This is a genomic window from Cryobacterium sp. GrIS_2_6 (assembly GCF_035984545.1).
Lineage (GTDB): Bacteria > Actinomycetota > Actinomycetes > Actinomycetales > Microbacteriaceae > Cryobacterium.
Genome location: NZ_JAXCHP010000001.1, coordinates 3,756,580 through 3,871,922, shown reverse-complemented (window position 1 = coordinate 3,871,922; position 115,343 = coordinate 3,756,580). Strand labels below are relative to the sequence as shown.

Sequence of the window (115,343 nt, the reverse complement as noted above, 5' to 3'; positions counted from 1 at the left end):
GCTGGGCACCTGTGTTGCCCGCCCCGATCACCGCGACCCGATTCGGGAGGCCCGGAAGGTCGAGAACCGCCTCGGGGACCGTCGCGAGTTCCGCACCGGGCACCGGCAGCCGGCGCGAGTGCCCGCCGACGCAGACCAGGAAGGTGTCAGCGGTCAAGGAGCGGCCGGTGTCGAGCACGACCGTGTGCGGACCGGTGAATCGGGCACGGCCCTCGAGCACCAGTGTGATCCCGGCGGCCGTGAAACGCTCTGCCTCGTTTTTGATCGACCGCACTTTGTCGACCTGGGTCTGCACGTGACGCACCACGGCGGGCCACTCAATCCACGGATCGGAGACAACGATCCCATAGCCGCCGAGCGAGCGCGCCTCGCGGATGAGGCGGGCCGTCTTGGCGAGTACCCGCGTCGGCACACATCCGGTGTTGACACAGGTGCCGCCGAGCCGGTCCGCTTCCACGACCGCCACCCGTGCGCCCAGTTCCGCGGCGCGGAGCGCTGCGGCTGTCCCTGCCGGTCCGGCGCCGATGACGACAATGTCGAAGTGATCGGCCGGGCGGTCAGGGTCAGGATGCGATTCGGGCACGGCGGTCTCCTCGGACTTGTGGGCTTGACTGTCCGCCCACTGTGGCCGACTCATCTGAAAACCGCCCGAAAGTCCGCAGAAACTTTGGATCACGCCGCCGCTGAGGCTGTCACGGCCTCACCGACCCGCTCATCCTGCGTTTGCCGGCGGAGGCATCCGCTTCAGTCCAGGCCTGGATGCCCGGCGCGGGCCCCGCGGCTCAGGCCGCGTCGAGGGTCCCCAGCGACCGCGGCCGCACGAGGGTCCACAGCACGACGATCGAGACGACGGCCGTCACGCCCATCACCGCCGACATCGGCACGGCGGTGCCGACCCCGAGCAGTCCGACGATCGGGGAGATCAGCCCCGCGACCCCGAAGTTGGCCGCGCCGAGCAGCGACGCGGCGGTCCCGGCCTCGTGACCGTGCGCATCCAGTGCGATCACCTGCGCCGACGGGAAGGTGAAGCCGCACGCGGCGATGAACACCCAGAGCGGCACGAGGGTACCCCAGAGGCCGGCGCCGGCGCGGTCGAGTACGAGGATCGCCATCGCCGCCGTGAACAGCACGAGCGTCGACACGACGATGATCCACTGCGGGGCGACGTTGAAACGGTGCATCAGCACAGAGGACATCTGCACACCCGCGACGATGCCGAGCGAGTTCACCGCGAACAGCACCCCGTACTGCTGCGGGCTGAAGGCGTACACCTGCTGGAACAGGAAGGGCGAGGCCGAGAGGTAGGAGAACAGCCCGGTGAAGGTCATCGCTCCGATGATCGCGACCCCGACGAAGGTGCGGTCGCCGAGCACGGCCCGGTAGCGCTGGGCGAGCGTGGTGTGCCCGGAGGCGTGACGTTCCCGCACGGGGAGGGTCTCAACGATCAGGAACGCGACCGCCACGACGACGACGACGCCGTAGCCGGCGAGCACCCAGAAGATGCCGCGCCAGCTCATCACGAGGAGGAGCTGCGACCCGATCACCGGGGCGAGCACGGGGGCGAGCCCGCTGACCAGGGCGAGCCGGGACAGCATCCGCACGAGCGGCTTGCCGCCGAACAGGTCACGCACCATCGCGAGGGCGACGACCGCGCCCGCCGCCGCACCGAAGCCCATCAGCACCCGGAAGACGCCGAGCCAGACGATGTCCTGGGACAGTGCGGCGCCGACGCTGGCAAGGATATGGAACCCGGTCGCGAGGAGCAGGGGCAGGCGGCGACCGACCCGGTCGCTCCACGGCCCGACGACGAGCTGGCCGAAGCCGAAACCAATCATGGTCCCGGTCAGGGTCAGCTGGATGGCCGCCGCTGAGACACCGAGTTCGCTCTCGAGCGTGGGGAACGCGGGCAGGTAGAGGTCGATCGTGAACGGGCCGAGCGCGGTGAGGGCTCCGAGCACGAGCACGTAGACCAGGCGCTGCGGCCGGGTCAGGGCATCCCCCGGATGCCGGACGACGGAAATGGGGGCGGTGGCGGTGCTCACGGCGGACGTGTCCTCACTGTGGGTGCTGGGGGCTGGCGCTGGGAGGCATGCTGGGTGCAGGCCGGGCGGTACCGTCGTGCGCCCGGGTGCACGCGACGAAAGACACTCTCGCCCACTGGTGCCAAGGCGGGCGTCACTGCGGCTATTCCCGCCGGACCGCGACACGCCGGAAGGATCAGTCGGAGACGCCGAACCCGTTCGGGTCAGCAAGGATCCCCTCGAAGGCGAGCTCCGCTGCACCGATCATCAACAGGTTCGATCCCAGTTCCGCCGCGCTGATCCGCACGCTCCCGAAGGAGGACGGCAGCGACCATGTGCCGACGGCCGCGCGGAGGCGTTCGGGGTCCGCGTTGAAGAGCGCGCCGAGGAAGCCGCCGAGCACGACGAGCTGCGGGTTGAGGATGTTGATCGCCCCGCCGAGCGCGACCGCGAGGAAGTCGAGCTGGCGGTGCACCTCGGCCTGGACCTCGGCGGATTCCGTCGCGAGCAGGGCGCGTTCGAGTTCGTCGGCGTCCGCGCCGGAGCCGGAGAGTCCGAGCACCGCGAGCAGTTCCTCCCGGCTCACTTCGGCCTCGAGCGTCCCCGTGATCCCCGCGGAGTCGACGCGGGAGCTTCCGCTCACGCGGGTGTGGCCGAACTCGCCCGCGTAGCCGGCGACGCCGCCGACGGGCAGGCCGCCGACGATCATGCCGCCGCCGATGCCGCTCGCCCCGCCGTTCAGGTAGATCAGGTCGGTGATGCCCTTTCCTGCGCCGAAGTAGCGTTCGGCGAGCGCCCCGAGGCTCGCGTCGTTCGCGGCCACGACGGGGAACCCGGTGGCCTGCTCGAGCATGTCCGTGAGCGGTTCGTCGACCCAGCCGAGGTGCGGGGCGAGCCGGACGAGCCCGTCGTGGGCGCGCACGAGGCCCGGAACGGCGACACCGATGCCGACGACCCGGAACCGGGCCTCGAGCTCGCCGCGCATCCCGTCGATGACGGCAGCGGCGATATTCACGGCCTCCGTCGGGCTCGGAGTGTGCTCGGTCGGGTAGCGGATGCGGCGGTGCACGGTGCCGTCGAGGCCCACGATCCCGATCGTGACCGCATCGATCTCGGGGTTCACGGCGAGGGCGACGACCGCGGCGGCCACGTGCACGATGGGGCTCGGCCTGCCGACCTGGTTCGTCGAGTCCGGGTCCCGCTCCCCCGCGAGGCCGAGCTGGGCGAGCTCGCCTACGAGGGCGGCGATGGTCGACCGGTTCAGCCCGGTGAGGCGGGTCAGCTGGGCGCGGGAGGTGGGCCCGTTGCGGTGGACGAGGCGCAGAATGACCGACAGGTTGTGCCGACGGATGTCGTCGTGGTTGTTTCCCTGCACCTGGCACTCCTCCTTCCGCGCGTGTTGCACAAGGCTACCGCCCGCGCCCGGGGGTCAGCGTCCGCCGCTGCGCCGCTTGTTGAAGATGTCGAACGCGACCGCGAGCAGGAGGACGAGGCCCTTGATGGCCATCTGCCACGCGGCATCCACCGAGAGGATCGACAGTCCCATGTTCAGGACACCCATCACGAGGCCACCGACGATGGCTCCGACGACCGTTCCCACGCCGCCCTGAACGGCTGCGCCGCCGATGAAGACCGCGGCGATGGCGTCCAGTTCGTAGTTCTGCCCTGCCGAAGCCACGGCGCCGCCTGCCCGGGCCGTGCTGTCCACGCCGGCGAGTCCGGCGAGCACGCCCATGTTGACGAAGACGTAGAAGTTGACCCACTTGGTCTTCACGCCGCTCATCATGGCGGCGAAGAGGTTGCCGCCGATCGCGTAGACGTGACGGCCGAAGACGGTCTGGTTCAGCATGAACGTGTAGCCGAGGATCAGCACGGCGAGGATGATCAGGATGATCGGGGTGCCGCGATAGCCGGAGAGAAGCCAGGCCAGCCACATGATCGCGATGACCGCAATGCCGGACTTGACGGCCATCTGCACGACGGATTCCATGGGCAGCTCGAGGCGCCGCAGGGTCACACGGGTGCGCAGCTGCTGCGCGACGAGGGCGATGCAGGTGATGGCGCCGAGGGCGAGAGTCAGGGTGTCCCGTCCGCCGAGCTCACCCAGCACTCCGGGCAACCAACCGGCGCCGATCGCCGTGAACGAGTCCGGCAGCCCGCTGATCGTGCCACCGGTCAGCAGGACGAGCGTGAGGCCGCGGAAGATCAGCATGCCGGCGAGGGTCACGATGAAGGCTGGGATGCCGACGAAGGCGATCCAGAAGCCCTGCCAGGCGCCCACGACCGCACCCACGACGAGGGCGAGCAACACGGCCGCCCACCACGGGAAGCCCCATTGGTTCGTCGTGATGGCCGAGACCGCACCGACCATGGCGACGACGGAGCCGACCGAGAGGTCGATGTGGCCTGCGATGATCACGACGACCATGCCGATCGCGAGGATCAACACGTAGGCGTTCTGCTGGATCAGGTTGTTCACGTTGCCGGGCAGCAGCAGCCGGCCCTTCGTGAGCACTTCGAACAGAACGATGATGACGACGAGCGCGGCGAGGATGCCGTACTGGCGGAAGTTGATGGCCAGCCGGGGCTTGCGCGTGGCTGGGGTGGTGGTGGTCATTGCGGTCTAGTCCTTTCCCGCAGTCATGAGGTGCATGAGGCTTTCCTGAGTGGCGTCCTTCGCGGCGACTTCGCCGGTGATGCGACCCTCGGAGATCGCGTAGATGCGATCGGAGATGCCGAGAAGCTCCGGTAGTTCGGAGGAGATGACGACGACGGCCTTGCCCGCCGCGGCGAGCTCGTTGATGATGCCGTAGATCTCATACTTGGCGCCGACGTCGATGCCCCTGGTCGGTTCGTCGAGGAACAGCACATCGGGGCCGGTGAAGACCCACTTCGACAGAACGACCTTCTGCTGGTTGCCGCCGGAGAGCTGCCCCGTGATCGACGAAACGCTCGGCGCCTTGATGTTCATCCGCCTGCGGTAGTCCTCAGCGACCTTGTACTCGCGGTGACGGTCGATCACGCCGAACCGGGCGAGGGTCGCCAGCGCCGCCGCCGAGACGTTAACGGTGATGTCGCCGATCAGGTTGAGGCCGTATTTCTTGCGGTCCTCCGTCGCGTACGCGATTCCGTTGCGGATGGCCTCGTCGACCGTGCGCACCGAGATCTCCGTGCCGTTCTTGAAGACCCGGCCGGTGATGTTCGTGCCGTATGAGCGTCCGAAGATGCTCATCGCGAGTTCCGTGCGGCCGGCGCCCATCAGCCCGGCGAAGCCGACGACCTCGCCCGCGTGCACGGTGAACGAGGCGTTGTCGACGACTTTCCTACTCGTGTCCACCGGGTGGTACGCGTTCCAGTCCTCGACCCGGAGGATCTCCGCGCCGATCGTCGGGTCCCGGGGCGGGAACATGCTGTTGAGGTCGCGTCCGACCATCGAGCGGATGATGCGGGCCTGGGTCGCATCCGGACCGTGCATGTCGATCGTCTCGATCGTCTTGCCGTCCCGGATCACGGTCACCGTGTCCGCGATCCGACGGATCTCCTTGAGTTTGTGGGAGATGATGATGCTCGTGATGCCCTGGCCCCTCAGGTGCTCGATCAGGTCGAGCAGGTGGTCGGAGTCTTCGTCGTTGAGTGCCGCAGTCGGCTCGTCGAGGATGAGCAGTTTCACTCGCTTCGACAGCGCCTTCGCGATCTCCACGAGCTGCTGCTTGCCGACACCGAGTTCGAGCACCTTCGTGGCCGGGTTCTCGTCGAGACCGACCCGGGCGAGCAGGCTCGCGGCCTCGAGGTTGGTCTTGTTCCAGTCGATGACGCCGCGGGTGGCGTTCTCGTTGCCGAGGAAGATGTTCTCCGCGATCGAGAGGTAGGGGCTGAGCGCCAGTTCCTGGTGGATGATGACGATCCCGACCGCTTCGCTGTCGTTGATCGATCTGAACTGGGCCTCTTCCCCCTCGAATTCGATCGTGCCGTCGTAGCTGCCGTGCGGGTAGACGCCGCTCAGCACCTTCATCAGCGTCGACTTGCCTGCGCCGTTCTCACCGCAGATGCCGTGCACCTTGCCGCGCTCGACCTCGAGGGTGACGGAGTCGAGGGCTTTGACCCCGCTGAAGTCTTTCCCGATGTCGATCATCCGAAGAATCGGACCGTTCATGTGTGTCGCTCCTGTCAGCGAATACGTCGTTCGGGTGCGTACCGACCGCGGTGGTGGCGAAGCCCAGGGCCCCGCCACCACCGCAGTCCGTACGGAATTCGGTTTCTTCGGTACGGCTTAGAGGCCGACGTCCGATGCCTTGATGAACCCGGAATCGATGAGCTTCGTCTGCACGAGGTCCTTCGTGACGACCTCAGGGGCCAGCAGGTAGGACGGGACGACCTTCTTGCCGTTGTCGTACGTCTTCGTGTCGTTCACCTCGACCGTTGTGCCGGCAGCGATCGACTGGATCATCGTGAAGACCTGGGCACCGAGGGTACGGGTGTCCTTCCAGACGGTCATCGACTGGGTGCCCGCGAGGATAGCCTTGACGTTCGCCTTGTCGGCGTCCTGACCCGTGATGAGCGGGTAGTCGGCTCCGGCGTTATAGCCGGCCGACTTGAGGGATGCTTCGATACCGACCGCGAGGCTGTCGTTCGGGGAGAGCACGACGTTGACCTTGGCGCCGTTGCCGTAGAACGAGGAGAGCCGGTTGTCCATCTCGGCCTGGGCCTTGTCAGACGCCCACCCCTGGATACCGATCGTGGTCCACTCGTCGTTCGTCTTCGGAGCCTTGCCGCTCGGGACGACCAGCTGGCCGCTCGTCACGTAGGGCAGGAGCACGTCCCACGCGCCGGAGAAGAAGTACTTGGCGTTGTTGTCGTCGGGGCTGCCGGCGAAGGGCTCGAGGTTGAACGGACCCTTGCCGTCCTTGAGACCGAGCTGCTTCTCGATGAACTGGCCCTGCAGCGTGCCCACCTTGTAGTTGTCGAACGTCGCGTAGTAGTCGACGTCGGGGGTCCCGTTGATCAGGCGGTCGTAGGCGATGACCGTGGCGTCCTGCTTCTTCGCGTCGGCGAGGGCCGGTGCGAGAACCTTGCCGTCGATCGCTGCGACGACGAGGATCTTGGCCCCGCCGGCGACCTGGTTCTGGATCTGGCTGATCTGCTGGTCGGTCTTATTGTCCGCGTACTGAAGGTCGACGGTGCAGCCGGCCCCTTCGAGCTTGGTCTTGAGGCCTTCGCCGTCATTGATCCAGCGCTCGAGGCTTCTCGTGGGCATCGAGATGCCGACGTTGCAGTCGGCGATTGCCGCCGTTGTGCTTCCGGTCGCTGATGTGGTGGCCGTTGAACACGCCGCGAGCGAGAGCGCAACGGCCCCCGTAGCGACAATCGTGAACAGCCTCTTGGTTTTCGTCATGATCTGCTTTCTGCTCTGAATGCTGTGATCGCACGAGGAGGCGGCAGTAAAACCACCATTACCCCCTTGTAACGCTGTCATCAACGTCGCGACACGCGCTTATGTTGATGCGTCCAACATATAACAGGATTCGAGCCCGAGTCACCCCTCTTTTGGGCCAGGGATGCAAATCTGGCAATTACAACGTGAGAATTCCGGACCGGAACCGAATTTGTTGCGCAGAACCGCAAAACCGTGCGCGTGCACGGTTTTCCCGGCGCGCCGCAGGCACAATTCCCATACGCGCGCCGGTTGCGCCGCTTCGCGCCAGGCGTGCCTGGCGCGGAGCGGCGGAATTGGCGCGCCGCCGTGGACACGCAGGATCAGGCGGCGGGGATGATTCCCGTGGCGACGAGCTTCGCGTACCAGAGCGCACTGTCCTTGGGGGTGCGCACCTCGGTGTCGTAGTCGACGTAGACGATGCCGAACCGCTTCGAGTAGCCGTATGCCCACTCGAAGTTGTCCATGAACGACCAGACCTGGTACCCGCGCAGGTCGACGCCGCGCGCGAGGGCGCGGTGCGCGGCGGTGAAGTGCCGCTGCAGGTAGTCGGTGCGCAGCGGATCGTGCACGGCGGGGCCGTCCGCGTCCTGCACGCGGATGTCCGGGAAGGCTGCGCCGTTCTCGGTGATCATGAGCGGCTGGTCCGGGAATTCCTCGCTGAGCGACACGAGCAGTTCCTCGAGGCCCGCGGGCTCGATGTTCCAGCCCATGTCGGTGTACGGGCCGGCCTGCTGCACGAATTCGACCCGGTCGGCGCCGGGCCAGGGAGAGCCGGCGGCGTCCTTGTGGCCGTCGGCGCTTTGGCGCGGGGCCTCGCCGTCCCAGAGCCGCACGAGGTTGGTCGAGTAGTAGTTGACGCCGAGCACGTCGATCGGCTGGTGGATGATCTCGGTGTCGCCGGGCCGCACGAAGGACCAGTCGGTGATCAGGGCGGTGTCGGAGAGGACATCCGCCGGGTACTCGCCTTTCAGCAGCGGGCCGAGGAAGACCCGGTTGCCGAGGCCGTCGATCTGCCGAACGGCCTCTGGCCCACCGGGGCCCTCGCCGCGCACGACGTGCAGGTTGAGCGTGATCGAGAAGTCCGGGTCGTTCGTGACGACCTTCCTGAGTTCCGTGATCGCGAGCCCGTGCGCGAGGTTGAGGTGGTGGACCGCGGTCAACGCCTCCGCACCGTCGGTTCGACCGGGCGCGTGCGCCCCGGAGCCGTAGCCCAGGTACGCGGAGCACCACGGCTCGTTGAGCGTCGTCCAGGTGTCGATCCGGTCGCCGAGAGCCGCGCCCATGATCCGCGCGTACTCGGCGAACGCGTATGCGGTCTCGCGGTTGGTCCAGCCGCCCTCGTCCTCCAGGGCCTGCGGGAGGTCCCAGTGGTAGAGCGTCGCGATCGGGCGGATGCCGCGCTCGAGCAGCCCGTCGACGAGCCGCTCGTAGAACGCGAGACCCTTCTCGTTGACCGGGCCGCGCCCGGTGGGCTGGATCCGCGACCACGAGATCGAGAACCGGTACGCGTGCAGGCCGAGCCGCTGCATCAGGTCGAGGTCTTCCTCGAGGTGGTGATAGTGGTCGCTCGCCGTGTCGCCGGTGTCACCGTTCAGAATCGCGCCGGGCGTGTGGCTGAAGATGTCCCAGATCGACGGGCCGCGGCCATCCTCGTCGACGGCACCCTCGATCTGGTACGCGGCCGTCGCCGAACCGAAGATGAATCCGTCGGGGAATTCCAGCCCCGAATCGCGGTAGTCCGGGTTGCCCTGGCGGGAATCGGTCATGAGAGGGTGGCCTTTCGGTTCGCGGATGCTGAGGTGTCGCCTCCCGCGCGTCTGGCGCGGAACGTGGCGTCCGAGTCACTCTGCACCGTGACCCCGTCGCCGTCTTCCACAATCGTAAAGGTCACAACGGAATCGCCGAGCGGATCCGACACCAGCACGGTCCTGGTGGCATCGCCCCCGGGATAGACCGTGATCAGGACGTCCTCGGTGTAGTCGTAGTCCGGCCGGTCGTCCCGCGCGCCCGTCGCGATCACGGCGCCCTCCCGCACCCACAACGGAATGCTGTCGAACGCGTGGGTCTCGCGGCGCCAGGCGGGTCCGGCCGCGGTCTCGCCGGTCAGGTAGTTCGTCCAGGTCCCGGCGGGGAGGTAGTACGACACGTCGCCGGCCTCGCTGAAGACGGGAGCGACGAGTAGGTCGTGGCCGAGCAGGTACTGGCGGTCGAGGTAGTCGACGGCGGGGTCGCCGGCGAATTCGATCTGCATCGGCCGCATGAAAGGGATGCCGCTGCGGTGCGCCTCGAGGCCGACCTGGTACAGGTAGGGCATCAGCGAGAGCTTGAGCTTCGTGAAGCGACGAGTGACGTCGACGGCGCTCTGGCCCGGTTCCTCCGTGCCGTCGTCGAAGAGCCACGGCACCCGGTAGCTCGTGGAGCCGTGCAGGCGGGAGTGGCTCGACATCAGGCCGAAGGCGAGCCAGCGCTTGAGCACAGCCGCATTGGGCATGCCCTCGAAGCCGCCGATGTCGTGGCTCCAGAACCCGAAGCCGGAGAGGGCGAGCGAGAGCCCACCGCGCAGCGTCTCCGCCATCGACTCATAGCTCGACGAGTTGTCCCCGCCCCAGTGCACCGGCTGCTTCTGGCCGCCGACGGTCGCGGAGCGCGCGAACAGCACGGCGTCGCCGACGCCGTGGTGCTCCTGGAGCACCTCGAACACGGCGGCGTTGTAGAGCTGGGTGTACCAGTTGTGCATCCGCTCGGGGCTGGAGCCGTCGTGCCAGACCACGTCGAGCGGGATCCGCTCGCCGAAGTCGGTCTTGATGGCGTCGACGCCCTGGTCGAGCAGGTGCCGCAGCTTGCCCTGGAACCAGGTGACGGCATCCGGGTTGGTGAAGTCGACGAGGCCCATGCCTGCCTGCCAGAAGTCCCACTGCCAGACGGAGCCGTCCGCCCTCTTCACGAGGTAGCCGGCCGCCTGGGCCTCGGCGAAGATCGGGGCGCGCTGGGCGATGTACGGGTTGATCCAGGCGCTCACGTGCAGGTTCTTGCCGTGCAGGCGGGCGAGCATGCCCTCAGGGTCGGGGAACACCCGGGGGTCCCACTCGAAGTCGGTCCAGTTGAACTCGCGCATCCAGAAGCAGTCGAAGTGGAAGACCGAGAGCGGCAGGTCGCGTTCGGCCATGCCGTCGATAAAGGAGTTGACCGTCGCCTCGTCGTACTGGGTGGTGAACGAGGTCGACAGCCAGAGGCCGTACGACCAGGCCGGCACCTGGGCCGGGCGTCCGGTCAGCTCGGTGTAGCGGCCGAGGATCTCCTTGGGCGTCGGGCCGTAGATCACGAAGTACTCGAGGTACTCTCCGGCGACGGAGAACTGCACCTGTTCGACGGACTCGGTGCCGACCTCGAAGGAGACGTGCTCTGCGTGGTTGACGAGTACGCCGTAGCCCCGGTTGGTGAGGTAGAACGGGATGTTCTTGTAGGACTGCTCGCTCGAGGTTCCGCCGTCGGCGTTCCAGATGTCGACGGTCTGGCCGTTCTTCACGAGCGGACCGAAGCGTTCGCCGAGACCGTAGACGAGTTCGCCGACGCCGAGCCCGAGCCGCGCGTGCACGTAAGCGGATGCGGGGGCGAGCCCGGTCTCCGTGACGCCGGAGACCCCGGTGGGTTCCGCCGCGATCGGCGCACCGTCGGCGAGCTGCAGGTAACCGATCGATTTCGGCCCGCTCTCGGTGAGGGTGCGCCCGTCCGCCTCGAAGCGGAGGCTCCAGGGGCTCCCCCTGTCGATGCGCGCGGTCAGGGGGCCGCTCGTGACCGTCCCACCATCGGCGTCGACGGACACGATGCCGCTGCCGGTGACGGCGCCGTCGAGCTCGAAACCGGGCTCCGTGGCTCCGCCGGTGTTCTTGGCCGCCCTCACCCGGATCACGCCGGGCAGCGGGGAGGACAGCGTCACGGAGAGCAGGGCACGGTTGAGCACGTCGCCGCGGTGGGCGATGACCTTGGTGGGGGCGTCGATCCGAAGTGCGTCGCCGTCGCCCGTCGCGCAGGGCACGACCTCGAGGTCGTACGCCTCCTGCGCATAGAGCGGCGTGACGCCGGGACGCACGTGCCAGAATCCATCGGTGAACTTCATTACTTGACTGCTCCTGCGGTAATGCCACGCGTCAGCGTGCGCTGGAAGATGAGGAAGAAGATGAGCGTCGGCAGCAGGCCGAGCAACGCGGATGCGCTCGTGGTGGTGACGTCCATCAGACGATCGCCCTGCAGCACGCTGATCGCGACCGGGACCGTCTGGTTCGCGTTGCTGACCAGGAACGTCAACGGGATCAGGAATTCGTTCCAGGTCCAGATGAAGAAGAAGATCAGGAGCACCGCGAGGGTCGACCGGCTGATCGGGTAGACGACGCGCCAGAGGATCTGCCAGCGGCTCGCGCCGTCGAGGGAGGCCGCCTCGAGGAGTTCCTTCGGGAAGGTTCCGTAGACGCTCGACAGCAGGTAGGTGCCGAAGGCGCTCTGGATGACCGTGAAGATGATGATGACGGCCCAGATGTTGTCGTACAGACCGACCTGCTTGAACATGAAGTAGAGCGGGTAGAGCAGGGCCTCCTGTGGCACCATGTTGGCGAGCAGGATCAGCACGACGATCCAGGTTCGGCCGCGGATGCGGCCGATCCCGATCGCGTAGGCGTTGAACATCGACAGCAGCACGGCGGCCACGGCGACGACACTCGAGATGACGACGCTGTTCCAGAGCTTCTCCGGGAAATTGACCCTGGTCCAGAAGTTGATGATGCCGTCGAAGTAGAGGTTGCTCGGCAGGGCAAGGGGGCCGGAGCTGTTGTAGTCGGCCGGCGACTTGAAGGAGTTGATCACGATCATCACGAACGGGATCGCGATGAACAGGCCGATGATGATGGCGATGAACAGGATGACCCAGTCGCCGGTGGTCTTGCGGGTGTGCACCTTGGGCAGCTTGAGCGGCTTGGGCTCTGGGGCGCCGGAATCGCGGCGGGGACGGATTTTCTCGGTCAGGGTAGTCATGGCTAGCGCTCCTCGTCCTGGCGCTCGAGCCGGGTCTGGAAAGTGATGAAGATGATCGCGACGATGGCGACCACGACGGTCAGGGCCGTGGCGATCGTTGCGCCATAGCCGACCTGCTGGTTCTGGAAGAACTCGCTGTAGGAGTAGTAGCTCGGAACCATGGTCGAGGTGCCCGGCCCGCCGCGGGTCAGGGCGTAGATCGGGCCGAACACTTTGAGGGCTGCGATCGTGCAGGTCAGGGTCACGACGAAGATCTCCGGGCGGATGATGCCGACGGTGATGGCGCGGAACCGCTGGAACCAGTTGGCGCCGTCGAGCTCCGCAGCCTCGTAGAGCTCCGGGTCGACGCGCTGGAGGGCGGCCATGAATATCACGATCGGGTAGCCGAGCTGGACCCAGATCATGATGACCATGACGCAGGCCATCGCGGTGTCCGGGCTGCCGAGCCAGTTGTGTTCGAGGCCGCTGAGTCCGATGGCGCCGAGCACCTGGTTGAGCGCGCCGTTCTCCGGGCGGAGGATCCAGCCGATCACGATCGCCGCGATCACGGTCGGCAGGATCTGCGGGAGGTAGTAGGTGGCACGGAGGAAGCTGGCGAACTTGCCGCCGAATTTTTTGCCGACGAGGTCGAAGAGCATGGCCGCGAGAACGAGGCCGAGCAGGGTCGGTACGACGACCATGGCCACGATCATGGCGATCGAGTTCCCGAACGAGGTCCAGAACACGTCGTCGCCGAAGAGCTTGGTCCAGTTGTCCAGGCCGATCCAGACCGGAGGCTTGATACCGCGGTACTTGGTGAAGGTCAGGAAGAAGTTCCAGCCCAGCGGAACCAGGACGATGATGGTGAGCAGGAGCAGGCCCGGCACCAGGTAGAGCCAGAAACCCTTGCCGCCCGCGCCGGGGATGAGGCTCTGCACAGGTGCGCGGCGAACGCGCTTGCCCGCAGGCTTGCCCGCCCGGCGCGGGTGCGATTCGGTTGTCTCAGTGGCCAGCGGGGCTGTCATGACCATCGCCTTGCCTTTCTTCAGTTCAGGGGTCTGCCGCGCAGCCACGACGCCGTGCCTGCGCGGCAGGAAGAGGGGGGTGCGGGTCGCGCCGGGGAGGCGCGACCCGCGGCGGACTACTTCTTGATGTCCTTGATGCCGTCGTTGTATTCGGTGCCGAGTTCGGTCAGGACGTCCTTGGACGACTTGGTGCCGTTCATGAGCTCCTGCAAGCCGGCGTTCAGCTGGTCGTAGAAGGTCGGGGTGGGCCAGTCGGGGTAGAAGCCGATGCCGTCGCGCGCGGTGAGCGTGTTGAAGTTGGCGATCAGTTCCTGGCTCTTCGGGTCCGTGATGTCCGAGGCGTTCGCGGCGACGGGGACGCCACCGTTGTTGCCGATCAGTGCCTGGATCTCCGGGCGCATCGTGATGTCGATGAATGCGGCGGCGAGGTCCTTGTTCTTGGCCTTCTCGGGGACGACCCACATGTTTCCGCTGGATCCGGGAGACATCGTGGCGCCGGGGTAGAGGAAGGTGCCGAAATCGAAGCCCTTGATCTCTGTCGTGAAGCGGTTGTACCACCAGCTGCCGGAGAAGAAGATCGGGCTCGTCCCAGCGATGAACGCGGTGCCGGCATCCTCTGCCTTGGTCCCGGTGGCGTCCTTGGAGATGTAACCCTTGTCGGTCCAGTCCTTGATGGTGTTGGTCGCGTAGGTCAGTTCCTTGCCCTGCCAGTCAACGTCACCGGTGTAGAGCTGGTAGTCGTTGACGAAGCTGCGGTCTGCCTTGGTCAGCGCGAGCTGGTACCAGAGCTGGCCGAGCGGGTACTCGGCTGCCGACTCGGCCAGCGGGGTGATCCCGGCGTCCTTGAAGGTCTTCAGTGCGGCTTCGAACTCGGCCTGCGTGGTCGGGATCGCGACGTTGTACTTCGCGAACATGTCCTTGTTGTAGTAGGCCTCGACGAATTCGCCGTAGTTCGGAACGCCGTACCAGGAGCCGGAGCCCATGATGCCGTTTTCGTCATACTTGGCGGTGGTCTGCAGGGAGGGGGCGAGCTTCGCGTCCCAGCCGTACTGGCTGACGTAGTCGTCGAGGTTGCTGAGCAGCCCCTGGCTTGCGAGCAGGCCGGCGGTGGCGTTGCCCTTGTTGTACTCGAGGATGTCGGGGGCCTGGTCGGAGTTGAGGACCTGGCTCGCGGTCGAACGGATCTGCTCGAAGCTCTTCGCTTCGAACTTCACCTTCGCGCCGGTCTCCTTTTCGAAGACCTTGATCGCCTCGTTCCAGGCGATTCCCATCGCGCTGGTGTCGGACTCGAAGTCCCAGAGCGTCAGGGTCTTGCCGGTGCCGTCAACCGGCCCGCTGCTCGCTGCGGTTGTCGACCCGCCGGTTGAACCGCTCGCACAGCCGGTCAAGAGTGCCGCTGCCGCCGTCATTGCGACGACAGCGAGGGCGCGCTTTCCTAATCTCACGTTCTACCTCCTTGTAGTGGCGACACCGATTCCTGTCGCCGATGACGACCCCAGCGCGAGCGGAATCGAAACGCTTCGATAATTGCTGTGCCTATCGTCTGCCGAAACGCTTCGACAGTGGGTCGCTTTGAAGCATAGGTGCCCGCGGATGCGTGCACAAGATGTTTGTTGATATTCGCAACATATCCGCGTCGCGAGCATCCGCCCGGCCGTGGTCCCCCGAATCCTCCAGCTGAGGTGTCATCGACGACCGAAGGCGGCACGGCGCACCCGCGCGCGAAGATCGCGCCGCGGGGCACCCGGCTTCATCCGGTACATGTCGGCGTCCGCCCTCGCGAACAGATCCTCCGCGCTCGCGCCGTGCGCCCCGATGGCCACGCCGATGCTGGCCCGGAGCGCGAGGGTGAGGTCTCCGATCGGGAACACCGAGCGCATCCGCTCGGTGATGCGCTCGACGAGGGCCGACGCCTCGGGAATGCCGCCGGTGATGAGGATGACGAATTCATCGCCGCCGAGGCGCGCGACGAGGTCACTGGGCCGGACCACGGCGCTCAGCCGCTCGGCGACCAGGCAGAGCACGGTGTCGCCGACGGCGTGACCGTGCCGGTCGTTGATGGACTTGAAGTCGTCGAGGTCGCAATAGACCAGCGCCACCTCCCCGGGCTCCCGGCCGACGGCCTCCTCGAGGGCCGAAATGAACTGCCGGCGATTGGCCAGGCCGGTCAGGTCGTCATGGTTCGCGGCCCGGTCGAGCTGACGCTCTGCGTGGACGAGTCCCGTGATGTCGCGCGACACACTCAGGTATTGCGTGACGCGGCCCTCGGCGTTGCGCTTGAACGGGGTGAGTCCACGCTCGACCCACAGGCTGCGCCCGTCGGCGGTCACCATCCGGTGCCGGCAGTGCACGACCTCGTGATCGAGGGCCAGCCGCACTCGCTCCTGGGCGTCGCGGTAGATGCCCCGGTCTTCGTTGGGAACGGCGCGGTCCCGTTCAGCCGGGTCCGACAGGCCCTCGACGCTGTAGCCGTAGGTCTCGCTCAGGGACTTCGACGCCCAGAGAAGCTTCTCCCCGTCAAGGTCGAACACCGTGATCAGGTCGGGGGTCGTCTCGAGGACGGCGTTCTGGAATTCGAGCACTTCCCCGAGACGTTGCTGCGCCGCCATCCGCTCCGAGACGTCGGCGACCTGGACGAAGAAGCCTCCGGCGATGTCTGGCTGGTAGTCGACCTGCAAGTGGCGCGTCACGCCACCGGCGTCGACGAGGGTCCGGTCGAAATGCTGCGGGATTCCGTCGAGTGCGCCACGCACCATGGGAAAGTTAGTCGCGTAGAGCTCGGAGCCGAGCACCTCGCTGATATGCCGGCCGCGCATTGCCGCGGCGTCACCGCCGAGAAGCATGCCGTACGCGGTGTTGGCGAGGTCGCAACGGAGGTCGTTGTTCCAGTGCCCGATCAGGGCGGGGACCCGGTCGATTGCGGTTCGCAGGAGGTCCCGTTCTGCCACGAGTGCCTCGTAGTCGTCCATCGTCACCTTCGCCCGAGGAATGCGACCACGGCAACCCGTCGAAGCTCCCCACTTGGAGGGTACAGGTCCCGGGGCATTCCACACCCTTCCCGGAGAAGATCCGGCGGTGGGACCCGGCTTCCCGGGTCGGGAGCTGGTCAGGATCGCGGGGAGGCCCTGGGCCGATCCGGCGGCGGCGCGATCGAGCCGCGCTCGTAGAAACGCGGAGGGACGAGTTCGATGCGGGGCTCGATCGGACCGCTCACCTGCTCGATGGCGAGCGTGACCGCGCGCCAGCAGGAGTCGGCGGCGACGAGCGGGATCGTGTCGAGGGGAGGCTCGAAGTGATCGGTCTCGAAGCTCGCACAGGCCGCAAGCACCGAGAGATCGCGGGGTACCCGCAGGCCCCGTTCACGCAACACGTCCAGCACCGCGGTGTGCATGCTCTCCTCGGCATGGAGGACGAGCGCCGTCGTCTCCGGGCGCTCCGCGAAGAGCGCATCGAGGGCGATCCGGACGCTCGGACCGTCCCGCTCGGGCATCACGAACGCCGTCTCGACCCCGTGGGCCGCAGCGGCCGCGAAGAAACCGTCGCGGAACCGGGGCGGGAAATTCGAGCCGCGGGCATAGACGCCGGGAGAGTGCCCGATCAGCCCGATCGACCGGTGCCCGGCTGCCACCAGCTTCTCGACCGCGAGCGCCGCAGCGGCCTCGAAGTCGAGGTCGACGCAGACGAGACCGGCAGCATCCCGCGGAATCCCGATGAAGGTCGCCGGTACGCCGAGCTCGCGGATGACCGCGACCCTGTCGTCGTCGCCCGCCACGTCGAGCACGATGATGCCGTCGACGAGACTGCTCGACGCCACCCGGCGCAACCCGCTCGTCGCCTCGTCCTGGGTGAGCAGCAGCACGTCGTAGTCGTGTTCGCGGGCGGCCTGCGCGACCGCGAGCACGAAGGCCATGTGCGCCGGCGCATAGGTATCCGCGTGAAAAGGCGCCGTGAGGGCGAAGATGTTGGTGCGGGTGCCCGCGAGCATCCTCGCCCCTGCGTTCGGACGATAGCCGAGACTCTCGACGGCATCGAGCACGCGCAGCCGAGTGGATGCCGCGATCGACCGCTTGCCGGACAGCGCGTAGGACACCGTGCTGATCGAGACACCGGCAACCCGCGCAACGTCGTGGATGCTCGCCATGACGCCGACCTCGCTTCCCGAAAATAAATGTCTTGTGGCACAGTCTGACCCATGAACCAATGGACCAGAACCATCCCGTCCCGGGTTTGTTGTGAGATTCTACTTAAACGGGTCAGGGGTCACGGATGCCGACAGTCCGGTCACTAGGGTGGTCAGGCATGACGGTCTTCGCGAATCCGGTCCTGCCCGGAATGTACCCCGATCCCTCGGTCTGCCGGGTCGGCGACACCTTCTACCTTGCCAATTCGTCGTTCGAGTACTTCCCCGGCCTCCCGGTGCACTCGAGCACCGACCTCGTCACCTGGACGCCCCTCGGCCACGCGATCGACCGCACCGGGCAGGCCGGCCTGCTCGACCTCGCCGGGGTGCCGGACTCCGGCGGCCTCTATGCGCCGACCCTGCGCCATCACGACGGTCTGTTCTTCCTCGCCTGCACCGTTGTCGGCGGCGCGGCGGACGCGTCGTTCTTCCTCACCGCGACCGACCCGGCCGGCCCCTGGTCCGATCCGGTGTTCCTCGAGAGCGCGCGCGGCATCGATCCGACGGTCTTCTTCCACGAGGGCAGGGTCTGGTGGGCCGGCTGCCGCCTCGTCGAACCCGGCGCATACCCCGGCCAGACCGAGATCTGGCTCCGCGAGCTCGACCCGGTCGTCGGGCGACTCTTCGGCCCGGAGCACATCCTCTGGAATGGCGCGGTTGCCGGTGCGGTGTGGGCGGAGGGCCCGCACCTCTTCGCGCACGACGGGTGGATCTACCTCCTCGCCGCCGAGGGCGGCACCGAACGGAACCACGCCGTCTCGGTCGCCAGGTCGCGGTCCGTCACGGGCCCGTACGTCGGGAACCCCGCCAACCCGATCCTGAGCCACCGCCAGCTGGGAGCCACCGCGTGCGTGCAGAACGTCGGGCACGCCGACCTCGTCGAGGCAGGGGACGGCTCCTGGTGGGCCCTCGCCCTCGGCGTGCGCAGCCGCGCGGGCGGCCACGTGCTCGGAAGGGAGACCTTCCTCGCACCCGTCGCCTGGGAGTCGGGCTGGCCCGTGTTCAACCCGGGTGCAGGCCGGCTCGGCGAGCGCGGCAGCACACCGTTCACGAGCGCGGATGCGCCCACCCCGGCCGAACTGCGCGACACATTCCCGCCGGGCCCGCTCGCGGCGCACTGGCTCGGCGTGCGCGGGCCGGTGCCGGGAGCGCACACCTCGGCGGCCGGCTTGCATTTCGAGCCTCCTGCGCCACAGGCCCCGGCCGGGTCGACATCGGCGCCACGGGCCGTGACGAGGACGCCGGCCGCGTTCCTCGGGTACCGTTTGCGGCATCTCGACGTGCGGGCCGGTATCCGCCTGGTACTGCCGCACCCGGGGGCCACGGCCGGGCTCGCCCTGCGGCAGAGCGAGGATTTCGGCCTGCGCCTCGCGCTTGCGCACGCGCCGGCCGGCTGGGCGGCGACCGCGATCGCGCGCGCGGCCGGCACCGATGCGGTGCTCGGCAGTGTGCCGATCGGCCCCGTCCCGCCGGGCTCGGTCCTCGGCCTCACCGCCGAGCTGTCCGCGGCGGGGGTCGAATTCGCGGTCACGGTCGCCGGCCAGACGCGCGTCGTCGCCCACACGGATGCCGCCATCCTGACGACCGAACGCGCCGGCGGCTTCGTGGGCACGCTCGTCGGGCCTTTCGTGAGCGGCGAGACCGGGCACCCGGTCACGGTCACCGGCTTCGACTACGTGCCGACGGCATCCGCCACGCCCTGACCGAACCGATTCGACGGAGTTTTTGCCCGGAAAGCGCTTCAAACGCGCTCCCACGCGCAAAAAACCCAAAAAGTCCGTCGAATCGGTTCGGAGTCAGGCGAGAGGGGCCGTACTCTGCCGCGTGACGAGGCTCGTCGCAAGATCCATCCGCTGCACGGTTCCGCCAGGGGAATGCCGCATGCTGACCGCGAGATTCGCCGCGGCCTCCGCCATCTCGGTGAGCGGCTGCCGGATCGTCGTGAGCGGCGGCCCGACCCACCGGGCGAGGGGGAGGTCGTCGTAGCCGACGACCGAGAGGTCGGCGGGGATGCGCAGCCCCAGCGCCCTGGCCGCCTCGTACACGCCCATCGCCTGGAGGTCGCTCCCCGCGAAAATGGCGGTCGGCCGGTCCGGCCGGTCGAGCAGCTCGACCGCGCGCACCCGGGCCCCTTCCGGGTGAAAGTCACCGTCGAGCACGAGGGAGGAGTCGTAGGCGATTCCGGCCGCTTCGAGCGCGGCACGGTACCCGCCGATCCGCGCGATCGAACACAGCATGTCGACCGGGCCCCCGATCATGCCGATCCGGGTGTGCCCGAGGTCGATGAGGTGCCGGGTCGCCGCGAGGCCGCCAAACCAGTTCGCCGAGCCGATCGAGGGAACGTCCGGGGTCGGCTCCCCCGCCGGGTCAACGACGACGAAGGGGATGCCGCGGGTCGCGAGCTTCTGCTTCTGCTCCCCCGAGAGGTCCGAGAAGACCAGGATCACCCCGACCGGATTGCGGGCGATCACGCCGTCGATCCACTCCACGGACGGCGCGTGCCTGTCGCCGCTCTCGGTGAGGACGATGCTGAGCCCGTTCGCCCGCGCGACGCGCTCGACCCCGCGGATGATCTCGATCGCCCAGACGCTCTCGAGCTCGTGGAAGACGAGCTCGAGCAGCGGCGCGGAGGCCGCTGCGTCGCCGCGCCGGCTGTACCCGTTGCGGGAGAGCAGCTCTTCGACCCGGGTGCGCGTCGCCGGGGCGACGTCGCCGCGCCCGTTGAGCACCTTGGACGCGGTGGAGAGCGACACGGCCGCGAGCGCGGCGATCACCGACAGGGTCACGCGGTCCGGACTCTCCCGGCCTTCTTCGACGATCGACATGGCCTCATTCTTCCCGAAGCCTCAGCCCCGTGCATCCGTTTGGTTTGTAGCTTGACGCAACAAACCCTGCGCCATAGACTCCAGTCATCCTAATCACTTTCGGCAACTTTGCCGAAACTTTTGAGAGGCGTTCAATGTCGAACACGAGCAGGTGGCTCAAACGAGCCGTCGCCGCATCCGCAGTAATCGCGTTGGGAGTCACGCTCTCCGCGTGCTCCGGCACATCAGGCAGCACCGCCAACAGCAACCGTCCGGAAAATGTCATCCACGTCGCCGTCTACGGAGACGCAGGCAACACCGTCGAGCAGGCCATGGTCGACAAATTCAACGCCACCTCCAAGGTCCAGGTCATCCTCGACCGGATCCCCGGCGCCAACTACCAGCAGAAGCTCCAGACGATCATCAGCACCGACGCGGCGCCCGACGTCTTCTTCAACTGGGGCGGCGGCAGCATCCAGCCGTTCGTGAAAGCCGACCTCCTCCTCCCCCTCACCGACATGATCAAGTCAGACCCGGCCCTCGAGTCGAGCTTCCTGCCCTCGGTCTTCAACGCCGCCGCGATCGACGGCGTGCCATACGGCATCCCGATGCGCGGCACCCAGCCGGTCATCCTGTTCAACAACAAGCAGGTCCTGACGGATGCGGGAATCGAAGCCCCGAAGACCTGGGACGACCTGCTCGCCGACGTCAAGGTCCTTTCTGCGAAGGGAATCACCCCGATCGCCCTCGGCGGCGCCGACCAGTGGCCGACCTTGATGTGGTTCGAGTACCTCTTCGACCGCGTGGCCGGCCCCGACCTCCTCACGAAGGCCATCGGCGGCGACACGACCGTCTGGGACTCCGCTGACGGCAAGGCAGCACTCACCAAGCTCAAGGCCCTCATCGATGCGGGCGCCTTCGGCACCAACTTCGACTCCGTGAGCTTCGTCGACGGCGGCTCGCCCGCGCTGCTCCGCACCGGCAAGGCTGCCTTCGAGCTCATGGGCTCATGGGAGTACTCCACCCAGCAGACCGCCGACAAGGCGTGGACCGAAGCCAACCTCGGCTACACCGGCTTCCCGTCGATCGCCGATGGCAAGGGTGACGGCGCCGACCTCGTCGGCAACACGAACAACTACTACTCTGTCATCAAGGCCACCCGCTATCCGGACACCGCCCGTGACTTCCTGAAACTGATGTACTCCGACGAATTCGTCCAGGCCCAGCTCGGTATCGGCAACCTCCCCACGACGACCACGACCGAGAAGTTCCTCGACCAGGCCGCCGACCCGGCATACGCGACCTTCCAGTTCAACCTGGTCAAGGATGCACCCGCGTTCCAGCTCTCCTGGGACCAGGCATACCCCCAGTCGGCATCCGCCGACATGAAGACCGCGGTTTCGCAGTTCTTCACCGGCAAGCTCGACGTCGCCGGCTTCATCTCCGCGATGCAGGCACTCTAGGTAACTGACCATGAAGCGTCCAACCACCGGGCGCTCACGGCACTCGGGCGGCCCCAACGTGGGCCGCCCGGGCTTCGCCTGGGCCCTCCCCGCCACAGTCTTCTTCGCCCTCTTCGCGATCGTCCCCCTCATCGGCGTAGCGGTGATGTCCTTCACGAGCTGGAGCGGCCTGGGCTCTCCGGAGTTCAACGGGCTCGACAACTGGAACAAGCTCCTCAGCGACAAGGTGATGATGCAGAGCCTCTGGTTGAGCGCCCTGCTCACCCTGCTCGGCGTCGTCATCCAGACCCCGCTCAGCATCCTGCTCGGCGTCTGGGCCGCGGGACAACAGAAGAACCGCGCCGTCCTCTCCGCGATCTACTTCATCCCGCTGCTGCTCTCCTCCGCGGCCGTGTCGGTGCTCTGGCGGGCCCTGCTCGACCCGAACTTCGGCATCCCCGGCCAGCTGGCCGGGATCTTCGGCGGCGACGGCAACCTGCTCGGCAGCCAGGCCGGCGCGATCGCCGTGCTGACCTTCGTCGGCGCGTGGCAGTTCACTCCGCTGCACACCCTGCTCTACCAGGGCGCTGCCCGGTCGGTCCCGCCCGTGCTCTACCAGGCAGCCGAGATCGACGGCGCCGGCACGATGCGCACGTTCTTCAGCATCACCCTGCCGCAGCTGCGCAACACCATCGTGACCTCCGGCATCCTGATGGTCGTCGGCGGCCTCACCACGTTCGACACCGTGCTCATCCTGACCAAGGGTGGGCCGGGCACCGACACCACCATCACGCCGTACTACATGTACCGGAAGGCGTTCCAGTCCTTCGACTTCGGCGTCGGCAGCGCGATCGCGCTCGTCCTCGTGGTCATCGCGACGGCCATCTCGCTCATCATGGTCAGGGCGACCGGCTACGACAAGATGAACAGCGCCCAGGAAGGCATCTGATGAAGCCCCGACCGAATTACTTCGCAGGGGCCGGCAGCATCATCTGGCTCCTGATCGTCCTCGTCCCGATCTACGTCATGGTCACGGCGACGATCCAGACCCAGCAGGGCTACGCATCCGCCGGCCCGCTGTCATTGCCGAGCTCGTTCACCCTCGACAACTTCGGCGCCCTCGTCACGGGCGGGTTCCTCACCTACGTGTGGAACACCGTCATCGTCACGGTGAGCGTCGTCGCGATCGTCGTGCTCGTCGTCCCGCCGCTCTCCTACGCGGTCGTCCGCAGCCGGAGCCGGGGCATCTCGCTGATCTTCCGCACCTTCCTGCTCGGCCTCGCGATCCCGGCCCAGGCCGTCATCGTGCCGATCTTCTACCTGATCTCGGTCGCCGGGCTCTACGACAGCCTGATCGGCATCATCCTGCCGACGGCGGCATTCTGCCTGCCGATCTGCACCCTGATCCTGACCGGCAGTATGCGCGACATCACCCCGGAGCTCTACGAGACCATGGCCATGGACGGTGCGACGCCGATGCGCAGCTTCTTCCAGCTCGTGCTTCCCCTCTCCAAGAGCGGCATCTCGACGATCATCGTCTTCTCCGCGCTCCAGGCGTGGAACGGGTTCCTGTTCCCCCTGATCCTGACCCAGTCGGCCTCGACCAAGGTGATCACCCTCGGACTGTTCGACTTCCAGTCGCAGTACGGCGTCAACATCCCGGGGCTGATGGCGGCCGTGCTGCTCTCGATGCTCCCGGTTCTCTTCGTGTACCTATTCGCCCGGCGCGCTCTCGTTCAGGGCCTCATGGGCGTCGGAGGCAAGTAACCATGACCGACACACTCTCCCCCGTTCCGTCCGAGGCCCCTGCCCGGGCAGATGCCGCGCCGCACGCCTGGCAGGACACCGCACGCTCCCCCGCCGAGCGCGTCGACACTCTGCTCTCCGCGATGACCCTGCGCGAGAAAGTCGCCCAGCTCTACGGAGTCTGGGTCGGCGCCTCCAACGACGGCGGGGGCGTCGCCCCGTACCAGCACGACATGGAGGACGTCCTCGACCTCGACGCCCTCCTGCCGCACGGCCTCGGCCAGCTGACCCGGCCGTTCGGCTCCGGGCCCGTCGACGCCGCCGTCGGCGTCGTCTCCCTCGCGTGCAGCCAACGTCGCATCGTCGCGGCCGGCCGCTTCGGCATCCCCGCCCTCGCTCACGAGGAGTGCCTCGCCGGCTTCACCGCGTGGGGCGCGACCGCATACCCGGTTCCGCTGGCCTGGGGCGCGACCTTCAACCCCGGCCTCGTGCAGGAGATGTCGAGCCGGATCGGCGCGAGCATGCGCTCCGTCGGAGTGCACCAGGGCCTCGCCCCCGTTCTCGACGTCGTACGCGACGCCCGTTGGGGCCGCGTCGAAGAGACCATCGGAGAGGACCCGATCCTCGTCGGCACCATCGCGACCGCCTATGTGCGCGGTCTCGAATCCGCAGGCATCGTCGCGACCCTCAAGCACTTCATCGGTTATTCCGCATCGAAGGCCGGCCGCAACCTCGCCCCCGTCTCGATCGGCCGCCGCGAATTCAACGACGTGCTCGTCCCGCCGTTCGAAATGGCGGTGCGCGAGAGCGGGGTCCGCTCCGTGATGCACGCGTACACCGACATCGACGGCGTGCCGACCGCCGCAGACCCGACCCTGCTCACCGGGCTCCTCCGCGACACCTGGGGCTTCACCGGAACGGTCGTCGCCGACTATTTCGGCATCGCCTTCCTGAAGACCCTGCACGCGATCGCCGCGACCTGGGGGGATGCCGCGGTGCAGGCCCTCCGCGCCGGCGTCGACGTGGAGCTGCCGACGGTCAAGACCTTCGCGGAACCGCTCCTCGCCGAGATCGACGCCGGCCGGCTTTCGAGCGACTACATCGACCGTGCCGCCCGGCGCGTGCTGCTGCAGAAGCTCGACCTCGGCCTGCTCGACGCCGACTGGTCGCCGCTCCCGGCCGGCTGGACCGAGACCGACCTCGCCGACGTCGAGGCCGTGCGCGGGCGGGTCGATCTTGATCCCGCCGCCAGCCGGAGCGTCGCGCGCCGGATCGCCGAACAGTCGGTCGTGCTGCTCACGAACGCCGGCCTGCTGCCGCTCGCGCCGACATCCGCTGGCTCACCGCTGCGGATCGCGGTCGTCGGCCCCAACGCCGACGACGCGCTCAACCTGCTCGGCTGCTATTCGTTCCCCGGCCACGTCGGCACCCTGCACCCCGAGGTGCCGATCGGCATCGAGATCCGCACGGTGCTCGAAGCCGTCCGCAGCGAGTACCCCACGGCGACCGTGACATACACGCCCGGAGTGACCGTCGACGGGACCGATGAGACCGGCATCGCGCCAGCGGCACGTGCCGCCGCCGACGCCGACCTCGTGATCATCGTGCTCGGCGACCGGCCCGGCCTGTTCGGTCGCGGGACCAGCGGGGAGGGCTGCGACGCCGAGTCGCTCGAACTGCCCGGCCGGCAGTGGCCGCTGCTCGACGCGGTCCTCGCGAGCGGCACCCCCGTCGTGACCGTGCTCGTCACCGGACGCCCGTACTTCCTGCACGATGCGCCCGACCGGGCCGCGGCCATGCTGCAGTCGTTCTTCCCCGGCGAGGAGGGCGCTGGTGCACTCGCCGGCGTGATCAGCGGCCGGGTCAACCCGTCCGGCCGGCTGCCCGTGAGCGTGCCGAACCACGCGGGCGGCCAGCCCGGCGGGTACCTCGCAGCGCCGCTCGGAAGCCGGAATGAGGTCTCCAACCTCGACCCGACCGCACGCTTCCCCTTCGGCCACGGTCTCGGCTACAGCGGCTTCGAGTGGACCGACGCCGCGATCGGTGCGGCCTCGATAACCACGGATGCCGCAACGACGGTCGCGCTCACGGTCACGAACGCGGGCGCCCTCCCCGGGGCCGACGTGGTGCAGCTCTACCTGCACGACCCGGTCGCCTCGGTCGTGCGCCCGGTGAACCGGCTGATCGGCTACGCGCGGGTCGAGCTCGGGGCGGGTGCGAGCGCACGCGTCGAGTTCGCGGTGCCCGCCGACCTGTCCGCGTTCACCGGCAGGGACGGCGACCGCATCGTCGAACCCGGTGCTCTCGAGCTGCGGCTCGGGCACTCGAGCGCGCTCTTCGCCGCAACCCTCGACCTGCGGCTCACCGGGCCCGTGCGCACCGTCGACCACACCCGCGCCCTCGTGGCCGCAGCGACAATCACCCCGCGCTGAAGCCCGGCCCGACCGGCCCGTTCCGGTCGCACCGATTGCCGGGTGGCGGTAGCGCGGCATCCGCTTTTCCCCTAATATGTTTATAGGTACAACAAATCATCAACGTCGCTGACAGACAAGGAACCTCATGGCCATCACGCCCACCCCCGCAGACAAATTCTCCTTTGGCCTCTGGACCATCGGCTACAACGGCGCTGACCCGTTCGGTGGGCCGACCCGTCCGCCGCTCGACGTCGTCGACGCCGTGGAGAACCTGGCGAAAATCGGGGCGTACGGCCTGACCTTCCACGACAACGACCTGTTCCCGTTCGGCTGCACGGAAGAGAAGCGCCAGTCGCAGATCGACCGCGTCAAGCAGGCCTGTGCAGACACCGGCCTGATCATTCCGATGATCACGACGAACCTGTTCAGCGAGCCCGTCTTCAAGGACGGCGGCTTCACCTCGAACGACCGCAGCGTCCGCCGCTTCGCCCTCCGCAAGGTGCTGCGCAACCTCGACCTCGCGGCCGAGCTCGGCGCGAAGACCTTCGTGATGTGGGGCGGGCGCGAAGGCGCGGAGTACGACTCGGCCAAGGACATCCGCTCGGCCCTCTCCCGATACCGCGAGGCCGTCAACCTGCTCGGCGATTACGTCACCGACAAGGGCTACGACATCCGCTTCGCGATCGAGCCCAAGCCGAACGAACCCCGCGGCGACATCCTGCTGCCGACGATCGGCCACGCGATGGCGTTCATCACGACCCTCGAGCGCCCCGACTTGGTCGGCGTGAACCCCGAGGTCGGCCACGAGCAGATGGCCGGGCTCAACTTCGCCGCCGGCATCGCCCAGGCCCTGTACCAGGGCAAGCTCTTCCACATCGACCTCAACGGCCAGCGCGGCATCAAGTACGACCAGGACCTCGTCTTCGGCCACGGCGACCTGCACAACGCCTTCGCGCTCGTCGACCTGCTCGAAAACGGCGGCCCGAACGGCGGCCAGGCCTACGAGGGCCCGCGCCACTTCGACTACAAGCCGAGCCGTACGGAGGACATCACGGGCGTCTGGGACTCCGCCAAGGCCAACATCCAGACGTACCTGCTGCTCAAGGAACGCGCCGCGTCCTTCCGCGCCGACCCCGAGGTGCAGCAGATGCTCGCCGCGGCCAAGGTGCCCGACCTCGCACTGCCGACCCTCGGCGAAGGCGAGACGTACGAGGACCTGCTCGCCGACCGCGCCTCCTACGAGGACTTCGACACCGACGCGTACTTCGGCGGCAAGGGCTTCGGCTTCGTTCGCCTGCAGCAGCTGGCCCTCGAGCACCTGCTCGGCGCCCGCAACTAACACCGCATCACCTGCGCGCCCCGGCCGGCGTGTCACGCTCATCTGGGGGGCGCGACAAACCGGCCGGGGCGCGTTCGCGCACGCCGCGCCCGCACTTCCTCACCCACACCTCACCCCTCTCGAAGCGGAGAATGTAGTCATGTCACTGGTTGCCGGAGTCGATTCCTCGACCCAAAGCTGCAAGGTCGTCGTTCGTGACACGGAAACCGGTGCGCTCGTTCGCAGCGGCCGCGCCGTGCATCCGGAGGGAACCGAGGTCGACCCGCAGAAGTGGTGGGAGGCCCTGCAGGCCGCCATCGCCGACGCCGGCGGACTCGGCGATGTCGCCGCGATCTCGATCGCGGCCCAGCAGCACGGCATGGTCGTCCTCTCCAGTGACGGCCGCGTCATCCGCCCGGCCCTGCTCTGGAACGACACCCGCAGCGCCCCCGCAGCCGCAGAGCTGATCGACGAGTTCGGCGCCCCCGAATACGCCCAGCGCACCGGCCTCGTGCCGGTCGCGTCGTTCACAGCGACGAAGCTGCGCTGGCTGCGCGACGCCGAACCGGGCAACGCCGCGCGCGTCGCCGCGGTCGCGCTCCCCCATGACTGGCTCACCTGGCGGCTGCGCGGCTTCGGACCGGCCGACGAAAGCCCTCTCGGCCCCGACCTGACGGCGCTGACCACCGACCGCTCCGACGTGAGCGGCACCGGCTACTGGTCGCCGATCACGGGCGAGTACGACCTCGACATCTTCGAGCGCGCCCTCGGGCACTCGGCCGTGCTGCCGCGCGTGCTCGGCCCGGGTGAGATCGCCGGCGAGACGGTCGCACTCGGCCTCGCCTCCCCTGACGAATTCGACGGAGATCGTGCCGATTCGACACCTGAGACGACCAGTACATCGTTCACCGACCTGGGATCTCCGTCGAATTGGTTACCTGCGGGCATCGTCGTCGGCGTCGGCGCCGGCGACAACGCGGGCGCCGCCCTCGGCCTCGGAGCGGGCGACGGCGACGTCATCGTGTCGATCGGCACGAGCGGCACCGTCTTCGCGGTGACCACGACCCCGGCAACGGATGCCACGGGCACGGTCGCCGGGTTCGCCGACGCGAGCGGGCTCTTCCTTCCGCTCGTCGCGACGCTCAACGCCGCGCGCGTGCTCGACGCGGTGCGCGGACTCCTCGGCGTGGACCACGACGAGCTCGGCCAACTCGCCCTCGAGGCGGAGCCCGGCGCGAACGGCCTCGTGCTCCAGCCCTATTTCGAAGGCGAGCGCACCCCGAACCTGCCCAACGCGACCGCGACCCTTTTCGGGCTCACCCTCGCCTCGACGACCCGGCCGAACCTCGCCCGCGCGGCGATCGAGGGCCTGCTCTGCGGGCTCGCCGACGGCCTCGAGGCCGTGCGCGGCCAGGGCGTCGTCGTCTCCCGGGTGCTCTTAATCGGCGGCGCAGCGCAGAACCCGGCCGTCCGCGGCATCGCGGCGCAGCTCTTCGACAACCCCGTCGTCGTTCCGGCCCCGGGTGAGTATGTCGCGGACGGCGCGGCCGTGCAAGCGGCGTGGGCGCTGACGGGAGCGCGACCGGAGTGGCGCATCTCGCTCGCGGCGGAGCCGGCGATCGACTTCCGCCCCGTCATCCGCTCGCAGTACGCCGCCCACCGCGTCTGACCCACCCCGCCTGCCCCGTCAGAGTGCGCTGATCCGCCAGCTCGCCTCGTGGGTGTCTCCTGGCGCAAGACGCACGAGGTCGATGCCGGAGTTGAACGCGTCCGGAGGGCACGTCATCGGCTCCACCGCGAGGCCGAGCCGAGTGACCCCGGGGAGCGGCAGGTCCGCGGTGTGCACCTGCAGCCACGGGCATTCCGGCCCGAAGCTCATGGCCACACCGCGTCCGTCGGCCTCCCGCAGTTCGAGGGTCGCCCGCCCGCCGGAGTCCTGGATGATGCCCGTGAACGCGTGGTCGATCTCCGTCGCAGCCAGCACCCGGGGCTCCCGGAAGTCGAAGGCCCCGTCGCCGGCCGCGACGTCGACGACACCGACCGGCAGCAGCCGGTCCGGTGTGACCTCGAGGAACCGGTCGGCCGGAAGTCTGAGCGTCCAGCTGTCCAGCGGGGAATCCCCTGCGCGCAGGTACGGATGCGGGCAGACGCCATACGGCGCCGTGCCCGCTCCCGAGTTGCACACCTCGATCGTGGAGGTCAGCCCATCCGCGGCGAGCGCGTAGCGGGCCGTGAAGTCGAGCTGGAACGGATAGCCGGGACCGGCGGGCAGCCTCAGTCCGAGCACGACCTCGCCGGACGCCCGCGCGAGCAGCCGCCAGGCCCGGTCGAACACGAGCCCGTGCAGCGCGCAGTCCCTCGACGGCTCGTTGACCGGCAGGTGCACGGCCACCCCGTCGACCGGGTAGCGACCGTCCGCGATCCGGTTGGGCCAGGGCGCCGCGAGCGCGCCGCGGAAGCCGACCATGGCCTCGTCCCGGTCAAAGCTCACGACCAGGTCGCGCCCCTCGTACTGCAGCAGGCGCAGGCACGCGCCGACCTCGGTCACGACCGCGCGGTAGCCGTGCCCCGCGATCTCGTACTGCTCGCCGCTCGGCGCGGGGCTGAGTCCCGCCCTCGTGGTCTCGCTGGTCATGATTCCTGTCCTCGCTCTTCGGATGCCGCGGGCACCGTCACCGGGTCGCGCGATTCCGAGGACTCACGCTCGATCACCCGGAAGTCGGCCAGGAACTCTCGCGGCGCCTCCGGGGCTGTGGCATTGATCCGCTCGAGCAGCACCCGCACGGCGGTCTCGGCGATCTCGCCCCTCCCGGGATCGACCGTCGAGAGCGTCGGAAGGCTGTACCGGGTCTCGTCGAGATCATCGAAGCCCATCAGCGCCACGTCCTCCGGAATGCGCAGCCCAGCCTGCTGGAGCACGCGCATGGCGCCGAGGGCCAGGGTGTCGTTGAGCCCGAACACGGCGTCGAAGTCCACGCCGGAGGCGAGCAGCTCCCGCGTCGCTGTGGCGCCGTTCGAGCGGTGCCACAGGGTCGTGAACCCGATCAGGGCGGGGTCGAAGGGGATTCCGGCGGCCTCGAGGGCCTCCCGGTACCCGCGCAGGCGCAGGCCGGCCGAGCCGATCACTTCGCCCTCGTGCGCACCGACCACAGCGATCCGGCGGCGTCCCCGCCGGATCAGTTGTTCGGTCGCCGCCCTCGCGGCATCGACGTTGCGCATCGTGACGTGGTCGGTCGGTCCGTTGAAGATCCGCTCGCCGAGCAGCACGAGCGGGTAGCCGACCCGCAGGAAGTCCGCGTCGTCGTTGCCCATGCCGAGAGGGCTGAAGATCAGGCCGTCGGTGAGCTGCCGCCGGGGGCTCGAGAGCAGGCCGATCTCCCGGTCCCGGTCTCCCCCGGTCTGTTCGATCAGGACGGTGACGCCGTGGCTCTCCGCCGAGCGGATCACGGCATCCGCGAGCTCGGCGAAGTAGCTCAGGGACAGCTCGGGGACGGCGAGGCCGATCATGCCCGTCCGTCCGGAACGCAGGCTGCGTGCCGAGAGATTGGGGTGGTAGTCCAGCTCGGCGATGGCCTCGAGTACCCGCTGTTTGGTGGCGGGGCGGATGTGGGGGTGATCGTTGATCACGTTGGAGACGGTTTTGATCGACACTCCGGCGATTTGTGCCACATCGTGCAGTGTTGCCGCCATGGAGACCCTTCCGATTCGGGCGACGTTCGCAGCAGCGTTCGTCTCATCGCATAGTACAACGTTGTATGGCAGGCGGTGGGCGGGATCCGGCGCGATCCCGGCGGCCTGTGACGATCTGGGTCAGACCGCTTGACAAATCGATGTCCGCCTCGACAAAATCTAGTTACATCGTTTACTTACAACGATGTAAAAGATGTGATCGGCTCAGCGGATCTCGTCGCCAATACCGAGACAAGGGTGTCTGCACACCGGGAATGGACCTACACAAGTGAAAAAGATTCTGGCAATGGGGGGCGTCGCCATCATGCTCGCCGCCACGCTCAGCGGCTGCTCAAACGGGGCGGCCGAAGCAAGCTGCCAAAACAAGATCGTCAACTCGGCCGCAACCGTGGTCAACGTCTGGGCGTGGTATCCCGAATTCGAATCGGTCGTCGACCTGTTCAACAACACGCATGCCTCGGTGCAGGTCTGCTGGACCAACGTCGGTGCGGGCAATGACGAATACACCAAGTTCTCGACGGCAATCGAGGCCGGCTCGGGTGCTCCCGATGTCATCATGCTCGAGACCGAGGTCGTGCAGAGCTACATCCCGCGGGACGCCCTGGCCGACCTGACGAGTTACACGGCCGACATCAAGCAGAACTACTCCGAGGGGGCCTGGGCCGACGAGTCCAGCGGGGCAGGCGTCTACGCCATCCCCGTCGACGGCGGACCGGTCGGCATGCTCTACCGCAAGGACATCTTCGACAAGTACGGCATCGCGGTTCCGACGACCTGGGAAGAATACGCGGCCGCCGCGCAGGCCCTCAAGGATGCCGGATCGACCTCGATGATCACCGACTTCGCCGGCAACGGCCGGGCCTACCAGCAGGCGCTCTTCGCGCAGGCCGGCTCGATTCCCTATACCGTCGACGGAACGAACGTCACGGTCGACCTGAACGACGCCGCGAGCCTCAAGGTCCTCGCCTACTGGCAGGACCTGGTCTCCAAGGGCCTCGTCGGCACAGAGGACGCGTCGACGACCGACTACAACACGCACCTCGTCGACGGCACCTACGCTTCAACGATCGCGGCGGCCTGGCTGCCCGGCTACCTCGCCGGGTTCACCGGCGCCGAGAGCGGTGCCGTCTGGCAGGCCGCCCCGATCCCGCAGTGGGCAGGCGAAACGCCCAAGCAGGTCAACATCGGCGGTTCGGCCTTCTCGGTGACGAGCCAGGCCAAGGATAAGGATGCCGCCGCGACCGTCGCGAAGGACATCTTCGGAACCGAAGATGCCTGGAAGCTCGGCATTGAAAAGGCCGCACTCTTCCCGCTCTGGAAGCCGATCCTGACCTCCTCGTACTTCACCGATCGCGCCTACGACTTCTTCGGCGGCCAGCAGATCAACAAGGACGTCTTCCTCGCCGCCGCGAACGACTACAGCGGCTTCCAGGTCAGCCCGTTCCAGAATCTCGCCTACGACAAGCTCACGGAGGCCGTCAACTCGGTCTCGAGCGGTGCCGCCACGCCGGCGGATGCCCTCGCGACGTACCAGAAGGCCGTCACGGAGTACGCGACCTCACAGGGGTACACGGTCAAATAACCCGGACCCACGGTGGTCGGCCGGGCTCACGCACCGGCCGACCACCCGGCCCCTGGAAAGGAACAATGTTGTCCTCAACCATCGAGAGACGCTCCGTCACCCCGGACCGTGCTTTCCTGAAAAAACCCGGCCGGCTCGGGTCCGGCGTCAGCGCCCGGCGTGCACGCTGGGGGTGGCTCTTCGTGGCCCCCTTCGCCGTCTTCCTGGTGCTTTTCCTCCTCACGCCCCTCGTCTACGCCTTCATCCTCAGTCTGCAGAACAAGACCGTGGCAACGGGCACGCACTGGGTCGGCCTCGACAACTACGCCAAGGCCTTCACCGATCCTCTTTTCCTCGAGGGCGTCTGGCTCGTCGTGCGGTTTTCGATCATCCTGATCCCGATCCAGATGCTCGTCTCGCTCGGCGCTGCCGTGCTGCTCGACTCGATCACGAGCCGGTTCTCCAAGTTCTCCCGGCTGATGATCTTCGTTCCCTACGCGGTTCCTGCCGTGATCGGCGCCCTGATGTGGGGCTTTCTCTACAGCCCGAGCTTCGGCCCCGCCGCAGAGGTCGCCGCCTGGTTCGGCCTCAACGCACCGCAGTTGCTGTCGCCGGACAACATCTTCGGCAGCCTCGTGAACGTCGTGACCTGGCAGTGGGCCGGCTACTACATGATCATCATCTACGCGGCGCTCCAGGGCATCGACACCTCGATCTATGAAGCGGCCAAGATCGACGGCGCCAACGCCTGGCAGACCGCGCTCCGGATCAAGATCCCGATGATCTCGTCCTCGCTCGTCCTGATCCTGGTCTTCGCCCTGATCGGAACCCTGCAGTTCTTCACGGAGCCCCAGATCCTGCGGAGCATGGCGTCGGGATCGATCACCGCCTCGTACACGCCGAACATCTACGCATACACTCTCGCGTTCTCCTATTCGCAATTCAACTACGCCTCGGCGATCTCGTTCGCCCTCGGGCTCGTCGTCTTCGTGGGCTCCTATATCTTCCTGCACTTCACCCGTAAAAAGAGCGGACTGAACTCATGACCGTGCTCGTTTCGACCACCTCACCGCGACCGGAGAAGCAGCGGTCCCATGCCTCCCGCGAGGCCAGCCGGGCCGGCGGGCGCCGTGTCCTGCCGCACCTCGTCCTCGTCGGCCTCATCCTCTATTTCGCGCTTCCGTTCTGGTGGCTCATCGTCGCGAGCACCAAGGACCAGGCGACGCTCTTCAGCGGCGACACGAGCCCGCTCTGGTTCGGGGAGTTCAACCTGATCGACAACATCCAGCTGTTGTTCACGTACTCCAACGGGCTGTACTGGCACTGGCTCGGCAACTCGTTCCTCTACGCCCTCACCGGCGGCATCGGCGCGACCGTCATCTCGGTGCTCGCTGGCTACGGCTTCGCGCAGTACCGCTTCGCCGGGCGCACCCCGTTCTTCGCCCTGGTGCTCGGTTCGGTCATGGTCCCCGCGACGGCCCTCGTCATCCCGATGTTCGTGATGTTCAGCGCGACCCACCTGACGAACACGATGTGGGCGGTGATCCTGCCGTCCATGCTCAATCCCTTCGGCGTCTACCTGATGCGCGTCTACACCCAGGATGCGATCCCGGACGAGATGATCGACGCCGCCAGGATGGACGGGGCCGGCGAGTTGCGGATCTTCTTCCGCGTCGCACTCCCCCTGCTCCGCCCGGCCCTCGTCACCGTGCTGCTGCTCAGCGTCGTCGGCACCTGGAACAACTATTTCCTGCCGCTCGTGATGTTCTCCAACCCGAACCTGTTCCCCGTCACCGTCGGGCTCGGCGCCCTGCAGACCCAGGCCGGCGTCAACACCGGCGGGCAGTCGCTCTGGACCATCGTCATCGTCGGAGCACTGGTCTCAGTGATCCCGCTCATCATCGCCTTCCTCACGCTGCAGAAGTACTGGCAGGGCGGGCTCTCCCTCGGCAGCGTCAAGTAAGCATCCGCACCTCTTCCACCCATCTCGATTCCAAAGGACTTTCCTCGCGTGACACAGGCAACAATCGTCATCGACCGCTCAGCCGTCGTGGCACCCATCAACCGCCGGATCTTCGGTTCCTTCGTCGAACACCTCGGCCGGTGCGTGTATGACGGCATCTACGAACCGGGCCACCCGACCGCCAACGCCGACGGGTTCCGGCTCGACGTCGTCGACCTCGTCAAGGAGCTCGGCTCGACGACCATCCGCTACCCCGGCGGCAACTTCGTCTCCGGGTACAAGTGGGAGGACGGCGTCGGCCCGCGCGCGGACCGACCGGTGCGCCGGGACCTCGCCTGGCACTCGCTCGAGAGCAACCAGGTCGGCCTCGAGGAGTTCGCCCGCTGGTGCGCCCTGACGGACTCCGAGCTGATGATGGCCGTCAACCTCGGCACCCGCGGCATCGACGCCGCCCTCGACCTTCTCGAATACGCCAACCAGCCCGACGGGACCGCGCTCAGCGAGCAGCGAATCCGGAACGGCGCGGTCGAACCGTACAACATCCGGATGTGGTGCCTCGGCAACGAGATGGACGGCCCCTGGCAGATCGGCCACATGTCTGCAGACGACTACGGGAAGATCGCGGCTCGCACCGCATCCGCCATGAAGACCGCGGACAAGAGCCTCGAGCTCGTCGTCTGCGGCTCCTCCGGTTCTGCGATGCCGACCTTCGGGGAGTGGGAGCGGGTCGTGCTCGAGCACAGCTACGAGTACGTCGACTACATCTCCTGCCACGCCTACTACCAGGAGCGCAAGGGAGACCTCGCTTCCTACCTCGCGTCCTCCCTCGAGATGACCTATTTCATCGAGACGGTGAAGACCACGGCGGACCACGTCAAGCACAAGCTCCGCAGCGAGAAGACCATCCAGCTCTCCTTCGATGAGTGGAACATCTGGTACCTCGACGAGCACCAGGCCTCGGAGGAGGTCAACGAGGAGTGGCGCCACGCGCCGCGGCAGCTCGAGGACGTCTACTCCGTCGCCGACGCCGTCGTGCTCGGCAACCTGTTGATCACGCTCCTGCAGAACCACGACAGGGTCGGATCCGCTTCTCTCGCGCAGCTCGTCAACGTCATCGCGCCGATCATGACCGAGCCGGGCGGGGCGAGCTGGCGCCAGACCACGTTCTTTCCGTTCTCGGTGACCTCGAGGCTCGCCCGCGGCGTCGTACTGAAGCCCCGGATCGATGCCGGGACCTACGACACGGCCCTCTACGGTGCCGCGCCCCTCGTCGACGCCGTCGCGACCTTCGATGCCGAGACGGGCGCATCCGCCGTCTTCCTCGTGAACCGCAGCCAGACGGAGTCGATCGAGGTGTCGATCGACGTCTCCGGCCTCGACGCGACGCTCCTCACCGAAGCGGTCACCCTGCACGATGCGGATGTCTACGCCAGGAACACACTCGACGACCAGAATCGGGTCGGCCTGAAGCCCCTCGACGGCGTGCTGCTCACCGAAGGGGTCCTCACCGTGACCCTGCCGCCCGTCTCCTGGTCGGCACTCGCGCTGAACTAGGTTCCGCACGCCAGGCAGCCTCTGCCTGCACGCAGAAATCCCCCCGGCAGCCCCGCAGCCGGGGGGATTTTCCGGTTCCGCAGGAGAGTCTCAGGCCCGCACACGCCATCCCCGGGCCCGGCGTGCCACAATGACAAGCACCTGCCGAACCGCAACCCGAACCGCGACCCGGCCCGCCAGTCCCCAGGAAGGGGATGGACCGATGAGTCCGTCAGCCAGGCTACCGACCCTGCTCGACGTGGCCACCGCGGCTGGCGTGTCCCTCGCCACCGCGTCGCGTGCCCTGAACGGCAGTACCCGAACCGTAAACGGGGACTACCGCGACCGGGTCTTCACGGCCGCCGCCCAGCTCGGCTACACTCCCAACCTCTCGGCGCAGGCCGTGGCCACGGGAAGCACCCGGACGGTCGCCCTCGTCGTCACCGACATCTCGGACCCGCGCGACGCATTCCTCGCATCCGGCGTGATCGACGCGGCAGCGGATGCCGGCCTCACCGTCACGGTGACCGTCACGGCCGGCGACCCTGACCGTGAACTCGCACTCGTCCGATCCCTGCGCGGGCAGCGCCCCCGGATCCTGATCCTTGCCGGACCGCCGTCTCCCGATGACGCGGACGGCACTCCGCTCACGGAGGAGCTGCACTCCTTCGAGGCCGGCGGCGGCCGGGTGATCGTGCTCGGCGAGCGTTCCCTCGGCTTCGCGACTGTGCCACGCGGCGTGATCGGCTCCGAGGCGGGGCCGGAGTCCCTCGCCCCCGTCGGCCGCGCCGCTGTCGCACGAGCGCTCGTCCCACTGGTCCCAGGGCCCGGAACACCATCCGGGACCGCCGCGACCTGACTCCGGTCTGCCGCGCACCAGGCAAGCATCGCGATCGCCACCGGGTACGCCCGTCCGGCCCCGGCAGCCGCCACATCTCAGCATGGTTCCAACCCTCCTCACAGCTCGCTCCCAGCTCGATGGCACGGGGCGTGGAGGTGGAGGACCTAACCTAGATTCGATAAGTCACTCGCGACGAAACGGTGTACAGGGTCCATGAACAGCAACCTCCCCGGCAAAGGCACGCCCCCGAAGAAGGACCGCCGCGACGCGGCACGGGAGAGCGCCCGCTTGATGCGTGAAGCCCAGCAGAAGAAGGACAAGCGAAACAAGCTGTTCCTGCGCGGCGGCATCGGTGCCGGACTGGTTGCGATCGCCGTTGTCGTCGCCCTCGTCATCGTGAACAGCAACGGCCCCGCGGCCGCCGGCCCGCTGAACATGGCCAGTGATGGAGTCCTGCTCACCGGCGACGGAACGACCATCACCGCCACCCCGACAGCCGGCCTCGCCGCGGACGCCACGCCGATCGCGACCGACCAGACCAAGCTCACGAGCACCGCGAACATCGTCGTCTACGCCGATTACCTGTGCCCCTATTGCGGCCAGTTCGAGACGACCAACGGCACCGCGATCAACTCATGGGTCACCGCGGGCAACGCGACTCTCGAGTACCACCCGATCTCCATCCTCGACGCCAACTCGGCCGGAACGAAGTACTCGACCCGGGCAGCGAACGCCGCCGTGTGCGTGGCCAACGACCAGCCCTCCGCATTCCCGGCCGTCAACGCCGCACTGTTCGCCCAGCAACCCGCTGAGAGCAGCGCCGGCCTGACGGATCAGGACCTCGTGAGCCTGGTCACGACCGCGGGAGCCACGGACGCCGGCATCACGAAGTGCATCACTGACGGCGCCTTCAAGTCCTGGGTCGGCAATGCGACCAAGCGCGCCCTCGCCGGCCCGCTGCCCAACTCGACGACTCTCACCAAGGTCGCCGGAACCCCGACCGTGCTCGTCAACGGCGTCGCGTACACCGGATCCCTGACCGACGCGACGGTGTTCTCCACCTTCGTCCAGGCCCAGGTCACCGCAGCCGCCGCGAAGTAGGCGGCAGCTGGTGCAGCCGCCGGGCCGGGCACAGCCGGGCACGACCGACCTCGAGGTGTTCGGCGAGACCGTCGACGACGAGACGCGGTGCGTTCACTACAACACGGCGGCGGATGTCGTCGCGATCCGGTTCTACTGCTGCCTCCGGTTCTACCCCTGCCACCTCTGCCACGCCGCCGCGGCCGATCATGCCGCGCGGCAGTGGCCGGTCGCGCTCTGGGCGGAGCAGGCGATCCTCTGCGGAGCCTGCCACCGCACCCTGAGTATCACCGAATACAGTGCCGCGGCACGCTGCCCGCACTGCACGGCACCCTTCAACGACGGATGCCGGGCGCACGCCCACCTCTACTTCGAGGCGCCCAGCCCCAGCCCCTGACCGGGCTGCCCTGCCCCGGTCAGCGGGCGAGGGTCAGCGGGTGAGGCCGGCGGGCAGCGCGGAGTTCAGGTCCGCGACGAGGTAGAGGCGCTGCGTCGCGCGGGTCATGGCGACGTACAGCGATCCGGCCCCGCGCTCCGAAGCGGCCACGATGCCTGCGGGATCCACGACGATCACGGCGTCGAACTCGAGGCCCTTCGCGTCGCGAGGCCCGAGGAGTGCGATCTCCCTGCCGAGCCCGAGGGCGCCAAGACCGACCCGGTCCCCGAACTCCGCCGAGAGTTCCGCCCCGACGGCCTCAAGCGCCGCATCGGCCACGATCACGGCGAGGGTGCCGCCCGCACGGAGCGCGCGCTCGCGGTGAACCGCTGCCGCGACATCCGCTTCGACGACTATCGGCCACTCGCTCGCGCGAACCGCCCGCGAGGGCGTCACAGGCAGTCCGTGCGCGATCGCCATCTCCTCGGCCGCGGTCGCGATCTGGCGGGGCGTGCGATAGTTCACGGTCAGTTCCTCGAGGCGCCAGCGCCCGGCCTCGAGGGAGGCGTCGAGGATGGGCGCGAGGGCCTCCTTCCAACTGCCGGAGGCCGAGGCGGATGCGGCCTGCGCGATATCGCCGACGACCGTGAACGACCGGCGCGGCCCCCGGCGCAGCAACAGCCGCCACTGCATCGGCGAGAGTTCCTGCGCCTCGTCGACGACGACGTGGCCGTATGTCCAGGTGCGGTCGACGGCTGCACGCTCGGCGGTCGTGGCCCGGTCGCCGAGCTCGGCGAAGTTGTCTGCAAGGGCGCGCGCGTTGACGAGACCCTTCACGTCCATGTTCGCGATTGCGAGTTCGGCATTCTCGATGTCGCGTTTGCGCTGTTCCTTCTGTTCGCGCTTCTGGGCGGCGTCGACGACGTTGTACTCGCCGAGGTGCTCGGCGGCCTCATCGAGCAGCGGGATATCGGCGATCGTGAACTCGGCGTCCCTGGCCCGGTGCAGGAGCGCCCGCTGCTCCGCACTCCAGCCCGGGGTGAGCTCGGCGAGCCATTGCGGGCGCGCGTAGAGATCCTGCACGAGTTTCTCGGGGGTGAGCGGCAGCCACGCGGTGTTGAGTGCGACGCGCACGTCCTGGGCGAGCCGCAGGTCTTCGCGCAGCATCGGCAGGTCGGACTCGTCCATCGAGGCGCCGCCCTGCTGCAACTGCCGCAGCCAGTCGCGCGCGAGCGCGCCGATCGCGGTCTTCACGAAGGTGACCCTCGCAAGGTTGTGCGGCTTGCCGCCCTCGCGCGCCTTGGCGATCGCGTTCGCCACAAGCTGCGGGGCCAGGGTGATTTTGTCGCCGTTGACCTCGAGCTGCCGGGTGCCCACCGGGATCCGCTGCCGGGAGCGCACCGCATGCGCGATGAGCGCGGCCATGAAGGCCTGGCCCTTGAGCGCCGCGACGGCGGGGACGTCCTCGCGGGTCGCCTCGACGCCCGGGTACAGCTGCCCCACGCTTGCGAGAACGACCCCGGTCTCGCCGAGCGACGGCAGCACTGCCTCGATGTACTGCAGGAACGAGCGGGACGGTCCCACGATGAGTACGCCGTTGTGCTTCAGGCGATCGCGATGCGTGTAGAGCAGGTACGCCGCACGGTGCAACGCGACGGCGGTCTTCCCCGTCCCCGGCCCGCCCTGGACGACCAGCACTCCGGCGAGGTCAGAGCGGATGATGCGGTCCTGTTCCGCCTGGATCGTCGCGACGATGTCGGGCATGTGCCCGGTGCGCTGGGCGGTCAGCGCGGCGAGCAGGGCACCCTCGCCCTGGTGCTCGGATGGGTCGCCGCCGAGGAGTTCCGCATCGAGGATCTCGTCCTCGATGCGGACGATGGTCCGCCCCTTGGACTGCAGGTGACGCCTGGCCCTGGCTCCCAGCGGGGTCGCGGCCGTCGCCTGGTAGAACGCGCTCGCCTGCGGTACCCGCCAGTCGAGCAGCATCGGCTGCAGTTCTTCGTCGCGCAACCCGACCCTGCCGATGTAACGGAACACGGAGTCGCCGCTCGCGTCGTCCGCGGCCAGTTCGAGCCGGCCGAACGCCAGCCGATCGTCGATCTCCCTCAACTGCACGATCCGGTCCTCGTAGAGGCGCGCGAAGGTGTCCCGTTCGGAGCGGGTCTGGTGATTTCCACCGACGTCGAGCAGCCGTACCGCCGTCAGCTGGTCCTCGGCCTCCCGCTGCAGCGCGTCCAGACGCGCGTACAGCGTTGCCACGTAGTTCTGTTCCCGTTCAAGCTCCAGGTCGACCACCGAAACACCCCTCAAATCCGACATTCGAGTTTACCCGACGCGGATGGGTGCTCCTTCCGGCAAGGCCCCTCGAACGCGGAGGCTAGGCTGGGCCTGTGTGAACACGCTCCCATCTATTGCGGTCTCATACAGGCACACCCGTCGAAAGGCGGGGTCGCAAAGGCACGGGACCCTTGGGTTCGCCGGCCCACACACTGACGGGACTCGGCCTCACATGACCGGCACACAGCATCCACAAACTCTTTTCTCCAGGCTCTGGAATCCATTTCGCCGCCCGGAAGGAATGACGGAGGGCACCCGGTGGCTCTTCACCTGGCTCGCGATCGCCACGCTCCTGCTCACGATCCCCGCGATCCTGGCCTCCGACACCGAGGGAGTGACCCTCATCGCCCTCACGACCGGGGCAGTCCTGATCGCCTCCTGGTCTTACGGGTTCGTCATGGGACGGGTTCCGCTCGTTCTCGACCTGATCGATTCCGTCGCCTTCGTCGCACTCGCCCTCGCGCTGCCGGATCCCGCTGCCGCACTCGGGGTCGTCTTCGGCGCCGTCTGGCTGCGCGGACTCTACGGTTCCACGACCAGGTCCCTCGTTCGCTGCACCCTCTATTCGCTTGCACTCGTCACCACGGTCCTGCTGTGGGCCCCGGTGCATGGGCCGACCGCCGTCATCTCACCCGCGACCACCCTCGGCACGATTCCGACCGTCTTCCTCACCTTCGTGATCGTGCGCCAACTGAGCATCGTTCTGCGATCCAGGGAACAGTCGATGCGCCGCGACCGCGAACTCGCGGCGACCGGCTCCCTGCTGCTCGGCGTCGTCGACGAGGCGGACATCTGGGTCATCGGCTGGGCCGCGGCCCAGGAGATCTGCGTCGCGACCCCCGGACTGCGTGTCGTCCGGGTCGTGCGCGACGGTCCCGCGCTGCGGGTCGTCGGCGCGTCGGGCGAATTCGCCGTCCTGCCCACGGAACTCCCGGCCGAGGTCATCGACACATCCAGCGGCGGCTCCACCACGGGCTCGCCCATGGCGGACCCGAGCGCACTGGATTCCGCCGTCGGCGCTCCCCTGGCCTGGGCCTGCCTCGCCTCGAACGCGCAGGCGAATGCCTGGATCTTCGTTGGCGCCCCCGGGAAGATCCCGGCGGAGGCCCTCGTCGCCGTCCGGGCGCTCTCCAACCAGGTCTCGCTGGCCCTCCGCAACAGCACGGTCCAGGAGGAGCTCACGGTCCAGGTCAGTTCGGATCCGCTCACCGGGCTCGACAACCGGGCATCCTTCATGACCAAGCTGACCGCGATCCTGTCCTCCAGCACCGACGCCGGCGGGGTGCACATCCTCTTCCTCGACCTCGACGACTTCAAGGACGTCAACGACCTGCTCGGGCACCGGGCCGGCAACGAACTCCTCATCGAGGTCGCCGAGCGGATGCGCGCCAACACCGGGCCGAAGGCCGTGTGCGCCCGGCTCGGCGGTGCCGAATTCACCGTCGTCCTGGCCGGTGTCGAGGACTCCGGCGCCCTCTCGATTGCCACCGCCCTGGGCCGTTCGATCGCCGAACCTGTGCTCCTCGAGGGGAACACCGCGCAGGTCGGCGTCAGCATCGGAATTGCTACGGCGGCCGCAGGCATCGAGATCGAAGAGCTGGTGCACCAGGCCGACGTCGCGATGTACGCGGCGAAGGCGAACGGCAAGAACCGCGTCCAGGTCTTCGAGCCTGGCCTCCTCCGCGTGGACAATCCCAGGGTCACCTTCGAATGGCAACTCGCGGCCGCGGCGGCCGCCGACGAGCTCGTCGTGCACTACCAGCCCATCCTCGACCTTCCCGGGCTGCAGTGCACCGCCGTCGAGGCCCTCGTCCGCTGGCAACACCCGGAACGCGGGCTGCTCTTCCCCGGTGACTTCATCGACATCGCCGAGCGGACCGGCGCGATCATCGGTATCGGCGCTTTCGTGATGCGTCGCGCCTGCCTCGACGCCGCGGCGTGGCGGACGGCCAATCCTGGATTCCCGTTGGCCGTGCACGTGAACGTTTCCGCCCACGAGCTCGACCGCGAGGGGTTCGTCGACTCGATCATCGGCTGCCTGGCCGACACCGGGACCCTCGCGAAGGATCTCATCATCGAACTCACCGAGACCGTCGTGCTGGATTCCCCCGCCGCGATCGGTCGCCTCCGTGCGATCGGGGCGCTCGGCGTCGGAATCGCCATCGACGACTTCGGCACGGGATATGCCTCCCTGACGTCATTGCGCGCGCTCCCCGTCGACATCGTGAAGATCGACATGAGTTTCGTCGCCGGCGCGGTGTCCAATCCCTTCGACCGCTCCGTCATCGAGGCGATCGTGCGGCTGTGCGCCCAGCTCGGCGTCGCTACGGTCGCAGAGGGCGTCGAGCGGCTTGACCAGCAACGTCTCCTCGAGGCCCTCGGCACGGGTGGGGTGCAGGGTTACCGCTATTCGCGTCCCCTGGCCGCCGCCGACCTGATCGGCTGGCTGGAGGCCAATCGCGCCGCGACGGGCGGGGCAGGAACGGACGTCGGGGGATTGCTCCGTACGAGCGTCTGAGACCAGTGCGAACGGTCTCAGGAGGCGACGACGGCCCCCGGGCGGAGCACTGCGAGTGTCTGCAGTGCGCCGCCCGGGGGCTGCTTCGTTTGATTCCCGGAGTGTCCGACCGGCGGGTCAGTCGCCCTCGACCCTGACCGTCTGAATGGTTCCGGTGAGCACACCGATCAGGCGATCCCCGTCGAATTCCGAGGTCGGGGCATCCATGACGATCTTGCCGAGCCGCAGCACGACGACCCGGTCGGTGACCTCGAGCACATGCGGCAGGGTGTGCGAGATGAAGATCACGCCGAGCCCCTTCGCCTTCGCGGCCTTGACGACATGCAGCACCTCGCCGGCCTGCCGTGCACCGAGGTGGTTGGTCGGCTCGTCGAGAATGATCACGCGGCGCGCCCACGCCACAGCGCGGCCGATCGCCACGGCCTGGCGCTGACCGCCAGAAAGCTGGGACACCGGGCGGTCGGAGGCCGGAACGGCGATCCCGACGCGCTCGAGGTCCTCGTGGGCGTCATGCTCCATCTCCTTGCGGGCCAGGAAGCCCATCGTGCCGAAGATTCCCTTGACGGTCTTTTCCCGGCCGAGGAACACGTTCTGCGACACCGTCAGGTGAGGGGCGAGCCCGGAGTCCTGGTAGAGGGTCTCGACGCCGGCCTCGAGCGCCTCCCGGGGCGAACCCCAGGTGCGCTCGACGCCGTCGAGGTAGATCTTCCCGCCGTTGGGCTGGTGAGCCCCCGAGAGGACCTTGACGAGCGTCGACTTGCCAGCGCCGTTGTCGCCGACCAGGCCGAGCACCTCGCCGGCGTGCAGCTTGAGGCTCGCACCGTCGAGAGCGACGACCGACCCGTAGCGCTTGGAGACGTTCTTGACTTCGTAGATCACTTCGCCGGTCATTATTTTCTTCCGTTCTTGCTCTGCAGCGTCTGCGCAGCGACCGCCGCGGCAATCAGGATGGCCACCACGACCTTTTTCCAGTCGGGTGCGACGCCGACCATGATCAAGCCGGACTGCACCGTGAAGAGGATGAGCGCACCGAGCACGGTGCCCCAGATCCGGCCGATGCCACCCATCAGGGATGCGCCGCCGATGACGACCGCGGCGATGGCGTCGAGCTCACGCCCGGTTCCCGATGACGGCGAGCCGGCACCGAGGCGCAGGTAGACGTACATCCCGGCGAGGCCCGCCAGGGCCCCGGAGAGCGCGTAGACCAACGTCAGGTGTCGTTCGACGTTGATGCCCGCGCCGCGGGCAGCGAAGGTGTTCGAGCCGATCGCGTAGGTGTAGAGGCCGAACCGCGCCTTGTGCAGGAACAGACCGGCGATGGTCACCACGACGATCACGACGATCAAGGCCCACGACAACGGGTTCACCTTCGGGTCCATCGCGGCGATGAGGTCGAAGTTGTTGGCCGAGCCGATGGGCTGCCCGCTCGAGATGATCACCGAGAGCCCGAGGGCTGCCCCCATCGTCGACAGGGTCGCGATGAACGGGACGATCCGGAGCTTGTTGATCAGTAAGGCGTTGGTCAGTCCCACGAGGAGCCCCACTCCCACCGACACCAGGGCGCCGATGAGGAGCGGGCCCGACGCGTCCGAGCCGGACACCGTCTGGTCGACCTTGAGGACGTTCGCCATCGTCCAGGCCGACACGACTCCGCTGAGGCCGATGATGGCCCCGACCGAGAGGTCGATTCCACCGCTGATCACGACGAAGGTCTGGCCAACTGCAATCAGGACGACCGATCCCCAGTCTGTGAGGATGTTGCTGGCGGTCAGTGCGGAGAAGAACTTGGGCTCCAGCACCGAGAAGACGACGACGAGGAGGACCATCACGCCGATCAGGATGGTGCTCTGGTTCGACGCGAGGGTGCTGATCCGCGCCGTGAGCGCGAGCGGAACCGGCTTCTGTTCCGCCGGAATGCCCGGTTTCCGCGCAGTGGTTTGATTGCTGTTGGTCATGATGACTCCCTGGCTCTTTTCGTGAAGTACGGGAAGCGTCAGTTACTTGACGTAGGTGTACTTGGCGAAGTCAGCGTCGGAGGTCTTGGAGTCGAGGACGACGTTGGGGATGACGACCTCGTGCTCGGTCGCCGTCTTGCCGGTGTTGATGAATTCGACGAGGGTCTTGATGGCCAGGCGTGCCTCGGCGGCCGGGTCCTGGGCGACAAGGGCGGTGAAGATGCCCGACTTGATCTTGGCGACGTTGTCCGGGTATGCGTCATAGCCAACGAGGCCGATCTTGCCGCTGAGGCCCTTCGACTCGAGCGCGGCAGCCGCGCCGGAAGCGTTCGTGCCGTCGATCGCGAAGATGCCGTTCAGGTCCGGGTACTTGGTCAGCCAGTTGCTCACGTTCGTGGCAGCCGTCTCAGGGTTGGACTCGGAGTAGGCGACGTCGACGATTTCCACGCCGGGGTACTTCGCGGCGACCTGGGCCTTGAAGCCGTCGAGGCGGCTCACGTTGGTCGTGGCGGTGGCGCTGGTGAGTCCGACGACGACCTTGTATGAGCCGCCGGTCTTGTAGCCGATCTGGGTCGCGAGCGCGTCAGCGGCCTTGGAACCGCCGTCGGCGTTGTCGCCGGTGATGAAGCTGACGACGTCCTTGAGGTCGGAGACGTGGGTGTCGACGTTGACGACGGGGATGCCGGCCGCTGTGGCCTTGGCCACCGAGGCCTGCAGGGCCTTCGGGTCGGTCGGGATGAGCACGAGGCCGGTGGGCTGCTGTGCGAGCACGGCGTCGACGATCGGGATCTGCGTTTCGGCGGAGTACTTGGCCGGATCGCCCTGCCAGATGAGCTTGACGCCCTCGGCCTTGGCTTCGTCCTCGGCGCCGACCTTCATGGCTTGGAAGAACGGGTCGGACTCAGCGCCCATCACGAACGCGATGGTGATGTCCTTCTTCGCGGTGGCCGTCGTCGCCGAACCGGTGCTCGCCGTCGTGGAGCAGGCAGTCATCGAGATGGCGAATGCGGCAGCGACGCCGACGGTGGTGATCGCTCGGTAAGAACGCTTCATAGAGGTCTCCTTTGACACATAGGTGCATTGCAATCGCAACTGCACGCGCTGCTTGCGAGATCGTTCTCGCAAACTTGTATAAGATTGCAGCACACAGCACCGCGGCGCAAGCCCGTTCGGTAACGTTTCGATTACGAGGATTGTTCATGGTTGAACGACGAAGTCACGCTCCGACGATCATCGACGTCGCAGAGCAGGCCGGCGTCTCCCGAGCCACTGCCTCTCGGGCCCTCTCCGGGTATGGGCGCACGTCCGCAGCCACCGTGGAACGCGTCCGTCGCGCAGCAGACGAGATCGGCTACCGCCCCAATGAACTCGCCAGGGCCATGCGCGCCGGGTCGACCGGCACGATCGGACTCGTGGTCATCGCAGACTTCACGAACGCATTCTTCGACCGCGCCACCAAGTCCATCGTCGATGCGGCGCGAAAACGCGGGTACCAGGTCCTGATCAGCAACACCGACGAGGACCCAGAGGTGGAGCGGGGGGCCATCGAGACCCTGCTCGAGAAGCAGGTCGACGGCCTGATCGTGTTCCCCTCCGCGACCGGCCACAGCGAGCACCTCGAGGCCGGAAACCTGGGCGGACGACCGCTCGTGCTCGCCGACCGTCGCCTGGACGACCTCGGCGTCACTACGGTCACGACAGACGACTTCACCGGCACACGGGAGGCGGTCCGCAATGCCGTCAGCCTCGGGCACTCCCGGCTCGGCTTCCTGATCACTGCCGCGAACATCGCAGGCCAGACCACCGCACGGCCCCCCGCACTGATCTCGAGCGTGCGGGACCGTGCCGATGGTTTCGCCGCCGGAGCGGCCGACGCGGGCATCCCTCCCGAAGACCAGGTCTGGCACTTCAGCGAAGACGTACCCGAGTCATCGGAGGCCGCGGTCGCAGAGATGCTGGACCTGGCCTCCCCACCCACGGTCATCTTCACCTCCAACAACGACATGGCGTTGTCCGTGCTCAAGGTCGCGGGTTCGCGGGGGCTCGCGATCGGACGCGAAGTGTCCCTCGTCACGGTCGACGACAGCCCCTGGGCGGCATACATGGTCCCCGGGATCACTGTCGTCGCTCGCCCGGTCGAGCAACTCGGAGAGCTCGCGGTAGAACGACTCGTGGCCGAGATCGAGTCACCGGGTCAACCGGTCGAAGACATCCAGCTCCCGACGGAACTCATCCCCCGGGCGTCGGTCGCCGACCTCAGGAGTCCCGCGGCCGGACGCTAGGGGACCGCTCAGGCCGATACGCCGGGCCGCACCACGAGCACCGGGCAGTCCGCGTGTCGCACACACTGTTCACTGACCGACCCGAGCAGCATCCCGGCGAGGCCGCCGCGCCCGCGGGAGCCGACCACCAGCATCCGCGCCCTGCGGGAAACGCTGATCAGGCAGCTGAGCGGTGTCGCGTACGCCGCCCGGTACTCGACGGGCACTCCCGGATGCTGCGCCGCTATCGGCCCGGCATCGGCTTCGAGCTTCTCCCGTACCGCACCGGCGTAGTCGGTGAGGGGCGAAACGTAGCCGAACTTCCAGTCGGCCGGGCGCGGGGCCGTGTCGATCGACCAGGCCCGAACGACGACGACGGATGCGCCGAGCGGCCCGGCGAGGTCGAGGGCGACCGCGAGCGCATGGGTCGCATAGTCGGAGCCGTCGTGACCGACGACGATACTGCCGGTGGGAGCTGGAGACTGGTCTGCATCGATGCCTGACATGATCCCACGCTACTCCCGGCAAAGGTGGCGCGACGGAAAACACCCCCGACCGAGAGAAAAACTGTCGCGGCTACCCCCGCACCGTCAACCCCTGCGTCAGCCCCGGCGCGAGACCCGCTCCGGCCCCGATCGTTTGCCGGGCCCGGTTAGGGTGGACTCATGCCTCTCCGCGCCTCCCAGCGACGAATCCTCATCGCCGTCGCGACGATCGCCGCGATCGTGGCCGGCGGCTTCCTCGTGCGATCTGTCGTCGCGCCGCGGACGGCGTCCACCGATCCCGCCGTCTTCGACGCCGGCGCCCTGATCAGTGACTACAACTTCTTCAACCCCAATGCCATGACGGCCGACGAGGTTCAGTCCTTCCTCGAAGGCCGCACCTGCCGCCGCAGCGACGACTCGCCGTGCCTCTGGGAGTACCGTGAGTCGACCGTCTCCGAACCCGCGCAGGGCCCCGGCCACTGCGCTGCATACGCGGGCGAGCCGAACGAGCGTGCGAGCACGATCATCGAGAAGGTCGCAGAGGCCTGCACGATCAGCCCGCGGGTCCTCCTCGTGCTGCTGCAGAAGGAACAGTCCCTGCTGACCCGGCCCAGCGCATCCGGTTACCTGCGGGCGACGGGCTACGGCTGCCCGGATACCGCCGACTGCGATGCCGAGTACTTCGGCTTCTTCAACCAGGTCTACCGGGCCGCGTGGCAGTTTCGGCAGTACACCCAGGAGCCCGAACGCGCCTACAAGGTCGGCGCGGTCAGCGTCGCATACAACCCCGAAGCCGCGTGCGGCGCGGCGACGGTTCAGATTCGCAACCAGGCCACGGCGAACCTGTACAACTACACCCCGTACCAGCCGGATGCCGCAGCACTCGCCGATACGAACGGCGACGGCGGCGGCGGATGCTCGACGCACGGAAACCTGAATTTCTGGCTGTTCTACAACTCCTGGTTCGGATCCTCACTGAGTGAGCCGTACCCCGCCGTGTTCGCCTCCTGCCTCAATCTCGTCGGCGGGCAGCCGTGCCCCCGCACCGAGCTGATCCCGACGGTTTGAGTGGCGCCGGGGGGTCAGTCCCCCGCAGCGGCAGCGCCGCGAGAACGCCGGAACGCCGACCGCTTCGGACGTGACCGCAACTGCGCGCGCACGTCTCCAAGGATCTCGGTGACCGTCGCGAGTTCCTCGGGCCCGATGCGGTCGAAGAGCATCTCACGCACGAGCGTGACGTAGCCCGGTCCGCCGGCGGCGAGTGCCGCCCGACCCGCTGCGGTGATATGCGCGATGACGGAACGTTCGTCGCCGGGTGACGGGCGCCGCTCGACGAGCCCGAGGGCCTCGAGCCGGGCGACCTGGTAGGTGAGCCCGCTGCGGGACACCGTCAGTGCGTCCGCGATGTCGGTCATCCGCAACCGCCCCTCTGGCGCTTCGAGGAGCCGGAGCAGGATCTCGAACTGGGCGAGGGTCAGGCCCACGGCATCCCGCAACTGGCGGTCTGCGGCGAACTGCACGATGTTCGCGGTCTCGACGATGGCCGCCCAGGCGCGCATCTCCGCGGGCGACACACTCTGGGCGGGGCCGATCCGCTCAGGATCGCCCGGATCCGCAATGCCCGATGGGGGAATACTCACGACTCGCTCCTAGTTGTTTCGAATACGAAGCACTTCCACAAGGGCCACCCCCAGTCTGCCCCGGCCCACCACGAAAGAAGACACAATGAGTACCGCCGTCTACACCGCATCCGCCACTTCCTGGGGCGGACGAACGGGCAAGGTCGTCACGAGCGACAACAAACTCGACCTCGACCTGTCCATTCCGGCCGAAATGGGCGGCGACGGCGGCGCGGGCACGAACCCCGAGCAGCTCTTCGCGAGCGGCTGGGCGGCGTGCTTCCACAACGCGCTCAAGGGCGTCGCCCGCCAGCGCACGGTGAACGTCACTGACTCCGCCGTCTCCCTGACCGTGCACCTCGTCGGCGGAATGGCCACCGGCTTCGACTTCGAGGTCACGATCGAGGCCCAGCTGCCCGGCGTCGACCCCGTCGTCGCCCAGGAGCTGCTTACGGCCGCCCACCAGGTCTGCCCATACTCCCGCGCCACGCGCGGAAACATCCCGGTGACCCTCGTCGTCATCCCCGACGAGGACTGACCCCCGCCGCGCCCTCGCGCGCTCGGCCAGGCGGGCGAGCGGAGGCCCGCGTCAGCGCCGGTGCTGGATCCGGACCTTCGCCGGCGCAGGCGTGGGAGTCGGCGTGGGGGCGGGAGTGGCCGTCGACGTCGGCGCAGCCGGCACGGCCACGGGTGCCGTGGCAGTCAGGCCAAGGAAGGTCGCGTCGAATGAATTCAGGTCGACGAGCACGCCGTTGAGGTTGTGCTCGAACTTCTGCTGCACCCCGATCCGTGGGTTGGCCGCCGTGTTCCAGCCTCCGTATGCGACCGCAGCGGGCGCCTCGATGTCGGCGAGCCAGCCGCTGTAGTTCACCGCCCCGGCGTTGGTGTCCCAGAGCGGCACGTCGGCGAAGGCGCTGCTGTTGTTCATGATGCTCGGCCACATCCCCGAGCCGCTGTAGATCACCGGACGCACACCCATTGCGCGCACCCCGTCGACCATCGCGCGGGTCACCGGCGGGCTGCCGGTCTCGACGTCGAGTGCGAAGAACTGCAGTTGCGACTGGTAGGGGCCGGCCGCGGCGATCCCGCCCTGCCAGCACGTCGCATCCCGGGTGTAGACGGCGATCTTGAGGCCGGCGTCGAGCGCCATCTTCAGCTGGGCCTGGGTGTGCTCCCAGGGAGCGCAGCTGCCCCACGCGGTGGAGTGCATCACGTAGAGACGGATACCCTCGTTGTAGGCCTGCGTGAACCACGCCGGGTCCGTGATGATGTTCGCGGAGTCGACGACCTTGACGGACGACGGTGTCGCCGCCTGCGCGGACGTGACGTTCGTGGGAGCGATGAGGCCGAGTATAGCCAGCGCAAACGCTGCCGCCAGGTGGTTCTTGTTCATTTAAGGGGACTCCGAAGTACCAGATGGTGGTGCTGAACCCGGCAACTCCAGTGTCAAATCACTTCAGTGTCGCGCGTACGTCGCCGGAGCTGACTGTTCGTCAGACTCAACGGGTGGAACCAGGTAGCGAGATAATCTGTCTATGGTGACACATCCTCACATTAAGCACCAGTCCCCCAACGGGGGACACGCTGGGCCGCGTACTCAGCCGAGAGCGTAATTCCTGCACCGCCGACCCCGACCCCGGTGTCGCCATCCACGGAGAGTCGCGCGCTTGGACGGGCTCCGGAAACGCCCGGTGAGAGCGACAACCAGACCATGGATGCCTGCCGGACGACGGCCGACATCGCGCGGGAAGTCGGGGCAACATTCCTCCGTCTCCCCGGCCGGGCACCCAGCAGACACGGAGGGTCTGGCCGACCCGGCTGCCTAGACTCGCCACGTGCTGCCGGCATCGGTTCGCCATCCGGGCCCCGCCCTGGATTGCACCCACCGCTGGCCGCACGCAATCGAAAGGAACAACTGTGACCCAGAACAAGAACTCCTCGGCTACCGCCACCTCTCGAAAGAAGCGCCTCACGATCGGCGCAGCCTCCGTGCTCGCCGCGGGCGCCCTGCTCGGCACCGGCATGCAGGGAGCAACGGCCAGCCCGCTGGGCGGCACCGCCGAACCGGGCAGCCCGTCGGCCCCATCGGCATCCGCCCCCGCCACCCCGGGCGCCTCGTTCTTCAGCTCCGTCGCGCACGAGCTGCGCGGGGACCTCGCGCACGGACAGGACTTCGGCGAGAAGGCCCAGAAGGTCGCCGCGACGATCTCAGATCACGCCGAGCTCTTCGCGAGCCTTCCTGCGAATCTGCAGGCCGACCTGACCACCCTCACGCAGGCCTCGGACGGCGACCGCACCGCCGCCGCCGAATTCATCGCCACGTCGGCTCTCGCCGGGAACTATGGCGAGCAGGCGCAGGCGCTCGCCGTTGCGATCCAGGCCGACCCGGAGCATCCGCTGCGCGCCGCCCTGCACGCAGCGCTCGAGGGCAGCCTCGACGTCGGTACCCCCGGCGCAGGCGGCCACACCGCGACGGACACCACGGACGCGGGTCCCGCCGTCACCAAGCTCGCCCTGAGCCTTGTCGACAACCCTGCCCTGTTCAGCAAGCTCCCGGTCGAACTGCAGAGCGCCCTGACCGCGCTCAAGGCATTGCCGGCCGAGCAGCAGGATGCCGCGGCGCAGCAGATCGCCAGCGACGCCGGGACCGGGACATACGGCCCGGAGATTCAGAAGATCGCCGAACACCTGGCACACGGCGCAGCACAGGACACGGGGCACGACGCTTCGGGGCACGCCGACGCCACGGCCGCACACTAGCCGGCCGGAACGAACGAGGAAGGCCGGGGGCGCAGTGCGCTCCCGGCCTTCCGCCGCCCTACCGGTCCAGGGTTAGAAGTCCCAGTCGGCGTCTTCCGTGTTGACGGCCTTGCCGATCACGTACGAGGAGCCCGACCCGGAGAAGAAGTCGTGGTTCTCGTCGGCGTTCGGCGAGAGCGCGGACAGAATCGCCGGGTTCACGTCGCACACCTCCTTGGGGAAGATGGCCTCATAGCCGAGGTTCATCAGGGCCTTGTTGGCGTTGTAGTGCAGGAACTTCTTGACGTCCTCGGTCAGCCCGACGGTGTCGTAGAGGTCCTGCGTGTACTGCACCTCATTCTCGTAGAGCTCGAAGACGAGGTTGAACGCGTAGTCCTTGATCTCGTCGCGACGCTCCTGCGTCGCCGCCTCGAGGCCCTTCTGGAACTTGTAGCCGATGTAGTAGCCGTGCACCGCTTCGTCACGAATGATCAAGCGGATGAGGTCGGCCGTGTTGGTGAGGCGGGCCCGGCTGGAGAACCACATCGGCAGGTAGAAGCCCGAGTAGAACAGGAACGACTCGAGCAGCACGGAGGCGACCTTGCGCTTGAGCGGGTCGTCGCCCTGGTAGTAGTCCATCACGATCGAGGCCTTGCGCTGCAGGTTGACGTTCTCCGTCGACCAGCGGAACGCCTCGTCGATGTCCTTGGTGTTGCTCAGGGTGGAGAAGATCGAGGAGTAGCTCTTGGCGTGCACGGACTCCATGAACGCGATGTTCGTGTAGACGGCCTCTTCGTGCGGGGTGATCGAGTCGGGGATCAGCGACACAGCGCCGACGGTGCCCTGGATCGTGTCGAGCAGGGTCAGGCCGGTGAACACGCGCAGGGTGAGCTGCTGCTCGACGGGAGTGAGCTGGTTCCAGGACTGCACGTCGTTCGACAGCGGGATCTTCTCCGGCAGCCAGAAGTTGTTGGTCAGCCGGTTCCAGACGTCGACGTCTTTCTCGTCTTCGATCTTGTTCCAGTTGATCGCATCGACATGCGAGATGAGCTTGAGCTTGTCAATCATTGATAGTCCTTAGTCCCAGAGCAGTCGCGGGCAGTGCACAGAAAACATCCAGCAAACTCACAGCATACAGCTGACGCAACCGTCAACCTCGGTCCCTTCCAGCGCGAGCTGGCGGAGACGGATGTAGTAGATGGTCTTGATGCCCTTGCGCCACGCGTAGATCTGCGCCTTGTTGATGTCGCGGGTCGTCGCGGTGTCCTTGAAGAAGAGCGTGAGCGAGAGACCCTGGTCGACGTGCTGCGTTGCCGCGGCGTAGGTGTCGATGATCTTCTCCGCGCCGATCTCATAGGCGTCCTGGTAGAAGTCCAGGTTGTCGTTCGTCATGAACGGGGCGGGGTAGTAGACGCGGCCGAGCTTGCCTTCCTTGCGGATCTCGATCTTCGAGGCGATCGGGTGGATCGACGAGGTCGAGTTGTTGATGTAGGAGATCGACCCGGTCGGCGGCACGGCCTGCAGGTTCTGGTTGTAGATGCCGTGTTCGATGACGGATGCCTTCAGCTCGGCCCAGTCGGCCTGGGTCGGGATGCGCACCCCGGCCTTCTCGAACAGCTCGGCGCCGCGGGCGGTCGACGGGACCCACGCGTGGTCGGTGTACTTGTCGAAGAACGCGCCGGAGGCATACGTCGAGTCCTCGAAGCCGGCGAACGCGTGGCCGCGTTCGATGGCGAGGGTGTTCGAGGCGCGGAGGGCGTGGAACAGCACCGTGTAGAAGTAGATGTTCGTGAAGTCGATCGCTTCTTCGCTGCCGTAGTACACCCGCTCGCGGGCGAGGTAGCCGTGCAGGTTCATCTGGCCGAGGCCGATCGCGTGCGACTTGTCGTTGCCGTCTTCGATCGAGCGCACCGAGGCGATGTGACTCTGCTCGGAGACCGAGTTGAGGCCACGGATGGCAGTTTCGACGGTCTTGCCGAAGTCAGGAGAGTCCATCGACAGGGCGATGTTCATCGACCCGAGGTTGCAGGAAATGTCCTTGCCGATGGTGTCGTAGGACAGGTCTTCGTTGTACGTGGTCGGGGTGTTGACCTGGAGGATCTCCGAGCACAGGTTCGACATGTTGATACGGCCTTTGATCGGGTTCGCCGCGTTGACGGTGTCCTCGAACATGATGTACGGGTAGCCGGACTCGAACTGGATCTCCGCGAGGGTCTGGAAGAAGTCACGCGCCTTCATCTTGGACTTCTTGATCCGCGGGTCGTCGACCATCTCGTGGTATTTCTCGCTCACGGAGATGTCGGCGAAGGGCACGCCGTAGACGCGCTCGACGTCGTATGGCGAGAACAGGTACATGTCCTCGTCCTTCTTGGCGAGCTCGAAGGTGATATCGGGGATGACGACGCCGAGCGACAGGGTCTTGATCCGCACCTTCTCGTCGGCGTTCTCACGCTTGGTGTCGAGGAAGCGCATGATGTCGGGGTGGTGCGCGTGCAGGTACACGGCGCCGGCACCCTGGCGGGCACCGAGCTGGTTCGCGTAGCTGAAGGAGTCTTCGAGGAGCTTCATCACGGGGATGATTCCGCTCGACTGGTTCTCGATCTGCTTGATCGGGGCGCCAGACTCACGGATGTTGCTGAGCAGCAGGGCGACGCCGCCGCCGCGCTTGGAGAGCTGGAGCGAGGAGTTGATGCCGCGGGCGATCGACTCCATGTTGTCTTCGATGCGGAGCAGGAAGCAGGAGACGAGTTCGCCGCGCTGCGCCTTGCCCGAGTTCAGGAACGTCGGCGTTGCGGGCTGGAAACGGCCGGCGATGATCTCCTCGACGAGGCCGGTCGCGAGCTTCTCGTCGCCCTGGGCGAGGCCGAGTGCGGTCATGACGACGCGATCCTCGAAACGCTCGAGGTACCGGTTGCCGTCGAAGGTCTTGAGCGTGTACGACGTGTAGTACTTGAAGGCACCGAGGAAGGTCTGGAAGCGGAACTTCTTCGAGTACGCGAGGTCATTGAGCCTCGTGATGAATTCGAAGGAGTACTGGTCGAGCACAGCCTGCTCGTAGTATTCCTTCTCGACCAGGTAGTCGAGGCGTTCCCTGAGGGAGTGGAAGAACACCGTGTTCTGGTTGACGTGCTGCAGGAAGAACTCCGTGGCCGCCTCCCTGTCCTTATCGAACTGGATTTCCCCGTTCGGCCCATAGAGGTTGAGCATGGCATTGAGGGAGTGATAGTCCATTGCCAGCGCGACCTGCGCGTGCGGGGCTACTTTCACGGCTGTTGCTTCCAAAATGATTCCAATCCGTCGTGAACGATGCGCACATCATCCGGAGTTCCCAATACTTCAAATCGATACATATGCGGCACGTTGCACTTGGCCGCGATGATGTCCCCCGCGATGCAGAATGCCGTGCCGAAGTTCATGTTGCCCGCGCCGATCACGCCGCGGATGAGCGAACGGTTGTGCTCGTCGTTCAGGAAGCGGATGACCTGCTTCGGCACAGCTCCCCTGGCCTCGCCGCCGCCATAGGTCGGCACGACGAGCACATAGGGCTCTGTCGCCCGGAGCGGCTCGTCGCGCGCGTACAACGGGATGCGCACGGCAGGCCGGCCGAGTTTCTCCACGAACCTCTGGGTGTTCCCCGAGGTGCTGGAGAAATAAACGATCTCAGCCATTGGATGCCGGCCTCACTCTCGAACCGCGTGCTTCAGTCCCGTAGCGCAGACCGCTCAGGCGAGACGTGCGGCGAGTTCGTTGATCTTGTCCGGGCGGAAGCCGGACCAGTGGTCCTCGTCTGTAATGACGACGGGCGCCTGCAGGTAGCCGAGAGCTTTGACGGCCTCGAGGGCGTTCTCGTCGACAGAGAGGTCGAGTACTTCGTACTCGATGCCCTTGTTGTCGAGGGCCCGGTAGGTGGCTGTGCACTGCACGCAGGAGGGCTTGGTGTAAACCGTGATTGCCATGTGGAAGGCCTTTCTCGTGGTTCAGAAGAGTAATGGTTCAGAAGTGAGTGCGCCAGTACGACTGTTCGAGTGCGATGCGGTCCTGCGAAACGCGGGATGTCAGGTGTTACGGCGTTGCTGTGCTGGAGATCAATACTACATGTAGTGCCTCCCAATGGGAATGGCCACTACATGCGGTAATTACAATTATGTAGTTATCCACCGACATTCGTGATGTTGTCAACAGGCCGGCGCATTCGGAGGCCCGCTTTCCCGCGGAAATCGCCGGGTTATCCACATCCTGCAGAAACAGCATTCGCACCTCTGTGGATAACTCACCGCGGGCGTGTCGCCACCCGTGGCACCTCGTGTTCGGTCAGGCATTCGCAGAACCGCCGGGAAGACTCGACCAGTTCCCAGTCCCAGCGCATGAAGCTGTCTGAGCGGTCCCGAAGTGCGTCCTCGCGCTTCTTCTCCTGCACGATGACCTCGGCAGATCACGTCCCGCCAGGATTCGTCCCCTGGTGTATTTCTGATGCCCGTCGAATTCGCCGATCATCCGCACGGCCCTCCAGTAGAAGTCGACCCAGTAGTCGTGCCCACGGACGTTCGGAAAACACACCTGCAACTCAGGCACGACGAAGCCCAGCTCGAACGAACGCACCCGGCTGAGCGACTCTCCCCCGTTCGCCGAGAGCGGGTTGGCGAAGGCGATCGCCGCCTCAGCCTGCCGATAGCCCCGCCGGGGATTCACGAGCGCGAACTCGGTGAGCAGGTCGTCTTTTGTGATCGCTCCAGCCCCACCGCGTCCGAGACGCACGTCATCAGCGGCCCGCGCTTGTTCCACCCGGAGCGCGTGGTCGATCATGACCACAGCCGTCAGAAGATTCGTTCCTGCGGCGACGTCGACGAGGGTGCGGACGAGCGATGTCGCGGTGCAACCGGCCACCTCAACGCCCCCAGGCGCAGGCGCTCCGCGATGCGCCGTCAGGAGCCGGGTGTGGCTCCCACCCGTGGCTTCCGGATTGAGGGAATGCACCTCGCGCGGCCACAGGCCGATGTACGGAAGACCGTGCAGCGCGGCTGCCGAGATGTGCGACAGGACAACGGGCCCTACCGCGCTCGCGGCAGAAGCCCGAACGAACCACGGGTATCGGTCGTCCGGGTCAGACTCCCGCCAGAGTGTTCCCCAGACGAATATCCCCCGTCGGATCCGCACCAGCGTGCCGTCTCTGAGTAACGCATCGATCGCCGTGGAATTGAGGCCTTGGGCATTGAGGGCCCGGTAGGAATCAGCTCACCGTCACGAGCAGCGAGGGTGTCGAGTCGAGTTGTCGTCCCGCGAGTGTCGGCGGTATGGCCCGGGACCTCTCGGCTGTTGCGACTCCGGTGGACATTCGCTTCCGCATCCGCCCCATTGAGGACCCGTGTCGCCACCGGGAGCGGCTAGGCGCGCGGGGCGGTCGACTCGCGGACGACGAGCTCAGGGACCGAGCTCGGCAGGTCGAGCGCTTCCTCGTCCTCGAGCACGGCGAGGAGGGTGTTCAGGATGTTGCGGCCGAGTTCGTCGAAGTCCTGGCGCATGGTCGTCAGTGTCGGGGAGAAGAACGCGGCCTCGGGGATATCGTCGAACCCGATGACGCTCACGCGGTCCGGCACGGCGAGTCCGTTGCGGACGAGGGCGTGGATCAGTCCGAGTGCCATCTGGTCGTTGCCGGCGAACACGGCCGTGAAGTCGCCATAGGAGCCGGATTCGATCAGGTCGATACCGAGGCGGAACCCGCTCGCCGGCGACCAGTCGCCGATCAGCGGTTCTCTCGCGATGAGGCCGCGGTCGCCCAGTTCGTCACGCCAGCCCCTGGCTCGTTCGATGGCGTCGACGGAGTCGGCCGGTCCGGCGAGGTGCACGATATTGGCGTGGCCGAGTTCGGCGAGGTGCGTGACAGCGATCCGCGCACCGCGGTAGTTGTCGACGCCGACCCGGTGGAATCCGCCGCGGCCGCTCGACTCCACCGCGATGAGGGGCACCCCGAGTTCGATGCCCCTGACGGCCTCGAGGGCGCTGCGGTGCGCCGCGATCAGCACGATCGCCTCGACGTTCTGCCGCAGGAGGAGCTCAACGGCGGAACGCAACGACTCCGGGTCCGACTCGAGCATGCTCGCCATGCTCACCGCGTACCTGGCGTCCCTCGCCGCTTCGTTGAACCGCAGGACGGTGCTCGAGGGTCCGTAGTCCGGTCCTCCTGTTGTGATCAGGCCGATCGTCCGGGAGCGGCGGGTGACGAGGGCGCGCGCGGCGGGTGACGGCCGGTAGCGGAGCTGCTTGATCGCATTCTCGACCCGTTCCCGCGTCGCGGGGCGCACATTGGGAAGGTCGTTGAGCACCCGGGAGACCGTCTGGTGCGAGACGCCGGCCAGCCTCGCGACGTCGAAGATGTTGGCGACGCGCGCCTTCTCATCGTCCTTGCTCACCAGGCTCATCGGCTCCCACCGATGCGTGTTCAACGCATCGTCTCTCTGTCCCCTTATTCTGGCTCACGCGCGGGTGCCGTGGCCGACACGCTCACGCCGGACGCGTTATCGACGGCGTGCCGTCAGGACCTTCTGAAGGACGATGAAGACGAGGAGGAGCCCACCGATGAAGATCCGGGTCCACCACGAGCTGAGGGTGCCTTCGAAGGTGATGATCGTCTGGATCGTCCCGAGCACGAGCACGCCGAGCACAGAGCCGAGCACGAAGCCGTAACCACCCGTGAGCAGGGTCCCGCCGATCACGACCGCGGCGATCGCGTCGAGTTCGGTTCCGACCGCTGTGAGGCTGTATCCCGAAAGCGTATAGAAGGTGAAGAGCACCCCGGCAAGGCCGGAGCAGAATCCGCTGATCACGTAGACGAGCACCTTGGTCCTGGCCACCGGCAGTCCCATCAGCATGCCGGACTGTTCCCCGCCGCCGATCGCGTAGACGGTGCGCCCCAGGCGGGAGTAGTGCAGCACGAGGAACGCGACCAGGACCACAAGAAGGGCGATCACGACGCTCGCCGTGATGCTCATGCGAGCGCCGAACGAGATCCTGGTCTGCGCGAGGCTGACGAAGACCGGATCGGTGATGGAGATCGAGTCCTTGCTGATCACGTAGCAGAGCCCTCTGGCGAGGAACATCGCGGCGAGGGTCGCGATGAACGGCTGGATCTTGAAGACGTGGACCATGAGCCCGACCAGGAGTCCGAGCACCGATGTCAGCACGAGGATGAGCGGGATCACGACCGCGGCCGACCAGCCGGACTGGAGCAGGCTCGCGGCGATCATGGTCGACAGGGCGAGGACGGCCCCGACCGACAGGTCGATGCCCCCGGTCAGGATCACGAACGTCATCCCGACCGCCAGCACGATCAGGTAGGCGTTGTCGACGAACAGGTTGAGGATCACGGGCCCGGAAACGAAGCCGCGATAGCGGCTGCCGCCGATCGCAAAGATGGCGATGAGCAGCACGAGGGTCACGAGGACGGGGCCGTACTTCGGGCTCGTGAACGCTGACGAGACCCGGCCGAGCAGCCGGCGGCCCGCGTCGACGGGCGCGGAGGAGGTGTCGATGCTCATGAGACGGACGCCCTTTCGGCGATTCGGGTGCCCGGACGTCCCCGGCCGAGTGACCGGCGCCAGCGGCCGAACGTGGCGTTCGTCGTGGGCGACTGCAGCAGGCAGACGGCCGTCACGACCGCGGCTTTGAAGACCATAGTCGCGATGGGAGGGATACCGACCGTGTACACCGTTGTGACGAGGGTCTGGATGACGAGGGCGCCGACGAGGGTGCCGAGGAGTGAGTACCGGCCGCCTGCAAGGGAGGTTCCTCCGATCACCACCGCGAGGATCGCATCCAGTTCGATGAAGAGGCCGGTGTTGTTGGCATCGGCCGCCGTCTGGTTCGAGGTCAGGATGAGGCCGGCGATGGCGGCCGCGAATGCCGAGAAGGTGTACACGGTGATCAAGAGGCCCCGCGACCGAACGCCGGCCTGCCTGCTCGCCTCCGGATTGATTCCGACCGATTCGATCAGGAGCCCGAGGGCCGTGCGCCGGGTGAGCAGGGCGGCTGCGGCAAAGATGACGGCCGCGATGACGACGGAAACCGGGATGCCGAGCACGAAACCGGACCCGATCACCTTGAATGGAGGGCTGTTCACGGTGAGGATCTGGCCCTCCGTGATGAGCATCGCCGCGCCGCGCCCGGCGGTCATCAGGATCAGGGTCGCGATGATGGGCTGGATCCCGAGCACGGCGACCAGGAACCCGTTCCACAGGCCGAGGACGAGGGCGATCAGGAGCGCGGCGATGACGGCGACCGCGACCGTGCCGATGCTGCCCGGTTCCGGGGAACCGAGGATGATCGAGCAGGCGACGGCGCCCGCGATCGCGCACACGGCGCCCACGGAGAGGTCGATACCCCGCGTCGCGATGACGAGGGTCATCCCGACCGCGATGATGAGGGTCGGTGCGCCGTTGCGGGCGATGTCCACGAGGCTGCCGAAGAGGTGCCCGTTCTTGACCTCGAGGCTGAAGAACCCGGGGAAGGCCACAAGGTTGATGGTGAACAGTACGAGCAGCATCACCACCGGCCAGAACAACCGGCTCGAGAACATCCGGTTCAGGTTCATCGCGCCACCGCCGTCAGTTCGCCGTCGGCGATGATGGCCAGGAGGCTGTCAACGGTCAGGTCGTCATTGACGATGTCGGCGACGAGCCTGCGATCCCTCATGATCGCGATCCTGCTGCTGAGGCGCAGCACCTCCTCGAGTTCAGCCGAAATGAACAGCACCGACATCCCGTTTTCGGCGAGGTTGACCACGAGTTTCTGGATCTCGGCCTTCGCGCCCACATCGATGCCCCTGGTGGGTTCGTCGAGGATCAGCAGCCGCGGCGCGACGGCGAGCCACCTGGCCAGCAATACCTTCTGCTGGTTGCCTCCAGAGAGGTTCCTGACGATGGCGTCCGGGTTGGCCGGCCGGATGTTCAGAGCCTGGATGTAACTGCCCGCGAGCTCGTCGCGGCGCTTCCGCGAGATCGGATGGAACCAGCCGCGGTCGGCCTGCAGAGCGAGCACGATGTTGTCCCGCACGGTGAGGTCTTCGACGATACCCTCTGAGCGCCGGTTCTCCGAGGAGTACGCGACTCCCCGCGCGAGCGCCGAACGTGGCGTTCGGAACCGGTGCGGCGTGCCGTCGATCACCAGTTCCCCGGAGTCCGGTCGGTCGATGCCGGAGAGGATCCTGGCGAGCTCGGTGCGCCCGGAGCCGAGGAGACCGGCGAGCCCGACAACCTCGCCGGTGTAGATCCGGAGGTCGACCGGCGCGATGGACCCCTTGCGCCCGAGCGCCGTCGCGGCCAGAAGGGGCACTTCGTCGTCTTCCCCTCCGCCCGGTTCGACGATCCGCCGCTCGAGGGCGTCGAGGATCGCGAGTTCCTTCCCGATCATCTTCTGCACGAGGTCGAGGCGCAGGATCTCTGCCGTGCGGTATTCGCCGACGAGTTTGCCGTTTCGAAGAACCGTGAGGCGATCGGAGATCTCATAGACCTGGTCGAGGAAGTGGGACACGAAGAGAATCGCGACGCCCTCGGCTTTGAGCTCGCGGATCACCCGGAAGAGTTCGGCGACCTCGTCGGCGTCGAGGCTCGACGTCGGCTCGTCGAGGATCAGAACCTTCGCGTTGACGTCGATGGCCCTGGCGATCGCGACGAGCTGCTGGACAGCGAGCGAGTGCGAACCGAGCAGTGAACCGGGATCGATGTCGAGGTGCAGGCCGCGGAGGTGTTCCACAGCCCGACGCCGGGTGGCCCGCCAATCGATGCCGCCGAACCGGCGCGGTTCCCGGCCGAGCATGATGTTCTCAGCGACGCTCAGGTTTCCGAGCAGGTTCACCTCCTGATAGACGGTGCTGATCCCGGCGTTCTGGGCCTGGGCGGGGCCCGCGAACGAGACTCGGTTGCCGGCGAGCAGGATCTCGCCGCTGTCGGCCGGGCCGCTGTCGATCGCATAGACACCGGTCAGCGCCTTGATCAGGGTCGACTTGCCTGCACCATTCTCCCCGAGCAGCGAGTGCACCTCGCCGGGGAACATCCGGAAGTTCACACCGTCGAGGGCCTTGACGCCGGGGAAGGAGATCGAGATGTTCGTCATCTCGACGACGGGGGCCTGTGCGTTCATTCACGTTCTCTCTTCATCGTCGTGTGCACGCGGATGCCGGTTCCCGGCGGCAGGGATCGGCCGGCCGCATGGCCTGCCGAGCGCTGCCGCCGGAGACCGGCGAAGCGGTACCGGATTCGCTCAGTACTGACGGGTGGGAAGTGCGGCAGTCGCCTGCTCCTGGGTGAAGGTCGTCTCCTCCGTCAGGATGCGCTTCTCGACGCTCTCCCCCGCGACGACCTTCTTGACGATGTCGACCAGCTGCTTGCCGAGGAGCGGTGAGCACTCGACGATGAAGTTGATCTTGCCGTCGGAGAGAGCCTGCATGCCGTCCTTCACCGCGTCGATGGTGACGATCTTGATGTCCTTCCCCGGCACCTTCCCTGCGGCTTCGACGGCCTCTATCGCGCCGAGGCCCATGTCGTCGTTGTGGGCGAAGATCAGGGTGGCGTCCGGGTTGGACTTCAGGAGCGCCTCGGTGACCTGCTTTCCGCCCGCCCTCGTGAAGTCGCCGGTCTGCGATGCGACGATCTGGAACTTCGGATCGGCCTTGATGACGTCGGCGAAGCCCTCCGCACGGTCGATGGCGGGAGCCGCGCCCGTCGTGCCCTCGAGTTGGATGATCTTGACGGGATCGGTCTGGTTCTTGTACTCGTCGACGACCCATTGGCCGGCCTTCTCGCCTTCCTTGATGAAGTCGGAACCGAGGAAGCTCACGTAGAGGCTGTCGTCCTTCGAGTCGACGGCACGGTCCGTGAGGACGACGGGAATCCCGGCGTCCTTCGCCTCCTTCAGGACCGCGTCCCAGCCGGTCTCGACGACGGGAGAGAACGCGATGACGTCGACGCCCTGGGTGATGTATGAGCGGATGGCCTTGATCTGGTTCTCCTGCTTCTGTTGCGCGTCCGAGAACTTGAGCTGCATTCCCGACGCGGCGAACGCACCCTGGATGTCCTTGGTGTTCGCGGTCCGCCAGCCGCTCTCCGCGCCGACCTGGGCGAAGCCGACGACGATGTCGCCCGGCGCCTTCGCAGGGCCCGTCGAGCTGGTGTCTGCGGCAGTGGAACATCCCGTGAGGGCCAGGAGAAAGGCGCCGACGGCGACCGCTCCGATCATCTTCCTGATCATGTGACTAAACCTCCTTGTTTAGCGTCCCGGCGGAACATTCTGCTGCGTGTCTCGGTGCCGGGCGACCAGGTCGTTCTGGTCGATGTCGAAATGTTAGCGCTCACAAGCGCACGTTGACAAGCCCTCCCGATATCTTTTCGATCTCTTTTGCAGTGGGGATCACCGGCATCCGCGCAACGATTGTGAACGCTCATAACCAGGCCTCTCACGCAGGCAGAGCCGACCCCTGGCAGGGGCCGGCTCCGCCGGATGATGCGATATCTGTTACTGGGTGAGGGGCGCGAGCTTGGGATCGTTCGCGTAGGCCTCTGCCGCGTTCGCCTTCGTCACGATAACCGGAGGCAACAGGTAGGCGGGAACGATCTTGACGCCGTTGTCGTAGGACTTGGTGTCGTTCACGTCGACGGTCTCCCCCTTCTGCAACGCCTGGGCCATCTTGATCGCCTGGGCGACGAGCAGGCGGGTGTCCTTGTTGATCGTCGAGTACTGCTCACCGGCCATGATCGACTTGACCGACTCGACCTCGGAGTCCTGGCCGGTCACGATCGGGATGGGCTTGCCTGCTGCCTTCACCGACGTGATGATCGCCCGCGCGAGGGTGTCGTTCGGGGAAAGCACGCCGTCGAGGGCCTTGTCCCCGTAGGTGCTGGTCAGGAGCGAGTCCATCCGGCTCTGCGCGTTCTCGGCCTTCCAGCCGGCGGTCGCCGTCTGCTTGATGTCGGTCTGGCCTGAAGCGACGACGAGGGTGCCGTCGTCGATCTTCGGCTGGAGGATGCTCATCGCGCCGTTGAAGAAGACCGCGGAGTTGGCATCGTCGGAGGAACCGGAGAAGAGCTCGATGTTGTACGGCCCGGCCGCCTTCCGGGAGGCGAGCCCATCGAGGAGGGCCTGGCCCTGGAGCTCACCGACCTTGAAGTTGTCGTACGCCACGTAGTAGTCCACGTCCGGCGTGTTGAGGATCAGCCGGTCGTAGGCGATGACCGTCGCACCCGCGTCCTTCGCCGCCTTCACCTGGGTGCCGAGCTGGCCGCCGTCTGCCGCGCCGATGATGATGACCTTGGCGCCGTTGGTGACCATCGCCGAGATCTGGTCCTGCTGGTCTTTGACCGTCGTCGAGGCGCCGGCGTACTGCACGTCGCCTTTGAACCCGGCCGTCTTGAGGCCGTCTTCGAAGAGGCCTCCGGCGAGGACCCAGTTCTCCGAGGTCTTCGAGGGAAGCGCGACGCCGATCACCGAGTCCGCCGGGAATCCGGCGGCCGCTGTGGAACCGCCCGTGGTGTCGGTGCGGGTGGAACACCCGGAGAGTGCCATCAGGGCTACGGCTGCGAGCGCTGTAGTCGCGAGGAGTTTTCGCATGTTCGATCGCTTTCTACTCAATGTGGTGGAGCAGGGATTGTGATGTGCAGGGTGTGGAGCGAGATCGGGAGAGGTCATGCGGATACCGCGGCTCAGGAGGGCATGCTCGCCGGCGGCCAGGCCGTGTCCGGCGTTCCCGAGTCGGGGACGACCATCGGCGGTTCATCCGGAGCCGGGGTGGTCTTCCGGTTCCGGGTCATGAACCCGAGGATCGACGGCCGGCCCTGTTTCTTGTTCCAGACATCCACCCCCACGGCGAGGAGAAGCACGAGACCCTTGATGATCTGCACCCGGTCGCTTCCGACGCCGAGGAGCTGGAGCCCGTTGTTGAGCACGGCCATCACGAGACCGCCGATGATGGAGCCCGTGACCGTTCCGATTCCGCCGGAGACCGCCGCGCCGCCGATGAAGACGGCCGCGATGGCGTCGAGCTCCCAGCTCAGCCCGTCCTGCGGTCCGGAAGCGACCGAGCGGGCGACGAAGATCATGCCGGCGAGGGCGGCCAGGATCGACATGTTCATCATCACGAGGAAGTTGATCCGGCGGGACTTGACGCCGGAGAGTTCGGCGGCGAGCTTGTTACCACCGACCGCGTAGACGTGACGGCCGAAGATCGTGTTCCGGGTGATGAACGAGTACACGAGCACGAGCACCCCGAGGATGATGCCGGAGACCGGGAAGCTCGTTCCGGTGCGGCCGCCCGCGAAGAGGAAGGTCGCGTAGACCACGACCGCGTTGAGCAGCACGACCTTGACGACGCTCGCCCAGAGCGGGGACGGCGTCGAACCCATGATCCGCTGCACGCGGCGCGCCCGGATCTCCCGCCAGACCACGGCGATCACGATGATGAGCCCGAGCAGGAGGGTGAGGTTGTTGTACCCGGTGTACGGCCCCACCTCCGGAAGATACCCGGAACCGATGGTGGTGAAGCCGGCGGGAACCGGAACCGTGTTCGCGTTGCCGATCAGCTGGTTGCCGCCGCGGAAGATGAGCATGCCGGCGAGGGTGACGATGAAGGCCGGCACGCCGACGAAGGCGACCCACCAGCCCTGCCAGGCCCCGATCAGCATCCCGACGAGGAGACCGAGGAGGATAGCGAGCGGCCAGGGCAGGTTCCAGTCGTGCATCGACGTCGCGACGACGATGCCCACAAAGGCGGCGACCGACCCGACGGACAGGTCGATGTGCCCGGCGATGATCACGATCACCATCCCGATGGCGAGGATCAGGATGTACGAGTACTGGCTGACGAGGTTGATCAGGTTGCCAGAGGACAGGGTCAGGCCGTTGGTGAGGTACTGGAAGAGCAGGATGATCGCGATCAGGCTGAACAGGATGCCGAACTGACGCAGGTTCCCCCCGCCGAACAGCTTCCGCGCGCTGCGCGCCTCGCTCGTGGTCGTGGTCTCGGTAGTCATCAGCTGCGAACCTTCTTTCTGGCACTCGTCATGCTCTTCATCAGGGTCTCCGGGTCGGCATCCGCAGCGGGGATGCAGTCCGTGATCGCACCCTCGAAGACCGTGTAGATGCGGTCGGCGAGCCCCAGGAGCTCAGGGAGTTCCGAGGAGATCAGGATGACGCCCTTCCCTTGCGCCGCGAGGTTCTGGATGATGCCGTAGATCTCGTACTTGGCGCCGACGTCGATGCCCCGGGTGGGTTCGTCGAGGATGAGCAGGTCGGGGTCCGTGAACATCCACTTGGCGAGGACGACCTTCTGCTGGTTGCCGCCGGAGAGCTTGCTGACCCCGGAATCGACAGTCGGCGTCTTGATGCGGAGGCTCGTGCGATAGCCCTCCGCGATCGAGTACTCCTTGCCGTCGTTGACGACGGGACCGGCCGAGATCTTGGCGAGCTTCGCGGACACGATCGAGCGCTTCACGTCGTCGAGCAGGTTGAGGCCGAGTGCCTTGCGGTCTTCACTCACATAGGCGAGCCCGTGGTCGATGGCCTCTGCGACGTTCCTCAGTTCGATCTCCGTGCCGTCCTTGAACATCCGCCCGGAGAGGAAGGTACCGTAGGACCGGCCGAAAATGCTCATCGCGAGCTCGGTGCGGCCGGCTCCCATGAGTCCGGCGATGCCGACGATCTCCCCGCGGCGCACGGTGAGGCTCGAGTTCTTGACCACCATCCGTTCCGTGACCTGCGGATGCTGCACGTTCCAGTCCCTGACCTCGAAGAACACCTCTCCGATTCTCGGGACATGGTCAGGGAAGCGGCTCTCGAGGCTCCTGCCGACCATGCCGCGGATGATGCGGTCCTCGTTGACCCCGTCCCGCACCACGTCGAGGGTCTCGATCGTCTTCCCGTCACGGATGATCGTGATGGAGTCTGCGACCTGTTCGATCTCGTTGAGCTTGTGGGAGATCATGATCGACGTGATTCCCTTGCCCTTGAGGCCCCGGATCAAGTCGAGCAGGTGTTGCGAGTCCGCTTCGTTGAGCGCCGCGGTCGGCTCGTCGAGGATCAGGAGCTTGACCGACTTGCTGAGCGCCTTGGCGATCTCCACGAGTTGCTGCTTGCCGACGCCGATGTTCTTGATCAGGGTGTCCGGATCCTCGCGGAGCCCGACCCGCGCGAGCAGTTCGAGGGCGGTCTTCTTGGCCGTGATCCAGTCGATCGCGCCCCACCGGGTCGGCTCGTTGCCGAGGAAGATGTTCTCGGTGATGGACAGCTCGGGGATGAGCGCGAGTTCCTGGTGGATGATCGCGATCCCGGCTTCCTCGCTCGAGCGGATGTCCCGGAAATGCACGGTCCTGCCCTGGTAGACGATGTCGCCGTCATATGTCCCGTACGGGTACACCCCGGAAAGCACTTTCATGAGGGTGGACTTGCCCGCGCCGTTCTCACCGCAGATGGCGTGGATCTCCCCGGCCTTCACGGTGAGGGACACGTCGGACAGGGCCTTGACCCCGGGGAACTCCTTCGTGATCGATCGCATTTCCAGAATGACCGGGCCGTCCGTCCGGACGGGTTCGTCGTTCATGACGTGCTGGGTGGACATCATTGTGCTCCTTGCGCCAGATGCCACAGATAGTAACCGGCAGTGGCCGCGAGCAACAGGCTCCCTGCCGCACGTCCGTGTCACGCTTGGGTAACGGCCGGTCGGATACACAAAAGGCAGATCGCAGGCGCAAAAAAAAGCGGGCCGGTCGTCCGAAGACGACCGGCCCGCTCTCGCGTACTGGTGCGGGTCAGCGACCGCCGGAGCGACGCTTGTTGTAGACGTCGAACGCGACGGCACCGAGCAGCACCAGGCCCTTGATGAGCTGCTGGTACTCCGTTCCGACACCGAGGATCGACATGCCGTTGTTCAGCAGCCCGATGATGAAACCACCGATGATGGCGCCGGTGACGGTACCGATACCACCGGTGACCGCGGCTCCTCCGATGAAGACGGCGGCGATGGCGTCGAGTTCGAAGCCGTCACCGGCCTTCGGGTTGGCGAGGTTGAGCTGGGCGGTGAAGACGAGCCCAGCGAGTGCCGAGATGACGCCCATGTTCACGAAGAGCATGAAGGTGACGCGCTTGGTCTTGATGCCCGACAGTGCCGCGGCGTTCAGGTTGCCGCCGATGGCGTAGATGTGGCGGCCGAAGACGCTGTTCGACATCACGGATGCGTAGACGACGATCAGGACGCCGAGGACGATGAGCACGATAGGCGTGCCGCGGTAGCTCGCGAGCAGGTACGTGATCCCGATGATCATGGCCGCCGTGAACACCAGCTTGGTGAGGAACCACGCGAACGGCTCGTCCTCGACGTCGTACTTCGCGCGGGCACGGCGCTGGCGGATGCCCTGGAGCACGAGGAAGAGCGTCGCAATGATGCCGATACCGAGGGTCAGCGGTTCGACAGCGCTGGTTCCGCCGCCGAGGTCGGGGAGGAACCCGCTGCCGAGGGCACGGAATTCGTCGGGGAACGGCGAGATCTGCTTGTTCTGCAGGGCGATCTGGGTGAGCCCACGGAAGGTGAGCATTCCCGCCAGCGTGACGATGAAGGCCGGTATCCCGAAGTAGGCGATCCAGAAGCCCTGCCACATTCCCACAAGGGCACCGACGCCGAGACAGAGAATGATCGCGAGCCACCACGGCACATTCCACTGCGTGATCATCACGCCGGACATGGCACCGACGAAGGCGACGACCGAACCGACCGAGAGGTCGATGTGGCCGGCGATGATGACCATGACCATGCCGACGGCGAGAATCAGGATGTAGCTGTTCTGCACGATCAGGTTGGTGACGTTGATCGGCTTCAGGGTGATGCCGTTGGTGGCCACCTGGAAGAAGATCACGATCGCGATCAGGGCGATGAACAGGCCGATTTGCCGCAGCTGGCCGGCGAGGTAATTAAGTGAAGATCTGAACACGCTCATCGCTTGTCCTTGTCCCTTTCCTGGGTCATGTTTTGCATAAGGAATTCAGCCGTCGTCTGCCCGCGGGCGACGTCCGCCGTGATCCGGCCTTCGAAGATGGTGTAGATCCGGTCGCAGATGCCGATCAGTTCCGGCAGTTCGGAGGAGATCACGATGACGCCCTTGCCTGCGTCGGCGAGGCGGTTGATGATCCCGTAGATCTCATACTTGGCGCCAACGTCGATGCCGCGGGTGGGTTCGTCGAGGATGAGGACATCCGGGTCGGAGAACATCCACTTGGACAGCACGACCTTCTGCTGGTTTCCGCCGGAGAGCTTCCCGGCGAGGGCCTCTACGGTCGGAGCCTTGATGTTCATGCTCTTGCGGTAGCCCTCTGCGACGACGATCTCCTGGTTGGAGTCCACCCAGCCGCGCTTGGCGATCTTGTGCATGCCCACCGTGGAGATGTTGCGCTTGATGTCCTCGATCAGGTTGAGGCCATACCGCTTGCGATCCTCGGTTGCGTATGCGAGGCCGTGCTCGATGGCGTTCGCTACCGTGCTCGTGTTGATCTTGACGCCGTTCTTGTAGACGGTGCCCGAGATGTTGTGCCCATAGCTGTGGCCGAACACGCTCATCGCGAGCTCGGTCCGGCCCGCGCCCATCAGCCCGGCGATGCCGACGATCTCGCCGGCCCTGACGGTGATGTTCGCGTCCTTGACGACCCGGCGCTGGTGGTCGAGCGGGTGGTAGACGTTCCAGTCTTCGACCCGGAGGAGTTCCTCGCCGATGTTCGGCGTGTGGTCGGGGTAGCGGCTGCCGAGGTCCCGGCCGACCATGCCCTTGATGATGCGCTCCTCGGAGATGTCATCGGTGTGCATGTCGAGCGTCTCGATGAGCTTGCCGTCACGGATGATGGTGACCTCATCGGCGATGGCCTTGATCTCGTTCAGCTTGTGGCTGATCATGATCGAGGTGACGCCCTGGCCCTTCAGGTGCTTCATCAGGTCGAGCAGGTGCGCGGAGTCCTCGTCATTGAGTGCTGCGGTCGGCTCGTCCAGGATCAGGAGTTTGACCTCCTTGGACAGGGCCTTCGCGATTTCCACGAGCTGCTGCTTGCCGACGCCGATGTCGCGGATCTTAGTGATCGGGTTGTCCTTGAGACCGACCCTGGCGAGCAGCTTGGCCGCCTCCATATTGGTCTTGTTCCAGTCGATCCAGCCGTTGTTCTGCTGCTCGTTGCCGAGGAAGATGTTCTCGGCAATGGAGAGGAACGGGCTCAGCGCCAGCTCCTGGTGGATGATCACGATGCCTGAGGCCTCGGAGTCATTGATGGATTTAAAGGCGACCGGCTCATTTTCGAAGACGATCTCGCCCTCGTAGGTGCCGTGCGGGTAGACGCCGGAGAGCACCTTCATCAAGGTGGACTTTCCTGCACCGTTTTCACCGCAAATCGCGTGGATGTGGCCTCGCTTCACCGCGAGGGAAACGTCCTGGAGGGCTTTCACTCCGGGAAAGGTTTTCGTGATGCTGCGCATCTCGAGAATATTCGTTGTCACCGTTACTTCTTCTTCCGGTGGAGAGAGGGTGGGTGGTGGTTGTGGTGCTGGTGCTTTCGGTGCTTTCGGTGCTGGCAGTGCTGGCAGTGCTGGCAGTGCTGGCAGTGCTGGCAGTGCTGGCAGTGCTGGCAGTGCTGGCAGTGCTGGCAGTGGCGGCGGGGTGACCCGCCGCCACTGCCGGTGGAGAGAAGAACCTACTTGAGGTCGGCCTCGGTGTAGTAACCGGTGTCGACGAGCAGGGCCTTGTAGTTGTCCTTGGTAACGACCTGAGGAGCGAACAGGAAGGTCGGGACGACCTTGACCTTGTTGTTGTAGCTCTTCGTGTCGTTGACCTCGGGGGTCTTGCCGTTGAGCAGGTCGTCAGCCATCTTCACGGCCTCGTCGCCGAGCTGGCGCGTGTCCTTGTAAATGGAGGAGTACTGCTGGCTGGCGATGATCGACTTGACCGAAGCGGCCTCGGAGTCCTGACCGGTGATGATCGGGAGCTTGTCGGTCGCGTAGCCCGAGCTCGTCAGAGCCGAGATGATGCCGATGGAGAGACCGTCATACGGGGAGAGCACGCCGTCGACCTTGGAGCCGTCGGAGTAGGTGCTCGCGATGAGGTTCTGCATCCGCTTCTGGGCGGTCGCCGGGTCCCAACGCAGGGTGGCCACCTGGGTGAAGCTGACCTGGCCGCTCTTGACCACGATGACGCCCTTGTCGATGTACGGCTGCAGGATCGACATGGCGCCGTTGAAGAAGAACGTGGCGTTGTTGTCGTCGGGGCTGCCACCGAAGAGCTCGACGTTGAACGGGCCGGTCTTGCCGGTGTCCTTGCCGTCCTTGTCCACCACGCCGAGTCCGGTGAGCAGGCTCGTGGCCTGCAGCACGCCGACCTCGTTGTTGTCGAAGGTGGTGTAGTAGTCGACGTTCTTGTTGCCGTTGATCAGGCGGTCGTACGCGATGACCTTGACGCCGGCCGCTGCGGCCTGGTCAAGCTGGTCGCTGAGCGCGGTGCCGTCGATCGACGCGATGATGAGGATCTTCGCGCCCTTCGTCAGCATGTTGCTGATCTGCTGGACCTGGGTGGGGATCTTGTCTTCGCCGTATTCGAGGTCGACCTTGTAGCCGAGCTTCTCGAGGGAGGCCTTGACAGCGTCGCCGTCCTTGATCCAGCGCTCGCTGGACTTGGTGGGCATTGCGACGCCGACAAGTGCGCCGGCGTTGGCGCCCGCCGCAGCGGTGGTGGTGGCTGTGTCGCCACGTCCGCCTGAGCAGGCAGCGAGGGAGAGTGCGAGTCCAATGGCAGCGATGCCTGCGAGGACCTTACTTGTCTTCACTGAATTACCTTTCGTGGATCTGTTATCAACTCTGATGGCAGTTGTATTGGTGCTGCTATGTGATTACAGGCCTTGTGCCAGTGGGTAGTAGGCCTGGTTCCAACGCACCTCGCGGGTGAAATCCCGCAGGGTGGTGGTCTTATCGATCACGAGAAGCTCGGTGCGAGCAATCTCGGCGAAATCGTGGAACACCTCGATGCCGACGGCTGTCGACATCACGGTGTGGTGGGCGGCGCCTGCGGTGAGGCAGGCTGCGGCGGAGGTGGAGACTTCGAAGCGCTCGAGAGTGGTCGAAAACGCGGGCATTACTCCAGTGCTCCTTGCGGCGCTTGTCCGTAGACGTTCTGATAGCGGTTGTAGAGGGAGTCGATCGCGGCCTGCGGGATCGGGATGAGCTCGCCGCCCTGGCGGGCGATGTGCACGGTGCGGGCGACGTCTTCGACCATGACCGCGGCCTTGACCGCGTCCCTGGCGTCCTTGCCGATCGTGAACGGGCCGTGGTTCTGCATCAGGACGGCCCGGGACCGGTGTCCTGTGAGCGCCGCGACGATGCCGCGGCCGATCGTGTCGTCACCGATGATCGCGAAGGTGCCGATCGGGATCGGGCCGCCGAACTCGTCGGCCATCGCCGTGATCACGCAGGGGATTTCCTCACCGCGGGCGGCCCAGGCGGTCGCGTAGGTGGAGTGCGTGTGCACGACACCGCCGATCTCGGGCATGTTGCGGTAGACGTAGGCGTGGGCGGCGGTGTCGCTCGACGGGGAACGGTCCGAGCCGGGGGTGCCGGGGATCACGGCGCCGTCGAGGTCGCACAGGATCATGTTCTCCGGGGCGAGGTCGGCGTAGTCGACGCCGCTCGGCTTGATCACGAAAAGGTCTGCGCCCGGAACGCGGCCGGAGACGTTGCCGCCGGTCCAGACCACCAGGCCGTTGCGGGTGAGTTCGGCGTGGAGGTCGGCGACATCGGAGCGGATACGGGCGATCGCGACCTCGATCTGGGGTCCGTAGGTGCTCATGCGAACGCCACCGCACCGGTGGAGATGCCCGCATCGCGCGTGAGGGAGTTCGGTCGGCGATCGCCTCCGATGACAGAGATCTCGGCGGATGCGTCGGCTGCGGGCGCGGCCTGTGCGTTCTCGATCACGAAATTCGACTCCTTTGTCATGCGGTGCTGAGGCCGTGGCCGTCTGCGTACTCACGTGCGTAATTACTTTGTCACGAAATGTGAACGGTCACAATCGCTGTGCTCACATTACGCCCGCAGTGGGCGTCCTTGTCAAGTCAGGGCGAAAAGTGGCTGGTTGCGTTTTGGTAACCTCCCGAAACGCGCCGGATTCAGAAGGCGGGGGGCCCTGTGGAGCCCCGGACGATGAGCTCGGGAATGATCGCTGCAGGGAACTTGTCCGGGTCCTCTCCGGCGATGGTGCCGAGCAGGAGGGCGATGCACCGGCGGCCCAGTTCCGCGAAATCCTGGCGCACGGTCGTGAGCGGCGGCCAGAAGTGTGCTGCCTCCGGAATGTCGTCGAACCCGACGATGCTCACGTCCCGCGGGATGTCGAGCCCCGCGTCCCTGACCGCGTGCATGATCCCGAGCGCCATCTGGTCGTTCGAGGAGAAGATCGCGGTGAAGTCGCGTTGCCGCAAGAGTTCGCGCCCGGCGTGATAGCCGAAGTCCGCCGTCCAGTCCCCGAGGATCGGGGCGGTCGTCGGCACGTCCATCGCCCCCATTTCCTCCAGGAATCCGCGCATCCGCGCCTCGGCCTCGATCCAGTCCTGCGGCCCCGCGAGGTGGAAGATGCGCCGGTGCCCGAGGTCGATGAGGTGCCGTGTGGCCAGTCGTGCACCGTGGATCTGGTCGACGGAGAGCGCGTGGTCATTGGGCCGCCCCGTCGACTGGAGTGTGACATACGGCACCTCGATCGAGAGCTGTTCGAGGACGTCGAAGACGCGGACCTGGGGTGCGATGACCACGATCCCCTCGACCGACTGGTACATCAGGTGGTCGAGTGCCGCTTCGATCGAGACAGTGTCGACCGAGGTCAGGTTCGCGGTGTTGACGTAATAGCCCGCCTCCCGCGCCGCATCCTGGATCGCGGCGATGCTGCTCGCGGGGCCGTACTGAGCCCCAGAAGCCGACAGCACGCCAATGGTGCGCGATCGCCCCCTCGACAGCGCCCTGGCCGCCCGGTTGGGCCGGTATTGGAGCTCCTCGATCACCTGCAGCACGCGGGCCCTGGTCGAGTCCCGGATGCTCGGGTGATTGTTGAGGACTCGCGACACGGTCTGATGCGAGACTCCGGCGAGGCGTGCGACGTCCCGGATGCTGGGAGCCCGGCCAGTGGGCAGTTCGGCAGTCATCGGGGCCTCGTCTATGAGCACGGTCACAAAAAAAACTTGCACCCCCAGTATGCACCGCCGGGGAGTCGCGATGTGACCGTCACATGGCCGGAATGCGGCCTCAGCTGGCGGGGCAGGGCACCCGCGCGAATGCCCGCACCGGAAAGGTGCCGAAGCCCTCGATCTTCGGAGGCACCGCCGAGAACGTCCCGCCGGAGGCCGGTACGTCCCCCAGCCCGGTGAGGTGCTCGACGACGTGGATGCCGGCAGCGAACAGGGCCGAATGGGCGGGCCGCTCCCCACTCCCCTCGGTGTCGTCGATGTTGAGCGAGTCGATCCCGACGAGGGCCACCCCGGCACCGACGAGGAACTTGACGGCAACGTCGGTCAGGAAGGGAGCGCCCGCCGTGTACTCCGGGGTGCCGAAGTGGCGGTCCCAGCCGGTGTGGATGAGCACGGCCGAACCGGCCAAGTCTGAGCCGCGCTCGGCGAATGCCGCTGCGGGAATGCCACGGGTCGCAGCATCAGTCAGATGGAATACCTCGGCGGGGAGGTCGACGAGGGTAATGAGGTCGAGGCCGGCGAGATCCGTTCCACCCTCGTAGCGGTGGTACGGACTGTCGAGGTAGGTGCCCGTGTTGCCGATCAGGGTGATCACGTCCATGGTGAATTCGGTGCCTGGCGCGTAGGCCGAGCGCGAGGCCGCACGGGTGAGGAAGGGCTCGATCACGGGAGCCGGCAGCCCCGGGTACGTAACGAGGCCCGCCCGGATGGTGTGGCTGAGATCGATCAGGCGGGCACGGGCAACGCTCATGTGTTCTCCTGGGCGGTTCGGGCTGGGCGGGGACGTGTTGAGCGGGCACTTCCGCGCGAATGTTCGGGTGTGCGCGAGCGCAGGGGGTTCGTTCGGCGCTTCTTGACCCGGTCGATGACGACGGCGACGAGGGCGAGCACGGCGGGAACGAGGAGGTTCGGACCCGCGAGCACGAGCAGCGCGCCGGTGAGGGCCACGCTCACCGCTGCGAGCCACCAGCCAAGGCTGTAGCGGTCCAGGAGGCGCACGGCGGCGATCATGCCGAGGGTGTAGATCGCGACCATGGAGCTCGTGTGGATCAGGATGAAGACCGACAGGGGCAGGTGTTGCGTCACCATGATCGTGAAGTACCCACCGGTGAGTACGGCAACCACGGTGAGGCTGCGGCGCGGGACGCCGCCGGATTCGACACCGCGGGCGAGCCAGAGCGGGAGGTCGCCGTCGCGACCGAGCGAGGCGCCGAGCTTGGCGAACGCGCCCAGGTACACGTTGAGCACCCCGAGGGCGACGATCGCTGCGATCACCGCGACGGAGACCGGGCCGACGCCGCCGGGCGCCTGGGCGACGAGGGCGAGGAGGGGGACAGCGCCCGTTCCCGCAGCACCGCCGAGGACGGCTACCGTCACGTACTGCAGCGCGAGGTAGGCCGCGCCGACGACCACGAGCGCGATCGCCGTCGCCGCCGGGATGACGCGGCGGGGATTGCGGAACTCCCCCGCGATGTGGGTGCCGACCTCCCATCCGGCGAAGGCCCAGACGAATAGGCTGACGGCGGCGCCGACCCCGGTCCAGCCGTGGGTCAGGAACGGCTGGAAGTTTCCCGGTTTTGCGGCGGGGAAGGCGACGGTGACGACCCCGATGACGATGACGAGCAGCGCTCCGGTGAGGATGAGCTGCGCGGCTCCGGAGACCCGCACGCCGAGGTAGTTGGACACGAACGGTGGAACGAGGATCAGCAGGGCGATGACCGGTACGGCGGCCGGGTCCACCCCGAGGATCGCGACGACGTATTCCGCGCCGAGCATCGCGACGACCGGGGCGCCGAAGCCGACGCCGAAGAAGAACCAGTAGCCGGTCATCCGCGCCCACGTCTGGCCGAGGGCCGTTCGGACGTAGCTAGCCACGCCGCCGGGGTCCGGGTATCGGGCGGCAAGGGCCGCGAACGTGCCCGCGAGCGGGATGGACAGCACGAAGACGATCAGGACCGCGAGCAGGGAGGCCGGCCCTGCAGCAGCGGCGGCGAGTCCGGGCAGCACCAGGATCCCGGTGCCGAGGACAGCGGCGATGTACAACGCGGTGCCCTGCAGCAGGCCCAGACTCCCGGAGCCTGTGGGAACGGGGCTCGCGGGGGCATCCGTCGGCGGGGTCATGGTCCTATGCTGCCGGACGAGCATGCCCCGGCGAAATGGCAGACGTGACACACTCCGTCGAATTCCTGCCAACTCTCGTCTCACCGTCGCCCTAACCGATTCGACGGAGTTTTTCGATTCTGAACCGGTTCAACACGCCTCTCGGGTACTCAAAACCCAAAAAGTCCGTCGAATTCGTTAGGGACGAGCGAAGCGGGAGACCGCGGCGAGGGCAGCGTCGAGGTCGGCGATCAGGTCGGCCTTGTCCTCGATGCCGACGGAGAGGCGGATGATGTTGTCGGCGACCTCGAGTTCGGTTCCGCGCACCGAGGCGTGCGTCATCTCGGCGGGGTAGTTCACGAGGGACTCGACGCCGCCGAGGGACTCGGCGAGCTGGAAGAGCTTCGTGGACTCGGCGAAGGCGCGGGCCGCGGCGGCCCCGCCGGCGAACGCGATCGAGAGCATGCCGCCGAAGCCGCTCATCTGGCGTTTGGCGAGCTCGTGGCCGGGGTGGTTCGGCAGGCCGGGGTAGTAGACGGCTTCGAGGGCTGGATGGCCGTCGAGGTGTTCGGCGATCGCCTGCGCGTTGGAGCAGTGTCGGTCCATCCGCACCGAGAGGGTCTTGATGCCGCGCACGGTGAGCCAGGCGTCGAGGGGCGCGGAGACGGGTCCGGTGGCGAACTGCAGGAACTGCGCCTTCTGGTAGAGCGCATCGTCATTGATCACGAGGGCCCCGCCGAGGACGTCGGAGTGACCGCCGAGGTACTTGGTGGTCGAGTGCACGACGACGTCGGCGCCGAACGCCAGCGGATGCTGCAGGGCGGGGCTCGCAAACGTGTTGTCGACGATCACGGTGACGCCGAAACGATGCCCGATCGCGGCCAGCGCGCCGATGTCGCTGATCTTCATGAGGGGGTTGCTCGGCGTCTCGACCCAGAGGATCTTCGTTTCACCGGGAATGATCGCGGCCTCGACGGCGGCGAGATCGGACAGGTCCACGGTCGTGTTGCGGATGCCGACCGCGCCGTGAACCGTGTTGATCAGACGGTGCGTTCCGCCGTAGACGTCGTTGCCGAGCACGATGTGATCGCCGGGCGCGAGCAGGGCACGCAGGATGGTGTCCTCCGCGGCGAGGCCGCTCGCGAACGACAGGCCGTGCGCGCCACCCTCCAGGGCGGCGAGCAAGGTCTCGAGAACGGTGCGCGTCGGGTTCCCGCCGCGGCTGTATTCGTAGCCGCCGCGCAGGTGGCCGATGCTCTCCTGGACATAGGTCGAGGTCAGGTAGACCGGCGGGATGACGGCTCCGGTCGTCGGGTCGAATTCCTGTCCGGCGTGGATGGCGAGGGTGTCGAAGTTCGGGGTGCTGGGCATCCGTGGGTCCTTTGGTGGTTGGCGCTCAGGCGCTGAGGTAGGTGAGGAGGTCGTGGCGGGTGATGACGCCGAGGGGCTTGCCATCGGCGGTGACGAGGAGGGCATCGTCGTGGGCGAAGGCGGCACGGGCGGCCGCGACGGGTTCGTTGACGCCGATCATCGGCAGGGAATCACCGACATAGGCGCTGACCTTGTCGGTGAGTTTCGCCTCACCGGAGAAGACGAGCTCCATCAGGTGGCGCTCGTCGATCGCGCCGAGCACCTCGCCCATCACGACCGGCGGCTTGGCGGTCAACACGAGCAGCTGGGAGACGCTCGAAACGGTCATGGCCTCGATCGCGTCGCGCACGGTGTCGATCGGGTGCACGTAGACGAAGGCAGGCAGGGTGCCGGTCTTGCTCTCGAGGAGGTCTGCCACGGTGTGCCCGGCCGGGGCGTTGCTGAAGCCGTAGCTGCGCATCCACTTGTCGTTGAAGATCTTGCCGAGGTAGCCGCGACCGCCGTCGGGCAGCAGCACGACGACGACGGCGTCGGCCGGGAGGGTCGCGGCGGCGCGAAGGGCCGCGACGACGGCCATGCCGCTCGAACCGCCGACGAGGATGCCCTCTTCGAGCGCGAGGCGCCTGGTCATGGCGAAGGAGTCGGCGTCAGAGACGGCGATGACCTCATGCACGACGGCGGGGTCGTATGCCGCCGGCCAGAAGTCCTCGCCGACGCCTTCGACGAGGTAGGGCCTGCCGGTGCCGCCGGAGTAGACCGAGCCTTCCGGGTCCGCGCCGATGATCCGGACCGTGTCGCCGGAAACCTCCCGCAGGTAGCGCCCGGTTCCGGTGATCGTGCCGCCGGTGCCGACGCCCGCGACGAAGTGGGTGACGGTGCCCTCGGTGTCGCGCCAGATCTCCGGCCCGGTCGACTCGTAGTGGCTGAGCGGCCCGTTCGGGTTGGCGTACTGGTTGGGCTTGAAGGCGCCGGGGATCTCCCGGGCGAGCCGGTCGGAGACGCTGTAGTACGACTCGGGGGCGTCGGGGGCGACGGATGTCGGGGTCACGACGACCTCGGCGCCGTACGCGGTGAGAACGTTGCGCTTGTCTTCGCCGACCTTGTCCGGAAGCACGAACACGCACCGGTAGCCGCGCTGCTGCGCGACCAGGGCGAGGCCGACGCCGGTGTTGCCGGACGTGGGCTCGACGATGGTCCCGCCGGGCAACAGCAGGCCGTCACGCTCGGCAGCGTCGATGATGCGGGTCGCGATCCGGTCTTTCGCGGAGCCGCCCGGGTTGAAGTACTCGAGCTTGACCAGCACGGTCGCGCTGATCCCCTCGGTGACCTTGTTCAGTTTGACCAGCGGCGTGTTGCCGATGAGGTCGAGGATGGTGTCTGCAATCTTCATGGAAGATCCTTCGTCGAGGTGTCGTGAATGTCACCGCGCGGCCTGGGGCTCACGCACGGGACGGGCGAGGAGTGATCGGGGTCGGACGTCAGGGTCGGTCAGCGACCCGGACAGCACGGACACTTCAGACGGACGAGCACCCTTCAACTCTAGTACCGCTCGTCGGAGAGCGGGCGGGGCGGAATCGGGCGGGCGCTCGGGGCCACGGCCGGGACGGCGCCCGGGCTCGTAACCTGCTCGGAGTAGAGCCGCGCATAGACGCCGTTCGCGGCGAGCAGGCCGCCGTGGGTCCCGCTCTCGACGATCCGGCCGCCGTCGACGACGAAGATCACGTCGGCCGCGACGATCGTCGAGAGCCGGTGAGCGATCGCGATCGTGGTGCGGCCACGGGACGCGGTGTCGAGTGCCGCCTGCACGACGCGCTCTGAAATGGCGTCGAGGGCGCTCGTCGCCTCGTCGAGGATGAGCACTTCCGGGTTCTTCAGGAGCACCCTGGCGATGGCGATGCGTTGCTTTTCGCCGCCGGAGAGCCGGTACCCGCGCTCGCCGACGACCGTGTCGTAGCCGGCGGGGAAGGACGCGATCGTGTCGTGGATGCTCGCGGACCGGGCGGCGGCCTCGAGTTCGTCCGGCGTGGCATCCGGTTTCGCGTAGCGGAGGTTCTCGGCGATGGTCGCGTGGAAAAGATAGGTCTCCTGGCTCACGATGCCGATGTGGGAGACGAGGGACTGCTGGGCGAGATCGCGCACGTCGATGCCGCCGAACAGGACCCGCCCTTCCTTCGCCTCGTAGAAGCGGGGAATCAGGTAGGAGACGGTCGTCTTCCCGGCGCCGGACGGCCCGACGAACGCGGCGAACTGGCCGGGCTCGATCGTGAACGAGACCTGATCGAGGGTGGGCCGGGACTCACCGGCGGCATCCGGATAGGCGAACGTGACGGCGTCGAATTCGACGCGACCGGTGGCGGGGCCGGTCTCGGGCACCGCGGGCGCGTCCGGGGAATCCTGGATCGCCGGGACGAGGTCGAGGTACTGGAAGATCCGCGCGAAGAGGGCGCTCGAGGTCTGCAGGTCGAGTGCGACCCGCATCAGGCCGAGCAGGGGGAACAGCAGCCGGGACTGCACCGTCGTGAACGCGACGATCGTGCCGGCGGTGATGTCGGCGGAACCGTTGCTCATCAACAGGCCGGCGACCAGGTACACGATCGCGGGGATGCTCGAGAGGAAAATGCTGACCATGGCGAAGAACCACTGGCCGCTCATCTGCTGGCTGACCTGCAGGCGCACCTGGTTGTCGTTCTCGTCCGAGTAGCGGCCGATCTCGGCCTGCTGCCGGGTGAAGCTCTTGGAGAGCAGTATCCCGGAGACGCTCAGGGTCTCCTGCGTGATCGCGGTCATGTCGGAGAGCGATTCCTGGGTCTTCGCCGCGATCCGGGCGCGGACCTGGCCGACGCGGCGCTGGGCGATCACAAGGATCGGCATCAGGATCAGGGCGACGATCGTGAGCTGCCAGTCGAGCAGGAGCATCGCGACGAACGCGGCGATCACGGTGACGGCGTTCCCGAGCAGGCTCGAGATGGTGTTCGTGAGCACACTCGCGACGCCGCCGACGTCGTTCTGCAGCCGCGACTGGATGATCCCGGTCTTGGTGCGGGTGAAGAAGTTCAGCTCCATGGCCTGCAGGTGGGTGAACAGCCGCACGCGCAGGGCGCCCATCACGGTGTTGCCGACGCTCGCGGTGAGCCAGGTCTGCCACACCCCGAGCAGCTGGGAACCGAGGTAGATCGCGATCATGAGCCCGACGAGGGTCGCGAGGCGGGGCAGGTTGGGCTCTCCCCCCGGCGGGAACAGGCCCTCGTCGAAGGCGCGCTGCACGAGCAGCGGCGGGACCACCGAGAGCGCGGCGCTGATGATCACGAGCACAACGGTGACAGTGAGCGCGGTGCGGTGCGGCGTGAACAGCGCGGCAATCCTGCCGAGCAGGTTCGGTATCCGCGGTGCTTCGGCGTTCTCGGCGCGCTGGGCGACGGGATCACCGCCGCTGATCCGCCCGCGCGGGCGTCCGTACTGTCCAGGCCGGCCGGAGGGGGCTGACCCGCCACCGTGGCCGTGCATTGCACTCATGAAGCCAGCCTAAGCGTCGCCGCTGCGGTATCCGCTCGCCTGCAGGGCACGCAACTGTGCCCGCTCCGGACAACTGTTCCCGTTGCGCGGGGCACAGGTGTCCGATAAGGGCACAGTTGTTGTCCGAGCGGATGCCCGGGCCTGGTCAGCCCTTCGTCGAGCCGGCCAGCAGCCCGCGCACGAAGTACCGCTGCAGGCTGAAGAACACGATCAGAGGCACGATCAGCGACACGAAAGCCGCGGCCGTGAGGCGCTGCCAGTCCTGCCCACGGGTACCGGTGAGTTCGGCCAGGCGCTGCGTGAGCGGTGCGACATCCGGCGTGCCACCCGAGAAGATCAGGGCGACGAGCAAGTCGTTCCAGACCCAGAGGAACTGGAAGATCGCGAAGGACGCGAGCGCGGGCACCGCGAGAGGCAGCACGATCCGGAAGAAGACCTGCCCGTGGCTGGCGCCGTCGACCCTGGCCGCTTCGATGACCTCGCTCGGGATCTCGGAGATGAAGTTGTGCAGCAGGAAGATCGCCAACGGCAGTGCGAAGATCGTGTGCGCGATCCAGACCGGCAGGTAGTTCTGCGCCGGGATCATCGGGATCAGCTGGTGGAGCGCCTCCTGCCCCGGCTTCAGGATCGCGGTGAACATCTGGAGCAGCGGGATCAGCGCGAGCTGCAGGGGTACGATCTGCAGCGCGAACACGAGCACGAAGAGTGCGCCACTTCCCTTGAACTTGATCCAGGCGAAGGCGTACGCGGCCATCGAGGCGATCACGAGGGGGAAGATCGTGGCGGGGATCGCGATCGCGAGGGAGTTCACGAAGTACGCGCCGAGCTGCGGGGAGGACTGCGAGGTGGAGAGCAGTACCTCTTTGTAGTTGTCGAGCGTGAAGCCCGGGTTCTGCAGGATGGTCCACCACCCCGTCGTGGTGATCAGCCCGGCGGGCCGGAAGGAGGACACGAACAGGCCGAAGGTCGGCAGCGTCCAGAGGATCGCGATGACGAGCGACACGACCGTCGCCATGCGCGACGTGAGGCGCCGTTTCACCCTGGCCGACTTGGTGCCGACGGTGACGACCTCGAGGGCATTCTTCTTGGTGCCGACGATGGGCAGGTCGACTACGTTGTCGCTCATCGGATCTCCCTCTGCTTGCGTATGATTCGTACGTTGTAGATGACAATCGGCAGCACCATCAGGAACAGCACGATCGCGAGCGCAGCGCCGCGACCCTGCTCACCGGCTCGGAATGCCTGCGTGTACATCTCGTTTGCGATGACGCTCGTGTTGAAGTTGCCGGCGGTCATCGTGCGCACGATGTCAAAGACTTTGAGGGTGGCGATCGAGATAGTCGTGATCACGACGACGAGCGAGCCCCGGATGCCGGGGATCGTCACGTTGGTGAATCGCTGCCAGGCGTTGGTTCCGTCGAGTTCGGCGGCCTCGATCTGCTCGGTCGGGACCCCCTTGATCGCTGCAGAGAGGATGACCATGGCGAATCCGGTCTGGATCCAGATCATCACGATGATCAGGAGGAAGGTATTGATCGGCGACGTCTGGAGCCACTGCACCGGCTGGCCGCCGAGCCAGACCACGATCTGGTTCAGGAGGCCGATCTGGTCGCTTCCTCCGGATTTGTAGTCGTAGATGAAGCGCCAGATGATTCCGGCGCCGACGAAGGAGATCGCCATCGGCATGAAGACGAGGGCCTTGAAGTATTTCTCTCCCCGGGACTTGTCGATGAAGACCGCGTAGCCGAGGCCGATGGCCGTTGAGATCGTCGGCACGACGACAACCCAGATCAGGGTGTTGCCCAGGGTGATCAGAGCAGCCGGCTGGGTGAACATCCAGACGAAGTTCTCGGCGCCGACATAGGCACCCGAACTGTTGGTGAACGCCAGGAGGGAGGTACGGAAGGCCGGGTAGATCAAACCGGCAAGCAGCAGGAGGAGGGCGGGTGCGATGAAGAAGGTCAGCTGCCAATAGTCGCGCCCGCGTTTGGGCGCCCTGTCGATCAGGAAAAGCAGGAGACCGATGACGAGCGCGAACGCTGCCAGTGCCCCCACTACCTGGATTATCTTTCCCAGTAAGTCTGCGGTCGTCATTGGCCGGTCCCTTCAATCGTGCGCGAAGCGGTCGTGCGAGGGGTCGCGTGGAGGTCGTGTGGGTGGTGCGGGTCGTGCGGGAGACAGGTGGCGGGGCCCGCCGACTTCTCGGCAGGCCCCGCCCCGGTTGGGGCATCCGCGAGCGGATGCCCCGGGGAACTAGCTCTTCGGCCAGCTCGCCTCAATGGTGTCCGTGACCTTCTGGCTGCTGTCGCCGCTCAGCCAGGACACGATGCCCTTCCAGAACGAGTCGGTGCCGACGGCACCCGGCATCAGGTCGGAACCGTCGAAACGGAACACCGTCTTCGGATCCTGCAGGATGGTGATGCTCTGCTTGAGCAGGTCGCTCGAGGCGTTCGCGGGGTCGAGGCCGGTGTTGGCGCTGATCACGCCGCCCTCCTTGACCCGGTTGTTCGCCCAGGTGTCACTGGACAGGTAGCTGAGCACTGCAGTGATCGAGTCGCTCGTCTTGAAGGCTCCGACGAGCTCGCCGCCACCGGTGACCGCCTGGTCGCCGCCGGCCTTGACCGGCGGAAGCAGGAACGCGTAGACATCGCCCGTGGGGGAAACCGTCACTGCGGAGCCGTCCGCCTTCTTCCAGAAGCCCTCGTAGAACGAGGCCTGGTGGTGCAGGGAGCACTTGCCGTCCAGGATCGGGAGGCCCGCGTCGCCGAACTGCGTGGAGATGATCGACGAGACATCGCCGAGACCGCCGTTGACGTCGTCCGGGTTCTTGAGGATCGCGCCGACGGAGTCGAACGCCTTCACGATGGCGGGGTCGTTGAACGGGATCTTGTGCGTGACCCACTTGTCGTAGGTGTCCGCGCCGGCCTGGCGCAGCACGTAGTCCTCGACCCAGTCCGTTCCCGGCCAGCCGGTTGCGTCACCGGAACCGACACCGGCACACCACGGCTTGTGGTCGCCGTCCGCCGCGATCTTGGCGGTGAGGGCGGTCAGCTCATCGAGGGTCTTCGGGATTTCGTAGCCCTTTGCCTTGAATTCCGCGGGCGAGTACCAGACGTAGCCCTTGACGCTCGCCATCAGCGGGGCGGCGTAGAAGGTGCCATCCGCCGCGGTGCCATAGCCCTTCCAGTCCTTCGACCACCACTTGTCGACGTTCGCCTCGACGGCGGCCGGCGCCTTCTTGAGGAAGCCGGCAGCGGCGAGCTTGTTGAAGAGGCCCGGCTGCGGGATGATGCCGATGTCGGGGGCGTTGCCACCCTCGGCGAGCACCGCGATCTGGGCTTCGAATTCCTTGGTGCCCTGGTAGGTGACCTTGATGCCCGTGCAGGACTGGAAGTCGGCCCACGAGTTGACGAGGCGATCGGCCTCGACGTCCTGAATGGTGCCGCCGATCTTGACCTCGGGGCTGTCCTTGAACGTCCCGTAGGACGCGTAGTCGGCACAGTTGGACGACGACGAACTGGATGCGGCGATGTCGCCCGTGCATCCGGTCAGGGCGAGTCCGACGACGGCCGCGGTGGCCAGCGGCAGGTAGAACCGGCGGTGCTGCTTCACGCTCATGCGTTTCTCCTCATTGAGTGATGCGGGTACGCAAGCTATGCGGTTCACGTACCGAAATGTGATGCGGGACTGTGGTGCGGGACTGTACTGCGGGAATCATGAACTGCAATACGGGATCGTGCCGGTATCCGATTCCCCTGCCTTCGTACGTAAGGAACCGGTTCCACATCACAAACTACGGGAGGTCGGCGGGATTGGCAAGACAATCTTTGTCACGAAATCGCAAAGATTCCGCCGATGATCGCGCGACCACGCACACGCTGGCATTAAATGTGTCACAGTTCAGCCCTTTCTGCTGGAACCGGTTCCAGTAACGGCGAAAGGAGCGCTACTCTTTCGTTACCGATCCAAAGGAGGACGAGTCGTGAGCGCAATCGCCGACGTGGCACGCCTCGCAGGGGTGGCAAAGGCGACGGCATCCCGCGCGCTCAGCGGTCGCGGTTACGTTTCGGAGGCGACCCGGCTCCGGGTCGTCGCGGCCGCGAGGGAGATCGGCTACGTCGCCTCACCGAATGCCGCGAGCCTCGTGACCGGGCGCACGAAGAACGTCGGCGTGATCATCCCGTTCATCAGCCGGTGGTTCTTCTCCGAGGTGCTCGAGAGCCTCGAACAGGCCCTGCTTGCAGAGGGCTACGACATGACTCTCTACAACCTCCCGGCGGCGTCTGCCGAACGCGACAGCGTCTTCGAGTACTTCCTCGCTCGCAAACGGTTCGACGGGGTCATCTCGGTCGGCGTCGCCCTGAGCGAGGCGGAGGTCGATCGACTTCACCGCCTCGGCAGGCCGTTGATCGGCATCGGCGGGCCGATCAGGGACGTGCACACGATCGCGATCGACGATGTCGCGACAGCGCGGCTCGCGACCGAACACCTGCTCGGCCTCGGCCACGTCGACGTCGTGCACGTCGGCGGAGATCCGATCGACGAGATGGACTTCCGGGTGCACAGTCAACGCCTCAGCGGCTTCTACTCCGCAATGCGCGACGCTGGCCGATCGACGGACCGATGCTTCTACCCCTGTGAATTCAGCTTGCCCGGCGGCTACGAGGTGGGGTTGTCCGTGCTCGGCGACCCGCGTACCCGTCCGACCGCGGTCTTCGCCGCGAGCGACGAAATCGCCATCGGCGTCATCGTCGCGGCGCGGGAACTCGGCATCCAGGTGCCGGCCGAGTTGTCCGTGATCGGCATCGACGGGCATCCGTACGCGGACATGTTCCGCCTCACGACCCTGGAACAGCATCCACGCAGGCAGGGGCGCCTCGCCGTGAGCGCGCTCCTGGCCGAGCTCGCGCGCCCGACGGAAGCGGACGCGCGGCTCGAGGAGGACGGATACCTCACGGTGCTGCCGACCAACCTCGTGATCCGTTCGAGCACGAGCGGCCCGCACCGGCCACGCCGTTAGCTGTCTCCGGCGCCGATCGCCTCTGCCTCTTCGAACTCGTCCTCCATCGCACCGTCAGCACGGGCGAGATGGCGGTGGCCGAGCATGAGAATCGCGACGGCCACGAACACGGATGCCGCCCCGGCGTAGAACGGGACCGCCGGCCCGAAGAACTCCGCGAGCAGGGTTGCGGCAGGCGGCGCGATCGCCCCGCCGAGGAACCGCACGCCCGAATAGGCCGAGGACGCCACCGGACGCGGCAGGTCCGTCGCCTCCATCACGGATTCGGTGAGCACGGTGTTGAGCACGCCGAGCAGCAGCCCGCCGACGATGACGCACGTGACGACACCGGCGGCCGAGCCGATCAGCACGCCCGCTGCCGCCAGGTCGAGGGCGAGCACGGGCAGCACGAGCCAGAGTACCCGGCTGCGGCGCATCCGCCTGGTCAGGACCGGGGCGACCCAGACAGAGGTGACGGCGAGCGAGATGCCCCAGCCGAAGAAGACCAGGCCGAGGGTGATCGCACTGCCCAGGCCGAGCGGAACGAGCGCGAACGGCGTGTACGCGAGCAGCACGAAGAAGCCGATGTTGTAGAACAGGGCCGCGCTCGCGAGGATGCCGAGCCCCGGCCGGGCGAGCGCCCGGAAGGGTGCGGACAGCCGGATCGGCGCCGGCTTCTGCGGCTCCTTCTTCAGCATCACGATGATCGCGACGAAACCGATCGCCATCAGCGCCGCGCTGCCGAAGAACGGCCCACGCCAGCTGATGCTGCCGAGCAGCCCGCCGATGAGCGGGCCGATCGCGATGCCGAGCCCGAGGGCCGCCTCGTACAGGATGATCGCCGAGGAGGTGCCTCCGGATGCCGCACCGACGATGGTCGCGAGCGCGGTCGAGATGAAGAGGGCGTTGCCGAGGCCCCAGCCGGCGCGGAAGCCGATGATGGTCTCGACGTTCTGCGACAGGCCGGCAGCGAGCGCGAACACGACAATGAGCGCGAGGCCGATCAGCAGGGTGCGCTTGGCGCCGATCCGGCTCGACAGCCAGCTCGTGAAGAACATCGCGATCCCGGTGATCACGAGGTAGCTCGTGAAGAGCATCTCGGTCTGGGTCGGGCTCGCGGCGAGGTCGCGGGCGATCGCAGGCAGGATCGGGTCGACGAGGCCGATGCCCATGAACGCGATCACGCACGCGAAGGCGACGGCCCAGACCGCCGTCGGCTGGTGCAGGATGCTGCCGGCGCCTTCCCGGCGGCCGTGCACGTCGGTCGCGGTGGGGGTTCCGTGTTCCGCCATCGCGGTTACGCGGCTCACGCGCGGGCTCCGGCCGGAGTGCCGGCCGGACGGCCAGGCGCAGGCGCAGACGCAGGCATGGCTGGCTGAGCGCCGGCCGGTACCCGCTCCACGGGAACCTCGCTGCCGTCGAGGCGTTCGCGCAGGATGTCGACGGCGTTGCGGATCGTGGCGAGCTCGGCATCCGCCAGCCCGTCGAACATCGGCAGCAGGGCTTCGGCGAGTTCGCTGCGCCAGGCGGACAGCGCGGCGTCGCCGGCAGCAGTGATCACGGTGCTCGTGACGCGGGCGTCGAGCGGGTCGGCGAGGCGGGCGGCCCAGCCGCGTTCGACGAGGTGGGCGACGAGCTTGGTGGCGGTCGGCTGCGAGATGCGGCTGCGGGCGGCGATCTCGCCGAGGCGGATCGGACCGAGCTGGCGGAGCACACTCAGGGTGCGCCAGACGGCCGGCGACTCCCGGCTGTCCGCGGCGTGGGCGGCGACCCGGGTGAGCCGGTGGTTCACGGTGATCAGGTCACCGAGGAGAGCGGGAAGGTCAGAAGGCATTCCTCCACTGTACATAGCTTGGCTATCTATGTCCATAGCCCGGCTATGTACCTCCGCCCGCGCCCGGGTCCGGTCGGGTTAAACAGCAGAAGGCGCCGCATCCAGTGGATGCGACGCCCTGCGTGTTGCGAATCGAACGACTGACGCCTGTCGACCTCGAGTGAACCCCCTGGGGGGCCCGACTACTTGAGGGTGACGGTGGCGCCGGCGGCCTCGAGGGAAGCCTTGCCCTTTTCGGCAGCTTCCTTCGTGACGCCCTCGAGAACGGCCTTCGGCGCGCCATCGACAACGGCCTTGGCCTCGCCGAGGCCCAGGCTGGTGAGCTCGCGCACAACCTTGATGACCTGGATCTTCTTGTCGCCAACGGACTCGAGGATGACGTCGAAGGCGCTCTGCTCTTCGACCTCTTCAACGGCGGCGGCGGGGCCAGCGGCACCGGCGACGGCGACGGGGGCTGCTGCGGTGACCTCGAAGGTCTCCTCGAACGCCTTGACGAACTCGGAAAGCTCGATGAGGGTCAGGCCCTTGAACTGTTCGAGCAATTCTTCGGTGGAAAGCTTTGCCATGATTATTCTCCCTATAGTTTCTTAGTTACTCACCGCTAGCAGGCCTATGCCTGGTTCGCGGACTCCTGCTTCTCACGCAGCGCTTCGATGGTGCGAACAGCCTTCGAAAGCGGTGCGTTGAACAGATATGCGGCTCCGAACAGCGAGGCCTTGAACGCGCCGGCCAGCTTGGCCAGCAGCACTTCACGGGACTCGAGGTCGGCGAGCTTGCCTACCTCTTCGGCAGTGAGCGGGCTACCGTCGAAGTAACCACCCTTCACTACCAGGAGAGGGTTTGCCTTGGTAAAGGCACGCAGGGTCTTCGCGACGGCGACGGGGTCTCCGTGCACGAAGGCGATGGCGGACGGGCCGGCGAGTTCGTCGTCAAACGACGTGATGCCGGCGTTGTTGGCCGCAATCTTGGTGAGCGTGTTCTTTACCACGGCGTACGTGGCGTCCGCACTGATGGAAACGCGCAGCGTCTTGAGCTGCGCAACAGTGAGACCGCGGTACTCGGTGAGCAGAACGGCGGTCGAGCTCTGGAATTTCTCCGTCAGCTCGGCGACCGTTGCTTCCTTGTTCGCCATGGCGCTCCTCTTGGTTTCATGTGCCGGTAGCCCGGGGCGCAGACATGAAAAAAGCCCCAGCGCAAGCGCCGGAGCTGAGCAGTTCTTGCGAACTGAAACTGAACTTCGATTCCTGCGCGGGCCGTTCACATGAGTGAACCTTCGGTCACCGTCCATTACTGGACAGCGACAACCGGCGGTCTTTGGCTTCGTTTACTGTAACGGATGCCGCTGGCCGGCGCAAATCGCGGCATCCGCCCCTCAGCCGGTGAGCAGAACGGCATAAGTAGTTGACCTGAGTCCACTATCGAGATATAGTTGACGCTTATCAATTACACGGCCCAGGAGTTTCATGTCTCGCGTTTCATCCGTTCGTACCGCTCCACCGCAGAACTCGCAGGACCGACAGCCCCTCCCCCACCGCGACTCGGACACGCCGATGTCGAAGCGGCAGGTGCTCGAGGCCCTCTCCGGCCTGCTGATGGGCATGTTCGTCTCGATCCTCGCCGGCACCGTCGTCAGCACGTCGCTGCCGCTCATCCTCTCCGACCTGCACGGTGACCAGTCCGCATACACCTGGGTCGTCACGGCGACCCTGCTCGCGACGACCGTGAGCACGCCGATCTGGGGCAAATTCGCCGACCTCTTCGACCGCAAGCTGCTCATCCAGCTCTCCCTCGTGGTGTTCGTCCTCGGTTCCGCACTCGCCGGCTTCTCGCAGAACACCGGCACCCTGATCAGCTTCCGGGTGCTGCAGGGCCTCGGCGCCGGCGGCCTCGCCGCGCTCAGCCAGATCATCATGGCCGACATCATCAGCCCCCGCGACCGCGGGCGGTACGCCGGGCTGTTCGGCGCTGTCCTCGCCCTCGGCACCGTGGGCGGTCCGCTCCTCGGCGGTGTCGTGACGGATGCCTTCGGCTGGCGCTGGAACTTCTTCATCGCCCTGCCCGTCGCGATCCTCGCGATCATCCTGCTGCAGCGCACCCTGCACCTCCCGGCCAGGGTCAAGCGGGTCGTCACGATCGACTACCTCGGCGCGATCCTGATCACTGCGGGCATGTCGCTCCTGATGATCTGGGTAACCATCGCCGGCACCCAGTTCGAGTGGGCATCCGTGCCCTCGTTCCTGATGGTCGGCGGCGCTGTCGTCCTGCTCGTCGCCGCGGTGTTCGTGGAGTTCAAAGTCAGCGAGCCGATCATCCCGCTCACCCTGTTCCGCAACCGCACCTTCACCCTCGCGGTGATCGCCAGCATCTCGGTCGGCGTGTCCATGTTCGGCACCTCCGTCTTCCTCAGCCAGTACATGCAGCTCGCCCGGGGAGCCACGCCGACCCAGTCCGGCCTGCTGACCATCCCGATGATGGGCGGCTACCTGATCTGCTCGGTCACCTTCGGCACCCTGATCAGCCGCACGGGCAAGTGGAAGGCGATCATGGTCTCTGGCGGAGCGCTCGTGATCGTCGGCCTGCTGCTCCTCGGCACCCTCGACTACCGGACCGATCTCGTGCTCGTCGGCGTCTACATGTTCGTGCTCGGCTCCGGCCTCGGCATGCTGATGCAGAACCTCGTGCTCGTCGTGCAGAACTCGATCGAGGTCAGACACCTCGGCGTCGCCACGAGCAGCGTCACCTTCTTCCGCAGCCTCGGCGGAACGATCGGCGTCTCGGTCCTCGGCTCTGTGCTCGGAACGGCGGTCGCGCAGCACATCACCGACGGCGTCGGCACGCTCAGCGCCCCCGACAAGATGGCCGCGGCGAGCGCACTCGGCTCCGGCGCCATCCCGCGCATCGCGGACCTCCCGGCCGCGGTGCGCACCCTCGTCGAATCCGCGTACGGATCCGGCGTCGGCACGGTCTTCCTGCTCGGCATCCCGCTCGCCGTTATCACCCTCGTGATGGTCACCCTGCTGCCGAATGCGTCCCTGGGGAGGAAGACAGGCATCTCCAGGGCCCGTGAAGGTTCCGGGGCCGGCACTTCGGCCGGGCACACCGGCGTGACTGCCGCGAAGCGCGCCGCAGAGGACAAGGCCGAGCGCGCTGCCGAGCGCGAAACCGAGGTCGAGGAGATGGAAGACATCCTGATCGAGGTGAGCGCGGCATCCGCCGGCCTCGCCCCGGCCGGGCTCAACAACCCGACCGGGGTCATTCACCTGCCGAAGGACGACCAGCCCGGCGCGCACAGAGTCAGTAGTCTGTGACCATGATCCACGGGACTCCGACAGCGTCCACAAACACCGACGAGCGGGATGACGCACCGGGCGCGGAGTCTGCGACGGCGATCGCCGAAGTCGAGGAGCAGCTGAGCGTGCTCGCCGGGTTGATCCGGGCGAGCATGCGGGATGCCGCGCTCTTCATCGACGCGTCGCTGCAGCCGTTCGCGTTCAAGCTCCTGCGCCACATCGAGCGCTACGGGCCGACGCACTCGAGCGCGGTCGCCGCGGCGCTCTATGTGGACAAGAGCGTGATCAGCCGCCAGGCGAAGCAGCTCTGCGAGCTCGGTCTCGTGCGCACCGAAGTCGACCCGGACGACGGCCGCGCCCGGTTCCTCGCCGTCACCGACCTGGCACGGGCCAAACTCGACGCGGTACGGAACGGTGAGACCGCGATCGTGCACAAGCGCCTGAGCGACTGGCCGACGGACGACCTGCACCAGCTCGCCACGCTCCTCGCCCAGCTCAACACCCCGTAGCCCGCGCCACGCCGCGGCCGCCGTGAGTCAACTGTGGCCCGTACGGACGACTGTGGCCGGTCTCCCGGCACAAGTTGTCCGTCACGGCAACAGTTGCCGGGCGGGCGGATGCCGCGGGTCAGGCGAGCGGAAGCGACACCCGGAACTCGGTGCGGCCCGGCCGGCTCGACACCGTGACCTCGCCCTGGTGCGCGGTCACGACAGCCTGGACGATGGCGAGGCCGAGTCCGGTGCTTCCGGTTCCGCGGAACCGCGAACTGTCGCCGCGGGCGAAACGCTCGAAGAGGGTCGTCTGCAGGTTCGCTGGGATTCCGGGGCCGTCATCCGTCACGGTCACGATCGCACGGCCGTCCTGCTCGGACAGCGCGACCTCGACGGTCGTCTCCGGCGGGGTGTGGATGCGCGCGTTCGCGAGCAGGTTGGTGAAGACCTGGTGCAACCGGGGCGTGTCGCCGATGGCCTGGATCGGCTCATCGGGAAGCTCGAGGTTGAGCACCCGGTCTCGGCCGGCCGCGTGCGCATCGCTGACGACGTCGACGAGCAGGCTCGTGAGGTCGACGGTGCCGTGTTCCAGTTCGCGGCCCTCGTCGAGGCGGGCGAGCAGCAGCAGGTCCTCGACGAGCCCGGTCATCCGTACGGACTCGGATTCGATCCGGCTGAGGGCATGCAGGGCATCCGGCGGCAGCTCCTGGCCGGAGCGCCGGGTGAGCTCGGAGTAACCTCGGATCGAGGCGAGGGGCGTGCGGAGCTCGTGGCTCGCATCCGCGACGAACTGCCGCACCTTGTTCTCGCTTGCCTGACGGGTCTCGAGGGCGAGGTCGACGTGGTCGAGCATGCGGTTGAGCGCGGAGCCGACCTGGCCGACCTCGGTACGGGGGTCGGTGTCTGCGGCGGGGACCCGGTCGACGAGGCTGACCTCGCCGCGGTCGAGCGGGAGCTCGGAGACGCGGGCGGCCGTTGCCGTGACGCGCTGCAGCGGGCGGAGGGCGAGGCGCACGATCCACATCGCGAGGATCGCGACGACGATGATGCCGACGAGGGAGACGACACCGATGATCATGGCGAGCTGTGTCGCGGTGCCGTCGACCGTGGTGAGCGGGAGGCCGACGATCGAGAGGGTGCCGCTGCGGCTCGAACTTGCGAGGATCCGGTAGTTGCCGACATCGCCGCCGAGGTCGACGGTGACGGGCAGCGCGGTTCGGGTCTGGCTCGCGAGGATGTCGGCCTTCTGCACGAGGAGGTCGACCTGGTGGGCCGTGAGTGCGACGATCGTGCCGGTGTCGTCGGTGTAGCCGGCCGTGAGCGTGGAGTCGTAGAAGACGAGGGCGAGCGTGCCCGGCTGGCCAGGGCCGTTGAGGATGACGCTCGCGGAGGGCGTGAACAACGGAAGCGCGGCACCGGTGCCGAGGTCGTTGTCGCGGCGGCCCTCGAGCATCGAGTGCGACCGTTCGGCGGCGGAGCTCACCTGCTGGTCGAGGCCCGCGAGCAGGTTGGCGCGCAGCACCGTGACACTCACGACACCGATCGAGATGCTCACGAGGGCGAGAAACCCGACGACGGCGAGTACGAGCCGGCGGCGGAGGGTCCAGGGGGCACGTCCGGATCGCAGCCAGAGCGGGCGCCGCAGCCACCGCGGGCGGCGGAGCCACTGCGGTCGACGTGACGGATGCTGCCGGCCGGGTCGTGCGGCCGAGCCGGCCGGGTCGTGCGGATCAGTCCGGTCGGCCGAGTCAGCCGTGTCAGCCGGGTCAGCCGGGTCAGCCGAGTCAGCCGTGTCAGCCGGGTCAGCCGCGTCAACCGCGTCAGCCGGGTCGAGCGCATCCGGCCGGTTGGTCGGCGTCATCACGCGGTTTTCAGCATGTACCCCGCACCGCGCACGGTGTGGATCATCGGCTCGCGTCCCGCATCGATCTTCTTCCGCAGGTAGGAAATGTAGATCTCGACGACGGAGGACTTGCCGCCGAAGTCATAGCTCCAGACCCGGTCGAGGATCTGGGCCTTGCTCAGCACGCGGCGAGGGTTGCGCATCAGGAAACGGAGCAGTTCGAATTCGGTCGCGGTGAGCTCGATGGCGTCGCCGGCCCGGGAGACCTCGTAACTGTCCTCGTCGAGGGTGAGGTCACCGACGGAGATGCGCGGGTCGACGGAGTCGGACACGGCCAGTGTCGAGCGGCGGATCAGGCCGCGCAGCCGGGCGACGACCTCTTCGAGGCTGAACGGCTTGGTGACATAGTCGTCGCCGCCCGCGGTGAGGCCGGCGATGCGGTCGTCGAGGGAATCCTTCGCGGTCAGGAAGAGCACGGGAGTCTCATAGCCGTCGGCGCGCACGCGCTGCAGCACCTGGAGGCCGTCGATGTCGGGAAGCATGATGTCGAGCACGATCGCATCCGGCCGGAACTCGCGCGCGACGGTCAGCGCCTGGCGTCCCTCGCCGGCGGTGCGCACCTCCCAACCCTCGTAACGGAGGGCCATCGAGAGTAAATCTGTGAGCGTGGGTTCGTCGTCGACGACGAGCACTCGAATGGGGCTTCCGTCGGCTTTGTGGAGACGCGGCCCGCGGGTCGAGTGGTCAGTTTCACGTGTGCTCATAGATCTCAGTATCGCGAGCTTTCTATGAAAAGCCTATGCGGGGGCCTTGGCGCTCCTGTGAATGGGGTTCACGCCCGCACTGCCCCTCCCCTGCCGCCCCATCGTTCCCACCCTGCGCCCCAACCAATTCGACGGATCCGTTGGGCGGGAACGGCGGTCGCGGCTGGCACAATGGGGAGGGTGACCGATACCCTGCTCCCGCTTTTTGAGCCGGCACGGTCACTCACGGTCTCCGCGGCAGCCGCATCTGTAGTATCCGCCGCCGTCGCCGTGCCTGCGCCGGCGATCGCCCCGCACCTGCTGCGCGTCGTCGCCGACTCAACGGACTGGGCGGCCTGGATGCGCGCCCGCAACCAGGGCATCACGGCTACGGATGTCGCCAAGCTCGCCACTCCCAAATCGGTGCAGAACGCGGCCAATGACAAGATGAACGGCAGCAACTTCGGCGGCAACACCTACACCGACCACGGTCGCGTCCGCGAGCCCGTGATCGCGGCCTGGGTGCTCGACAACTACGGTATCGAACCGAGCACGACCCTGTTCCATGCCGCCGGCCACCGCCGCCACCTCGCGACGCCCGACGGCGTGGGCACGGACGCCCGGACGCTCGAACTCTCGGAAATCAAGACGACGAACAAAGCGTGGCGCAGCATCCCGCGATCCTATATGCGGCAGGTCTGGTGGCAGCAGTATGTGCTCGGCGCTGATCGCACGCTGCTGGTCTGGGAGCAGCACCGGGACTTCGTGCCGATCCGGTCACAGCCGGAATGCCGCTGGATCGAACGCGACGAGGACCAGATCGCAATCCTGGTCGGCTACGCGAACCAGCTGATCGATGTGCTCAACGCCATGGCGACCCGGGCGCAGCAGGCTCGGGCGTAGACGCGGCTGCCGTCGACAAGGCAGTCGGCGAGACGGGCGTCGCGACGGGTGTTGTGGCGACGGCCTCGTCGGGCGTAATGGCCTCGATCGGCACGGCGGCGGTCCGTGCAGCTGACCTGGCACGGCGGCGCTTGCGGAGCGCGGACACGGCGCCGCTCGCGAACATGTACCCCATGTATCGCCCTTACGATTCCAGTGAGATAGGAATCGTTCGATCATGGCCGAACGGCTTGGGTTCAGGGGCAATTCAGATTTGGTCATCTCACCGAAATCGTAAGGCCGCCATGTATGCGAACAGCAGCCCGGCGATGATGGGCACGATCCAGCTGCGGCTCTGACCGTTGACAGCGTTGTTCACCCAGCCGACCCACGGCACGGAGTACCAGAGTCGACCCTGGATCTGCACCGGGAGCACCTGGTCGGCGTCCGCGACGCTGTTGTTGTCGCCCTTAAAAGTGAAGGTGCGTCCGCCTTCGGAGCTCGAGCTGATCGCGGTGACCCGGTGGGTGATCACGCCCGGCTCCCCCGAGCGGATCTGGTAGGTGACGACGTCGCCGATCCGGATCTCGTCCGGGGTGACCGGGCGCACGATGATGAGCGTTCCGGGTGGCAGGGTGGGTTCCATCGAACTGGTCAGCACGATGAGCGGGGTCGACCCCGTGACCTTGGGAACCACGATCAGCAGCAGCGCGAGGGCGACCACGAGGAGCAGGATCGCTCCGCTGACCGCGAGCCCGAGGTAGTGCAGCAGGCTCTTCTCTGGCGGGTCGACGCGTGCCTGGGCCTCGTTCACAGCCGCACCGGGCACGGATGCCGCGGGTGCCGGCCCGTGTTCCGGTGCCGGCTGAAGTTGGGTGCTGGTCATTCGGGGTCCTCCTCACTGCGGCGGCGGCGGGCAAGCAGCAGGAAGATGCCGACCCCGAGCAGTAGTCCGCCCACGAGGAGTACGGGCGCGGGCGGCTCGACCCCGGTGTGGGCGAGGATGCCTGCGCTCGCGGCGGCGGCGGACCTCGTCGGAGCGCTTGTCGCCGGCGTCGCCGGAAGCACGGGGACGATTGTTCCCGGGTCGTCGCACGCGGATGCGGCGAACGGCCCGCCATCGGCATCCCGCATCGCAATGAGCAGCCCGAGACTCGCGCTCGCTCCCTGGTCGACAGTGCCAGAGACATCCGCCATGGTGAACGTGACGACGAGTTTCATCGTGCCGCCGGCCGCGATCGGCTGCGACGACACCACGATTCCGCAGCGGTCGAGCCCGCGGAGGGTGCGGGAGAGGGTGTCACCGGTACCGGAGTTCCAGGCGGACAGGGTGACGTCGTCGGCGTACCCGCCGGCCGGCAGCAGCACGTCGTGCGCACTCACCCGCACCTCGGCCGGCGCAGCTGTCGGGTTGCGCACCCACAGGGCCGACTGGGTTGAGCCGCGCGGGATGAGCAGATGGAGCCCGTCGAAGAGTCCGGCGCTGAGGGTGGTGCTGAAGTGCACGCCGTCGGCGCTCAGAAGCAGGTCGACGGGGACGGTCGGGGACGGGGACGAGATCGAGGCCGGTGTCAGGGTCGCGGACGGGGTCGGGGTCGCGGTGCTCGCTTGTGCCGGGGTCGCGACGGCGCCGAGCCCGAATACGGCGGCCAGCGCGGCGATGCTGACGGCGATCCGGATGGCTGCCGTCACTCGGCCAGGTCCGGACGCCGGCGACGGAGTGGTGAACAGGCGCATCCTCATCATCAGCCCACGTTCGTGAGAGTGAAGGCCTGGGTGGCGCTGCCGACAACACAGGTCTTCGCGACGACTTGGATGTCGCCTTGCGGGGTGAGGGCGTTGACGTTGTCCAGGCACTTGTTTGTCTGGACGTTCTTGATGGTGAAGGTGCCGTTGCCGCCCGTGATCGGCACAACCGACCAGGTCTGGCTCCCGGAGCCATCAAAGGTCCGGATATCCGCGTTGACATTGCCCGTCCCGCTGAGGTCCCAGTAGCGGTTGGCCACATATTTTGCGCGGACCGTATAGGTCGTCCCGGAAGCGACGGCAATCTGCCAGGCCTGGTTGTCGAAGGACGTTGTCTTGCAGCCGAAGAAGATCAGTAAGGTCCCGCTCGCAGTCTGTTCCTTCTCACCGTCGATGCACGTTTCGGTTCCGGCGATCTTGACCTTGTACCAGGCAGACGGGTTGATTCCGAGGGTCGTGACATCCGTCCCGTCGGAGACGGGCGAGGCATCCCCTGCAGCGTCGAAGGCCTTGACCGTGTAGGTGTACTTCGTGAGAACGTTGAGCCCCGTGTCGGTATAGGTGGTCGTGGTCGCCGACGTCGTGCCGATCAGGGTCCCGTTGCGGAAGACCTGGTAGGTGGCGATCGCCGCGGAATCGGCCGGTTTGGCCCAGGTCAGGGTCGTGCCGTGGTCGGTCGTCGCGGAGGCGACGGGCGCGCCCGGAGTGAGGGTGTTGGCAACCGTCTGGGTCGCGTAGACGGCGCTGGCGGCGATCGACCAGGTGCCGATGGTCGAGGTGAGGGTTACTGTCGGCACGGCGGAGATACCGACGAGTGCAAAGCGTTGCGCCTGCGTGATCGTGCTGCGCACACAGAAGTATGCGGACGTTCCCACGGCGAGTGCCGCCGCGCCGCTGCCTGCGAAGGTCAGGGCCGAGGTCCAGTGCTGGCCGGTGGGTTCGGTCGAGGTCGCCGTCGTCGAGCAGGCCGCCGCGGTCGCGACGGGCCAGGTCTGCAGGTCGACGCCGGTCGAAAGTGTCGTCGCGGGAGCAGTGAGCGTGAGTGTGTACGGCGCCGGGATGTTCCCCCTGTTCGTAACAGTCACGACCTTGGTGATCGACAGTGTGCTCGAGTCGTACAGGACGGCGAGCGTGTCGAAGCCGGTCTGCGTGACGGCCAGGCTGCCGGCGGTCACGGACGCGGTTGCGGTCACACCCGGCGCGGTCCAGCTCGCCTGGGCGACGCTCGTGCCCGCCAGGGTGAGAGAGAGGGCGAACGCGAGCGTCAGCATCCGTTTGGGCGAACGGATGAGTGGAGCGCGGCGTTGCACGGAGGACATGGCTCAGGCCTGGATTCCATCGATGACGATGCCGAAGTTCGCGGCGGAGAGGCCCTGGGTCGTGGCCGGGGCGGAAAGCGGCAGGGTGACGGAAACGCAGAGAATGGTGGACCCGCCGACCGGGAGGGTCTTGCCCAGACTCGTGACGACCGGGGTGGTGTTGAGGACTGCGGACCAGGTCGGGGCGGGCACAACCGGGCAGGCCCCGACGTAGAGGCCGATGCTCAGGGACGCCGAAAGCGTCGTCGCCGGAGCCGGGGGAGTGAATCCGGCGATCCGGAGTGCGAGAGGAACATCGCCAAGGTTGGTGACGGTGACCGGGGCGCTGACCGTGACGCCCGGGTAGAGCACGCTCGTCGGCAAGGTGAGAGTCGACACGGTGAGGGTCGCGGTACCGGACTTGATGGTCGTCGCCGCAGACACAGGGGCACTCGCATTGAGGTAGGCGTAAGAGCCACCGGCGCCGAAGACCGCAAGGCAGATCGCGGCCGTCACAGAGACCGCGGTTGAGACGATTGTCCGAAGAGAGGGCACCCGCGTCGCGGCGCGCAGGCCTTTTCGAAGGATTGACTGGACCCGAACCATACGGGAAGGCGTTTGGAGGGGAAACATGTGCACCCCCAATTCATCGACCAACAGTGTTTCTGAGGCTAGGAAGCCGGTGCGTCTGGCCGAGACCGGACGCACCGGCGGGACCGACTAGATCTGGGTCAGGAGGACGGAGAAGTTTGCGAGGCTTACCGAACCGCCCTGAGCGGAGTTGTCGATGCCGCTTCCGAACGGCCAGGTGATCTTTGCGGTGACGGTCACGGTGCTTGCCGTCTTGTCGACTGTGTACCCACCACCCGTTGCGGCGGCGAGATTGGCGGTGAGAACTGCACTAGCGCTCAAAGTCGTCAAAAGTGCCTTGTCGGCGGTAGTCGCGTTGGCGGGCACAGTGATCGCGGCCCCGCTCAGGGACAGGGTCGCCTTGAGGTTGTCGCCGGTGGCTGAAATGTTGAGCACCTTTGTGTACGTGAGGACGTCGCCCGGAACAGCCTTGTACGCCGCGATATTCGTGATCGGGACAGGCAAGGCCGCGCCGACCGTACTCGTCCATGTTCCGGGCGCGGCGGGCGACGGCTCGGTAACGGACAAGGTGCCGGCCGCGATTGTCGCGGCGCCACCAGCGGTCGCCGTCGAGTTCCACGAGGCGAAGGTGCCCGCACCGCCGAGGAGAAGCGCCACGCCGACCGCGCCAGCGATGGAGCCTTTGAGAAGCTTGTTCATGATGGATCCTTTTCGACGCCGCGGAGGGCATCAGGGTAAGTGCAGGCCGAGATTCGGCCGACCAAAGCGGGAAGGACAATTCATTCGTTGCCCGGGTCGGAAGGATCGCGCCACTTCGGGTGCGGCGCGAAATTCCAACACGGGCGACGGGTCGCCGAATACAGGCCAAAGCCACGCCAGTCACCCGGTGGAGCTCGACTCGAACGGTCCCCCTAAATGAGGACTTCGGTCCCCCTTTATGTGGACAGACTACGACGGCGTGCTACGCCATATCCAGAGTTCCAAGCCCCCAAGGTGAGGCACATCCACCGTTTCGGCACCCCCAGATCGAGTCACGACGCTAACCGAATCCGGCCGGTTGCCGACGGTTTTTGAGGCTGTCCCCCCGGTTCCCGCCGAGAGACAATGGACTCATGGGAAATGCAACGAACGTGCCCCCGACCATGCGCGCCCTCGTGATCGACCGCACCGGCGCGGCCGAGGAGTTACATCTGGACACCGTGCCGACGCCGATTCCCGTGCTCGATGAGCTCATCGTGCGGGTCGTCGCCGCGGGGGTCAACCCGATCGACGCGAAGACCCGGGCCGGCTCGGGCGCCGCCGCGGCGATCCCGGCATTCCCCGCCGTGCTCGGCTTCGACTTCAGCGGAATCGTGGTCAGCTCGCCGTACGAGGCCTTCCCGCTGCAGCCCGGCGACGAGGTCTACGGCATGACCCGCTTCCCGCGCACAACGGGCAGCTACGCCGAGTACGTCGCCGTCTCGAGCATGAGCGTCGCCCTCAAACCATCCACCCTGAGCCACATCGAAGCGGCGGCCGTGCCCGTCGCGGCCCTCACCGCGTGGGAAATGGTCGTCGAGATCGCCGAAGTCACACCCGGTGAACGGATGCTGATCCACGCCGGCAGCGGCGGCGTCGGCCACTTCGCGGTCCAGATCGCCAAGGCCTTCGGGGCATACGTGATCACGACGGGTTCGCCCCGCAACGCCGAGTTCCTGCGCCAGCTCGGTGCCGACGAGGTCATCGACTACACAAGCATCCGCTTCGATGAGGTGCTCGCCGACGTCGACTCGGTGATCGACCTGATCGGTAATGTGCACGACGACACTGGCACGCGGTCGCTCCGCATCCTCCGGCCAGACGGGGTGCTCGTCAACGCGCCGAGCGGAAGCTGGCCGACCCTGCAGGCGGACGCCGAGGCAGCCGGCGTGCGGGCCACCGGATTCAAGGTCGCCGCCGACGCGGACGCGCTGGACTGGATCACGAAGATGATCGACGACGGTGCGGTGCGCCCCCACATCGACCACGTCTTCGAACTCGCGGAGGGCCCGGCCGCCCACCGCCTGATCGAGGCGGGACACACCCGCGGCAAGATCGTGCTCCGCATCTCCGATGTCGGAGTCTCGGGAACGGGCGCGTGAGCCCGGCCTCGGGCGCCGGGCCGACGATCGTCTGGTTCCGCGACGACCTCCGGCTCGCCGACAACCCGGCACTGCACGCGGCCGCGGAACGCGGACTCCCGGTCCTCGCCGTCTACGTACTCGACGAGGAATCCCCGGGTGTCCGGCCGCTCGGCGGGGCGTCACGCTGGTGGCTGCACGGCAGCCTCCGCGCGCTTGGCGACTCCCTGGCGGCACTCGGCGGGAAGCTGCTGCTGCTGCGCGGACCGGCGGCCGACGTCGTCGGCGCGCTCGCGGCATCCGCCGGCGCCGGTGCCGTGTTCTGGAACCGCCGTTACGGCGCCGCGGAGCGCGAGGTCGACACCGCTATCAAGGCGGGGCTGCACGCCGACGGGGTCGAGGCCCAGAGCTTCGCCGGTTCGCTGCTCTTCGAGCCGTGGACGATCCGTACCGGCCAGGGCACCCCGTACTCGGTGTTCACTCCGTTCTGGCGCGCCTGTGTTGCCGGCCCTCCACCGCGCGAGCCGTATCCGGCGCCCGCCGCGATCGACGGCTGGCCGGGGACGATGTCCTCGGATGACCTCGACGACTGGAGTCTCCTGCCGACCCATCCGGACTGGGCCTCCGGCCTCCGTGCGGCCTGGCAGCCGGGCGAGGCCTTCGCCGTCGAGGCCCTCGAGACCTTCCTGCACGAGTCGCTCGCGCGCTATGCCGACGATCGGGACGCCCCGGCCCAGGCCGCGACGAGCCGATTGTCGCCCCGGCTCCGCTGGGGCGAAGTGAGCCCGTTCCAGGTCTGGCACGCGACCCAGCGGGTGCTGCGCGGGGCGGATGCCGCCACCGCGTCGAGCGCTCATCGGTTCCTCACCGAGCTCGGCTGGCGTGAGTTCAGCTACCACGTGCTCTTCCACGCGCCCGATCTCGCCACCTCGAATCTCAAGCGCGAGTTCGACCGTTTCCCGTGGCCGCCGCTCGACGGCCGGGTGCTCGAGGCGTGGCAGCAGGGCCTCACCGGCATTCCCCTCGTCGATGCCGGAATGCGGGAACTCTGGCAGACCGGGAGTATGCACAACCGGGTACGCATGGTCACCGCTTCATTCCTCACCAAGAATCTACTGGTGGACTGGCGCGTGGGCGAGCGCTGGTTCTGGGACACACTCGTCGACGCCGACGGCGCGAGCAACCCGTTCGGCTGGCAGTGGGTCGCCGGATCGGGCGCGGACGCGGCACCCTATTTCCGGGTCTTCAACCCCGAACTGCAGGCGGCGCGGTTCGACCCGCACGGGGAGTACACCCGCGAGTACGTGCCCGAAATCGGCACGGATGCCTACCCCGCTCCGCTCGTCGACCTCGGCGAGACCCGGCGCGCGGCTCTCGCCGCCTACGAGTTCGTCAAGGCCGCGAAGTCGCCCCCCGCCGCGGTTCCCGCGCCCTGAGCCGCCGGTTCAGAGCGCGCGTTCGAGCACGTAGTCGTCCTCGTAGCGGTCGCCGACGAGGAAGTGCTTGGTGCCGACCCGCGCGAAGCCGTGTTTCCCGTAGAAACGGATGGCCCGGGCATTCTCCTGGTTCACCCCGAGCCAGGCGCCACGCGCGCCGCGATCCCGCGCCGCGTCGAGTGTTGCCCTCATGAGCACTGCGGCCACTCCGCGCCCGTGGCTTTCGGCGCGCAGGTAACACTTGCTGAGCTCGACGGTCGGGCGGATGCCGATGGCCGCGAGCACCTCCGGGTCACCGGGTTGGCCGAAGATCAGCATGGTGTAGCCGAGGGAAAGCCCGGTCTCCGAGTCTTCGGCGAGGAACAGCATCCGCCCGGGGTCGGCGAGGTAGGCGTCGAAGTTCGACTCTGAGAGAACGTCCTGCACGAAGGCCGCGATCGCCTCGCGAGTCGTGTGCGGAGGACACGCAAGCACGAAGGTCGCCGCCGCGAGTTCGGCGAGCACCGCGGCATCCGCCGCCGCCGCCGTACGTATCGATATCACGTCCCCACCCTACCGACCCCGTCGGCCCGCGAAAGCGGGTGAAACGTCGCTAACCTGTGGTCAGAACGACGATTCACCCGCTTTCGCGACGGCGGGGCGAGGTAGGGCGAGGTGGATTAGAGGTAGCGGGCGTAGGCGCCGACGGTGAGGAAGGTCGGGAACTCGGGTTCGAGCGCTGAGGTGCGGAAGACCGACAGGGCGTCGTCGAACCGGTCGCCGGGCGTGCGGGGCAAGCCCGCGAACACGTCGGCGACCTGCTCCTCGACCCAGGGTCCGTCGATCCGCACGCCTTCGGCGGTGACCGAGTTGTCGTGGATCCATTGCCACACCTGCGAGCGGGAGATCTCCGCGGTCGCGGCATCCTCCATCAGGTTGTCGATCGCCGCGGCTCCCACGCCGCGCAGCCAGGACTCGATGTAGCGCAGCCCGATCGTGATGTTGTCGCGCACGCCGGCGGTCGTGATCTGCCCGCCGACGGATGCGACGTCGAGCAGTTCCGCGGCAGTCACGCTGACGTCGTCGCGGGTGCGGTCGAGCTGGTTCGACCGGTCGCCGAGCACCGCATCGAACTCGGCCTGGGCGGTCGGGATCAGGTCGGGGTGGGCGACCCAGGTGCCGTCGAAGCCGTCGCCGGCTTCGCGCTTCTTGTCCGCAGCGACCTGCTCGAGCGCCCGTTCCGTGACGAGCGGGTCGCGCCGGTTCGGGATGAAGGCGCTCATGCCGCCGATGGCATACGCGCCGCGGCCGTGGCAGGTCGAGACGAGCAGCTCGGTGTAAGCCCGCATGAACGGCACGGTCATCGTGATCTGCTTGCGGTCGGGGAAGACGAACCGGCGCCCGCGGGCGCGGAAGGTCTTGATGATGCTGAAGATGTAGTCCCAGCGGCCGGCGTTGAGGCCGGCGCAGTGGTCGCGGAGCTCGTAGAGGATCTCCTCCATCTCGAAGGCGGCCTGGATCGTCTCGATCAGCACGGTCGCGCGGATCGTGCCGTACGGCACGCCGAGCGCGTCCTCGGAGTGGCTGAAGATGTCGTCCCAGAGCCGGGCCTCGAGGTGGCTCTCGAGCTTCGGCAGGTAGAAGTACGGTCCACTGCCGCCCTCGATCAGGCGCTGGGCGTTGTGGAAGAAGTACAGTCCGAAGTCGACGAGGCTGCCGGAGGCGCTCATCGTGCGGTTCGCCCGGTCGACGAAGCTGATGTTCTTCTCGACGAGGTGCCAGCCGCGCGGGCGCATCACGATCGTCGGGGTCGCGCCGGTCGCGTCTCCCGTGACGGTGTACTCCTTGCCCTCTGCGCTCGTGAAGTCGAGCTGCCCGCGGACGGTGTCGAACAGGGTGATCTGGCCCTCGATGACGTTGGCCCAGGTGGGGCTCGTGGCGTCCTCCTGGTCGGCGAGCCAGACCTTGGCACCGGAGTTGAGCGCGTTGATGGCCATTTTCCGGTCGGTCGGGCCGGTGATCTCGACACGGCGGTCTTCGAGGCCGGGGCCCGCGCCGGCGACGCGCCAGCTCGGGTCGCGACGGATGTGCGCCGTCTCGGTGAGGAAGCCGGGGTCGCGCCCGTTGGCGGCGTCCACGCGCTTCCGCAGCCTGGTCGCGAGCAGGTCGTGGCGGGTACCCGCGAAGCGGTCGTGCAGCTCTGAGACGAAGTCGAGCGCAGCGGGAGTGAGGATCTCGTCGTAGCGGGCACCGAGGTCGCCGGTGACCTCGAGGTGCGGCTGGATCATGGCGAAGCTGCCGGTGTTCGTGGTCGGGGCGACCGTGTCGGTCGTCGCCAGGGGGGAATTCATGGGGTTCTCCTTCTGGAGGGTGAGGTCAAGGTGTTCGGGGCGGTGAGCGGATGCGGCCGGCCGGGTGGCCGCATCCGCTCGGGGTGAGACGGGTCAGGGCGTGGATCGGGTTAGAACTGCTCGGCCTCTGTGGAACCGACGAGGGCGAGCGTCGCGCTGTTGGGGTTGAGCGCGGTGGCGATCTTGTCGAAGTAGCCGGTGCCGACCTCCCGCTGGTGGCGGGTGGCGGTGTAGCCGTCTGCCTCGGAGGCGAATTCGGCCTCCTGGAGTTCGACGTATGCGCTCATCTGGCGTTCGGAGTAGTCCTTTGCGAGGGTGAACATCGAGTGGTTGAGGGCGTGGAAGCCGGCGAGGGTGATGAACTGGAAGGCGTAGCCGGCCTTCGCGAGCTCGCGCTGGAACGCCTCGATCTGAGCGTCGTCGAGGTGTGACTTCCAGTTGAACGAGGGCGAGCAGTTGTAGGCGAGCTTCTTGCCGGGGAACTGCGCGTGGATCTCGGCGGCGAATCGCTGCGCGAGCTCGAGGTCGGGTTCCGAGCTCTCGACCCAGAGCAGGTCGGCGTACGGCGCGTACGCGAGGCCGCGGGCGATGACGACGTCGATGCCGTTCTGGGTGTCGTAGAAGCCCTCCGCGGTGCGCCCGCCGGTGAGGAACTCCTGATCGCGCTCGTCGATGTCGCTCGTGATGAGCGTGGCGGCAAGGGAGTCGGTGCGCGCGATGATGATCGTGGGCACGCCAGCGACATCCGCTGCGAGACGGGCGGCGTTCAGGGTGCGAATGTGCTGGCCGGTGGGGACGAGGACCTTACCGCCCATGTGGCCGCACTTCTTCTCGCTCGCGAGCTGGTCTTCCCAGTGCACGCCGGCCGCTCCGGCCTCGATCATCGACTGCATGAGCTCGTAGGCGTTGAGCGGGCCGCCGAAGCCGGCCTCGGCGTCGGCGACGATCGGCGCGAGCCAGTCGATGCCGGTGCCGGTTCCGCCGTTCGCGGCTGCTTCGCTCGACTCGATCTGGTCGGCACGGAGCAGCGCGTTGTTGATGCGGCGCACGACCGAGGGGACGGAGTTCGCGGGGTAGAGCGACTGGTCGGGGTAGGTCTGGCCGGAGAGGTTGGCGTCGGCGGCGACCTGCCATCCGGAGAGGTAGATCGCCTTGAGGCCTGCGCGCACCTGCTGCACGGCCTGGTTGCCGGTTAGGGCGCCGAGGGCGCGCACCCACTCGGGGTTCTGCGCCGTGCCGTTCTGGTGAATGAGCTTCCAGAGGTTCTCGGCGCCGCGGCGGGCGAGAGTGCGGTCCTCACGGACCGAGCCGCGGAGGCTGATGACATCCTCCGCGGTGTAGTCGCGGCGGATGCCGTTCCAGCGTGCGTCGGCCGCCCACTCGAGGGCGAGTTCGGCGGCGGTCTGGGTCTGGTCGCCGGGGCGGGCTGCGTTCTCGGTCATGCTGTCTCCTTGGGTTTGCGTCATTGCTTGCCTGTGACACCTACTCTGCGGTGGTTGCGCGACCCGAACCCCTCCTGGAATCACAGAAGAAATGAAGTTCTTCTGCTTGCGTGAAGTTCTGCACCGTGTGAGCATGGTGCGATGATCACCGCCGATCCCTCCCTGCGCACCGCCCTGTCCCAGCCGGTACCCGACGAGCACGGGATCGACGCCCTGACTCTCGGCCGACGCATCCGTGAACTGCGGGGTTCCCGCAGGATGACCCTCGACACCCTCGCCGCTGCGATCGGGCGGGCGCCGTCGCAGGTGTCGATGATCGAGAACGGCAAACGCGAGCCGCGCCTGTCGATGCTGCGCACGATCGCGACCGCGCTCGGCACGACCGTCGACGAGCTGCTCAAGACGGAGGCGCCGTCGGAGCGGGCCGCCCTCGAGATCGCCGTGGAACGGGCCCAGCGGGGGCCGGTCTTCACGGCCCTCGGGCTGCCGCACATCCGGATTGGCCGGTCAACGAGCGATGAGGCGCTGCACACGATCCTCACCCTGCACCACGAGATCGAGCGCCTGCACCGGGAGCGGGCGGCGACGCCAGAGGAGGCGCGGCGCGCCAACGCCGAACTGCGCGGCATCATGCGCGCGCGGGACAACTATTTCCCCGAGCTCGAGGCTCAGGCGGCCGGGCTGCTGGGCGCGGTCGGCCACCGGGGCGGGCCGGTGCCGCAGCGGGTCGTCGCCGACATGGCCGCGCACCTCGGCTATTCCTTGCACTACGTCGCGGACCTGCCGCACTCGACGCGATCGGTCACCGACAAGCGCAACGGCCGTATCTACCTGCCGATAGAGCAGAGCGCATCCCGGGACACTCGCTCGCCGATCCTGCAGGCCTTCGCGAGCGCACTCTGCGGGCACGAGGAGCCGACAAGTTATGCAGAATTTCTACGGCAGCGGGTCGAGACCAACTACCTGACGGCGGCGATCCTGCTGCCGGAGGACGACGCCGTGAAACTTCTGACCGAGGCCAAGGCGCAGCGCAACATCTCGATGGAGGATCTCCGCGACGCCTTCGCGGTGTCCTACGAGACGGCCGCGCACCGGTTCACGAACCTCGCGACGGCCCGGCTCGGCATCCCGGTGCACTTCATGAAGGTGCACGAATCCGGCACGATCATCAAGGCCTACGAGAATGACTCGGTGCGGTTCCCGAGCGACGCCCTCGGCGCCGTTGAAGGGACGACGGTCTGCCGCAGCTGGACTGCCCGCACGGTCTTCGACGTCGCCGACCGGTTCAGCCCCTGGTACCAGTACACCGACACTCCGTCCGGCACCTTCTGGTGCACCTCCCGCATCGCGAAGGCGAAGGAGGGCGAGTATTCGGTGAGCGTTGGCGTGCCATTCTCGGAGACGAAGTGGTTCCTCGGCCGCGAGACGAACAACCGGGCCGTCTCCCGTTGCCCGGACGAGAGCTGCTGCCGCAGCGCCCCAGGCGAACTCGCAGAGCGCTGGGCAGGCCAGGCCTGGCCGGCCGCGCGCACCCCGACGAGCCTGCTCGCCGCACTCCCGACCGGCACCTTCCCCGGCGTCGACCAGACCGAGGTCTACCAGTTCCTGGAATCCCACTCCCCCACCCCCTGACCTGACCCCCCACAGCGGCTGTCGCGGGCGAGGGGAACGCCCGAACCGATTCGACGGAGATTCTGCCGGGTAAACCCTTAAACCGCGTTCCCACGTGCGTGAAACCCAAAAACTCCGTCGAATTGGTTCGGGGTCAGGCCTCTTTGGTAATCTCGACCGTCACGAAGAGCTGGGAGCCCGCGGAGCCTGCGTAGACGCCGCGGAGCGGCGGCACATCGTTGTAGTCGCGGCCGCGGCCGACGGACACGTGCCTGTCACCGATCTCGATGAGGTTCGTCGGGTCGAATCCGCGCCACTCGCCGCAGAACCACTCTACCCAGGCGTGGGATTCGCCCGTGACGGTCTCGCCGACCTCGGCGCTCGGCTTCGGGTGCAAGTAGCCGGAGACGTACCGGGCCGGGATCCCGACCGAGCGCAGGGCGCCGAGGGCGATGTGCGTGATGTCCTGGCAGACCCCGCGCCGGTCGTTCCAGGCCTCCTCGGCGGTCGAGTGCACGCCCGTGACACCCTGGACGTACTGCATCTGGTCGCCGATCGCGGCACAGATCTCGTAAGCGGCCGAGCAGGAGCTCGTGTGGCGCGCGGCGATCTCGGCGGCGAGCGCCTCGACGTCCATCGGCGGTTTCGTCAGGCGGGTCTGCCGGGAGTGTTCGAAGAGCGTCGAGGTGCGCAGGGCGTCCGCCGCGAGGTCAACCCAGCTGTGTTCGTGGGTCTCGTGCTCGCGCGGCCGCACCTCGACGAGGCTGTTGGCGGTGAGGATCAGCTCGGAATGCGGCGTCAGCACCTCGAACGAGGAGACCCGGGTGCCCCAATAGTCGGCGTAATAGTGGTTGCCCGCTGCCGGGCTGATCTCGAGGTTCGAGAACAGCACGAACTGGTCGACCGAGCTGACCGGCAGCATCCGTGCCTCATTGTAGGAAGCGGCAACTTCGCCCTTGTAGCGGTACCCGGTCGTGTGCCGGATCCGGAGGCGGTTCACGAGGCTTCCCCTGTCCAGGTCGGAACGTTCCCCTTAGGAAAGTACCGGTTGCCGATGGCTTCGGAGGCGGTGCTCGTCGCGTCCTGGACGCGCATCATCTGCAGCGGCAGGTCGTTCAGGATGTCCATGATCGGTCGGTACTCCAGTTGGCTGCGGATCTGGCCGAGCACCCGCTGGGCCTGGCCGGTGACGCCGGCCCGGTCTGTGCGCGGCTCGAGGTCGCGCAGGCACTGTTCGGCGCGCGAAACGGAGAAGACGATGGACCGGGGGAACAAGCGGTCCATCAACAGGTATTCGGCGGCGTTGCGGGCAGAAGGAACCCCGCGGTAGGTGCGCAGGTAGGACTCGTACGCGCCGCAGGAACGCAGGATCGTCGTCCAGGACGGCCCGCTCGTTTCGGTCAGCGACCGGGTCGCGAGGAGGCGTGCCGTCATGTCGGCCTGCTCGAGGCTGCGCCCGAGGGTGAAGAAATGCCAGGCGTCGTCCCGGCTCGCACCGGCCTCGACGATCCCGACGGCGAGCGCGGCGCGTTCCCGTACCCAGGCGAAGTAGTCGTGGGTCTTCTCACTCGCGACCTTGCGCGGCATCCGCGCGCTCGTCGTGTTGAGGCACTCCCAGAGTTCGGTCGGCACGATCTCACGCGCACGACGGGCGTTCTCGCGTGCGGAGGTGATCGAGTACGCAATCGAAGCCGGATGCGTGCGGTCCATGGCGAGGGTGGCGAGAACGTCCTTGCGGGTCAGCTCTCCCTCATCGGGGACGGGGCTGCCCATCAGCTGGAGGAGCGACCGGCAGGCGAGGTTCTCCTCGATCCACGGATCCTCGAGCAGAAGCTGGAGGTGCACGTCGAGGATGCGGGCGGTGCCGTCGCTGCGCTCGATGTACCGTCCGATCCAGAACAGGCTTTCTGCAATGCGACTCAACATTCCCGGTCCTCCTGCGCCGATGACTTCGATGCCGCCGGCGCCCCTGCGGACACCGGTTGCCTCCCCTGCTGCTGCTGTTGTTGCTCCTGTTGGTCGCTGTTGCCCAGCGGTTTGTCCTGTGGCGAGTGGTCGACGTGGTGCGTGCCCGCGGCCGTCGCCTGGGTGTTCGCGGCCTGGTCGGCCACGAGACCCTGGATATTGCGCGCGGAGGACTCGTGGTAGAAATCGGGTTCGAGCCCGATCACCCAGGTGTCCTTCGACCCGCCGCCCTGGCTCGAGTTGACGACGAGCTCGCCCTCTGGGAGCGCAACGCGGGTCAGCCCGCCCGGCAGCACCCAGACATCCGTTCCGTCGTTCACGGCGAAGGGGCGCAGGTCGGCATGGCGCGGCCTCATGCCGTCCTCGACGAGGGTCGGGATGGTCGAAAGCTGCACCACGGGCTGCGCGATCCAGCCGCGCGGGTCCCGCAGCAGCTGCTTCCGCAGTGTCGCGAGCTCCGCCTTCGACGCGGCGGGCCCCACCACGAGGCCTTTGCCCCCCGACCCGTCGACGGGCTTGACCACGAGCTCGTCGAGCCGGTCGAGCACCTCTTCGAGCGCGAGGGGATCCTCGAGCCGCCAGGTGTCGACGTTCGGGATGATCGCGTCTTCGCCGAGGTAGTAGCGGATGAGATCGGGCAGGTAGGTGTAGACGAGCTTGTCGTCTGCAACACCGTTCCCGACCGCGTTGGCGATCGTGACGTTCCCGAGCCTGGCCGCCATCAGCATGCCGGGCGACCCGAGCTGCGAGTCCGCCCGGAACTGGAGCGGGTCGAGGAACTCGTCATCGACCCGGCGATAGATCACGTCGACCCGAGTGGGGCCGGCGGTCGTGCGCATCCAGACGCGCCCGCCCGAGCAGAACAGGTCGCGGCCCTCGACGAGCTCGACACCCATCAGCCGGGCGAGCAGGGTGTGCTCGAAGTAAGCGGAGTTGAACACGCCCGGGGTGAGCACGACGACGTTGGGGTCCTCGACCCCGGCGGGGGCGGATGCCCGGAGCGCCTGGAGAAGCTTGTTCGGGTAGTCGCCGACCGGGCGCACCCGCATCGAGACGAAGAGTTCGGGGAGCGTCTGCGCCATCACGCGACGGTTGGAGATGACATAGCTCACGCCGCTGGGCACCCGGACGTTGTCCTCGAGTACCCGCCACGCGCCCTTTTCATCGCGGATCAGGTCGATGCCGGAGACCTGGATGCGCACATTGTTGGCCGAGACGATGCCGGCGGCCTGCCGGTGGAAATGGTTCGACGAACTGATCAGGCTCGCCGGGATGACGCCGTCGTGCACGGCGGCCTGGGGCCCGTAGATATCGGCGAGGAACGCCTCGAGGGCGAGCACGCGCTGCTTGATGCCGGCCTCGACGGTGACCCACTCCGGCTGCTCGATCACCCGCGGAACGGCGTCGAGCGGGAACGGACGCTCTTCCCCGGCGAAGTCGAACGTGACGCCCTGGGCGAGGTATGAACTCGCGAGCGCCGCCGTACGGCCCCGCAGCTCCTCCTGGGTCATTCTGGCCAGGGCGCCGTAGACGTCCTTGTACGCGGCACGCGTTTCAGTCGGAGTGAGCGAGGACGGATCCGGGAACATCTCGTCCCAGGCGCTCCCTGACCCCGTCCGTTTCCGACTCTTCGTAGTGGCACCGTAGCCGGTGAACAGGTCAACCATGGTCGGAGCGTAGTCGCCTCATGTTGCGGGATTGTTTCGCCACACCGGCCGTTGATTATGTATGCAAAGTGACGAAATTTCGGGGAGCTCATTCGACATTCTCGGGAATCTGGCGGGAGATGTAGTCAAGATTGCATACAGCAGTGGGAGATGTGATGATTGGCCCGTCCGTGACCCCTTTCCCCGATCCCGAGCTCGCCGTCGCGGCTACCGGAGCCAGGAAACCTGCCCCTGCCACGGCCGCCGCCGATCGCCCGGACGAGGATCCCGTACCTTCGAACGCCTTACGGGCGAGTTCCGTGCTCGACGTGCGCGGGCTCGGCGTCTCGTCGACGACAACGACACTGGCCCCTGTGAATGCGATCACCCTGTCGGTCTCCCACGGCGAGTCCCTGGGTCTCGTCGGAACCGTGGCCACCGGCGCGATCTCGGTGGCGCTCGCCATCGCGGGAGAACTCCCGGAGAGCGCCACGATCGCTGCGGGCTCGATGCCCGTGGAGGGCGTGGAACTGGTCGGACTCGGTCGCCGCCCGGCGGCACGTCTGCTCGGTACCATGATCGGTTGCCTTCCCGCCGATCCGCTCAGCAGTTTCGACCGCACACGCTCGGTGAGGAACCAGCTCGCCGGCGCGCTCCGAAAACGCATCGGCGTCACCCCGGACGTGGCGAAACGGCACATCGTCGACCTGCTCGACCTGGTCGGTGTCGTCGATCCGGAATGCGCGTTACGGAGTGAAGTCGGCCAGGTCGGCCAGGTCGGACGCGTCGATCGCCTCCGCGTCAAGGGGATTGGCGTCAGCGGGCTGATCGGCGCCCTGCGTGACGGCGGAATCGTCGCCCTGGTCCCAGCTCTGCACCGAATTGCGTGCGGCCAGGATGTGCGACCGCATGGACGTCGAGGCCCAGAGCGCGTCGTGCGAGCGGAGGGCGGCCAGGATGTCGCGGTGATGGTGATTGCTCACCGCGCGGAAGGATCCGCTGTCGCGCCGGAAGGCCTTTGCCATCAGCGGCACCCGGCCGACGGAGACGGTCAGGCGGGTGAGCTGGGCGTTCGCGGCGGCGGTGACGATGATGCGGTGGAACTCGGCGTTGAGTTCGCCGAGACGGGAGATGCCGGCGTCGTCCTCCGCGAGCACGACGTCGTCCATCAGGGTGATCAGTTCGGCCAGACGGTCGACGTCGCCGTCGGAGATCCGCACCGCGGCGAGGCCTGCCGCGCGGCTCTCGAGCATGGCCCGCAAATAGTAGGTCTCGCGCATCTGCTCGGTCGTCCATGCGATGACCGTCGCGCCCTTGTTCGGCACGAACTCGACAAGGCCGGTCTCGTCGAGCCTCCACAGCGCTTCGCGGATCGGGGTGCGGCTGACGCCGATTTCCTCGGCGAGCGCCTGCTCGCGCAGGGTGGCGTTACCCGGGATCTCACCGGAGAGGATACGGCCGCGAAGGTATGCGAATGCGGCCTGTCCGCCTGTTACCGACACTATTTCCACCCGATGTCCTCGTCGCCACGTGCGCGTCTTTCAACTATTACACACGGCGTTCCGGCGAAGACGGCGCGGAGGGCCGGGCGGGCCGGGCCGCCGCGAAGTGGGGGTACGGCCGGAAACGACCTGCCCTGCCCTGGCCGGGTCAGAACGCCGACATCCCCGTGAGAGCGCGACCAATCACGAGCTGGTGGATCTCGTCCGTGCCCTCGTAGGTGCGGACGGACTCGAGGTTGGCGAGGTGACGCATCACCGGGAATTCGTTCGTCACCCCGTCGCCGCCGAGGATCGACCGGGCGAGGCCGGCGATCCGGATGGCCTCGCGCACGCTGTTGAGCTTGCCGACGCTGATCTGCGCCGGGGAGAGGGTGCCGCGTTCCTTCAGCCGGCCGAGGTACAGGGCGAGGAGGACGCCCTTCTCGTACTCGACGAGCATGTCGGCCAATTTGGCCTGGGTGAGCTGCATGGCCCCGATCGGGTGGCCGAACACCTCACGACTGCGCGACCGGGCGATCGCAGCGTCGAGGCAGCTCCTGGCGGCCCCCATCGCGCCCCAGACGATGCCGAATCTCGCCTCGTTCAGGCAACCGAACGGACCGGAGAGCCCCGTGGCGCCGGGCAGGACGGCATCGGCGGGCAGGCGCACCCCGTCGAGGGTGACGTCGCACTGGATGGACGCGCGCATCGAGAGCTTGCCGGCGATCGGTGTCGCGGTGAACCCCGCTGTCCCGGTGGGAACGAGGAACCCGCGCACCCCGGCATCCGTCTGCGCCCACACCACCGCGACGTCGGCGACGCTTGCGAGGCCGATCCAGCGCTTGGTGCCCGTGAGCACCCAGTCGTCGCCGTCGCGCCTGGCGGTCGTGCGCATCGCGGCGGGGTCGCTGCCGCCGGTCGGTTCGGTGAGGGCGAAGCAGCCGATGAGGGATCCGGCGGCCATGCCGGGCAGCCAGCGCTGCTTCTGATCCTCAGTCCCGTACTTGTGGATCGCCGACATGGCGAGCGAGCCCTGCACCGACACGAGGGTGCGCCAGCCGCTGTCGGCAGCCTCGAGTTCGAGGCAGACGAGGCCGTAGCTCACGGCGCTCGCGCCCGCGCAGCCGTAGCCCTCGAGGTGCATCCCGAGGAAGCCGGCGGCGCCGAGTTCGGGGACGAGTTCGGCGCGGAAGAACCGGTCCTCGAAGTCCTGCTCGATCGTGGGCAGGATGCGGTTGGTCGCGAACGCGCGGGCCTTGCGCGACCAGACGACCTCCTCGGGAGCGAGGAGGTCGTCGAGATCGAAGACCGAGTCGATGAGGGGACTGGCGACGAGTGGGGTAGGGCGGCCTGATGCGGTCACGAGAGGTCCTGTTCGGTTCGGCGGAGCGCGGTGGGGGGTGCGGGAGTGGGCCTGAATGCGGGTCCGGGGGCGGATGCCGGTGCCGGCTCCGCCGAAGCGGCCGCGCCGGGGGCGCTGCGAGCGTCCGGCTCGAGCCAGTCGGCCCCGGCGTGCTCGCCGAGCCGGGGCGGAGGCAGCCGGTAGCCGGCCGGACGCTCGCCGAGGTGGATCGGATTGGCGACCTGGCGGCTGAGGCGCCGCGGGTCCGAACCCGAGACGAGCTCGACGACGGACGCGGTTCCGAGACTCTCGGCGAAGGCGAAGGCCTCGCTGATCGAGTTGACGAGTCCGGCGGGCACCCCGGCATCCGTGAGCGTGTCGACCCAGTGCGCCGCGGGATGGGCACAGAGGAGGTCCTCGAGGGCGGGCCGGAGGTCGGCGCGGTGCCGCACCCGGTCGGCGTTGCCGAGGAATCGCGGGTCGGTCGCGAGGCCGGGCGCGCCGAGGAGGCGCACGAGCGTGCGGAACTGTGAATCGGTGCCGACAGCGATCACGAGGTCGCGGTCGGATGCCGCGAAGAGCTCGTACGGGGCGATGCTCGGGTGGGCGTTGCCGAGGCGGGCCGGAGAGTGCCCGGTTGCGAGGGTTCCGGCCGCCTGGTTCGTGAGCGCCGAGAGCAGGGTCGTCAGGAGGTCGACTTCGACGCGCCCTCCGGACGAC

98 protein-coding genes, 1 pseudogene and 1 riboswitch (2 of these 100 only partly in view) are annotated in these 115,343 nt (G+C 67.1%); of the genes and pseudogenes, 27 read left to right on the top strand and 72 right to left on the bottom strand.

Annotated elements, in window-relative coordinates:
- The 13 genes from RCH22_RS18720 to RCH22_RS18660 form a co-directional block, all read right to left on the bottom strand.
- Nucleotides 1–583, bottom strand: the start of a protein-coding gene (locus RCH22_RS18720) for an NAD(P)/FAD-dependent oxidoreductase (RefSeq protein WP_327015140.1). The gene continues 848 nt to the left of window position 1, outside the view; only the first 583 of its 1,431 coding nucleotides appear in the window; its start codon is at nt 581–583; the stop codon falls past the left edge of the window.
- 199 nt (nt 584–782) lie between these two features.
- A complete protein-coding gene (locus tag RCH22_RS18715) occupies nt 783–2,042 on the bottom strand; it encodes a multidrug effflux MFS transporter (RefSeq protein WP_327015139.1) in 1,260 nt (419 codons plus the stop codon).
- Between the two features lie 175 nt (nt 2,043–2,217).
- Nucleotides 2,218–3,396: an ROK family transcriptional regulator gene (locus RCH22_RS18710; protein WP_327015138.1), complete on the bottom strand. Its 1,179-nt coding sequence runs from the start codon at nt 3,394–3,396 to the stop codon at nt 2,218–2,220.
- 54 nt (nt 3,397–3,450) lie between these two features.
- Nucleotides 3,451–4,638 carry a multiple monosaccharide ABC transporter permease gene (gene mmsB, locus RCH22_RS18705; protein ID WP_327015137.1) on the bottom strand — a complete coding sequence of 396 codons (1,188 nt, stop codon included), beginning with the start codon at nt 4,636–4,638 and terminating at the stop codon, nt 3,451–3,453.
- A 6-nt stretch (nt 4,639–4,644) separates the two neighbouring features.
- On the bottom strand, nt 4,645–6,174 hold the full coding sequence (gene mmsA, locus RCH22_RS18700; protein ID WP_327015136.1) for a multiple monosaccharide ABC transporter ATP-binding protein: 1,530 nt from the start codon (nt 6,172–6,174) through the stop codon (nt 4,645–4,647).
- Between the two features lie 117 nt (nt 6,175–6,291).
- Complete coding sequence (gene chvE, locus RCH22_RS18695) at nt 6,292–7,413, bottom strand: multiple monosaccharide ABC transporter substrate-binding protein (protein ID WP_327015135.1); 1,122 nt, start codon at nt 7,411–7,413, stop codon at nt 6,292–6,294.
- A gap of 362 nt (nt 7,414–7,775) precedes the next feature.
- Nucleotides 7,776–9,221: a GH1 family beta-glucosidase gene (locus RCH22_RS18690; protein WP_327015134.1), complete on the bottom strand. Its 1,446-nt coding sequence runs from the start codon at nt 9,219–9,221 to the stop codon at nt 7,776–7,778.
- Complete coding sequence (gene yicI / locus RCH22_RS18685) at nt 9,218–11,572, bottom strand: alpha-xylosidase (protein WP_327015133.1); 2,355 nt, start codon at nt 11,570–11,572, stop codon at nt 9,218–9,220. Before yicI ends, RCH22_RS18690 begins: the two co-directional genes overlap by 4 nt.
- Nucleotides 11,572–12,480: a carbohydrate ABC transporter permease gene (locus RCH22_RS18680; protein WP_327015132.1), complete on the bottom strand. Its 909-nt coding sequence runs from the start codon at nt 12,478–12,480 to the stop codon at nt 11,572–11,574. Before RCH22_RS18680 ends, yicI begins: the two co-directional genes overlap by 1 nt.
- A gap of 2 nt (nt 12,481–12,482) precedes the next feature.
- The gene (locus tag RCH22_RS18675) at nt 12,483–13,484 is read right to left on the bottom strand and encodes a sugar ABC transporter permease (protein WP_327015131.1); all 1,002 of its coding nucleotides are present in this window, start codon (nt 13,482–13,484) and stop codon (nt 12,483–12,485) included.
- 116 nt (nt 13,485–13,600) lie between these two features.
- Complete coding sequence (locus RCH22_RS18670; protein ID WP_327015130.1) at nt 13,601–14,929, bottom strand: extracellular solute-binding protein; 1,329 nt, start codon at nt 14,927–14,929, stop codon at nt 13,601–13,603.
- A gap of 240 nt (nt 14,930–15,169) precedes the next feature.
- On the bottom strand, nt 15,170–16,453 hold the full coding sequence (locus RCH22_RS18665; RefSeq protein WP_327015129.1) for a diguanylate cyclase: 1,284 nt from the start codon (nt 16,451–16,453) through the stop codon (nt 15,170–15,172).
- A gap of 137 nt (nt 16,454–16,590) precedes the next feature.
- On the bottom strand, nt 16,591–17,625 hold the full coding sequence (locus RCH22_RS18660; RefSeq protein WP_327015128.1) for a LacI family DNA-binding transcriptional regulator: 1,035 nt from the start codon (nt 17,623–17,625) through the stop codon (nt 16,591–16,593).
- 158 nt (nt 17,626–17,783) lie between these two features.
- On the opposite strand from RCH22_RS18660, the gene RCH22_RS18655 reads away from it, so the two are divergent.
- The gene (locus RCH22_RS18655) at nt 17,784–19,367 is read left to right on the top strand and encodes a family 43 glycosylhydrolase (protein WP_327015127.1); all 1,584 of its coding nucleotides are present in this window, start codon (nt 17,784–17,786) and stop codon (nt 19,365–19,367) included.
- A gap of 93 nt (nt 19,368–19,460) precedes the next feature.
- Here RCH22_RS18655 and RCH22_RS18650 read toward each other — a convergent pair whose 3' ends face one another.
- Nucleotides 19,461–20,489 carry a LacI family DNA-binding transcriptional regulator gene (locus RCH22_RS18650; protein WP_327015126.1) on the bottom strand — a complete coding sequence of 343 codons (1,029 nt, stop codon included), beginning with the start codon at nt 20,487–20,489 and terminating at the stop codon, nt 19,461–19,463.
- A 134-nt stretch (nt 20,490–20,623) separates the two neighbouring features.
- Here RCH22_RS18650 and RCH22_RS18645 point away from each other — a divergent pair, with 134 nt between their 5' ends.
- The 6 genes from RCH22_RS18645 (at nt 20,624) to RCH22_RS18620 (ending at nt 29,057) form a co-directional block, all read left to right on the top strand.
- Complete coding sequence (locus tag RCH22_RS18645; protein WP_327015125.1) at nt 20,624–21,931, top strand: extracellular solute-binding protein; 1,308 nt, start codon at nt 20,624–20,626, stop codon at nt 21,929–21,931.
- Between the two features lie 10 nt (nt 21,932–21,941).
- Nucleotides 21,942–22,859 carry a sugar ABC transporter permease gene (locus RCH22_RS18640; protein ID WP_327015124.1) on the top strand — a complete coding sequence of 306 codons (918 nt, stop codon included), beginning with the start codon at nt 21,942–21,944 and terminating at the stop codon, nt 22,857–22,859.
- On the top strand, nt 22,859–23,677 hold the full coding sequence (locus RCH22_RS18635; protein ID WP_327015123.1) for a carbohydrate ABC transporter permease: 819 nt from the start codon (nt 22,859–22,861) through the stop codon (nt 23,675–23,677). Before RCH22_RS18640 ends, RCH22_RS18635 begins: the two co-directional genes overlap by 1 nt.
- Nucleotides 23,678–23,679: 2 nt before the next feature.
- Entirely contained in the window at nt 23,680–26,088 is a 2,409-nt protein-coding gene (locus RCH22_RS18630; RefSeq protein WP_327015122.1) for a glycoside hydrolase family 3 N-terminal domain-containing protein, read from the top strand.
- A 127-nt stretch (nt 26,089–26,215) separates the two neighbouring features.
- A complete protein-coding gene (gene xylA, locus RCH22_RS18625) occupies nt 26,216–27,409 on the top strand; it encodes a xylose isomerase (protein WP_327015121.1) in 1,194 nt (397 codons plus the stop codon).
- 139 nt (nt 27,410–27,548) lie between these two features.
- Nucleotides 27,549–29,057, top strand: a complete 1,509-nt coding sequence (locus tag RCH22_RS18620; RefSeq protein ID WP_327015120.1) for an FGGY family carbohydrate kinase — start codon at nt 27,549–27,551, stop codon at nt 29,055–29,057.
- Nucleotides 29,058–29,075: 18 nt separating this feature from the next.
- Here the strand turns inward: RCH22_RS18620 and RCH22_RS18615 are convergent, their stop codons facing one another.
- Together RCH22_RS18615 and RCH22_RS18610 are read right to left on the bottom strand one after the other, a co-directional pair.
- Nucleotides 29,076–30,023 carry an aldose 1-epimerase family protein gene (locus RCH22_RS18615; protein WP_327015119.1) on the bottom strand — a complete coding sequence of 316 codons (948 nt, stop codon included), beginning with the start codon at nt 30,021–30,023 and terminating at the stop codon, nt 29,076–29,078.
- Nucleotides 30,020–31,078 carry a LacI family DNA-binding transcriptional regulator gene (locus RCH22_RS18610; protein ID WP_327015118.1) on the bottom strand — a complete coding sequence of 353 codons (1,059 nt, stop codon included), beginning with the start codon at nt 31,076–31,078 and terminating at the stop codon, nt 30,020–30,022. The genes RCH22_RS18615 and RCH22_RS18610 overlap by 4 nt, the downstream gene beginning before the upstream one ends.
- Nucleotides 31,079–31,364: 286 nt before the next feature.
- Here RCH22_RS18610 and RCH22_RS18605 point away from each other — a divergent pair, with 286 nt between their 5' ends.
- The 7 genes from RCH22_RS18605 (at nt 31,365) to RCH22_RS18575 (ending at nt 38,453) form a co-directional block, all read left to right on the top strand.
- Nucleotides 31,365–32,660 (top strand): extracellular solute-binding protein, encoded by a 1,296-nt coding sequence (locus RCH22_RS18605; RefSeq protein ID WP_327015117.1) that lies wholly within the window; start codon nt 31,365–31,367, stop codon nt 32,658–32,660.
- 65 nt (nt 32,661–32,725) lie between these two features.
- The gene (locus RCH22_RS18600; protein WP_327015116.1) at nt 32,726–33,685 is read left to right on the top strand and encodes a sugar ABC transporter permease; all 960 of its coding nucleotides are present in this window, start codon (nt 32,726–32,728) and stop codon (nt 33,683–33,685) included.
- Entirely contained in the window at nt 33,682–34,602 is a 921-nt protein-coding gene (locus tag RCH22_RS18595; protein ID WP_327015115.1) for a carbohydrate ABC transporter permease, read from the top strand. Before RCH22_RS18600 ends, RCH22_RS18595 begins: the two co-directional genes overlap by 4 nt.
- A 48-nt stretch (nt 34,603–34,650) precedes the next feature.
- Nucleotides 34,651–36,156, top strand: coding sequence for an alpha-N-arabinofuranosidase (locus tag RCH22_RS18590; RefSeq protein WP_327015114.1), 1,506 nt, complete (start codon nt 34,651–34,653; stop codon nt 36,154–36,156).
- Between the two features lie 202 nt (nt 36,157–36,358).
- Nucleotides 36,359–36,994 (top strand): LacI family DNA-binding transcriptional regulator, encoded by a 636-nt coding sequence (locus RCH22_RS18585; RefSeq protein WP_327015113.1) that lies wholly within the window; start codon nt 36,359–36,361, stop codon nt 36,992–36,994.
- A gap of 195 nt (nt 36,995–37,189) precedes the next feature.
- Nucleotides 37,190–38,077: a thioredoxin domain-containing protein gene (locus RCH22_RS18580; RefSeq protein ID WP_327015112.1), complete on the top strand. Its 888-nt coding sequence runs from the start codon at nt 37,190–37,192 to the stop codon at nt 38,075–38,077.
- Nucleotides 38,078–38,087: 10 nt separating this feature from the next.
- Entirely contained in the window at nt 38,088–38,453 is a 366-nt protein-coding gene (locus RCH22_RS18575; protein ID WP_327015111.1) for a CHY zinc finger protein, read from the top strand.
- A 33-nt stretch (nt 38,454–38,486) separates the two neighbouring features.
- Here RCH22_RS18575 and RCH22_RS18570 read toward each other — a convergent pair whose 3' ends face one another.
- The gene (locus RCH22_RS18570; protein WP_327015110.1) at nt 38,487–40,727 is read right to left on the bottom strand and encodes a UvrD-helicase domain-containing protein; all 2,241 of its coding nucleotides are present in this window, start codon (nt 40,725–40,727) and stop codon (nt 38,487–38,489) included.
- A 121-nt stretch (nt 40,728–40,848) separates the two neighbouring features.
- Nucleotides 40,849–40,922: riboswitch (cyclic di-GMP riboswitch) on the top strand.
- 88 nt (nt 40,923–41,010) lie between these two features.
- Here RCH22_RS18570 and RCH22_RS18565 point away from each other — a divergent pair.
- Complete coding sequence (locus RCH22_RS18565) at nt 41,011–43,287, top strand: EAL domain-containing protein (protein ID WP_327015109.1); 2,277 nt, start codon at nt 41,011–41,013, stop codon at nt 43,285–43,287.
- A gap of 117 nt (nt 43,288–43,404) precedes the next feature.
- On the opposite strand, the gene RCH22_RS18560 is transcribed toward RCH22_RS18565, so the two are convergent.
- From RCH22_RS18560 to RCH22_RS18550, 3 genes are read right to left on the bottom strand one after another with little or no spacing between them, the layout of a single operon-like run.
- Nucleotides 43,405–44,178 (bottom strand): ATP-binding cassette domain-containing protein, encoded by a 774-nt coding sequence (locus RCH22_RS18560; RefSeq protein ID WP_327015108.1) that lies wholly within the window; start codon nt 44,176–44,178, stop codon nt 43,405–43,407.
- Nucleotides 44,178–45,242, bottom strand: coding sequence for an ABC transporter permease (locus RCH22_RS18555; protein ID WP_327015107.1), 1,065 nt, complete (start codon nt 45,240–45,242; stop codon nt 44,178–44,180). Before RCH22_RS18555 ends, RCH22_RS18560 begins: the two co-directional genes overlap by 1 nt.
- 42 nt (nt 45,243–45,284) lie before the next feature.
- Nucleotides 45,285–46,295: a substrate-binding domain-containing protein gene (locus tag RCH22_RS18550; protein ID WP_327015106.1), complete on the bottom strand. Its 1,011-nt coding sequence runs from the start codon at nt 46,293–46,295 to the stop codon at nt 45,285–45,287.
- Nucleotides 46,296–46,441: 146 nt separating this feature from the next.
- On the opposite strand from RCH22_RS18550, the gene RCH22_RS18545 reads away from it, so the two are divergent.
- On the top strand, nt 46,442–47,524 hold the full coding sequence (locus RCH22_RS18545; protein WP_327015105.1) for a LacI family DNA-binding transcriptional regulator: 1,083 nt from the start codon (nt 46,442–46,444) through the stop codon (nt 47,522–47,524).
- An 8-nt stretch (nt 47,525–47,532) separates the two neighbouring features.
- On the opposite strand, the gene RCH22_RS18540 is transcribed toward RCH22_RS18545, so the two are convergent.
- Nucleotides 47,533–48,009, bottom strand: coding sequence for a universal stress protein (locus RCH22_RS18540; protein WP_327015104.1), 477 nt, complete (start codon nt 48,007–48,009; stop codon nt 47,533–47,535).
- A gap of 159 nt (nt 48,010–48,168) precedes the next feature.
- Here RCH22_RS18540 and RCH22_RS18535 point away from each other — a divergent pair, with 159 nt between their 5' ends.
- Nucleotides 48,169–49,056: a hypothetical protein gene (locus tag RCH22_RS18535; protein ID WP_327015103.1), complete on the top strand. Its 888-nt coding sequence runs from the start codon at nt 48,169–48,171 to the stop codon at nt 49,054–49,056.
- A gap of 14 nt (nt 49,057–49,070) precedes the next feature.
- Here the strand turns inward: RCH22_RS18535 and RCH22_RS18530 are convergent, their stop codons facing one another.
- Nucleotides 49,071–49,628 carry a MarR family transcriptional regulator gene (locus tag RCH22_RS18530; RefSeq protein ID WP_327015102.1) on the bottom strand — a complete coding sequence of 186 codons (558 nt, stop codon included), beginning with the start codon at nt 49,626–49,628 and terminating at the stop codon, nt 49,071–49,073.
- Nucleotides 49,629–49,713: 85 nt separating this feature from the next.
- Between RCH22_RS18530 and RCH22_RS18525 the strand changes: the two genes are divergently transcribed.
- Nucleotides 49,714–50,145, top strand: coding sequence for an organic hydroperoxide resistance protein (locus RCH22_RS18525; RefSeq protein ID WP_327015101.1), 432 nt, complete (start codon nt 49,714–49,716; stop codon nt 50,143–50,145).
- Nucleotides 50,146–50,196: 51 nt separating this feature from the next.
- Here RCH22_RS18525 and RCH22_RS18520 read toward each other — a convergent pair whose 3' ends face one another.
- Nucleotides 50,197–51,000, bottom strand: a complete 804-nt coding sequence (locus RCH22_RS18520) for a hypothetical protein (protein ID WP_327015100.1) — start codon at nt 50,998–51,000, stop codon at nt 50,197–50,199.
- Nucleotides 51,001–51,524: 524 nt separating this feature from the next.
- Here RCH22_RS18520 and RCH22_RS18515 point away from each other — a divergent pair.
- The gene (locus tag RCH22_RS18515) at nt 51,525–52,367 is read left to right on the top strand and encodes a hypothetical protein (protein WP_327015099.1); all 843 of its coding nucleotides are present in this window, start codon (nt 51,525–51,527) and stop codon (nt 52,365–52,367) included.
- A 72-nt stretch (nt 52,368–52,439) separates the two neighbouring features.
- Here RCH22_RS18515 and nrdF read toward each other — a convergent pair whose 3' ends face one another.
- The 15 genes from nrdF to mmsA (RCH22_RS18440) all read right to left on the bottom strand — a co-directional run bounded on the left by nrdF (nt 52,440) and on the right by mmsA (RCH22_RS18440) (nt 70,851).
- Nucleotides 52,440–53,414, bottom strand: a complete 975-nt coding sequence (gene nrdF / locus RCH22_RS18510; RefSeq protein WP_134446785.1) for a class 1b ribonucleoside-diphosphate reductase subunit beta — start codon at nt 53,412–53,414, stop codon at nt 52,440–52,442.
- Between the two features lie 57 nt (nt 53,415–53,471).
- Nucleotides 53,472–55,577, bottom strand: coding sequence for a class 1b ribonucleoside-diphosphate reductase subunit alpha (nrdE, locus tag RCH22_RS18505; RefSeq protein WP_327015571.1), 2,106 nt, complete (start codon nt 55,575–55,577; stop codon nt 53,472–53,474).
- Between the two features lie 32 nt (nt 55,578–55,609).
- A complete protein-coding gene (gene nrdI / locus RCH22_RS18500) occupies nt 55,610–56,014 on the bottom strand; it encodes a class Ib ribonucleoside-diphosphate reductase assembly flavoprotein NrdI (protein ID WP_327015098.1) in 405 nt (134 codons plus the stop codon).
- Nucleotides 56,015–56,068: 54 nt separating this feature from the next.
- On the bottom strand, nt 56,069–56,302 hold the full coding sequence (nrdH, locus tag RCH22_RS18495) for a glutaredoxin-like protein NrdH (RefSeq protein WP_134446781.1): 234 nt from the start codon (nt 56,300–56,302) through the stop codon (nt 56,069–56,071).
- Between the two features lie 355 nt (nt 56,303–56,657).
- Nucleotides 56,658–57,500: a hypothetical protein gene (locus RCH22_RS18490; RefSeq protein ID WP_327015097.1), complete on the bottom strand. Its 843-nt coding sequence runs from the start codon at nt 57,498–57,500 to the stop codon at nt 56,658–56,660.
- A 227-nt stretch (nt 57,501–57,727) separates the two neighbouring features.
- Nucleotides 57,728–58,753, bottom strand: coding sequence for a LacI family DNA-binding transcriptional regulator (locus RCH22_RS18485; RefSeq protein WP_327015096.1), 1,026 nt, complete (start codon nt 58,751–58,753; stop codon nt 57,728–57,730).
- 105 nt (nt 58,754–58,858) lie between these two features.
- Complete coding sequence (gene yjfF, locus RCH22_RS18480; RefSeq protein WP_327015095.1) at nt 58,859–59,878, bottom strand: galactofuranose ABC transporter, permease protein YjfF; 1,020 nt, start codon at nt 59,876–59,878, stop codon at nt 58,859–58,861.
- Nucleotides 59,875–60,930 (bottom strand): ABC transporter permease, encoded by a 1,056-nt coding sequence (locus RCH22_RS18475; protein ID WP_327015094.1) that lies wholly within the window; start codon nt 60,928–60,930, stop codon nt 59,875–59,877. Before RCH22_RS18475 ends, yjfF begins: the two co-directional genes overlap by 4 nt.
- A complete protein-coding gene (locus tag RCH22_RS18470) occupies nt 60,927–62,477 on the bottom strand; it encodes a sugar ABC transporter ATP-binding protein (protein ID WP_327015093.1) in 1,551 nt (516 codons plus the stop codon). Before RCH22_RS18470 ends, RCH22_RS18475 begins: the two co-directional genes overlap by 4 nt.
- A 120-nt stretch (nt 62,478–62,597) precedes the next feature.
- Nucleotides 62,598–63,584: an ABC transporter substrate-binding protein gene (locus tag RCH22_RS18465; protein ID WP_327015092.1), complete on the bottom strand. Its 987-nt coding sequence runs from the start codon at nt 63,582–63,584 to the stop codon at nt 62,598–62,600.
- A gap of 264 nt (nt 63,585–63,848) precedes the next feature.
- Nucleotides 63,849–64,940 carry a sugar-binding protein gene (locus RCH22_RS18460; protein WP_327015091.1) on the bottom strand — a complete coding sequence of 364 codons (1,092 nt, stop codon included), beginning with the start codon at nt 64,938–64,940 and terminating at the stop codon, nt 63,849–63,851.
- A gap of 92 nt (nt 64,941–65,032) precedes the next feature.
- Entirely contained in the window at nt 65,033–66,358 is a 1,326-nt protein-coding gene (gene mmsB, locus RCH22_RS18455; RefSeq protein WP_327015090.1) for a multiple monosaccharide ABC transporter permease, read from the bottom strand.
- Entirely contained in the window at nt 66,358–67,944 is a 1,587-nt protein-coding gene (gene mmsA / locus RCH22_RS18450) for a multiple monosaccharide ABC transporter ATP-binding protein (protein WP_327015089.1), read from the bottom strand. Before mmsA (RCH22_RS18450) ends, mmsB (RCH22_RS18455) begins: the two co-directional genes overlap by 1 nt.
- 187 nt (nt 67,945–68,131) lie before the next feature.
- A complete protein-coding gene (gene mmsB, locus RCH22_RS18445) occupies nt 68,132–69,313 on the bottom strand; it encodes a multiple monosaccharide ABC transporter permease (RefSeq protein WP_327015088.1) in 1,182 nt (393 codons plus the stop codon).
- On the bottom strand, nt 69,310–70,851 hold the full coding sequence (gene mmsA / locus RCH22_RS18440) for a multiple monosaccharide ABC transporter ATP-binding protein (RefSeq protein ID WP_327015087.1): 1,542 nt from the start codon (nt 70,849–70,851) through the stop codon (nt 69,310–69,312). Before mmsA (RCH22_RS18440) ends, mmsB (RCH22_RS18445) begins: the two co-directional genes overlap by 4 nt.
- Nucleotides 70,852–70,883: 32 nt before the next feature.
- On the opposite strand from mmsA (RCH22_RS18440), the gene RCH22_RS18435 reads away from it, so the two are divergent.
- Nucleotides 70,884–71,015, top strand: a complete 132-nt coding sequence (locus tag RCH22_RS18435) for a hypothetical protein (protein ID WP_327015086.1) — start codon at nt 70,884–70,886, stop codon at nt 71,013–71,015.
- A 30-nt stretch (nt 71,016–71,045) separates the two neighbouring features.
- Here RCH22_RS18435 and chvE (RCH22_RS18430) read toward each other — a convergent pair whose 3' ends face one another.
- The 13 genes and pseudogenes from chvE (RCH22_RS18430) to RCH22_RS18370 form a co-directional block, all read right to left on the bottom strand.
- The gene (chvE, locus tag RCH22_RS18430; RefSeq protein WP_327015085.1) at nt 71,046–72,170 is read right to left on the bottom strand and encodes a multiple monosaccharide ABC transporter substrate-binding protein; all 1,125 of its coding nucleotides are present in this window, start codon (nt 72,168–72,170) and stop codon (nt 71,046–71,048) included.
- A 63-nt stretch (nt 72,171–72,233) separates the two neighbouring features.
- Nucleotides 72,234–72,443, bottom strand: a pseudogene (locus tag RCH22_RS18425) (L-arabinose isomerase); the annotation flags it as partial.
- A 32-nt stretch (nt 72,444–72,475) separates the two neighbouring features.
- Nucleotides 72,476–73,186: an L-ribulose-5-phosphate 4-epimerase gene (locus RCH22_RS18420; RefSeq protein ID WP_327015084.1), complete on the bottom strand. Its 711-nt coding sequence runs from the start codon at nt 73,184–73,186 to the stop codon at nt 72,476–72,478.
- Entirely contained in the window at nt 73,183–73,314 is a 132-nt protein-coding gene (locus tag RCH22_RS18415; RefSeq protein WP_327015083.1) for a hypothetical protein, read from the bottom strand. The genes RCH22_RS18420 and RCH22_RS18415 overlap by 4 nt, the downstream gene beginning before the upstream one ends.
- Before the next feature lie 191 nt (nt 73,315–73,505).
- Nucleotides 73,506–74,528 carry a LacI family DNA-binding transcriptional regulator gene (locus RCH22_RS18410; protein WP_327015082.1) on the bottom strand — a complete coding sequence of 341 codons (1,023 nt, stop codon included), beginning with the start codon at nt 74,526–74,528 and terminating at the stop codon, nt 73,506–73,508.
- A gap of 100 nt (nt 74,529–74,628) precedes the next feature.
- Nucleotides 74,629–75,321, bottom strand: a complete 693-nt coding sequence (locus RCH22_RS18405) for a cyclase family protein (protein ID WP_327015081.1) — start codon at nt 75,319–75,321, stop codon at nt 74,629–74,631.
- A complete protein-coding gene (locus tag RCH22_RS18400; RefSeq protein ID WP_327015080.1) occupies nt 75,318–76,691 on the bottom strand; it encodes an amino acid permease in 1,374 nt (457 codons plus the stop codon). The genes RCH22_RS18405 and RCH22_RS18400 overlap by 4 nt, the downstream gene beginning before the upstream one ends.
- A gap of 177 nt (nt 76,692–76,868) precedes the next feature.
- Nucleotides 76,869–78,041: a cystathionine gamma-synthase gene (locus tag RCH22_RS18395; RefSeq protein WP_327015079.1), complete on the bottom strand. Its 1,173-nt coding sequence runs from the start codon at nt 78,039–78,041 to the stop codon at nt 76,869–76,871.
- Between the two features lie 25 nt (nt 78,042–78,066).
- A complete protein-coding gene (locus tag RCH22_RS18390; protein WP_327015078.1) occupies nt 78,067–79,431 on the bottom strand; it encodes a cystathionine beta-synthase in 1,365 nt (454 codons plus the stop codon).
- A 149-nt stretch (nt 79,432–79,580) separates the two neighbouring features.
- On the bottom strand, nt 79,581–81,545 hold the full coding sequence (locus tag RCH22_RS18385; RefSeq protein WP_327015570.1) for an ABC transporter ATP-binding protein: 1,965 nt from the start codon (nt 81,543–81,545) through the stop codon (nt 79,581–79,583).
- 154 nt (nt 81,546–81,699) lie between these two features.
- Nucleotides 81,700–82,680, bottom strand: a complete 981-nt coding sequence (locus RCH22_RS18380; protein WP_327015077.1) for a carbohydrate ABC transporter permease — start codon at nt 82,678–82,680, stop codon at nt 81,700–81,702.
- Complete coding sequence (locus RCH22_RS18375; protein WP_327015076.1) at nt 82,677–83,648, bottom strand: sugar ABC transporter permease; 972 nt, start codon at nt 83,646–83,648, stop codon at nt 82,677–82,679. The genes RCH22_RS18380 and RCH22_RS18375 overlap by 4 nt, the downstream gene beginning before the upstream one ends.
- Nucleotides 83,649–83,807: 159 nt before the next feature.
- Complete coding sequence (locus RCH22_RS18370) at nt 83,808–85,172, bottom strand: ABC transporter substrate-binding protein (RefSeq protein ID WP_327015075.1); 1,365 nt, start codon at nt 85,170–85,172, stop codon at nt 83,808–83,810.
- Between the two features lie 364 nt (nt 85,173–85,536).
- Here RCH22_RS18370 and RCH22_RS18365 point away from each other — a divergent pair, with 364 nt between their 5' ends.
- Nucleotides 85,537–86,574 (top strand): LacI family DNA-binding transcriptional regulator, encoded by a 1,038-nt coding sequence (locus RCH22_RS18365; RefSeq protein WP_327015074.1) that lies wholly within the window; start codon nt 85,537–85,539, stop codon nt 86,572–86,574.
- On the opposite strand, the gene RCH22_RS18360 is transcribed toward RCH22_RS18365, so the two are convergent.
- The 4 genes from RCH22_RS18360 to rplJ all read right to left on the bottom strand — a co-directional run bounded on the left by RCH22_RS18360 (nt 86,571) and on the right by rplJ (nt 89,519).
- Entirely contained in the window at nt 86,571–87,845 is a 1,275-nt protein-coding gene (locus RCH22_RS18360) for an MFS transporter (protein ID WP_327015569.1), read from the bottom strand. The genes RCH22_RS18365 and RCH22_RS18360 overlap by 4 nt on opposite strands.
- A 14-nt stretch (nt 87,846–87,859) precedes the next feature.
- Complete coding sequence (locus RCH22_RS18355) at nt 87,860–88,387, bottom strand: MarR family transcriptional regulator (protein WP_327015073.1); 528 nt, start codon at nt 88,385–88,387, stop codon at nt 87,860–87,862.
- Nucleotides 88,388–88,569: 182 nt separating this feature from the next.
- Complete coding sequence (gene rplL / locus RCH22_RS18350) at nt 88,570–88,953, bottom strand: 50S ribosomal protein L7/L12 (protein ID WP_134446737.1); 384 nt, start codon at nt 88,951–88,953, stop codon at nt 88,570–88,572.
- A 44-nt stretch (nt 88,954–88,997) separates the two neighbouring features.
- A complete protein-coding gene (rplJ, locus tag RCH22_RS18345) occupies nt 88,998–89,519 on the bottom strand; it encodes a 50S ribosomal protein L10 (protein ID WP_134446735.1) in 522 nt (173 codons plus the stop codon).
- A 418-nt stretch (nt 89,520–89,937) separates the two neighbouring features.
- Between rplJ and RCH22_RS18340 the strand changes: the two genes are divergently transcribed.
- Together RCH22_RS18340 and RCH22_RS18335 are read left to right on the top strand one after the other, a co-directional pair.
- Complete coding sequence (locus RCH22_RS18340; RefSeq protein WP_327015072.1) at nt 89,938–91,695, top strand: MDR family MFS transporter; 1,758 nt, start codon at nt 89,938–89,940, stop codon at nt 91,693–91,695.
- Nucleotides 91,696–91,697: 2 nt separating this feature from the next.
- The gene (locus tag RCH22_RS18335) at nt 91,698–92,186 is read left to right on the top strand and encodes a MarR family winged helix-turn-helix transcriptional regulator (RefSeq protein WP_327015071.1); all 489 of its coding nucleotides are present in this window, start codon (nt 91,698–91,700) and stop codon (nt 92,184–92,186) included.
- Nucleotides 92,187–92,304: 118 nt separating this feature from the next.
- On the opposite strand, the gene RCH22_RS18330 is transcribed toward RCH22_RS18335, so the two are convergent.
- Together RCH22_RS18330 and RCH22_RS18325 are read right to left on the bottom strand one after the other, a co-directional pair.
- Nucleotides 92,305–94,029: a HAMP domain-containing sensor histidine kinase gene (locus RCH22_RS18330; RefSeq protein ID WP_327015070.1), complete on the bottom strand. Its 1,725-nt coding sequence runs from the start codon at nt 94,027–94,029 to the stop codon at nt 92,305–92,307.
- Entirely contained in the window at nt 94,029–94,775 is a 747-nt protein-coding gene (locus tag RCH22_RS18325; protein ID WP_327015069.1) for a response regulator transcription factor, read from the bottom strand. The genes RCH22_RS18330 and RCH22_RS18325 overlap by 1 nt, the downstream gene beginning before the upstream one ends.
- A 339-nt stretch (nt 94,776–95,114) precedes the next feature.
- On the opposite strand from RCH22_RS18325, the gene RCH22_RS18320 reads away from it, so the two are divergent.
- Nucleotides 95,115–95,657: a YqaJ viral recombinase family protein gene (locus RCH22_RS18320; protein WP_327015568.1), complete on the top strand. Its 543-nt coding sequence runs from the start codon at nt 95,115–95,117 to the stop codon at nt 95,655–95,657.
- A gap of 262 nt (nt 95,658–95,919) precedes the next feature.
- On the opposite strand, the gene RCH22_RS18315 is transcribed toward RCH22_RS18320, so the two are convergent.
- The 5 genes from RCH22_RS18315 to RCH22_RS18295 all read right to left on the bottom strand — a co-directional run bounded on the left by RCH22_RS18315 (nt 95,920) and on the right by RCH22_RS18295 (nt 99,970).
- Nucleotides 95,920–96,522 carry a signal peptidase I gene (locus RCH22_RS18315; protein ID WP_327015068.1) on the bottom strand — a complete coding sequence of 201 codons (603 nt, stop codon included), beginning with the start codon at nt 96,520–96,522 and terminating at the stop codon, nt 95,920–95,922.
- Nucleotides 96,519–97,328, bottom strand: a complete 810-nt coding sequence (locus RCH22_RS18310; protein ID WP_327015067.1) for an LPXTG cell wall anchor domain-containing protein — start codon at nt 97,326–97,328, stop codon at nt 96,519–96,521. The genes RCH22_RS18315 and RCH22_RS18310 overlap by 4 nt, the downstream gene beginning before the upstream one ends.
- Nucleotides 97,329–97,381: 53 nt before the next feature.
- A complete protein-coding gene (locus tag RCH22_RS18305) occupies nt 97,382–98,701 on the bottom strand; it encodes an RICIN domain-containing protein (protein WP_327015066.1) in 1,320 nt (439 codons plus the stop codon).
- Nucleotides 98,702–98,704: 3 nt separating this feature from the next.
- Nucleotides 98,705–99,196, bottom strand: coding sequence for a hypothetical protein (locus RCH22_RS18300; RefSeq protein WP_327015065.1), 492 nt, complete (start codon nt 99,194–99,196; stop codon nt 98,705–98,707).
- 204 nt (nt 99,197–99,400) lie between these two features.
- The gene (locus tag RCH22_RS18295) at nt 99,401–99,970 is read right to left on the bottom strand and encodes an alternate-type signal peptide domain-containing protein (protein ID WP_327015064.1); all 570 of its coding nucleotides are present in this window, start codon (nt 99,968–99,970) and stop codon (nt 99,401–99,403) included.
- A 413-nt stretch (nt 99,971–100,383) separates the two neighbouring features.
- Between RCH22_RS18295 and RCH22_RS18290 the strand changes: the two genes are divergently transcribed.
- Entirely contained in the window at nt 100,384–101,391 is a 1,008-nt protein-coding gene (locus tag RCH22_RS18290) for an NADP-dependent oxidoreductase (RefSeq protein WP_327015063.1), read from the top strand.
- Nucleotides 101,388–102,806, top strand: coding sequence for a deoxyribodipyrimidine photo-lyase (locus RCH22_RS18285; protein WP_327015062.1), 1,419 nt, complete (start codon nt 101,388–101,390; stop codon nt 102,804–102,806). The genes RCH22_RS18290 and RCH22_RS18285 overlap by 4 nt, the downstream gene beginning before the upstream one ends.
- Before the next feature lie 9 nt (nt 102,807–102,815).
- Here RCH22_RS18285 and RCH22_RS18280 read toward each other — a convergent pair whose 3' ends face one another.
- The 3 genes from RCH22_RS18280 to aceA form a co-directional block, all read right to left on the bottom strand.
- A complete protein-coding gene (locus tag RCH22_RS18280) occupies nt 102,816–103,349 on the bottom strand; it encodes a GNAT family N-acetyltransferase (protein WP_327015061.1) in 534 nt (177 codons plus the stop codon).
- A gap of 116 nt (nt 103,350–103,465) precedes the next feature.
- Nucleotides 103,466–105,073 (bottom strand): malate synthase A, encoded by a 1,608-nt coding sequence (gene aceB, locus RCH22_RS18275; protein WP_327015567.1) that lies wholly within the window; start codon nt 105,071–105,073, stop codon nt 103,466–103,468.
- A gap of 173 nt (nt 105,074–105,246) precedes the next feature.
- Nucleotides 105,247–106,578: an isocitrate lyase gene (gene aceA, locus RCH22_RS18270; RefSeq protein WP_327015060.1), complete on the bottom strand. Its 1,332-nt coding sequence runs from the start codon at nt 106,576–106,578 to the stop codon at nt 105,247–105,249.
- Between the two features lie 141 nt (nt 106,579–106,719).
- Here aceA and RCH22_RS18265 point away from each other — a divergent pair, with 141 nt between their 5' ends.
- Nucleotides 106,720–108,210 (top strand): helix-turn-helix domain-containing protein, encoded by a 1,491-nt coding sequence (locus RCH22_RS18265; protein WP_327015059.1) that lies wholly within the window; start codon nt 106,720–106,722, stop codon nt 108,208–108,210.
- A 133-nt stretch (nt 108,211–108,343) separates the two neighbouring features.
- Here RCH22_RS18265 and RCH22_RS18260 read toward each other — a convergent pair whose 3' ends face one another.
- The 7 genes from RCH22_RS18260 to RCH22_RS18230 form a co-directional block, all read right to left on the bottom strand.
- A complete protein-coding gene (locus RCH22_RS18260) occupies nt 108,344–109,189 on the bottom strand; it encodes a transglutaminase family protein (protein ID WP_327015058.1) in 846 nt (281 codons plus the stop codon).
- Nucleotides 109,186–110,115, bottom strand: a complete 930-nt coding sequence (locus RCH22_RS18255) for an alpha-E domain-containing protein (protein ID WP_327015057.1) — start codon at nt 110,113–110,115, stop codon at nt 109,186–109,188. The genes RCH22_RS18260 and RCH22_RS18255 overlap by 4 nt, the downstream gene beginning before the upstream one ends.
- Nucleotides 110,109–111,821, bottom strand: coding sequence for a circularly permuted type 2 ATP-grasp protein (locus tag RCH22_RS18250; RefSeq protein ID WP_327015056.1), 1,713 nt, complete (start codon nt 111,819–111,821; stop codon nt 110,109–110,111). The genes RCH22_RS18255 and RCH22_RS18250 overlap by 7 nt, the downstream gene beginning before the upstream one ends.
- A gap of 88 nt (nt 111,822–111,909) precedes the next feature.
- On the bottom strand, nt 111,910–112,377 hold the full coding sequence (locus tag RCH22_RS18245) for a hypothetical protein (RefSeq protein ID WP_327015055.1): 468 nt from the start codon (nt 112,375–112,377) through the stop codon (nt 111,910–111,912).
- 169 nt (nt 112,378–112,546) lie between these two features.
- Complete coding sequence (locus tag RCH22_RS18240) at nt 112,547–113,302, bottom strand: GntR family transcriptional regulator (protein ID WP_327015054.1); 756 nt, start codon at nt 113,300–113,302, stop codon at nt 112,547–112,549.
- 148 nt (nt 113,303–113,450) lie between these two features.
- Nucleotides 113,451–114,644 carry an acyl-CoA dehydrogenase family protein gene (locus RCH22_RS18235; RefSeq protein ID WP_327015053.1) on the bottom strand — a complete coding sequence of 398 codons (1,194 nt, stop codon included), beginning with the start codon at nt 114,642–114,644 and terminating at the stop codon, nt 113,451–113,453.
- A protein-coding gene (locus RCH22_RS18230) for a CoA transferase (protein ID WP_327015052.1) crosses the window boundary here: on the bottom strand, nt 114,641–115,343 show its 3' portion. The gene runs 617 nt beyond the window's last position; only the last 703 of its 1,320 coding nucleotides appear in the window; its start codon lies beyond the right edge, outside the window; the stop codon is at nt 114,641–114,643. Before RCH22_RS18230 ends, RCH22_RS18235 begins: the two co-directional genes overlap by 4 nt.

What these genes read in the sequence shown, in the direction of transcription:
- mmsB (WP_327015137.1), bottom strand. Translation starts at nt 4,638, where the DNA reads ATGACCACCACCACCCCAGCCACGCGCAAGCCCCGGCTGGCCATCAAC.
- mmsA (WP_327015136.1), bottom strand. Translation starts at nt 6,174, where the DNA reads ATGAACGGTCCGATTCTTCGGATGATCGACATCGGGAAAGACTTCAGC.
- chvE (WP_327015135.1), bottom strand. Translation starts at nt 7,413, where the DNA reads ATGACGAAAACCAAGAGGCTGTTCACGATTGTCGCTACGGGGGCCGTT.
- RCH22_RS18690 (WP_327015134.1), bottom strand. Translation starts at nt 9,221, where the DNA reads ATGACCGATTCCCGCCAGGGCAACCCGGACTACCGCGATTCGGGGCTG.
- yicI (WP_327015133.1), bottom strand. Translation starts at nt 11,572, where the DNA reads ATGAAGTTCACCGATGGATTCTGGCACGTGCGTCCCGGCGTCACGCCG.
- RCH22_RS18680 (WP_327015132.1), bottom strand. Translation starts at nt 12,480, where the DNA reads ATGACTACCCTGACCGAGAAAATCCGTCCCCGCCGCGATTCCGGCGCC.
- RCH22_RS18675 (WP_327015131.1), bottom strand. Translation starts at nt 13,484, where the DNA reads ATGACAGCCCCGCTGGCCACTGAGACAACCGAATCGCACCCGCGCCGG.
- RCH22_RS18665 (WP_327015129.1), bottom strand. Translation starts at nt 16,453, where the DNA reads ATGGACGACTACGAGGCACTCGTGGCAGAACGGGACCTCCTGCGAACC.
- RCH22_RS18660 (WP_327015128.1), bottom strand. Translation starts at nt 17,625, where the DNA reads ATGGCGAGCATCCACGACGTTGCGCGGGTTGCCGGTGTCTCGATCAGC.
- RCH22_RS18655 (WP_327015127.1), top strand. Translation starts at nt 17,784, where the DNA reads ATGACGGTCTTCGCGAATCCGGTCCTGCCCGGAATGTACCCCGATCCC.
- RCH22_RS18650 (WP_327015126.1), bottom strand. Translation starts at nt 20,489, where the DNA reads ATGTCGATCGTCGAAGAAGGCCGGGAGAGTCCGGACCGCGTGACCCTG.
- RCH22_RS18645 (WP_327015125.1), top strand. Translation starts at nt 20,624, where the DNA reads ATGTCGAACACGAGCAGGTGGCTCAAACGAGCCGTCGCCGCATCCGCA.
- RCH22_RS18640 (WP_327015124.1), top strand. Translation starts at nt 21,942, where the DNA reads ATGAAGCGTCCAACCACCGGGCGCTCACGGCACTCGGGCGGCCCCAAC.
- RCH22_RS18635 (WP_327015123.1), top strand. Translation starts at nt 22,859, where the DNA reads ATGAAGCCCCGACCGAATTACTTCGCAGGGGCCGGCAGCATCATCTGG.
- RCH22_RS18630 (WP_327015122.1), top strand. Translation starts at nt 23,680, where the DNA reads ATGACCGACACACTCTCCCCCGTTCCGTCCGAGGCCCCTGCCCGGGCA.
- xylA (WP_327015121.1), top strand. Translation starts at nt 26,216, where the DNA reads ATGGCCATCACGCCCACCCCCGCAGACAAATTCTCCTTTGGCCTCTGG.
- RCH22_RS18620 (WP_327015120.1), top strand. Translation starts at nt 27,549, where the DNA reads ATGTCACTGGTTGCCGGAGTCGATTCCTCGACCCAAAGCTGCAAGGTC.
- RCH22_RS18615 (WP_327015119.1), bottom strand. Translation starts at nt 30,023, where the DNA reads ATGACCAGCGAGACCACGAGGGCGGGACTCAGCCCCGCGCCGAGCGGC.
- RCH22_RS18610 (WP_327015118.1), bottom strand. Translation starts at nt 31,078, where the DNA reads ATGGCGGCAACACTGCACGATGTGGCACAAATCGCCGGAGTGTCGATC.
- RCH22_RS18605 (WP_327015117.1), top strand. Translation starts at nt 31,365, where the DNA reads ATGGGGGGCGTCGCCATCATGCTCGCCGCCACGCTCAGCGGCTGCTCA.
- RCH22_RS18600 (WP_327015116.1), top strand. Translation starts at nt 32,726, where the DNA reads ATGTTGTCCTCAACCATCGAGAGACGCTCCGTCACCCCGGACCGTGCT.
- RCH22_RS18595 (WP_327015115.1), top strand. Translation starts at nt 33,682, where the DNA reads ATGACCGTGCTCGTTTCGACCACCTCACCGCGACCGGAGAAGCAGCGG.
- RCH22_RS18585 (WP_327015113.1), top strand. Translation starts at nt 36,359, where the DNA reads ATGAGTCCGTCAGCCAGGCTACCGACCCTGCTCGACGTGGCCACCGCG.
- RCH22_RS18580 (WP_327015112.1), top strand. Translation starts at nt 37,190, where the DNA reads ATGAACAGCAACCTCCCCGGCAAAGGCACGCCCCCGAAGAAGGACCGC.
- RCH22_RS18565 (WP_327015109.1), top strand. Translation starts at nt 41,011, where the DNA reads ATGACGGAGGGCACCCGGTGGCTCTTCACCTGGCTCGCGATCGCCACG.
- RCH22_RS18560 (WP_327015108.1), bottom strand. Translation starts at nt 44,178, where the DNA reads ATGACCGGCGAAGTGATCTACGAAGTCAAGAACGTCTCCAAGCGCTAC.
- RCH22_RS18555 (WP_327015107.1), bottom strand. Translation starts at nt 45,242, where the DNA reads ATGACCAACAGCAATCAAACCACTGCGCGGAAACCGGGCATTCCGGCG.
- RCH22_RS18550 (WP_327015106.1), bottom strand. Translation starts at nt 46,295, where the DNA reads ATGAAGCGTTCTTACCGAGCGATCACCACCGTCGGCGTCGCTGCCGCA.
- RCH22_RS18545 (WP_327015105.1), top strand. Translation starts at nt 46,442, where the DNA reads ATGGTTGAACGACGAAGTCACGCTCCGACGATCATCGACGTCGCAGAG.
- RCH22_RS18540 (WP_327015104.1), bottom strand. Translation starts at nt 48,009, where the DNA reads ATGTCAGGCATCGATGCAGACCAGTCTCCAGCTCCCACCGGCAGTATC.
- RCH22_RS18535 (WP_327015103.1), top strand. Translation starts at nt 48,169, where the DNA reads ATGCCTCTCCGCGCCTCCCAGCGACGAATCCTCATCGCCGTCGCGACG.
- RCH22_RS18525 (WP_327015101.1), top strand. Translation starts at nt 49,714, where the DNA reads ATGAGTACCGCCGTCTACACCGCATCCGCCACTTCCTGGGGCGGACGA.
- RCH22_RS18520 (WP_327015100.1), bottom strand. Translation starts at nt 51,000, where the DNA reads ATGAACAAGAACCACCTGGCGGCAGCGTTTGCGCTGGCTATACTCGGC.
- nrdF (WP_134446785.1), bottom strand. Translation starts at nt 53,414, where the DNA reads ATGATTGACAAGCTCAAGCTCATCTCGCATGTCGATGCGATCAACTGG.
- nrdE (WP_327015571.1), bottom strand. Translation starts at nt 55,577, where the DNA reads ATGGACTATCACTCCCTCAATGCCATGCTCAACCTCTATGGGCCGAAC.
- nrdI (WP_327015098.1), bottom strand. Translation starts at nt 56,014, where the DNA reads ATGGCTGAGATCGTTTATTTCTCCAGCACCTCGGGGAACACCCAGAGG.
- nrdH (WP_134446781.1), bottom strand. Translation starts at nt 56,302, where the DNA reads ATGGCAATCACGGTTTACACCAAGCCCTCCTGCGTGCAGTGCACAGCC.
- yjfF (WP_327015095.1), bottom strand. Translation starts at nt 59,878, where the DNA reads ATGAGCATCGACACCTCCTCCGCGCCCGTCGACGCGGGCCGCCGGCTG.
- RCH22_RS18475 (WP_327015094.1), bottom strand. Translation starts at nt 60,930, where the DNA reads ATGAACCTGAACCGGATGTTCTCGAGCCGGTTGTTCTGGCCGGTGGTG.
- RCH22_RS18470 (WP_327015093.1), bottom strand. Translation starts at nt 62,477, where the DNA reads ATGAACGCACAGGCCCCCGTCGTCGAGATGACGAACATCTCGATCTCC.
- RCH22_RS18465 (WP_327015092.1), bottom strand. Translation starts at nt 63,584, where the DNA reads ATGATCAGGAAGATGATCGGAGCGGTCGCCGTCGGCGCCTTTCTCCTG.
- RCH22_RS18460 (WP_327015091.1), bottom strand. Translation starts at nt 64,940, where the DNA reads ATGCGAAAACTCCTCGCGACTACAGCGCTCGCAGCCGTAGCCCTGATG.
- mmsB (WP_327015090.1), bottom strand. Translation starts at nt 66,358, where the DNA reads ATGACTACCGAGACCACGACCACGAGCGAGGCGCGCAGCGCGCGGAAG.
- mmsA (WP_327015089.1), bottom strand. Translation starts at nt 67,944, where the DNA reads ATGATGTCCACCCAGCACGTCATGAACGACGAACCCGTCCGGACGGAC.
- mmsB (WP_327015088.1), bottom strand. Translation starts at nt 69,313, where the DNA reads ATGAGCGTGTTCAGATCTTCACTTAATTACCTCGCCGGCCAGCTGCGG.
- RCH22_RS18420 (WP_327015084.1), bottom strand. Translation starts at nt 73,186, where the DNA reads ATGAGCACCTACGGACCCCAGATCGAGGTCGCGATCGCCCGTATCCGC.
- RCH22_RS18410 (WP_327015082.1), bottom strand. Translation starts at nt 74,528, where the DNA reads ATGACTGCCGAACTGCCCACTGGCCGGGCTCCCAGCATCCGGGACGTC.
- RCH22_RS18405 (WP_327015081.1), bottom strand. Translation starts at nt 75,321, where the DNA reads ATGAGCGTTGCCCGTGCCCGCCTGATCGATCTCAGCCACACCATCCGG.
- RCH22_RS18400 (WP_327015080.1), bottom strand. Translation starts at nt 76,691, where the DNA reads ATGACCCCGCCGACGGATGCCCCCGCGAGCCCCGTTCCCACAGGCTCC.
- RCH22_RS18395 (WP_327015079.1), bottom strand. Translation starts at nt 78,041, where the DNA reads ATGCCCAGCACCCCGAACTTCGACACCCTCGCCATCCACGCCGGACAG.
- RCH22_RS18390 (WP_327015078.1), bottom strand. Translation starts at nt 79,431, where the DNA reads ATGAAGATTGCAGACACCATCCTCGACCTCATCGGCAACACGCCGCTG.
- RCH22_RS18385 (WP_327015570.1), bottom strand. Translation starts at nt 81,545, where the DNA reads ATGCACGGCCACGGTGGCGGGTCAGCCCCCTCCGGCCGGCCTGGACAG.
- RCH22_RS18380 (WP_327015077.1), bottom strand. Translation starts at nt 82,680, where the DNA reads ATGAGCGACAACGTAGTCGACCTGCCCATCGTCGGCACCAAGAAGAAT.
- RCH22_RS18375 (WP_327015076.1), bottom strand. Translation starts at nt 83,648, where the DNA reads ATGACGACCGCAGACTTACTGGGAAAGATAATCCAGGTAGTGGGGGCA.
- RCH22_RS18370 (WP_327015075.1), bottom strand. Translation starts at nt 85,172, where the DNA reads ATGAGCGTGAAGCAGCACCGCCGGTTCTACCTGCCGCTGGCCACCGCG.
- RCH22_RS18360 (WP_327015569.1), bottom strand. Translation starts at nt 87,845, where the DNA reads ATGGCGGAACACGGAACCCCCACCGCGACCGACGTGCACGGCCGCCGG.
- RCH22_RS18355 (WP_327015073.1), bottom strand. Translation starts at nt 88,387, where the DNA reads ATGCCTTCTGACCTTCCCGCTCTCCTCGGTGACCTGATCACCGTGAAC.
- rplL (WP_134446737.1), bottom strand. Translation starts at nt 88,953, where the DNA reads ATGGCAAAGCTTTCCACCGAAGAATTGCTCGAACAGTTCAAGGGCCTG.
- rplJ (WP_134446735.1), bottom strand. Translation starts at nt 89,519, where the DNA reads ATGGCGAACAAGGAAGCAACGGTCGCCGAGCTGACGGAGAAATTCCAG.
- RCH22_RS18340 (WP_327015072.1), top strand. Translation starts at nt 89,938, where the DNA reads ATGTCGAAGCGGCAGGTGCTCGAGGCCCTCTCCGGCCTGCTGATGGGC.
- RCH22_RS18335 (WP_327015071.1), top strand. Translation starts at nt 91,698, where the DNA reads ATGATCCACGGGACTCCGACAGCGTCCACAAACACCGACGAGCGGGAT.
- RCH22_RS18330 (WP_327015070.1), bottom strand. Translation starts at nt 94,029, where the DNA reads ATGACGCCGACCAACCGGCCGGATGCGCTCGACCCGGCTGACGCGGTT.
- RCH22_RS18325 (WP_327015069.1), bottom strand. Translation starts at nt 94,775, where the DNA reads ATGAGCACACGTGAAACTGACCACTCGACCCGCGGGCCGCGTCTCCAC.
- RCH22_RS18320 (WP_327015568.1), top strand. Translation starts at nt 95,115, where the DNA reads ATGCGCGCCCGCAACCAGGGCATCACGGCTACGGATGTCGCCAAGCTC.
- RCH22_RS18315 (WP_327015068.1), bottom strand. Translation starts at nt 96,522, where the DNA reads ATGACCAGCACCCAACTTCAGCCGGCACCGGAACACGGGCCGGCACCC.
- RCH22_RS18305 (WP_327015066.1), bottom strand. Translation starts at nt 98,701, where the DNA reads ATGTCCTCCGTGCAACGCCGCGCTCCACTCATCCGTTCGCCCAAACGG.
- RCH22_RS18295 (WP_327015064.1), bottom strand. Translation starts at nt 99,970, where the DNA reads ATGAACAAGCTTCTCAAAGGCTCCATCGCTGGCGCGGTCGGCGTGGCG.
- RCH22_RS18290 (WP_327015063.1), top strand. Translation starts at nt 100,384, where the DNA reads ATGGGAAATGCAACGAACGTGCCCCCGACCATGCGCGCCCTCGTGATC.
- aceB (WP_327015567.1), bottom strand. Translation starts at nt 105,073, where the DNA reads ATGATCCAGCCGCACCTCGAGGTCACCGGCGACCTCGGTGCCCGCTAC.
- aceA (WP_327015060.1), bottom strand. Translation starts at nt 106,578, where the DNA reads ATGACCGAGAACGCAGCCCGCCCCGGCGACCAGACCCAGACCGCCGCC.
- RCH22_RS18265 (WP_327015059.1), top strand. Translation starts at nt 106,720, where the DNA reads ATGATCACCGCCGATCCCTCCCTGCGCACCGCCCTGTCCCAGCCGGTA.
- RCH22_RS18255 (WP_327015057.1), bottom strand. Translation starts at nt 110,115, where the DNA reads ATGTTGAGTCGCATTGCAGAAAGCCTGTTCTGGATCGGACGGTACATC.
- RCH22_RS18250 (WP_327015056.1), bottom strand. Translation starts at nt 111,821, where the DNA reads ATGGTTGACCTGTTCACCGGCTACGGTGCCACTACGAAGAGTCGGAAA.
- RCH22_RS18245 (WP_327015055.1), bottom strand. Translation starts at nt 112,377, where the DNA reads ATGGTACCGAGCAGACGTGCCGCCGGGCGGCGACCGAGTCCGACCAGT.